The following is an 88,167-nucleotide window of genomic DNA, read 5'->3' on the forward strand; positions in this document are numbered from 1 at the left end:
ATCCAGTCGGCACGGCCGATCACGTCGTCGACCGGGACCATGCCGCCGCCGGGCGAGCCCAGATGGTCGCGGGAGTCGCTGGAGTCGCTGCGGTGGTCGCCGAGGACGAACAGGGTGCCGTCGGGCACGACGACGTCGAACGGCACCGTGGACGGGCTGTCACCGGGGTAAAGGAATGTCGACTCGTCGACCGACCGGCCATTCACCCGGATCCTCCCCTCCTTGTCGCAGCAGACCACGTGGTCTCCCCCCACACCCACAACGCGTTTGATGTAGTCGGCATCCCCGAAGTACCCAGTTCCATCGAACACGACAACATCACCGCGTCGCGGCTCGGCACCGAAACGGTACGCCAACTTATTTACGAGAACGCGGTCGCCGATCCTCAATCCGGACTCCATGGATCCGCTGGGAATCTCGAACGGCCGCAGCACGAACGTGTTGAGCAACAGCAGGAACACCAGGAAAACCAGCAGGGTCAGGCTGATGCGCCCGCCCGGGAGCCACTGGGTGATCCGCGACACCAACGCGAAGCGCGACCGTCCCTCCTGACCCTCTGTGTCCGAGATCTCCTCGGAGTCGGAAGGGCGGGAGGAGCGGTCGCGCTCCGTCGGCTGTGCTTCGGTGTCCATCGGGGCCAGATGTTATCCGGCCCCGCTTTGGACCCCGCGGGGGCGAGCCCCCTGAAGCGCTCAGTTCTCGCGCTTCTCCTTGATCTTCGCCGCCTTGCCGCGCAGCTCGCGCAGGTAGTACAGCTTGGCGCGACGCACGTCACCCTTGGTGACGAGCTCGATCTTCTCGACGATCGGGGTGTGCACCGGGAAGGTGCGCTCGACGCCGACGGAGAAGGAGACCTTGCGGACCGTGAAGGTCTCGCGCACGCCGGCGCCCTGGCGGCGGATCACAACGCCCTTGAACTGCTGCACACGGGAGCGGTTGCCCTCGATGACGCGAACGTGGACGTTGACGGTGTCGCCCGGGCGGAAGGCCGGGACGTCGCTGCGCAGCGACGCGGCGTCGACGGAGTCGAGCAGGTGAGACATTTCGTCTGCTTTCTTCGCCCATGCCACAGGTCATAGGCGGGAGCTAGGTGTTTCGTGAGGATGCTGTCCGTGTCGGGGCGGGCGTCGTGTCCCCCTGTGGCAGGGGCGCACGCCGGACGACGCACAACAGCGACCTATTCTTCCACGCCCTCTGTCCTGCGCCAAAATCGACCGACCCGCTCGCCCTCCGGATCGGGCATCCAGCCCAGGATGGAGAGCATCTCCCGGTCCTTCTTGTCGAAGGCCTTGGGGTCGCAGCGCTCTATGAGGTCGGGCCGGTTGACCGTCGTACGCCTGAGCGCCTCGTCCCGGCGCCAGCGGGCGATCTTGCCGTGATGGCCGCTGAGCAGCACGTCGGGGATGTCCCGGCCGCGCCACTCGGGCGGCTTGGTGTAGACGGGGCCTTCGAGGAGGTTGGCCATCGCGCCGGGCGCGAAGGAGTCGTCCCGGTGGGACTCCGCGTTCCCCAGGACGCCGGGCAGCAGGCGGGCCACGGCCTCCGTGATGACCAGTACGGCCGCCTCGCCGCCGGCGAGGACGTAGTCGCCGATGGACACCTCATGGACGGGCATACGGGTCGCGTACTCGTCGATGACGCGGCGGTCGATGCCCTCGTAGCGGGCCGGCATGAAGATCAGCCAGGGCCGCTCGGAGAGCTCGACGGCGAGTTCCTGGGTGAAGGGACGGCCGCTGGGGGTGGGGACGATCAGGGTGGGCGCCCCGGAGCCACTCTCGTAGCCGTCCGCCAGGACCGAGTCCAGCGCGTCACCCCAGGGCTCGGTCTTCATGACCATGCCGGGGCCGCCGCCGTACGGCGTGTCGTCGACCGTGTTGTGGCGGTCGTACGTCCAGCCGCGGAGGTCGTGCACATGGACGTTCAGCTGCCCACGCGCGCGTGCCTTGCCGACCAGGGAGACGTTCAGGGGCTCCAGGTACTCGGGGAAGATCGTGACGACGTCGAGCCTCATGCGCTGTCGTCCCGGGTGGAGTCGATCTCCGCCTTGTCGTCGATCAGGCCCGGCGGTGGCGTGATGACGGCCTTCTGCTCCACCAGGTCGATCTCGGCGACGATCTCCTCGACGAACGGGATCATGACCTCGCTGCCGTCGGGACGCTCCACGATGAAGAGGTCCTGGGAGGGCAGGTGCGAGATCTCGGTGATACGGCCGACCTCCACGCCATCAGCGGTGACCACGTCCAGGTCCATCAGCTGGTGGTCGTAGTACTCGTCCTCCTCCTCGGGCAGCTCGTCCGGGTCCACCTCGGCGATCAGGAGGGTGTTGCGCAGCGCCTCGGCGGCGTTGCGGTCCTTGACCCCTTCGAAGCGCAGCAGCAGCCGGCTGCTGTGCACCCTGCCGGTCTCGATGGTGAGCGGGCCTACCGAGGCGGGATCGGTGAGGAGTACCGCGCCGGGCGCGAGCCGCAGTTCCGGCTCGTCGGTGCGGACCTCCACGGTGACCTCGCCCTTGATGCCGTGAGCGCGGCCGATCCGTGCGACTACGAGCTGCACTTTCCAAGATCTCCTGTCGGAACGACTACGAGCCGCGAGGCTCATACGACTACGGGCCGGGGACGGCCCAGTGGCCCTCCCCGGCCCGAGCCGGTGCTGCGTTCGGCGTCAGCGGACGTGGTCCACGTCGACGAGGTCGACGCGGACACCGCGGCCGCCGATGGCACCCACGACGGTGCGCAGAGCGCGTGCGGTGCGGCCGTTGCGGCCGATCACCTTGCCGAGGTCGTCGGGGTGCACCCGGACCTCCAGCACACGCCCGCGACGCAGGTTGCGCGAGGCGACCTGCACATCGTCAGGGTTGTCGACGATGCCCTTCACGAGGTGCTCGAGAGCCTCCTCGAGCATGCTCAGGCCTCGGCCGACTCGGACTCGGCGGCAGCCTCGTCCTTCTTCTCCGCCTTCTTCTTCTGGGTGATCGCCTCACCCTTGCCCTCGTCGTCGCCACCAAGGGCCTCGAACGACGGGCGCGCCTTCTTCGGCTCGGCCACGAGCAGCGGAGCCGGGGCGGGCTCGCCCTTGAACTTCTGCCAGTCGCCGGTCTTCTTCAGGATGGCGAGCACGGGCTCGGTCGGCTGCGCGCCGACACCCAGCCAGTACGCGACACGGTCCGCGTCGACCTCGATGACCGACGGGTTGTACGTCGGGTGGTACTTGCCGATCTCCTCGATCGCACGACCGTCACGACGGGTACGGGAGTCGGCGACGACGATGCGGTAGTGAGGCGAACGGATCTTGCCCAGACGCTTCAGCTTGATCTTGACTGCCACGGGAGTGGGTTCTCCTGGATTTGACGTGGTTGGGCACGGCGAGAATGCCGCGTGGGGTTGCGGTACCCGAGTGCCCGATGGACGCGTCAGCCGGAGGCGAGAGGGTTCCTGTGCGGCTGTCGAGTACAGCTAGCCATTGTGCCACACCCTGCGGGTCCCTTCCGGCCGAGGGGGGGCGGCCGTGTGCTCGGGCACGCCTGAGAGGCACCCGGCGTGAAGGTGCCGTTGAGGTCGGTCGCGCAATCCGGCGCCGACGGGGGTGCCGCGGGCCCACTACAACGGCACCCCCACGCCACGCGTGTCCGCGCGCCGTACGTCCCGACGCACCATGCCTTCCGACCGGCAGCCACGAGATGCCGGTGCTCGGCAGGGCGCCGTCACGCCGCGCCGGCCACCTCCGGGATCCGGAACGGCTTCCCGCACCCGCCGCAGACGATCGGCGCCTGCGCCAGCACCGACGGAACGACCCGGACGTTGCGGCCGCAGTCGCAGACCGCCTTGACGCGGACGCCGCCCCCGGAGGAGCCGTGGCGGGCCGCCGGGCCGCGGAAGGTCCGGCTGGTGTCGGCGGAGGTCGCCGCGGTGTGGGCCTTCAGGGCGCGCTGGAGGCGTTCGATGGTCGGGCGGTAGCGGCGCTTGGCCTCGGGGTTGAGCGTGACCAGGGAGAAGCCGCTGCTCGGGTGCGGCTCCTCGGGGTGGTCCAGGCCCAGCTCCTCGGCGATGGAGAGGAATCTGCGGTTGTGGTAACGGCCGGCCCGGGAGGTGTCGCGGACGCCGCGCGCGGCGGCGATGCCATGGACTGCCTCGTGAAGCAGTCGCTCGAAGGAGAGCTCGTGACCGCAGGCGGACGACGACTCCCCGATCAGTGACTCTGGCGCGGCGAGATCCGGCAGCTCGGGGTGGTACCGCTGAATGTCGGCCCACGCCTGTGCCAGTTCTGCGGCGAGAACAGGTGGTGTCTGTGTCGTGCTCACGTAATGACAACGAGCCGGAGTGCCGCTGTGTTCCGATTCCGGGGCATCCCAAATAATTTGCACGTACCCGTCAGTTGCGAATGATGCGCCCTGACGAGGGCGGGTGCGCCGATCTGCGGAGAAGCCTCACAGCTCGTACCAAGCTGGTGCGTAGCCTGACGTACGCGCCGGCGCGTACGCCCCGTCCACGCGCCGGTGTGGCTGTGGTGTGCGGATGCGCAAGAGGCGATTCGGCCGCTCTCGTTCCACACGGGCGTCCTATCAGTAAGCGCGTGCCACCACCGCGACGTTACCGGGCGCGTCGTCGGCGTCCGGCACCGCCCCGTCCCCGGCGAGCAGACACCGTACGGTCACGGCGTGCTCGGCCGGCCTGACCTCGCCTTCTTCGCCGAGCGTCGCAGCAGCACCCGGTCCTCTTCGAGGACCGTGGGGAGCCGCGCCGCCCGTGCGTGTGTCGGCCGACTCGGCCCTGTGGCCCAGGTCCTGGTACCCGCATGGGAAGTCCTCCGCCCGCGACCTCCGAACGGCGCCTCGGCCCTGGCGAGATCGTACGGACCCAGGTTGCCGGAATGTGAATTCTCGCCACGCACACAGGGAAGCCACAAGCAGGGCCCCGCGACCTCTGGACGCGGCGTCGGGCGCGGAGTTTCCTGGCATACGGGGGGAGCGCGAGCGCATGCCACGGGGGCGACGGAATCGGACTCAGCGGTAACTCTCGGCGGATTGGGGCGCTTTACATGACACCTACGCTCGTGCGACAGCACCTGCCTCACGCGGGGGCGGCACCTCGCGTGGACCTGTGTGCACGCGCGCGTGACTGGTCCGAGATTCAGGAGCGGATGCTGGTTCCGCTCTACGAAGCCGTCTACGAGCGACTGGAAGCGGGGCCCGGCACCCGGCTGCTGGGCCTCGGCTGCGGTAGCGGGCTCGCCCTGGTGATGGCGGCGTCCAGAGGCGCGGCCGTCACCGGCGTCGAGTCCTGCTCCCCCGAACGACTGGCCCTCGCACGGCAGCGGTTGCTGCCCGGGGCGTGGGGCACGCGCGCGTGTGCCGAGACCCGGCTCGTCGACGGCGCACCCGACGACCTGGCAGCCGCGGCCGACACCGAGGACCACACGGAGACGGCCGCGTACACGCTGGTGACCGCCTTCGAGCCCATCGGGTGCCTCGCGGGCGACTCGGAGGGGCTCGGTGAGATGCTCGCGGCCGCGACGCCGCTCGCCGAGCGGGGGGCGCCCGTGGTGCTCGCCGGCTGGGGGCCGCCGGAGCGCTGTGCCACGTCGTCCGTGCTGCGCGTGGCCACCAAGTTGGCCGACCCGTTGCGCAGTACGGGCAGTTGGCGTCCCGCCCTGCGCGACGACCTGGAGGAGGTCGCCCAGCGGGCGGGCCTCAAGCCCGACGGTTCCGGGCGGGTGGCCTGCCCCTTCGGGTACGCGGACGTCGACAGTGCCGTACGGGGGTTGCTGTCGACCGGGTTGTTCGACTCGGCGATCGCGGCGACCGATCAGGTGCAGGTGGACAAGGAGTTGGCGGAGGCGCTGCATCCGTATCGGCGGCCGGACGGGACGGTGTGGATGCCGAATGTCTTCCGGTACCTGATCGCGCGCGTGCCGTGAAGCGCAACGGGACTGAGCGGGCCCGCTACGCGTCCGCCTCCTTGGTCAGCCGGGTGATGCCCGCGATCCGGTAGGCGTCCGCCTCCTCCAGTGTCTCGTTCTCCAGCAGGGCCTCCGCCAGCGCCTCCAGCTGCCCGTAGTGCTCGCGGAGTTTGCGGCAGGCCTCCTCGTAGCACTCGTCGACGATCCGGCGCATCTCCGCGTCGATCACGTCGAGGGTCTGCGGGGCGGCCGCGAGGCCGTACGCCTGCTGGGTGTCGCTGGGCAGGGCGGACAGCCGGCCGACCCGTGCGCTCATGCCCCAGCGGGCGACCATGCCGCGGGCGATGTTGGTGACCTGTTCCAGGTCGTTCTCCGCGCCCGTGGTGACGACGCCGTAGACCACCTGCTCGGCCGCCATGCCGCCCAGTGCGCCGATGATGCGGCCGCGCAGATACTCCTCGGAGTGCGCGTACCGCTCCACCTCGGGCGTCGACATCGTCACCCCGAGCGCCCGACCGCGCGGCACGATGGTGATCTTGCGGACGGGGTCGGCGCCCGGCTGCAGCATGCCGAGGAGGGCGTGCCCGCTCTCGTGGTAGGCCGTGCGGCGGCGGTCCTCCTCGGGCATCACGAGGGTGCGTGCGGCGCCCAGTTGCACTTTCTCCAGGGCCTCGGAGAGGTCCGAGGCGGTCACCTGCTCCTGCTTCCGCTTGACCGCGAGCAGAGCGGCCTCGTTGGCGAGATTGGCCAGATCCGCTCCCGTCATACCGGGGGTGGTCCGGGCCAGTTGGGTCAGGTCCACGTCCTCGGCGAGCGGAATCTCGCGGGTGTGGATCCGCAGGATCGCCTCGCGCCCGTCTCTGTCCGGAGGGGAGACGTTGACCACCCGGTCGAAGCGGCCGGGCCGGGTCAGCGCCGGGTCCAGGATGTCGGCGCGGTTCGTGGCCGCGATGACGATCACGCCCTCCGAGCCGGAGAAGCCGTCCATCTCCGTGAGGATCTGGTTCAGCGTCTGCTCACGCTCGTCGTGGCCGCTCACGGAGGCACCGCCGCTGCGCACCCGGCCGATGGTGTCGATCTCGTCGATGAAGATGATCGACGGCGCCACCTTGCGCGCCTCGGCGAACAGCTCCCGGACGCGGGAGGCTCCGACACCGACGATCATCTCGATGAACTCGGACGCGGACGCGGAGAAGAACGGCACACCTGCCTCGCCCGCCACCGCACGCGCCAGCAGCGTCTTGCCGGTGCCGGGCGAGCCGGCGAGCAGCACGCCGCGCGGCATCTTCGCGCCCATCCTGCGATAGGCGTCGGGGTGCTCCAGGAAGTCGACGACGTCGTCCAGCTCGCCCTTGACCTCGTCGATGCCGGCCACGTCGGCGAACGTCGTGCGCTGGGTCCCCGGCCGCAGCTCGACCGGCTTGGGCGGCGCCTTGCGCCCGAACATGCCGCCCGCGCCACCTCGGCCCGCGCCGAGCCGCCGGACAACGAAGATCCACACCGCGACGATGATCACGATCGGCGCCAGCGAGATCAGCAGGTTGGAGAGGAGACCGCGCTCCTTCACGACCGGCTGCGCGGTCACCGTGACGTCGCGGCTGCTCAGTTCCTGCCACAGGTCGTCGTCCGCGAAGGCCGGCCGCTGCGTCTTGAACTTGGTGTAGTCGCCGTCGCCCTCGGGGTTGTCCCGGGCGCTCTTGAGCTCCCCCTGGATCGCGTCGCCCTTGGAGTAGATCTTGTCGACGTTGCCGGCATCGACCTCCCTGCTGAACTCCGTGTAGGAGATCGTCGGCTCGTTGCCCCGGTCGAGGTACGTCAGTCCCCCATAGGCGAGCAGGAAGACGATCACCGCGGTGAGGAGCAGGCTCCACCAGCGGCCGCGCATCCGTCGCCCGCCGGGCCGCCCGGACGGCTCGTCCGGTGTGCCTTCGGTGCGCCACGGCTGGTCAGGGGCCTTGCGTGGTGGCGCGGCATTGCTCATATATGGACGTTACGGCAGATGCCGGGCCCTGGCACGCGCAGAGGGCGCCCCTCCGGAAGGGGCGCCCTCAGTGACGTACTCGACGAGAAGGTCGTACGAGACGAACCGTCAGCCCATGAACTTCTTGAACTCGTCCGGCAGCTCGAAGTCCTGCGGAGCCTGCTGGCCCGGCACGCCGAAGGCGCCGCCGGCCTGAGCGGCGGCGGCCCTGCGTGCGGCCTCCTCCTGCTCCTGCTGCTTGCGCTTCATCGGGTTGCCGGAGCGCTGCTTGCCCTTGGCCTTCTTCGGCTGCTTCTTGGTGCGGCCGGGGCCGCCGCCCATGCCCGGCATCCCCGGCATGCCCGGCATGCCGCCGCCCTGGGCCATGCGGGACATCATCTTCCGCGCCTCGAAGAACCGCTCGACCAGGTTCTTGACCGCGCTGACCTCGACGCCGGAACCGCGGGCGATACGGGCGCGCCGCGAGCCGTTGATGATCGTCGGCTCCTGGCGCTCGGCCGGTGTCATCGACTTGATGATCGCGGCCGTGCGGTCGACGTCCCGCTCGTCCAGGTTGTTGATCTGGTCCTTGATCTGGCCCATGCCCGGGAGCATGCCGAGCAGCTTGGAGATGGAGCCCATCTTCCTGACCTGCTCCATCTGGGCCAGGAAGTCGTCGAGGGTGAAGTCCTGGCCCTTCTTGGAGGCCAGCTTCTCGGCCATCTTCTGGGCTTCGGCCTGGTCGAAGGTCTTCTCCGCCTGCTCGATCAGGGTGAGCAGGTCACCCATGTCGAGGATGCGGGAGGCCATCCGGTCCGGGTGGAAGGCGTCGAAGTCGTCGAGCTTCTCGCCGTTCGACGCGAACATGATCGGCTTGCCGGTGATCTGCCGGATCGACAGGGCCGCACCACCGCGGGCGTCACCGTCGAGCTTGGAGAGCACCACGCCGTCGAAGCCGACGCCGTCGCGGAAGGCCTCCGCCGTGTTGACGGCGTCCTGACCGATCATCGCGTCGACGACGAACAGGATCTCGTCCGGCGAGACCGCGTCCCGGATGTCCGCGGCCTGCTGCATCATCTCCTGGTCGATACCCAGGCGGCCGGCGGTGTCCACGATCACGATGTCGTGGACCTTGGCCTTGGCGTGCTCGATGGAGTCCTTGGCGACCTTGACCGGGTCACCGACGCCGTTGCCCGGCTCGGGCGCGTAGACCGCGACACCGGCGCGCTCGGCGACGACGCTGAGCTGGTTGACGGCGTTCGGGCGCTGGAGGTCGGCGGCGACGAGCAGCGGCGAGTGGCCCTGCTCCTTCAGCCAGCGGCCGAGCTTGCCCGCGAGGGTGGTCTTACCGGCACCCTGCAGACCCGCGAGCATGATCACGGTCGGGGGCTGCTTGGCGAAGCGAAGGCGCCGGGTCTCGCCGCCCAGGATCGTCACGAGCTCGTCGTTGACGATCTTCAGGACCTGCTGGGCCGGATTCAGCGCCTTGGAGACCTCGACGCCGAGGGCGCGCTCCTTGACGTTCTTGATGAACGTCCGGACGACCGGCAGCGCCACGTCCGCTTCGAGGAGTGCGATGCGGATCTCGCGCGCGGTGGCGTCGATGTCCGCCTCGGAGAGCCGTCCCTTGCCGCGCAGGTTCTTGAAAGTCGCTGAGAGGCGATCGGAGAGAGTATCGAACACGGCGCTCGCGGTCCTCGGGGTCGGTGGCAGCTGGGAATCGCCCTCCAGGGTATCCCGGCGGCGCAGGTTGCCGGGATCCCTGGGTGCAGAGCCTTTGAACAGGGTCTCAGCCCCGCAACGTCTCCTCCAGCTTGCGCGCCACGGAGGCCGCTTCCTCGCTGGGCAGCGGCGCCCCTTCGGGGCCTGTGACATAGAACGCGTCGACGGCGTTGGCGCCCAGCGTGCTGGCATGCGCACTGCGCACCCGCACGCTCGCGTCCTCCAGCGCCCGCCCGATCCGGAACAGCAGCCCCGGCGCGTCCTGTGCGCGTACCTCGATCACCGTGGCCAGCCGGGAGGCCGCCGGGTGGACCGACACCCTCGCCGCCGGCGGCACGACGCCCCGCCGGCGCGGATAGGCGGCGTCCCGCTCGGCGAGGCGGCCCGCGATGTCCAGGGAGCCGTCCAGGGCCCGCACCAGGTCGGCACGGAGCCGGGCGGCCTGCGGCAGGGAGCCGTACTCGGCGGCGACCCGCCAGTCCAGCAGCAGGACGGAGCCCTCGACGCCGTCCGGCAGATCCAGGGCGCGCAGTTCGGCGGTGCGCACGGTCAGGCGGTGCATCGCCAGGACACCGGCCACCGCGGGCAGCACGCCCGGCTGGTCCGGTACGGCGATGAGGAGCTCCACGCCGAGCGGCTCCGGGTCGCCCGAGGGCTGCTCCTCGGTCGGCGGCTCGGTCTGCGCGCGCAGCGACAGCACCGGGCTGCCCGTCGCGACCGCTTCGATGGCGAGCCGCTCCTGCTCGGCGGTGGGCGCGGCAGCCTCGGGCTCGTCGAGGTCGTCCCCGGCCAGCACGGCCGCGACTCGTTTGACCAGGTCGGCGACGAGCGAACCCCGCCACGACGACCAGGCGGCCGGGCCGGTGGCCAGGGCGTCCGCCTCGGTCAGGGCGTGCAGCAGCTCCAGGGTGCCCTGGGAGCCGACCGCCTCGGCGACCGCGCGCACGGTGGCCGGATCCTCCAGGTCGCGCCGGGTGGCCGTCTCGACGAGCAGCAGGTGATGGCGTACGAGGGTGGAGAGCACGGCCACGTCGTCGCGGTCGAAGCCGATGCGCGCGGCCACGTCCTTGGCGATGATCTCGCCGGCCACCGAGTGGTCGCCGGGCCAGCCCTTGCCGATGTCGTGCAGCAGCGCGGCGACCAGGAGCAGGTCGGGGCGGTGCACGCGGCGGGTGAACTCGGAGGCGCGGACGGCCGTCTCGATGAGGTGCCGGTCGACGGTCCAGATGTGCACGGCGTTGCGCTGCGGGCGGCAGCGCACCCGCTCCCAGTCGGGGAGGAAGCGGGTGATCAGCCCTTCGGCCTCCAGGGCCTCCCAGACCTCGACCGTCGGCCGCCCGGAGCCCAGCAGGGTCACGAGCTGCTCACGTGCCTCGGCGGGCCAGGGCGTCGGCAGCGGGCGCACGGAGGCAGCCATGCGCCGTACGGCGTGCAGGGAGAGCGGGAGTCCGGCCTGCGCGGCGGCGGCCGCGGCACGCAGGGGGAGCACGGGGTCGCGTTCGGGGCGTGCGGCGCGGGCGAGCACCACCTCGCCGTCCTGCTCCACCACGCCCTCGGCGAGGGGGGACCTTTCGGCAGTGGGCTTGCCGCCGCCCAGCATGGCGCGCAGACGCGGCCGCACCGCGCGCGAGCGCAGCACACGCCCCACTTCGCGCCATGTGACATCGCTCGCATACGAGATGACCCGCGCCGCCTCGTACACCTGCCGCAGCAGCGTGTCCGCGTCGAGCAGGCCCAGCTCGGCGGCGACCTGATCCTGCTCCTGAAGCGCGAGCCGGTCCGTCGCCCGCCCGGTCGTCAGATGCAGGGCGTCACGCACGTCGAGCAGCCGGCGCCGGGCGTCGGCGAGGCCCTCGCGCGGGGCGTCGGCCAGCCAGGAGGCGGCGACGGCGCGCAGGATGGTGGCGTCGCGCAGCCCGCCGCGGGCTTCCTTCAGGTCGGGTTCCAGGAGGTACTGCAGCTCGCCCTGGCGCTCGGCGCGCTCGGCGGACAGCTCCTGGAGTTCGGGCAGGCGCTTGGGCGCCTGGTTGCGCCAGTCGGCCAGGACCGCAGTCCGCAGTCCGGCGGTGAGGCCGAGGTCGCCCGCGATGTGCCGGGCGTCCAGCAGGCCCAGCTGGACCTTGAGGTCCTCACCTGCGGTCTTGCGGGCCTCGGCCGGCGTGCGCACGGAGTGGTCGAGGGCGAGGCCGAGGTCCCAGACGGGGTACCAGATGCGGTCGGCCAGGGCGGCCACCGCGTCGGAGTCGCTGCCGTCGTGCAGCAGGAGCAGGTCCAGGTCGCTGCGGGGGGACAGCTCGCCCCGGCCGTATCCGCCGACAGCGACCAGGGAGACGCCGCGCAGTCCCTCGGCGCCGGCGGCGAACAGGCCGGTCAGCCAGTCGTCGGTCAGCTCCGCGAGCGCCGAACGGCGCGGCGGCCCGGACTGCGCCCCCTCGGTGAGGAGGCGCAGCCGGGCCGCCGCGTAGCCGCTGGGTCCCGAGTCCTCTGCATCCTTACGAACGTCCGTACTCGACACCCAGCGACTCCTGTCCTTCTTCTTCTCTCAGAGCGCGTTCTCTTGGAGTTCTTCCCTGAGCTGTGCTCTGAGTCGTTCTCCGAGTTCTTCCCTCAGAGCGCGTTCCTCAGAGCGCGTCCGGTCCGCGCTCGCCGGTCCGCACCCGTACGGCCGTCTCGACCGGCAGGGACCAGACCTTGCCGTCACCGATCTTGCCGGTGCGGGCGGCCTTGACGATGACGTCGATCAGCTGCTCGGCGTCGTCGTCCTCGGCCAGCACCTCGATGCGGATCTTCGGGACCAGGTCGACGGTGTACTCGGCACCGCGGTAGACCTCGGTGTGGCCCCGCTGACGACCGTAGCCGCTCGCCTCGGTGACCGTCAGGCCGTGCACGCCGAAGGCCTGGAGGGCCTCCTTGATCTCGTCGAGCCGGTGCGGCTTCACGACGGCGGTGATGAGCTTCATGCGTCCACCTTCTTGCTCGAAGCTGCGGCGACCGGGGCCGTGACCGCGGCCTTGGCCGCACCGCCACCGGCGCCACTGAAGTCGTATGCGGTCTCGGCGTGCTCGGCCTGGTCGATGCCGGCAACCTCCTCGTCCTCGGAGACCCGCATACCGATGGTCTTGTGGAGGACGAAGGCGAGAAGCGCGGAAACGATCAGGGAGTAGGCGAGGACACCGCCGACACCGGCGAGCTGCTTCCACAGCTGGTCGAACTTGTGGTCGCCGTAGAAGACGCCCGTGGCCTCGGACTGACCCTTGCCGCTGGCGAAGAAGCCGATCAGGATCGAGCCGACGATACCGCCGACCAGGTGGACGCCGACGACGTCGAGCGAGTCGTCGTAGCCGAACTTGTACTTCAGGCCGACGGCCATGGCGCACAGGACACCGGCGATGGCACCGACGGCGATCGCGCCCATCGGGGTGACCGCACCACCGGCCGGGGTGATGGCGACCAGACCGGCGACCGCACCGGAGGCGGCGCCCAGCGTGGTGAACGCGCCGTGGCGGATCTTCTCGTAGATCAGCCAGGCCAGCATGGCGGCGGCGGTGGCGACCTGCGTGTTGACGAACATCAGCGAGCCGACGCCGTCGTCGTTGCCGAGCCACGAGCCGGCGTTGAAGCCGAACCAGCCGAACCACAGCAGACCGGCGCCGAGCATGACCAGCGGGAGGCTGTGCGGGCGCATCGGGTCCTTCTTGAAGCCGACCCGCTTTCCGATGACGAGGATCACACCGAGCGCCGCGGCACCCGCGTTGATGTGGACCGCCGTACCACCGGCGAAGTCGATCACGCCCATGTCGAAGGCCCAGCCGCCCTCACCCCAGACCCAGTGGGCGACGGGGAAGTAGACGATCGTGGCCCACAGGGCGATGAACAGCGCCCAGGCGGAGAACTTCACGCGGTCCGCGAGCGCACCGCTGATCAGCGCGGGCGTGATGATCGCGAACATCAGCTGGAAGACCATGAAGGCGAGCAGCGGGATGTTGTACGAGCCCCAGAGCTCGCCCTTGTCGACCCCGCTGAGGCCGACCCAGTCCGAGTTCCAGCCGATGAGGCTGCCGGAGTCGGTACCGAAGGCAAGGGAGAAGCCGTACAGCACCCACAGGATGGTGACGATCCCCAGGCTGATGAAGCTCATCATCAGCATGTTCAGGGTGCTCTTTACGCGGACCATGCCTCCGTAGAAGAAGGCCAGGCCCGGCGTCATGAGCATCACCAGGGCGGAGCAGATGAGCATGAAACCTGTGTTGGCGGCAGAGATCTCCGTCTCTGCGGCAAGCGTGATGGCTGGTGCCATCGGCGTCTCCTCGTCGTTTGGTACGGCCCCGTGCGGGCGGAAGCCTGAGCGGATTGAGGGGTGGGCCGGTTATGCGCCACGAGATTGACGCAGCGGAGTTTCGATGGAAGCCCCTCGTTGTTTCGCCGCCGTGACGAAGGCGCCCTGCGTGTTACGCGTTGATGAACTGCGAGATGTTCGGCTGCACGATCGTTATCGTGGCGCAACCTTCACTGGAGGTAAGAGAACCGGCCGCGGTCGGCCTTCCGATGACCTGGCATGGGGGAGCCGAGTCGGGCGGTTCGGGAAGGCCGGCCGCGGCCGGGGTTCTGGGGATTCCCGGGGAATCCTCTGGAGCTCAGACCGCCTCCGCGGTCTCCGGCAGCTCCACGGCGAGCTTGTCGGTGAGGTCCACGACCTCGGCGAGATCCCCGAAGTCGCGTACAGCCGTGTCGACCGTCTTTCGAATACGAGTGTTGACGCGCTCCGAGCGCACCTTCTTGGCGACCCGCATGGCCTGTTCGGCGTAGACCGCGCTCTGCTCGGGCTCCCGCCGCAGCAGCTGGACCGTGGCCATGCCGATGAGGTTCAGCGCATACGACCGCTGGTGCTCGCCGTCCTTCGCGAACAGGTCCACGGCCTGCTGCATCACGGGTTCGGCCAGCGAGGCGTACGTCGGGCTGCGGCCGGCGACATAGGCCAGGTCGCGGTAGGAGTGGGAGTTCTCGCCGTACAGCTCGGCCTCGGAGAAGAAGCGGATCCAGTCGGGGTCCGGCTCGTCCCACTCGTCGGCCTCGGTGAAGGTGTCCTCGGCCATCCGCACCGCCCGCTTGCACTTGCCGGGCTGCCCCATGTTGGCGTAGGCGCGGGCCTCCATCGCATACAGCATCGACTGGGTGCGCGGGCTCGCGCAGTCCCGGCTGCCGTACTGCGCGAGGTGGATCAGCTCCAGGGCGTCGTCGGGCCGGCCGAGGTGGATCATCTGGCGGCTCATGCTGGAGAGGATGTACGAGCCGAGCGGCCGGTCGCCCGCCTCCTTGGCGGCGTGCAGCGCGAGGACGAAGTACTTCTGCGCGGTGGGCTGGAGCCCCACGTCGTACGACATCCAGCCGGCCAGCTCCGCCAGCTCCGCGGCGACCTTGAACAGCTTCCTGGTGGTGGCCTCGGGATGCGGCTCCTGGAGCAGGTCGGTCACCTCGTGCAGCTGGCCGACGACCGCCTTGCGGCGCAGACCGCCGCCGCACTGGGCGTCCCACTGCCGGAACATCACGGTGGTGGACTCCAGCAGGTCCAGCTCGGGCCTGGACAGGCGGCCACGCGCGCGTGAGGACGGGATGGGCCGGGGCTCCTGGTACGGCGCCGGGGGCGCGGGGACCAGCCAGCGCTGCATCGGTTCGATGAGGGCCGGGCCCGCGGACAGGGCCAGCGAGCTCCCGAGGAAGCCGCGCCGCGCCAGCATCAGGTCGCTGCGCGAGAACTCACTGAGCAGGGCCACCGTCTGCGGGCCCGTCCAGGGCAGGTCGACGCCGGACACGGAGGGTGACTGACGGGCGGCGCGCAGGCCGAGATCCTCGACGGAGACGACGCAGCCGAAGCGCTCGGAGAACAGCTCGGACAGGATCCGCGGGATCGGCTCGCGGGGGTTCTCGCCGTCCAGCCAGCGGCGTACACGTGAGGTGTCGGTGGAGATGTGGTTGGCGCCCAACTGGCGGGCCCGGCGGTTCACTTGGCGGGCAAGCTCGCCCTTCGACCAGCCGCTCCGCACGAACCAGGACGTGAGCAGCTCGTTCGGCCGCTTGTCAGCGTGCGATGCGCCACCGGCACTCGTACCGCTTCCGCTGTTGCCGCTCACTGGAACGCCCCCATCCCTTGGACCACTTGTCACCGAGTGCGCCAAGCCCTATCAGAATGCCGGTAAATACGGCCGCCCGTCCGGCGGTTGTCACCCTTCGAACGGAAAGCCGACTTGCCTCCGGCATACCCACAAGTGCATGTGCCCCAACGGGCCGTGCACTCACGGTAATCCTACGATCACGCCCCCAGCCATGGCGATCCCGGAATCGCCACCATTCGCCACCCCTTCGAATGAACTAACGGTGGCCTCTACGCGATTCACTTGACATAGGACGGCCGGAAGTGGGCGCAGCGGAGCACTTAGGGGCGTGTGTCGCCGGGCCCACAACCCTGAGTGCTTCCAGGCGCCGCGTGGACCGAGCAGCGACAGTGGGTAACCGGCGATCCAGGAACACACAGGGTCACGATCCGAATCCGCGTCGTAACCACCGGCGCGCTGGACCCGTTGGAGGGGGCATGGGCTTCACGATCGGCGGCATCCGGGAGATCCGCTCCGGCTCGCGACGACGTGGCCGCTCCTCGGAGTGCACCACCGTCGCCGAGTTCACCGGACTGTGGGGCTGGGACGTGGCGCCCGGTGCGCGAGCCGCGGCGGGCGCCTGCTCGTGCGGCCGCTCCGACTGCCACGCCCCCGGCGCACACCCCCTCGACTTCGCGCCCGAGGTCCCGGCCGGGGCCACACTCGACGAGGTCGGCAAGGCCTGGGCGGAGGTCCCGGGCGCCGCGGTGATGCTGCCGGTCGGGCGGGCCTTCGACGTGATCGAGGTGGCCGAGCCCGCCGGGCGCCGCGCGCTGACCCGGCTCGAACGCATGGGCCTCCCCCTCGGCCCGGTCGCCGCCACCCCGGAGGGCCGCGCCCACTTCTTCGTCGCCCCCGGCGCCGCCGAGGAACTCCCCGAACTCCTCTACCGCATGGGCTGGGACGACCCGGCCCACCTCGACCTGCACGGCCTCGGCCCGGGTACACACATCACGGCGCCGCCGTCCGACCGGGGCGGCCTGGGGCCGGTGCGGTGGCTGCGGCCTCCAGCGCTGGACACGGCGACGAAGCCACCCGCTGCCCGGCTCCTTCTGGGGACGCTGGCTTATGTGGCGCATCGGTCGCGCGCTTAGCTCTCGATACGGAAGGACCCCACTCCATCTGCACCATGGGGTGGGGTCCTTCCTCGTGTACGAATCCCTCGTACGGGCAGTCAGTCACCAATAAGGGCATCCACGAACGCCTCCGGCTCGAACGGCGCCAGGTCGTCGGCACCCTCGCCCAGCCCGACCAGCTTCACCGGCACGCCCAGCTCGCGCTGGACCGCGATGACGATGCCGCCCTTGGCCGTGCCGTCCAGCTTGGTGAGCACGATGCCGGTGATGTCGACGACCTCGGCGAAGACGCGGGCCTGGACCAGGCCGTTCTGCCCGGTCGTCGCGTCCAGCACGAGCAGGATCTCGTCCAGCGGCGCGTGCTTCTCGACGACGCGCTTGACCTTGCCGAGCTCGTCCATGAGGCCGGTCTTGGTGTGCAGGCGCCCGGCGGTGTCGATCAGGACGACGTCGGAGCCCATCTCCTTGCCCTCCTTCACCGCGTCGAAGGCGACGGAGGCGGGGTCGCCGCCCTCCGGCCCGCGCACGGTGTAGGCACCGACGCGCTCGCCCCAGGTCTGGAGCTGGTCGGCGGCGGCGGCACGGAAGGTGTCGGCGGCGCCCAGGACGACGGAGCGCCCGTCGGCCACGAGGACGCGGGCGAGCTTGCCGGTGGTGGTGGTCTTGCCGGTGCCGTTGACGCCGACGACCATCACGATGCCGGGCTTGCTGGTCTCCGGCTCGGTCTTGACCGTGCGGTCGAAGTCGGTGCCGACCAGCTTGAGCAGCTCCTCGCGCAGCAGGCCGCGCAGCTCCTCGGGGGTGCGGGTGCCGAGGACCTTCACGCGCTCGCGCAGCCCGTCGACCAGTTCCTGGGTGGGCAGCACGCCGACGTCGGCGGTGAGGAGGGTGTCCTCGATCTCCTCCCAGGTGTCCTCGTCGAGGTGCTCGCGCGACAGGAGCGTGAGCAGCCCTTTGCCGAGGGCGTTCTGCGAGCGGGAGAGCCGGGCGCGCAGGCGGATCAGGCGGCCGGCGGTGGGCTCCGGGACCTCGATCTCGGTCGGCGGGAGCTCTTCGACGACCGGGGGTTCCTCGACGGCGGTCGGTGCTCCGCCGCCGGGAAGGTCCACCTCCTCTATGGTCCGGCGCGGTTCGTCGCGCGGTGTCTCGGCCTCGTCGCCGACGTGCGGCTCGGCCGGAGGGGCGGTGATGTCGGGGGCGGCTGGGGGCGGTGGGGGCAGCTGCTTCTTGCGCCGGCTGCCGACGATGAGCCCGCCGAGCGCGCCGAGCACGACCACGGCGATGACTACAGCAAGGATGAGGATGTCCATAACGCGTCCAGTATCGGCCATGGAGTCCGGCGACACCCCTCTGGATGTCTGACACACCGTCAGCTAACGTCCGCCTTCACACCCGCCCTGTGAAGGGGGACCCCCATGCCCGTCACGGTCGTACGCTTCAACCTGGTCGAGCCCGACGCGACCCCCGCCTCGCTCGCCGCCCGCTATCGGGCGGCCCTGGAGATGGCCGCGTACGCCGACGAGCACGGCATCACCACCGTGCAGACCGAGGAGCACCACGGCGCCGACAACAACTGGCTCCCCTCCCCCTTCGCCTTCGCGGCCGCGGTCTTCGGCGCGACGCGCCGGATCGCGGTCACCGTGTCGGCGATCATCGGCCCGCTGCACGACCCGCTGCGGCTGGCCGAGGAGATCGCCGTGCTGGACCTGCTGAGCGGCGGGCGGCTGGTGACGGTCGCCGGGATCGGGTACCGGCCCGAGGAGTACGCCCAGTTCGACGTGGACTGGAAGCGGCGCGGCAGAATCCAGGACGAGCTCCTCGACACCTTGCTCAGGGCATGGACCGGCGAGCCCTTCGAGTACCGGGGCCGTACGGTACGGGTCACCCCGCGCCCGTACACCGACCCGCACCCCTTGCTCCTGGTCGGCGGCTCCTCGAAGGCCGCCGCCCGCCGGGCCGCCCGGCTCGGCCTGCCGTTCTTCCCCAGCGCGCATCTGCCGGAGCTGGAGGCGTACTACAAGGAGCGGCTCGTCGAGTACGGCACCGAAGGCTGGACGATGATGCCGGCCGCCGAGACACCGCTGCTGCACATCGCCGAGGACCCGGACCGGGCGTGGGCCCGGTACGGCGGGCACTTCCTGCACGAGGCGCGGACGTACGCCTCCTGGCAGTCCGGGGACGTACGGTCCGCGGTGAAGTCGGCGGCCACGACGGTGGAGGAGCTGCGCGCCGAGGGTGTGTACCGGATCGTGACGCCGGACGAGTGTGTGGCGCTGGGGCACGCCAACTACGTATTGCACCCGCTGTCGGGTGGGATGCCGGTGGAGGAGGGGTGGCGGAGCCTGCGGTTGTTCTGCGAGCAGGTGCTGCCCGGGCTCGGTGACTGACCTTTCGTACACGAAACCGCCGCCCCGGCTCGGGCAGTGGCCGAGCCGGGGCGGCGGCGGGTTACGGGGAGAGGGGCAGCGGGGACTTGGCCCTTCCCCCCGAGTCCGGGGGCCGGTCAGCCCATCTCCTCCAGCTTCTTGCCCTTGGTCTCGGGCACGAACTTGAGGATGAACGGGATGGAGAGGAAGGCGAACACCGCGTACATCACGTACGTCAGCGACAGGTTCCAGTCCGACAGGTCCGGGAAGGTGATCGTGATGACCCAGTTGGCGATCCACTGGGCCGAGGCGGCCACGCCCAGGGCGGCGGCGCGGATCTTGTTGGGGAAGACCTCGCCGAGCATGACCCAGACGACCACGCCCCACGACATGGCGAAGAAGAGGACGAACGCGTTGGCGGCGATCAGCGCCACGTAACCCTGCGCGGTCGGCAGCGGGTCGTTGCCGTTCTGGAAGGAGAAGGACCAGGCGGCGGCCGCGAGCGAGATGCCCATGCCGACGGAGCCGATGAGGGCGAGCGGCTTGCGGCCGATGCGGTCGACGAAGATCATCGCGATCACGGTGCCGATGATGTTGATGATCGAGGTCTCGAAGGAGTAGAAGAACGAGCTCGACGGGTCGACGCCGACGGACTGCCACAGCAGGTTCGAGTAGTAGAAGATGACGTTGATGCCGACCAGTTGCTGGAAGACGGAGAGGCCGATACCGATCCACACGATCGGCAGCAGGCCGAACTTGCCGCCCAGCAGGTCCTTGAACGTGGACTTGTGGTCGCTGCGCATGGCCTGGTCGATCTCGGCGACCCGGGCGTCCAGGTCCACGCCGCCCTCGACGTCGGCGAGCACCTTCTTCGCGTCGTCGACGCGGCCGACGCTGATCAGGTAGCGCGGGGACTCGGGAATGGCGAACGACAGCAGGCCGTAGATCACGGCGGGGACCAGCATCACGCCGAGCATCCACTGCCAGGCCTCCAGGCCCGCGACCGTTCCACGCTCCTCGCCGTCGGCCATGTTCAGGATGGCCCAGTTGACCAGCTGGGAGACGGCGATGCCGATGACGATGGCGGCCTGCTGGAACGAGGCGAGCCTGCCGCGGTACGCGGGCGGGGCGACCTCGGCGATGTAGGCCGGGCCGATGACCGAGGCCATGCCGATGGCGATGCCGCCGAGGACACGCCAGGCGGCGAGGTCCCACGCGGCGAACGGGAGGCCGGAGCCGACGGCGCTCACGGCGAACAGCACCGCCGCGATCTGCATGACGCGGATGCGGCCGATGCGGTCGGCTATGCGGCCGGCGATCGCGGCACCCACGGCGCTGCCGAGCAGGGCACTGGCGGCGACGGTACCGGTGACGCCGGAGCTGAGGTCGAACCGGGCCTGGATGCCACCGTTGGCTCCGTTGATGACGGAGCTGTCGTAGCCGAAGAGGAAGCCGCCCATGGCGGCCGCCGCGGTGATGAAGACGACGTGCCCGAGGTGCTCGGGATGAGCCGTCCTGGCTCCTGACTTCGGTGCCTGCGCTGTGCTGGTCACGTGTACTCCTCGGGCCACCGGCAACGCTGCCGGGTGGGGGTCAGCCGCTCCAAGTAGTGATACCTGAAGGTAAAAGCAACGTTGCAGAGACTATGCCTTCAAGTTTCGAAGTCAATAGGCGCAGAGCTGTGACTTTGGAGACGCGACTAGCTGACATGCCTTCACTTCTTGAAGGAATGGTGGAGGCCAACCCAGGGGCGCGGGGAACTGCGAGACAAGCCACGACGGCGCCGCAGGTGAAAGCGGCCGAAGCCGGCGCTAGCGAAGCCGCTGGCTGATGACCTTCGACACACCGTCGCCCTGCATGGAGACGCCGTACAGCGCGTCGGCGACCTCCATCGTGCGCTTCTGGTGGGTGATCACGATCAGCTGCGAGGCTTCCTGCAGCTCCTGCATGATGCGGATCAGCCGCTGCAGGTTGGTGTCGTCGAGGGCGGCCTCGACCTCGTCCATGACATAGAACGGGCTGGGCCGGGCCTTGAAGATCGACACCAGCATGGCGACGGCGGTGAGTGAGCGCTCACCACCCGAGAGCAGCGACAGCCGCTTGACCTTCTTGCCGGGGGGACGTGCCTCGACGTCGACGCCCGTCGTGAGCATGTTGTCGGGATCGGTCAGGATCAGCCGTCCCTCGCCACCGGGGAACAGCCGACTGAAGACGCCCTCGAACTCCCGGGCCGTGTCCCGGTAGGCCTCGGTGAAGACCTGCTCGACGCGCTCGTCGACCTCCTTGACGACCTGGAGCAGATCGGCGCGGGTCTTCTTCAGGTCCTCGAGCTGCTCGCTGAGGAACTTGTGCCGTTCCTCCAGCGCCGCGAACTCCTCCAGGGCGAGCGGATTGACCTTGCCGAGCTGCTGGTAGGCCCGCTCGGCCGCCTTGAGCCGCTTCTCCTGTTCGGCCCGGACGAAGGGCTTGGGCTGGTTGCGGGGGTGCTCGGGGTCCTCGGGGAGCTGCTCGCCCTCGGCGGCCAGGGAGGGCGGTACGAGCTGGTGGGGGCCGTACTCGGAGACGAGCCCCGCCGGTTCGACGCCCAGTTCCTCCAGCGCCTTGGTCTCCAGCTGCTCGATCCGCATCCGCTTCTCGGCGCCCAGGACTTCGCCGCGGTGGACGGAGTCGGTCAGCTTGTCGAGTTCGGCCTTGAGGTCGCGGCCCTGGTTACGGGCGACAGTGAGCTCCTGCTCGCGCCGCGCCTTGGCGGCCTCGGCGGCGGTGCGCTCCTCGTCGGCGCGGGCGAGGGAGACCTCGACGTGCGCGAGGAGTTGGCGCGCACCGGAGGCGACGGCTTCGGCGACGGCCGCCTCGTGGCGCAGCCGGGCCCGCCGCTGCTCGGCACGCGCGCGTGCGTCCCGCTCCGCTCGGGCGGCGCGGTCGAGGGAGTCGGCGCGGCCGGCGAGTCCCTTGACACGTTCTTCGTGCGTACGGACCTGGAGGCGCGCCTCCATCTCGGTCTGGCGCGCATTGGCGCCGTCGGCGGCGAGACGGTCCCGTACCGACGTGTCGGGTTCCTCCTCGACCGGCATCTCCTCGGCGACGGCGAGCCGTTCGGCCAGTTCCTCGACGTCCTGGAGGGCCTTGTCGAGCGCCTCCTGCGCCCGCGCGGCGGCGGCGACGGAGCGCTCCGCTTCGCCCGCCGCGCCCCTTGCCTGGCCTGCGAGCCGGCCGAGCTGCTGGGCCACGGCGGACTTCTCCCGGTCGGCGGCCCGGCGCCGCTCCCCCAGCTCTTCGACGAGCGCGGCGGATGCCTTGCGGTGCTCGGCCGCCGTCTGCTGCGTCTCGGCCAGTTCCTCGCACCGTACGGCCAGCTCTTCCAGCTCGGCGGCGGCCTCGTCCACGGAGGCCTGTACTTCGAGGAGGCTGGGGGCGCCGGCGGAGCCGCCGTGCGCGAAGTGGGCGCCGAGGAGGTCGCCTTCGGCGGTTACGGCGGTGAGGTCGGGGTGGGCGTAGACGAGTTCTTCGGCGTCTTCGAGGGTGGGGACGACGACGATGCCGTGGAGGAGGCGGCGTACGGCGGGCATGAGCTCGGAAGGGCCGCGAACCAAGTCGACTGCGAAGCGCCCTCCGGGGGCTGCCATGACAGGCGGTCGGGCGTCTGCGGGTTCGTCGTGGTTGGTCGCGCGGTTCCCCGCGCCCCTTTGGGGCGCTTCCGACTCCCCTGCCAAGAGAAGTGCGGCTCGGCCGCCGTCCTGCTTGCGCAGCAGCCTGATCGCCTCCGCCGCCGACGACGGTGACGTCACCGCGATCGCGTCCGCCGCGGCCCCGAAGGCCGCCGCCAGGGCAACCTCGTAGCCGTGTGTCACCGTCAGCATTTCCGCCGCCGGGCCGAGGAGGCCGGTCAGACGGTCACGCGCGCCGAGCAGTATCCCGGTGCCGTCCTTGCGGCGCAGGCCGAGCGCCAGCGCCTCGTGCCGGGCCTGGGTCGCGGCGCGCGCCCGTTCCGCCGCGGTGGCCGCCTCGCGGGCTGCGGTGAGCGCGGCCTCCGCCTCCGCGAGCTGCTGCTTCGCCGCCTCGTGCTGCTCCCCCAGTTCCGCGTCGCCGGCGTCCAGGCCGTCGACCTCGGTCTTCAGGGCCTCGTACTCCTCCTGCGCGGCGAAGGCCCGCTCCTGGGCCTCGTCCCGGGCGGCGGCCAGGCGGTCGATCTCGGCCTGGGCGGAGGCCGCACGTGAACGGGCCGCGTTGACCTGGCCGTTCAGCCGGGCCAGGCCCTCACGGCGATCCGCGATGGCGCGGGCGACGTCCTTCAGGCGCCGTTCTTCCTGCGTGAGCTCCCGCTCCAGTTCGGCCCGGTGGGCGACCGTGTCCTCCAGGGCCCGCTCGGCCGCCTCCAGGGCCGCTTCCAGCTCGGCCTCCTGCTCGCGGATGCGGGCGGCCTCGCGCTCCATGTCCTCGGGGTCGCGGCCCCGGCGCTCCTCCGGCGGCGCCGAGGTGGCGCTCTTCACGCGCGCGTCGGCCAGCGAGATCGTGCCGCGCACCCGCTCCGCGAGCTGGGACAGCTCGTACCAGGTCTGCTGGGCCCGTTGCAGCCGCGGCGTGAGCTGCCGCACCTCGTCCTCCAGGAGCGCCTCGCGCTGGAGCGCCTTCTTCAGCTGCTGCTCGGCGGCCTCCTTGCGCTCCTTCAGCGCGGCCTCGTCGGCCACCTCGGCCTGGAGCGCCTCACGCAGCCGTACGAGATCGTCGGCGAGGAGGCGGAGGCGGGCGTCGCGCAGATCCGCCTGGATGACAGCGGCCCTGCGCGCCACCGCCGCCTGGCGGCCCAGCGGCTTCAGCTGCCGGCGCAGCTCGTCCGTCAGGTCCTGCACGCGCGCGAGGTTGGCCTGCATCGCGTCCAGCTTCCTGAGCGCCTTCTCCTTGCGCTTGCGGTGTTTGAGGACGCCCGCGGCCTCCTCGATGAAGGCGCGGCGGCCCATGGGGTCGGCGTGCAGGACGGAGTCGAGCTGGCCCTGGCCGACGATGACGTGCATCTCGCGGCCGATGCCGGAGTCGGACAGCAGTTCCTGGATGTCGAGGAGGCGGCAGGTGTCGCCGTTGATCTGGTACTCGCTGCCGCCGTTGCGGAACATGATCCGCGTGATGGTGACCTCGGAGTACTCGATGGGCAGCGCCCCGTCGGAGTTGTCGATGGTCAGGGACACCTCGGCGCGGCCCAGCGGCGGGCGGCCGGTGGTGCCGGCGAAGATGACGTCCTCCATCTTGCCGCCGCGCAGCGACTTGGCACCCTGCTCACCCATGACCCAGCTGAGCGCGTCCACCACATTGGACTTGCCCGATCCGTTCGGACCGACGACGCACGTGATCCCCGGCTCGAACCGGAGTGTGGTCGCCGAGGCGAACGACTTGAACCCGCGGAGGGTCAGGGCCTTGAGGTGCACGCCGCTGGACTCTACCTTCCGCCCGGATGTCACTCCATGAACCAACGGTTTCACCGATGAACGTGCAGGGCACACCAGACGTTAAAGAGGGTGAAAGGATGCGCGAGGCAGTAAAGCCGGGGGCAAGAAAGAAGGGACGCCGAAGCGTCCCTTGCAACTTCTGACGGCTGGCACGCCAGTCGCCTGACTACTACTTAGCGGTTGGATACGGGCCGCCCAACCACTGCTTGTGCTGTTGTGGAGCGATGCAGTGATCAGGTGAGCGCAGGCTCCGCCTGGTGTGCGTCGATGCTCTCCATGATCCTGTCGTGAGAAGCGGCAGCCTGCAGAGCGTCTTTCTCCGCCTGGATTCGTCCGAGTTCGGATTCCAGGTCCTGGACACGCTGCTGGAGCCGTCGCATCTCGGCGAGGAGTCGAGGGTCGGAGCCGCCGACGTAACCGAGAAGCGCCTTTGCCATGATGGATGGTCCTCCACACTGAGTGACCGACCGATGCGGTGTGGGTCGTGAGGGATTCGCACCCGCGGTTGCTTGGCAGGCCTGGAGTTGTGCTGCCGTTCAGCCACGCCAAACAGCTAAGGTGCGCGGGGCTTTCAGCGTCTCACCAAAAAGTTTGACGGTCAACACGATCACGCCCCGTATTGGGGGGCAAACCCGGGGGCACACGGCCGAATGGCGGCTGCGCGGCGACTCCTGCGGGCCCCTCGGGGCGTGGCGATCATCCTTGCGTGCGGAGCCTGCCAGTGCAAGCGCTTCTTGGCAACCACCTGCTTCTTTCTGCTCGGGGCAGTTGCCGGGGGGCACGTCCTTACGCTTGCACCAGGGCCGTTTCACGGATCCGGCTCAGCGGATGGCGAAGCCGTCGTAACCCCCGCGAGGTGTGTCCCAGATCTCGGTGACACCGTCCACACGCCCGGGCGTGTCGTCGCCCTGAAGCCAGTCCAGGAGCCCCTCACAGCCGTCCCGGGCTCCCTCCGCGACGACCTGGACCCGTCCGTCGTCCAAATTGAGAGCAAAACCACTCAGGCCGCCGATCTCGAGCGCCTTGGCCCGCGTGAACCAGCGAAAACCCACACCTTGGACGCGTCCACGCACCCAGGCGACCAGCCGTACATCCTCGCTCATGAGTGCAACCTAACGGGCCAATACCTCTCCGGGCACTTCCTCCCCTGGCGCCATGGGGTACCGTCCCCACCCAATGAATCTCATATGAAACTCACTCGATCGTGTGAGTTCTGTGAGGACGTTGAGACCGCACGGACGAGGAAGGCCAGGACATGGGACGCCACCGACGCTCCGCCGCCGGCCGCGCCGCCACGGGCCGCGCCACGGGGGTCACACATACGGACGGCTCTTATACGGAGGGCCACCCCCCACGGGACTCGCACACGAGCGACCACCCTCCGAAGATGGGCATCGCGCCCTATCTGAACCCGGAGGCGTACGCCGAGGCCTATGCGAAGAGCGACGCCTACCTGTTCGCCACGGACGACGACTTCGACCTGGTCACCGGCACCACGACCTTCCCGGGCGACGCCACATCCGCCGCCGGCTCCGCCGCAGGCGCGACCACCGCGGTCCTCCGCAGTGACGGCTTCAAGCCCGCCGGCGACTCCCGGCGGCCCGCGGGCGGCTCGCACCGCCGCCGCAAGAAGCGGGCCGTGGCTCCGGTGAAGACCGGGCTGCTCGGCGTCTCCGCGGCGGTCGCGCTGGGCACCGTCGCGGTCGCCACCGGTGTGGTGCCCGGCATCGACAACTACCAGCTCGGCGGTTCGGGCGCGGACAAGGTGCAGGCCGCCGACACCCCGACCAACTCCCCGAGCGAGCAGGGCGGCACCTCCGGCAGTGCCGAGCTCCAGGGCGATGGCGGCTCGACGAGCCGCGACGCCCAGCGGCCCACCTCGCCGTCCCCGTCGACCTCGTCGGCCGCACCGACGAAGACCCCGTCGAAGAAGCCCTCGGCCACGCCCAGCCAGAAGCCGAAGGAGACCCCTTCGCGTACGGCCACGAAGGCGCCCGAGAAGGCACCGGAGAAGGAGAAGACCAGCGCCCCGGTGACGGTGTCCGCGGAGACCGCCGCCGCGGCCGAGGTGCTGAAGCTCGTCAACGAGGAGCGCGCTCAGGTGGGCTGCAGCGCGGTCGCCGCCAACAGCTCGCTGGCCGATCTGGCCCAGGACTTCAGCGAGGACATGGCCTCGCGGGGCTTCTTCGACCACACCGACCCCAGCGGGGCCTCTCCGTGGGACCGGGCCGCGAAGGCGGGCATCACCGACCTCGGCGGCGAGAACATAGCCCGCGGCCAGGCCGACGCCGCCGCGGTGATGGACGCCTGGATGAACAGCCCCGGCCACAAGGCCAACATCCTGAACTGCGACTTCAAGACGCTGGGGGTCGGTGTGCACTTCGGCTCCGGCGGGCCCTGGTGGACGCAGGACTTCGGGTACTGAGAGCAGGTACGAGCACGTACGACGAGGGCGCCCATCCGGTAGGTGACCGGTTGGGCGCCCTTCGTGCGGCAGGGTCTACGCAGCGACCTGGCGTCGCCGCGGCGAGGATCGGGCCTCGAAAGACTAACGATAAGTTAGCGCAAACCCTGCGATAGCGCTGCATGCGAGTACGCTTGAGCCATGGACACCACACAGGAGCGCACGCCGGTGCAGGACCTCCCGTACAACGTGTTCGCCAAGGCCTGCCCCTCGCGCGGCACGCTGGAGCACGTCACGGGCCGCTGGGGCGGGCTCACCCTGGGCGCCCTGTACGAGGGCTCGCTGCGCTTCAACGAGCTGCGGCGCCGGGTCGACGGCGTCAGCGAGAAGATGCTGTCCCAGACCCTGCACGCCCTGGAGCGCGACGGCCTGGTGCACCGCGAGGCCCAGCCGACCAATCCGCCCCGGGTCGACTACGAGCTGACGCCGCTGGGGCGCGGGGTCGCCGAGCGGTTGCTGGCCCTCATCCACTTCGTGGAGGGGGAGATGGACGACGTACTCGAAGCACGCCGGCGTTACGACGAGACGCGCGGCGCCCTCTGACACTTCGGGCAGAAGTAGCTGGACCGGTTCATCCAGGGCCGCCGACGCATCGGCGTACCGCACCGCTTGCACGGCAGCCCTTCACGTCCGTACGCGTCCAGTGACCGGTCGAAGTAGCCCGACTCGCCGTTGACGTTGACGTACAGGCTGTCGAAGCTCGTGCCGCCCACCGCGAGGGCGGCGTTCATGACGTCCCTTACGTGACCCAGGAGTTCGAGGCTGCGCGGGCGGGTGAAGGTCGCGGTCGGGCGGTCGTAGTGGAGGCGGGTGCGCCAAAGGGCCTCGTCCGCGTAGATGTTGCCGACTCCGCTGATCAACGACTGGTCGAGCAGGGCCCGTTTGATGGTGGTGCGCTTGCGGCGCAGGGCCTGGTGGAAGGCCTCGTCGTCGAAGAGCGGGTCCAGCGGATCGCGGGCGATGTGCGCGATGACGTCGGGCAGGCCGTCGGGGGTGTTGTCGTGCAACGACAGGCCGCCGAAGGTGCGTTGGTCCACGAAGCGCAGTTCGGTGCCGAGGGCGTCCGCGAACCGCACGCGGATCCTGAGGTGCTTCTCGTCGTGCGCGCTCTGCGGCTGCACCAGCAGCTGGCCGCTCATCCCGAGGTGCGCCAGGATCGACTGGTGCGTGTCCTCCAGGGGCAGCCACAGGTACTTGCCGCGACGGCTCGGCATGCCGATCCGGTGGCTCTTGAGGCGGTGCGCGAAGTCGTCCGCACCGGCGATGTGCCGGCGTACGGCACGCGGGTGCAGCACCTCGGCGTCGGCGACGGTGCGATGGGCGACCCACCGCTCCAGACCGCGCCGTACCACCTCGACCTCGGGCAACTCGGGCATGGCTCCCCCGTACTCCCCCGTGTTCCTACGACCGTCTGTCTACGACCGTGTTTCTACGACTGAGGATATGAGCCGAGCGCCCGGCCCACGGCGGGCACGGGCGCTCGGATCGCGCTGTTCGGTCAGGCGGAGGCCGATGACGCGTCGGCGTCGGGCTCGGGCTCAGGCTCGGGCTCGGGCTCGACGGCATCTGCCGCCGCCTTCGCCTTCTCGGCACGCTCGTCCGCCGCGGCCTTGATGGACCGCCACGCGGATTCCGCGGCCTGCTGCTCCGCCTCCTTCTTGCTGCGGCCGGTGCCGGTGCCGTACGAGACGCCTCCGACGCGGGCGGCAGCAGTGAAGGTCTTCTCGTGGTCGGGGCCGGTCTCCGTGACCAGGTACTCGGGGACTCCGAGGCCTTCGATCGCGGTGAGCTCCTGGAGACTGGTCTTCCAGTCCAGGCCGGCTCCGAGGTTCGAGGACTTCTCGATCAGGGGGTCGAACAGGCGGTGCACCAGCTCCGCCGCCGAGTCCAGGCCCTGGTCGAGATAGACCGCGCCGATCACCGCTTCCAGGGTGTCGGCGAGGATGGATGCCTTGTCCCGGCCGCCCGTGCCCTCTTCACCGCGGCCGAGCCGGATGAAGGAACCAAGGTCAAGGCCGCGACCGACCTCCGCCAGCGCACGCGAGTTGACCACCGCGGCCCGCAGCTTGGCCAGCTGGCCTTCGGGCAGGTCGGGGTGGGTGCGGTACAGCGTGTCCGTGACCACGAGGCCGAGGACGGAGTCCCCGAGGAACTCCAGGCGCTCGTTGGTGGGCAGACCGCCGTTCTCGTATGCGTAGGAGCGGTGGGTCAGCGCACGCACCAGAAGGGCGGACTCGAGCTTGTACCCGAGCCGCCCTTCCAACAGCGTGTGGGACGAGGCCGTGTTGTCCGCTGCGTTCTTCTTCGGCGTGGACACAGTGCCTCTCACCAGCCGCTCAGACCTCGAGGACCTGGCGCTTGTTGTAGGTGCCGCAAGACGGGCACGCGATGTGCTGCTGCTTGGGCTCGTGGCAGCGCTCGCACGCAACCAGGGTGGGGACCGCAGCCTTCCACTGCGACCGGCGGTGGCGCGTGTTGCTGCGCGACATCTTCCGCTTCGGAACAGCCACGGCTACTTCTCCTGCTTCTCGTCGACGCCCGGTTCGGCGCCGCTCATCTCGTCCTTCTCGCCGTCTTCGAGTGAACCGGCGAGTCCCTGCAGTGCCGCCCAACGGATGTCGACGGCGTCATGGTGGTGGTCCGGGTCGTCCGCGAGGCGTGCGCCGCACTCGGCGCACAGTCCTGGGCAGTCTTCCTGGCACACCGGCTGCATCGGCAGTGCGAGCACCACCGCATCACGCAGCACGGGTTCGAGGTCGAACAGGCCGTCCTCGAGAAAGAGCCTGTCCTCGTCGTCCTCGGCGTCGTCGCCGGGTTCCGCACCGTGGTGGTGACGGCCCCGATCATCGGCGTCAGGGTACGAGAACATCTCCTGGAAGTCCGCTTCGACGTCGAGCTGAAGCGGCTCCAGACACCTTACGCACTCCCCCTCGGCCTGTGCACGGCCGGTGCCTGTGACAAGCACACCTTCCATGACCGACTCGAGTCGGAGTTCGAGCTCCACCGGGGCGCCTTCCGGCACTCCGATGACGTCCTTGAGACCGAGGTCCTTGGGGGCGTCGACCGTGCGGGACAGGCGCTGCAGCGCACCGGGCCGCCGGCCCAGCTCGTGCGTGTCGAACACGAGAGGGTTGCGGTGGTCGAGGCGGGCTGTCACGCCATTCCTGCTTTCGATCTACTGAGCTCAGAGGGTTGCTGCCCTGCGGTGTTCCCGGGCAGCGGTGATCGCGGACGTACACGCGACCGAAGAGCCAGGATACTGGACCTTTCCCTCACGGCCCAATCCGGTGGCCCCTTACTGGCCGCGCCCCTGCTCGTAGGCCCGCAGCTGCTCCGCGCTGATCATGCTGGTGTCGAAGAGGCTGGTCTCGTCGAGGGCGTAGCCGTCATTGCCCTGCGAGGTCTGCTGCGCGGTCTGCTGCTGGGCCTGGTTCGGGTCGTAGGCGGCCTGCTGGGGGGCGTAGCCCTGGTAGGCGTAGGGGTCGGCCTGCTGGTAGCCGTACGGGTCCTGCTGGCCGCCGTAGCCCTGCTGGTAGCCGGCGTACGGATCCGCGCTCTGCTGCTGGTAGCCGTACGCCGGCTGCACGGCCGCCTGCTGGTCGTACTGCTGCTGTTGCTGTGCGGGCTGCTCGGCGGGGGCTGCCGGGGCGTCCTGCTCCGCGAGGGCGGCGAGGTCGGCCAGGTAGTCGGCGTCGCTGGAGTGCTGGACGGTGCTGGTGTCGTCGGCGAGGGCGCCGAGGTCGTCGGTGGCGATACGGCCGTGCAGCTTCTGGCGGCCGCGGCCGACGGCCTCCAGGGTCTTGGCCAGGACCGCCTCGAAGGCGCCGAGCTTGACGTCGACGTACTCGTCGGCGGTGCGGCGCAGGGTCTCGGGGTCGTGGCTGCGCTCGGGGGCGTCCTCGTCCTGGTAACCGTTCTCGTCGGTGCCGGGGCCCGTGCCGAGGAGCTTCTCGCGGCCGCGGCCGACGGAGCCGAGGGTCTTGGTGAGGACGACCTCGAAGTTGGCGAGCTTGGAGTCGACGTAGTCGTCGGCCTCGGCGCGGATGTCCTCGGCCTCCTTGCGGGCCTCGGCGAGGATGCGGTCGGCCTCGGCCTGGGAGCGGCGGGCGACCTCGGTGTCGGAGATCAGCGAGCCGCGCTCGGCGTGCGCGGAGTGGATGATCCGCTCGGCTTCCTGACGGGCCTGCTCGACCATCTGTTCGCGGTCGCCGATCAGCTCCTGGGCCTGGGCGAGGGAGCCGGGCAGGGCCGCGCGGACATCTTCGAGCATCGAGAGCAGTTCGGCTCGGTTGACCACGCACGAGGCCGACATGGGCATCGACCGGGCACCCGAGACGGCCGCGACGATCTCGTCGAGCTTCTTCTGTACGTCCACCGTGTGCTCGCCACTCTCTACAGCTGTGATGGAGACGGACGGGACGACTGTAGCCCCATCAGTCCCTGCGCAGGCGCTTGTTCAGGGCTTCGAGGACCACTGGGGGCACCAGGTGGGAGACGTCCCCGCCCCAGGTGGCGACTTCCTTGACGAGTGAGGAGGAGAGGAAGCTGTAGGTCGGGTTGGTCGGCACGAACAGTGTCTCGACGCCGGACAGGCCGTTGTTCATCTGGGCCATCTGCAGCTCGTAGTCGAAGTCGCTGACCGCGCGCAGGCCCTTGACGATGGCGGGGATGTCGCGCTGCTTGCAGAAGTCGACGAGGAGGCCGTGGAAGGCCTCGATCCGGACGTTGCCGTACTCGGCCGTGACCTGGCGGATCAGGTCGAGCCGTTCGTCGACCTCGAACAGGCCCTTCTTGGCCTTGTTGATCATGACTGCGACATAGACCTCGTCGTACAGCCTGGAGGCGCGGGAAATGATGTCGAGGTGTCCGTTGGTGATGGGGTCGAACGACCCGGGACAGACGGCGCGGCGCACTTGTGATCCCTCGCTCTCCGGTCCGGTCATCGTGCGTCTTCGCACGTAGAGGCGGCGCGACCGTACCAAAACGTTCCCTCGCCGTAGCGACGGGCCCGGAGCGCTTCGAAGCCGTCCGGCCATCGGAATTCCCCGCCTCTGGTGCTGCGCTCCACGGTGACGAGGGCCTCCGGCGCGAGCCAGCCCCCTGAGCGGAGTGTGAGGAGAATCTCGCGAAGATCGTGATCTGTGACTCTGTACGGCGGGTCCAGGAAGACGAGGTCGTACGGCTCGGTCGGCGCCGGGGTCTGGATGATCTGCTCGGCTTTGCCCGACCTCACCTCGGCGCCGGGGAGGCCGAGATTCCTGACGTTCTCGCGGATGACGCGTGCGGCTCGGGCGTCGGCCTCGACGAGGAGGGTGTGGCTCGCGCCGCGGGACAGGGCTTCGAGGCCGACCGCGCCCGAGCCCGCGTAGAGGTCGAGGACTCGTTCGCCCTCCAGAGGGCCGCCGAGGAGGGACTGCCAGGTGGAGAAGAGGCCCTCGCGTGCGCGGTCGGAGGTGGGGCGTGTTCCCGTGCCGGGGGGCACGGCCAGACGACGTCCGCCGGCTGCGCCGGCGATCACGCGGGTCATCTTTGGTCCTTGGTTGTGGGCGTCTACAGGTTCAGTGTGGCTGGTCGGGCCCGCGCGGCGGTAGCCGCATATGGACTACAGCCCCGCGCCCCTGAGGGAGTCTCCCTCACCCCTTCTCCAAGTACTGCTCCCTCTCCTCGTCCAAGAGAGCCTCCAGGGCCGTCCGCAGGCCGGGAAGTCCCGTCAGCTCCGGATCGGCGGCCACCAGCGCCGCCGCCTCCTCCCGCGCCTCCGCGATGATCTCCTCGTCCTCGATGACCGCCAGGACCCGCAGACTGGACCGTGCCCCGGACTGGGCCTGGCCCAGGACGTCGCCCTCGCGGCGCTGTTCCAGGTCGATGCGGGAGAGTTCGAAGCCGTCGAGGGTGGACGCGACGGCGTTGAGGCGCTGGCGGGCGGCGCTCGCCTCCGGCATCTCGGTGACCAGGAGACAGAGGCCGGGTGCCGAGCCCCGGCCCACTCGGCCGCGCAGTTGGTGGAGCTGGGAGACGCCGAAGCGGTCGGCGTCCATGATCACCATCGCCGTGGCGTTCGGGACGTTCACGCCGACCTCGATGACCGTCGTGGCGACCAGGACGTCCGTCTCGCCGGCGGCGAAGCGACGCATGACGGCGTCCTTGTCGTCGGGGTGCATCCTGCCGTGCAGGACCTCGATCTCGAGGCCTTGGAGAGGCCCCTTGGAGAGCTGGTCCGCCACGTCGAGGACCGCGAGCGGCGGGCGCTTCTCCGCCTCGTCCTCGGGGGACTTCTTCTTGCCGGTCTTCTTCGGGTCGTCCTCCTCGTCGCCGATGCGGGGGCAGACGACGTACGCCTGGTGGCCGTTCTCCACCTCTTCCCGCACCCGCTCCCAGGCGCGGGCCAGGAAGTGGGGCTTGTCGGCGGCCGGGACGACATGGCTGGCGATCGGGGAGCGGCCGGCCGGGAGCTGGTCGAGGACCGAGGTCTCCAGGTCGCCGAAGACGGTCATGGCGACCGTGCGTGGGATGGGGGTCGCGGTCATGACCAGCAGGTGCGGGGGCTGCTTGCCCTTACCGCGCAGGGCGTCGCGCTGCTCGACGCCGAAGCGGTGCTGTTCGTCGACCACGACCAGACCGAGGTCGTGGAACTGCACCTTGTCCTCGATCAGCGCGTGCGTGCCGATCACGATCCCGGCCTCTGCGGTGACCAGGTCGAGCAGGGCCTGGCGGCGGGCGGCGGCTCCCATGGAACCGGTGAGCAACACGACCTTCGTGGCCTGCTCGGCCCCGCCCAGCATTCCGCCCTCGGCCAGCTCGCCCATCATCTCGACGATGGAGCGGTGGTGCTGCTGGGCCAGCACTTCGGTGGGCGCGAGCATCGCGGCCTGACCGCCGGCGTCGACGACGGCGAGCATGGCGCGCAGGGCCACCATGGTCTTTCCGGAACCGACCTCTCCCTGCAGCAGCCGGTGCATCGGATGCTCTGTCGCCAGATCGTCGAAGATTTCCTTCGAGACCTTCTGCTGTCCCTCGGTCAGCGTGAAGGGGAGGCGGTCGTCGAAGGCCGTGAGGAGGCCGTCCGGCTTGGGTTTGCGGGCCACCGCGGGGAGTTGGGCGTCGGCGTGCCGGCGGCGGGCCAGGGCGACCTGGAGGACGAAGGCCTCGTCCCACTTGAGGCGGGAGCGGGCGTCCTCGATGTCGGCCTTGGTGTGCGGGCGGTGGATCTTCAGGAGGGCCTCGGGAAGGGAGACCAGGCCGCGGCCCTCGCGGAGGGAGTCCGGGAGCGGGTCGACGGCCTCCTGGGCGCTGGGCAGGACCGTCTGGATCGCCTTGCCGATCTTCCAGGACTCCAGTTTGGCGGTGGCGGGGTAGAGGGGAATGAGGGCGCCGGCCCAGGTCTCGACCGTCTCCTCCGAGTCGCCGCGCAGCAACTCGTATGCCGGGTGCGCCAGTTGGAGACGGCGGTTGAAGACGGAGACCTTGCCCGCGAACATCGCGCGTGTGCCCGGCAGGAGCTCCTTGTGGGGCTTGTGAACGCCGTTGCCGAAGAAGACCAGTTGGAGGCGGCCGCTGCCGTCCGTGATCGTGACTTCGAGGCGCTGGCCCTTGCCCCGGGGGGCCCTGCTGGAGGCGAAGGTGTGCAGGCGGGCGTCGGCGACCATCGCGACCACCGTGACGTGCTCGTCCATCGGGAGGTCGGCGAGGTGGGTGAGCTGGCCGCGCTCCTCGTATCTGCGGGGGTAGTGGTGTAGGAGGTCGCCGACGGTGTGCAGGCCGAGATGCTCGGCCATCACCTTCGCGGTGGGAGGGCCGAGCACTTTCTTCAGTGGTTCTTCCAGTGCGGGCACGAGATCCATTCCACACCACGGCACTGACAATGCCGTAGCGGTCGCGGCGGCCGTGTTGGTAAACGTCCCGGAAACCCCTGGTCAGGCGGCTCGTTCCGGCTCTAGGATGGCGCGCTCCGGCCATCCTTTCGCGGTCACCGCCTCACCGGGACCGCCCGACCCCGCGCCGTCGCCAAGTCCCCCCAACGGCGCCGTGACGATGGACTCCCAGACCTCACAGTCATCCCAGGCCCCTCAGCCGCCCCAGTCACCTCATACGTTCCAGGTCGACCTGCGCGGTCTGGTGGACCTGCTCTCCCATCACCTCTACTCCAGTCCCAAGGTCTACCTGCGCGAGCTGCTGCAGAACGCGGTCGACGCCATCACCGCCAGACGGGCCGAGGAGCCGGGCGCGCCCGCCGTGGTCCGCCTGTACGCCGAGTCGGGCGCCCTGCGGGTCGAGGACTCCGGGGTCGGGCTCACCGAGGCGGACGTGCACAACCTCCTCGCGACCATCGGGCGCAGCTCCAAGCGCGCCGAGGGGCTGCAGGAGGCCCGCTCCGACTTCCTGGGGCAGTTCGGCATCGGTCTGCTGGCCTGTTTCGTGGTCGCCGAGCGGATCCGCGTCGTCAGCCGCAGCGCCCGTACGCCGGACGCGGCGCCCGTGGAGTGGACGGCCACGGACGACGGGTCGTACACCGTGCAGACGCTGCCGGACGACGCCCGCGCCGAACCGGGGACCACCGTGCACCTGGTGGCGCGGGCGGGTGCCGCCGAGTGGCTGGCCGAGGACCGGGTGCTGGCGCTGGCGCGGGACTTCGGCTCGCTGCTGCCGTACGACGTCCGGGTCGACGGAGAGGCGGTCACCGACCTGCCCGCGCCCTGGGACCGGCCGTACCCCTCCCCCGCCAACCGCCGGGTTGCCCTGGCCCGGCACTGCCACGACCTGTTCGGCTTCACGCCGCTGGACTCGATCGACCTGGACGTGCCGCTCGCGGGGATCCGGGGCATGGCCTACGTCCTTCCGTCGGCGGTCAGCCCCGCCCAGCGGGCCGGTCATCGCGTCCACCTCAAGGGCATGCTGCTGACCGAGCGGGCCGAACAGCTGCTGCCGGACTGGGCGTTCTTCGTGCGGTGCGTGCTCGACACGGACAGCCTGCGGCCGACGGCCTCGCGGGAGTCGCTGTACGAGGACGAGACGCTGGCGGCCGTACGGGAGGCGCTGGGCGAAAGGATTCGGTCGTGGCTGACCGGTCTGGCGGCCGGTGATCCGGAACGGCTGGCGGCCTTCCTGACCGTGCACCACCTGGGCGTGAAGTCCCTCGCGCGGCACGACAAGGAGATGCTGCGCACGATGCTGCCGTGGCTGCCCTTCGAGACGACCGACGGGCGGCTGTCCCTGGAGGAGTTCGCGCAGCGGCACCCCGTGGTGCACTTCACGCGGACCGTCGAGGAGTACCGGCAGGTCGCGCCGATCGCGTCCGCGCAGGGCGTCGGGGTGATCAACGGCGGTTACACGTACGACAGCGAGCTGGTCGAGGCGCTTCCGTCGGTGCGGCCGGGGACGGTCGTCGCCGAGCTGGACGCGGACACCGTGACCGCCCATCTGGACTCGGTGGACCCGGCCGAGGAGCTGGCCCTGGCGGGCTTCCTGGCGGCCGCGCGGGCCAAGCTCGACCCCCTGGGCTGTGACGTCGTCCTGCGCTCCTTCCATCCGCTGTCCGTGCCCGCACTCCACCTCGACGACCGGGAAGCCCGGCACGAGCAGGCGCGTGCGGAGGCGCAGGAGCAGGCGGACGACCTGTGGGCGGGCATCCTCGGTTCGCTGCGCGGCAGCACGCCACGCGCGCGTCTCGTGCTCAACCATCTCAACCCGCTGATCCGGAAGATCAGTTCCCTGGGCGATCCGGAGCTGATCGGCACCGCCACCGAGTCCCTCTACGGGCAGGCGCTGCTGATGGCGCAGCGACCGCTCAGGCCCGCGGACTCGGCGCTGCTGAACCGGGCCTTCATCGGCCTGCTGGAATGGGCCACGAACGGCGAGGAGGGCCGCCGATGAGCGGAATCGACGGGACCGCGGCCTTCGACTCACTGCGCCGGGCGATGGCGGAGAACGGCGAGCAGCCGGAGGGCCCCGCCCGCAACGCGCGCGCGGAGCAGCTGCTCGCCGAGGCCGAGAAGCTGAACATCCCGCTCGCCGTGATCGAGGCGCTCGGACACCAGCTGAAGGTCTACAACTACAGCTCCGAGAAGGACAAGATGTTCGTCCCCTTCGCGCGTCTGCTGCGCATGTGGGACGAGCGGCCCGAGGACTTCGACGAGTACGAGACGCACACACTGCACTGGGTCTTCAAGTGGATGTCGTCCGGCATGCTCGACCAGCCGCACATCCCGCTCGCCTCGATCGAGAAGTGGCTCGGCGAGATGGAGCACCGCTACCGGCTCGCCGGGCACTCCGAACGGGCCGTGCGCAGCGCCGAGTTCAGCGTGGCCGCGCATGTCGGGGACGTGGCGCGGGCCGAGCGGGCGTATGCCGCCTGGCTGGCCGCCGACCGGGACAGCATGGCCGACTGCCACGCCTGCGAGCTGCACGGGCAGGGGTGGTGGCAGGCGGAACGGGGCCGGGACGCGCAGGGGCTTCAGCTGTGGGGGCCGGTCCTGGAGGGCGAGTTCACCTGCGCCCATGAGCCGCACACGGTCCTCGCGTCCTCTCTGACGCCGCTGCTGCGCCTGGGGCGCGTCGACGAGGCCCGCGCCAATCATCTGCGGGGCTTCAGGCTCGTACGGGCCATGGAGAGCATGCGCGGGGCCTACGCGGACCACGTGGAGTTCTGTGCGCTGACCGGCAACGAGGCGCGCGGCCTGGAGCTGCTCGCCGAGCGGCCCGCGTACTTCACCGACGACGGGCATCCGCGCAGCAAGCTGGAGTTCATGGCGGTGGTGGCCCTGCTCATGGACCGTCTGAGCGTGCTCGGGCTGGGTGATCAGCGGGTGCCCGGTCCGGCGGGCCGCACCTGGACCGCTCATGAACTCGCCGTCCACGCGCGCGGGGAGGCCCTCGCCCTGGCCGAGCGCTTCGACCGGCGCAACGGCACGGCACACATCAGCGAGCGGGCACGCGCGCGCATGGACCAGCGGCCACTGGTGGAGCGGCTGCCTTTGGGGGTGCGTACGCCGGCTCGGCCCACGGCGGTGACGTCGCCCGGTCCGGCTGCGGTGAGCGTGCCGGAGAACCCGGACCCGCGGCCCGATCTGGTCGCGCTGCTCGCCGAGGCACGCCGTCTGTCGGACACCCTGCAGCCGAACGCCATCGAGGCCTGGGCGGCCGTCGCCCGGGCCGCCGAGGGCGTCGAGCTCGCCGCCCGCGACCGTGCGGAGATCGCCGATCACCAGGCGATGGACCTGGGCCCCGAGGGCATCGCCCTGTTCGAGGAGGCCGCCGGGCTGTACGCGGAGGCGGGCGACCCCGGGGAGGCCCTGGCGGCACGCGCGCGTGGAGCGTACGTACGCGCTCTCTCGGGCGAGGTGCCGCAGGCTCTCACCACCATCGCCGGCCTGTACGACCGGATTCTCGCCCTGTACGCCGAGGACGGCACCGAGGTACGTCAGACGGCGGCCGTACTGATGAGCCGGGCGCGGATCCTGATGCGCCGGGTGCACGAGGCGGAGGACGCGGTGCACGGCGCCGTCCTGGCCGACGCCGAGACCGCCGCGCGGGAGGTGCTCGCGCTCGTCGACGGGCGGACCGGGGACGACGTGCGTCTCGCCTCGCGGGCCGCGGAGGCGCAGGCGATGCTCGCGGAGCTGGCGGCGCTCACCGGGGACGTGGAAGGGGCCGCGGAGCTGTTCGCGCGGGCCTCGGAGGCGTTCGTCGGGGCGGGGCTGCCCTGGTTCGCGGTGGAGTACGAGGCCCGGCTGGCCGGGCTCGCGCACCATCTCGGCGACACGGCGGAGGCCGAGCGGGCGCTGCGGGCGGCCCTGGAGCACGGCGGGCCGCACCTCGAGGCGACCGGACGGGCCCAGCTGAACCTCCAGCTGGCCGAGGTGCTCGGCGGGCGTGGGCTGACCGAGGAGGCCGCCGAACACGCCCTTCAGGCGGCGCACTGGGCCGACGAGGCGGGCGAGAGCCGCACGCTGGGCGCATGGGCGCGGCAACAGCTCGGCGGGTTCCTGCTGCGGCAGGGACGGTGGGCCGAGGCCGCCGAGGTGCTGGAGTCGGCGCTGCCCGACCTGACCGCCGAGACGCACGGCGACGGCGCGGTCGTCCAGACACAGTGGTGGCTCGGCGACTGCCTGAGCGAGCTCGGCGAACACCGCGCGGCGGCCGAACGCCGGTTGCAGGCCGCCGAGATCGCCCGGCACTGGCCCGAGCAGCACGACCACGCCACGCTCGCCCACCTCGCCGCCGAGTCCCTCGGCCACGCGGGCCTGCACGCCGAGGCGGACGAGGCGTACGCGCGCGCGGGCGCGCTGTGGCGCTCTCTGGGCAACGTCCACGGCCTCGTCCGCTCCCTGCGCGCCCGCGCGTGGCTGGCGCTGCGGGTGGAGGACGTGGCGGCCGAGGACGCGGCGGGCAGGAGCGGCACGGCGTCCGAGTTGATGGCGAGCGCGGTCGGCGAGTGCATGGCGGCACTGGACGCCACGGAGGACACGGAGGCGCGGCAGCGGCTCACCGCCGAACTCGGGCACACCCACAGGCAGTTCAGCGACCTGCTCGCCCGTTCCGCCACGGAGGACGCCGAGGACGAGTCGATCCGGGCCGCACTGGAGGAGGCCCTGTCCCAGGTGACGCGGGCCGCCGCGGTGTTCGCCTCCCTCGGCGACGACGCCCTGCACAGCCGCACCGGCGCCGAACTCGCCGCGGGCTGGCTGGAGGCCGACCTGAGCCGCCCGGCCCGGGCCGCCGCCCGCGCGCGTGCGGTGCTGACGGCGTACGCGGGCTCCGACGAGGGCGACGAGGCGGCGCAGGAGCGACGGGCTGAGGCCCAGCAGATGCTTCAGGTGGTGGAGGAGCAGGGCACGGAGTAACGGCGCACGGTAGGGCCGGGCCCCGGGCTCTCGCGCGGCAGGGCTCCGGGACGCCCTATTCCACGCCGATGAGCAACAGCGCCCCTTGCCGTCCGCCCCGGTACACCACCGTGTCGACGGCGAGATACGACTCACGCACGCGTGCTTCGAGGTGCTCGGCGATCGCCTCCGGCGCCTCGTCGCCGAGGACGATCGTGACGAGTTCGCCGCCGGCCGCGATCATGCGGTCGAGGACGGTCTCCGCGGTGGCCGTGACGTCCGAGCCGATCACGGCCACGTCGCCGTCGATGAGCCCGAGGACGTCGCCGGCCTGGCAGATGCCGGCCATGGTCCAGGACTGGCGCTCCGCGACGACGACCTCGCCGTACCGGGTCGCGCCGGCCGCCGAGGTCATCGACACGACGTCCTCGTCGAAGCGGCGCTCCGGCTCGTGCACGGCGAGCGCCGCGATGCCCTGGACCGCGGAGCGGGTCGGGATCAGCGCCACGCGGATGCCCTCCGCGCGGGCCTGCTCGGCCGCGGCGGCCGCGGTGTGGCGCAGCTCGGGGTCATTGGGCAGCAGCACGACCTCGCGCGCGTGAGCCCGCCGTACGGCGTCGACGAGCTCCCCGCTGGCGGGCGGCTCCCCGGGGCGCGCGAGCACGGCGGTCGCGCCGGCCTCGGTGTACAGCCCGGCCAAGCCCTCGCCCGGCACGACGGCCACCACGGCGCGCTGAACCCGCTCCCGCAGCGGCCGCTCGCCACCGGTGGTGTGGACGTCGCCGAGCCCGAAGTGAGTGATCCGGATCCGGTACGGCCGCCCGGCCTCGACGCCCGCCTCCACGGCGGCACCCGCGTCGTCGACGTGCACATGGACGTTCCACAGCCCGTCGCCGCCGACCACGACGAGGGAGTCCCCGAGGGCGTCGAGCCGGGCCCGCAGCCGCGCGACGGCCGCGTCATCGGCCTCCAGGAGGTAGATCACCTCGAAGGCGGGGCCGCCTCCGCCATGGTCGGCCGCACCGTCGGCGCAGTCATCGAGGCCGCCCGGGGCTGCGGCGCCGCCGCGCGCGTGCGCCGGGACCGCCGCTTCCCCCGCCGCTCTTCCCGGCACAGGCGACACGAGGAGAGGGTCGTCGCCCCCTGGAAAGGCACCCGGCTCCAGGTCCGTCCCAGGAAACGCTCCCGCCTCCAAGTCCGTGAGCGGCACCCCGACCTTGCCGGGCGCCACGCGCGCGTGCGGGGCGCCGTCCTCCGCGCTCTCCACGCGTGCGTGCGTGCCGCCGAACCCGCCGTCCCGGGGCCCCTGCCTCCCCCGCGCATACGTCCCGGAACCGGAACCAGAACCCGTAGCCGACGCTCCGACCCCCCGCGGCGCCTCCCCGGTGAACGTCTCCACCAGCGCCGCGAGCACCGCCACCAGCCCCCGCCCACCCGCGTCGACGACCCCGGCGCGCTCCAGGACGGCCAGCTGGCCGGGCGTCGCGGCGAGGGCGGCACGCGCCCCCTCGTAGGCCGCCCGCGCGACCGTCCCGCAGTCGCCCTCCGCCCCGATGGCCGCGTCGGCGGCGGCCGAGGCGACCGAGAGGACCGTGCCCTCGACGGGATGGGCCACGGCCGCGCGCGCGGAGTCCGCGGCGCGCCGCAGGGCCAGCCGCAGGCCCGACCCGTCGGTGTGAGCCGTCTCACCGTCGGCGGCGAGCACCTGCGCCATGCCGCGCAGCAGCTGCGCGAGGATCGTCCCGGAGTTCCCCCGGGCCCCGATCAGCGCCCCGTGCGCCATCGCCCGCACGGCGTCGGCGAGCGAGGGGCTCCCGGTCCGCGCGGACTCCACCTCGTGCCCGGCGAACACCGCCTCGACCGCGGCCACGGCCGACTCCACGGTCAGATACAGGTTCGTCCCGGTGTCACCGTCGGCCACGGGATAGACGTTGATCGCGTCGATCTCCTCACGCGCGCGACCCAGCGACTCCAACGCGAGGCCGCACCAGGTGCGCACCGCGAGAGCATCGAAGAATGTCTGCGGCACGTGCGCCACCTGCGCCTCCTTGAGCTGCTGGACGTGGCACGCAGCGTAGACCCAGGGCCGGTGTACGGCGGAAGAGGGCCGGGAGCGGGCCCCTGAGCAGCCATGGTAGTTTCGTTGCACTGGCGCAGTCGTTGTATGCTGCTCCGGTTGCCCGATCCCATCGGGCCATCCTCCTGGCAGCGCCACTCAGATCTCTGATCCTACGATCTCGATCCCGGCCCGCCGGGATCCCACCGTAAGTGCATCTGAAGTCTTTGGAGTGACCCGTGGCTGCCAACTGCGACGTCTGCGGCAAGGGGCCGGGCTTCGGCAACAACATCTCGCACTCGCACCGCCGTACGTCCCGTCGCTGGAACCCGAACATCCAGCGCGTCCGTACCGTGGTGGGCGGGACGCCGAAGCGCGTGAACGCTTGCACCTCGTGCATCAAGGCCGGCAAGGTCTCGCGCTGACGCACAGCTAAGCGCGCGGCCACTGCTGGTTCGCTGCACTGAGCCGGTCCACCTCACGGTGGGCCGGCTTTTTGCTATCCAGGCCCCGCACACGAAGATCGAGGCCCGGCAGGCCGCGACCGGACGTCAAGCTGACGGATTACCCCACCGAGGCCGAGTGAGGGCCCAGCCGTGATCCACGGGCCCGATCCCCCCGCCCAGCGCGAACCCGGCCGCGATCGCCCCGGTGACGTACTCCTTGGCCGCCGCCACCGCCTCCGGCACGGACCGGCCCTTCGCCAGCTCCGCCGCGATCGCGGAGGCGAGGGTGCAGCCCGTGCCGTGCGTGTGCCGGTTGTCGTGGCGCGGGGCGCGCAGCCAGTGCTCCTCGGTGCCGTCGGTGAGCAGGTCCACGGCGTCGCCCGCCAGATGGCCGCCCTTGACCACGACCCAACGGGGCCCGTACGCCAGCACGGCCGCCGCGGCTCGCCTCAGGTCGTCCTCCGACTCCACGTGGACGCCGGTGAGTTGGGCCACCTCGTCGAGGTTCGGCGTCGCGACGGTCGCCACCGGCAGCAGCTTGGTGCGCACCGAGTCCAGCGCGGAGGACGCCAGCAGCGAGTCCCCGTGCTTGGAGACGCCGACCGGGTCGACCACGGCGGGCGCGTCCGTCCCCCCGATCAACTCGGCCACCACCTCGACGAGTTCGGCCGACGCGAGCATCCCCGTCTTGACGGCCTGCACGCCGATGTCATCGACGACACTGCGGTACTGGGCCCGCACCGCCTCCACCGGCAGCTCCCAGGCCCCCTGCACACCGAGGGAGTTCTGGGCGGTGACCGCCGTAAGGACACTCATGCCGTGCACGCCGAGCGCGAGCATCGTCTTCAGGTCGGCCTGGATGCCCGCGCCGCCACCGGAGTCGGAGCCCGCCACCGTAAGAACGCCGGGGATCATGACTCGATGTCCCCGCCGAAGTGGTCCCAGCCGCCCTTGCTGGTCCACGGCGCCCCGTCCACCGTCACCTGGGGCAGCGCCGAGGGATTGAGGACCTCGCCGATGACCTTCCAGCGAGCAGGGAGCTTCACGTCCGGCGGGAAGGTCGCCACGATCGCGTGGTCCTCTCCCCCGGTCAGCACCCACTGCATGGGGTCGACGCCGACGGCCTGCCCGATGTCGTTCATCTGGGACGGGATGTCGATCGCGCCGGAGCGGATGTCGATGCGGACCTTGCTGGCCTCGGCGATGTGCCCGAGGTCGGCGATCAGCCCGTCGCTGACGTCGCACATCGCGGTCGCCCCGAGCCCGGCCGCCGCGGGACCCGCGTGATACGGCGGCTCGGGACGCCGGTGCGCCTCCACGAAGGCCCGCGGCGAACGGAAACCGCGGGCGAGCACGGCGTATCCGGCGGCGGACCAGCCCAGCCAGCCGGTCACCGCGACGAGGTCGCCGGGCTGCGCGCCCGCCCGCGTCACGGGCTCCTGGTTGCGCAGATCGCCGAGCGCGGTGATCGACACCATGATCGTGTCGCCCCGTACGACGTCCCCGCCGACCACCGAGGCGCCCGCGACCTGGCACTCGTCGCGCAGGCCGTCCATCAGCTCGCTCGGCCAGGTCACCGGGAGTTCGGCCGGCACGACCAGGCCGAGCAGCAGCGCCGTCGGCACGGCGCCCATGGCGGCGATGTCCGCGAGGTTCTGCGCGGCGGCCTTGCGGCCGACGTCGTACGCCGTGGACCAGTCGCGGCGGAAGTGCCGCCCCTCCAGCAGGATGTCGGTGCTGGCGACCACCCTGCGGTCGGGCGCGGCCACCACCGCGGCGTCGTCGCCGGGACCGACCCGGACCGCCGGGGTGGTGGTGAGACGGGAGGTGAGCTCCCTGATGAGCCCGAACTCGCCGAGCTCACCAACAGTGCCCTTCATTGCCCTTACGCCCCTTCTGTCCCTGTCCGCACCCGGTCGCGCGTCACTACTGTCCTCGCTACGGTCGAGGTGTACGTCAACTTCTGTCGTGCCGGAACCCCGGCGCGCAAGCCCCGGTCCCCGTGGGTCTCCCCGCGGCGAGCGGCGACGCGATACCGTGGCGTTCCTTTTCCCCACATGATCCTCGTGGCCGCCCTGGAGGTTCCGTGGTACAGGCGTACATCCTGATCCAGACGGAGGTCGGCAAGGCGTCGACCGTCGCCGAGACGATCAGCAAGATCCCTGGAGTCATCCAGGCCGAGGACGTGACAGGACCGTACGACGTCATCGTGCGCGCCCAGGCCGACACAGTCGACGACCTGGGGCGCATGGTGGTCGCGAAGGTCCAGCAAGTGGATGGCATCACCCGCACCCTGACCTGCCCGGTCGTACATCTGTAGCCCCCGTCTACCCTTGGCCGGTGAACTCTTTCCGTCACCGGCACATTTCCGTCCTCGGGCTGCCCGTGCTCGTCCTGCTGATCACCGCGGCGGGCTGCTCATCAGCAGACGGCAGCGCGTCGGCGGCGGTTCCCGGCGCCGACGCGAAGACCACGAAGTTGTGCCAGAACCTGGACAAGGTACTGCCGGCCAAGGTGGACGGTGAGAGCCGTACGGACCCCTCGCCCGCGTCCGCGCTGACCGCCGGGTGGGGGGACTCGGCGATCATACTGCGGTGCGGTGTCGCGAGGCCGCCCAAGATGCTCGATCCCAAGGTGGCGGAAGGCCGGGATCCGGACGCGGTGGCCGGCGGCGTGAACGGCGTCAGGTGGCTGATGGAGAAGCAGGACGACGGGGGTTATCGGTTCACGTCCGCGTTGCGCCGCGCCTATGTCGAGGTCACCGTGGAAAAGGGCCGGGACAGTTCGAGTGTGCTCATCGACCTGGCGGCGGCCGTCAAGAAGGCGATCCCCACGGGGATCGCCAACTGAACACGACGGCCGTCACCTGAGGCCGGTGGACCGCCGCAACGCCGCCTGGAGCAGCTTGTCCACGAGGTCCGGGTAGCTGATCCCGCTCGCCTGCCACATCTGCGGATACATCGAGATCGGCGTGAAACCGGGCATCGTGTTGATCTCGTTGATCACGAACTCCCCGTCCTCGGTGAGGAAGAAGTCCGCGCGCACCAGGCCCTCGCACGAGGCCGCCTCGAAGGCGTCCACGGCCAGCCGCTGCACCTCCGCCGTCTCCTGCGCCGTCAGCGGCGCCGGCACGATCCCCGGGGTCGAGTCGATGTACTTGGCCTCGAAGTCGTAGTACGCGTGCGCGTCCGGCGGCGGGATCTCGGCCGGTACGGAGGCGCGCGGGCCGTCCTCGAACTCCAGCACCCCGCACTCGATCTCACGGCCGCGCAGCGCCGCCTCGACGAGGATCTTCGGGTCGTGCCGCTGGGCCTCGGCGATCGCCTCGTCCAGGCCGGACAGGTCGTCGACCTTGGTGATGCCGATCGACGAACCCGCGCGCGCGGGCTTCACGAAGAGCGGCCAGCCGTGGTCGCCGGCGAGATCGATGATCTTCTTGCGGGCGGCGGACTCGTCCTGCTCCCACTCGCGCGGCCGGATCACCACGTACGGGCCCACCTTGAGCCCGAACGAGGTGAACACCCGCTTCATGTACTCCTTGTCCTGGCCGACGGCCGAGGCGAGCACGCCGGAGCCCACGTAAGGGACTCCGGAGAGCTCCAGCAGGCCCTGCAGGGTGCCGTCCTCGCCGTAGGGACCGTGCAGCACCGGGAAGACGACGTCGATCTCGCCCAGCGCCTTGGGCACCGATCCGGGCTCGCTGTAGACGACTTCGCGGTTCGCGGGGTCGACGGGGAGCACCACGCCGCCCTCGCCGGAGTCGGTGAGATCCTCGACTTCGGGCGTACGGCGATCGGTGATCGCCATCCGTTCCGGTTCGTCCGCGGTGAGCACCCAGCGGCCTTCCCGCGTGATGCCGATCGGCAGGACGTCGTACTTCGTCCGGTCGATCGCACGCAGTACGGCGCCGGCGGTGACCATGGAGATCCCGTGCTCGGAGCTGCGACCGCCGAACACGACGGCCACGCGCGGCTTGCGAGGCGGCTGGTCAGGGCTCTGGGGGAGGTTCTCGGTGCTCATATCGCGATGAGCGTACCCGCCCGTAGGGGCCGAGTCAGCGTCCGGAGGGTCCCCTTCGCTCAGCGTCGTTCCGGCTTCGCGCTGCGCGACATCAGCTCCTTCAGAGCCACCACAGGCGGCTTGCCCTCATGGACGATTCCCACGACCGTCTCCGTGATGGGCATGTCGACGCCGTGCCGGCGGGCCAGATCCAGCACGGACTCACAGGACTTGACGCCCTCGGCGGTCTGTTTGGTGACCGCGATGGTCTCCTGCAGGGTCATGCCCTTGCCGAGGTTGGTGCCGAAGGTGTGGTTGCGGGACAGCGGCGAGGAGCAGGTCGCGACCAGGTCGCCGAGTCCCGCGAGACCGGCGAACGTCAGCGGGTTGGCGCCGAGCGCGACCCCGAGCCGGGCGGTCTCCGCCAGGCCGCGGGTGATGAGCGAGCCCTTGGCGTTGTCGCCGAGTCCCATGCCGTCCGCGATGCCGACGGCGAGGCCGATGACGTTCTTCACGGCACCGCCCAGCTCGCAGCCGACCACGTCGGTCTCGGTGTACGGCCGGAAGTACGGCGTGTGGCAAGCGGACTGGAGCCGCTGGGCGACGGCCTCGTCCGTGCAGGCCACCACGGCGGCGGCCGGCATGCGGGCCGCGATCTCGCGTGCGAGGTTGGGCCCGGTGACCACGGCGATGCGGTCCTGGCCGACCTTGGCGACGTCCTCGATGACCTCGCTCATCCGCATCGCGGAGCCGAGTTCGACGCCCTTCATCAGCGAGACGAGGATCGTGCCGGGCGCGAGCAGCGGCGTCCATTCGGCGAGGTTGCCGCGCAGCGTCTGCGAGGGGATGGCGAGGACGGTGAAGTCGGCGCCGTGCGTGGCCTCGGCGGCGTCCGGCGTCGCCCGCAGGTTCTCCGGAAGTTCGACGCCGGGAAGGTAGTCGGGGTTCGTACGGGTGGAGTTGACCGCTTCCGCGAGTTCGGCGCGACGGGCCCAGAGGGTCACCTCGCAGCCGGCGTCGGCGAGAACCATGCCGAAGGCAGTGCCCCACGATCCCGTGCCCATGACGGCCGCCTTGACGGGCTTGCTCACGTGCCCTGCCCCTCTTCCTGCTCGGCCCTCACCTGCTGCGCCTGCCGGTTCTGCGCGGCGGTCCTGCGCCGCTGCTCGATGCGCTCCTGGCGCGGGTCGTACGGCGTCTCGGGCGCCTTCTCGCCGCGGATCTCCTCCAGCTGGGCCGTGATGGCGGCCATGATGACCTCGGTCGCCTCCTTCAGCAACTCCGGAGTCATCTCCTTGTCGTAGAAGCGGGCGAGATCGACGGGCGGGCCCGCGAGGACCCGGTGGGTCTTGCGCGGAAGGAGGTTGAGCTTCTTCGCGTAGGGCGGCAGCACTTCGTTGGCCCCCCACTGCGCGACCGGGATCACCGGGCACTTGGTCTGCAGCGCGACGCGTGCGGCACCGGTCTTGCCGGTCATGGGCCACTGCTCCGGGTCCCGGGTGATGGTGCCCTCCGGGTAGAACGCGACGCACTCGCCGCGCTCCACGGCGTCGATCGCGGCACGGAAGGCGCTCAGCGCGTCCGTGGTCTCCCGGTAGACAGGGATCTGCCCGGTGCCGCGCATCGCGGCACCGACGAATCCCTTCTTGAAAAGCCCGCTCTTCGCCAGGAATCGCGGAACCCTGCCGGTGTTGTACTGAAAGTGCCCGTACGTGAAGGGATCGATGTGCGAATTGTGGTTCACCGCGGTGATAAATCCGCCCTCGGCCGGAATGTGCTCCATTCCGCGCCAGTCCCGCTTGATCAGAACCACCAGCGGCGGTTTGCAGAGCACCGCGGCGAAGCGGTACCAGAAGCCGATTCTGCGGCGGGGCACGCGGACACCTTCCTCTAGGAATCAAGGACATCGGGCCGGGGGGCCGCACAAGTGTCGCCCCAGGCCGCCGGTCTGTCGAGAACACCGTACGCCCCACCGCCACAACCACCAGATGCCCCTGGTGACGGCTGAGTGACAATGGCCGCGACTAGAGAGGGACGAGACGCTCGTGCAGTGGACCTTGGTCATACCCCTGAAGCCCCTGGCTCGGGCGAAGAGCAGGCTCTCGGACACCGCGAGCGACGGACTGCGCCCGGGACTGGCCCTCGCCTTCGCCCAGGACACCGTCGCGGCGGCGCTGGCCTGCCCGGCAGTGAAAGATGTGGCAGTCGTCACGGACGACGCCCTGGCCGGCCGCGAGCTGGGCGCACTTGGCGCCCATATCGTCCCGGACGAGCCCGGCGACGGCCTGAACGCGGCTCTGGCGCACGGGGCGGTGGTCGTACGGTCCTCACGTCCCGAAAGCGCCGTGGCGGCCCTGAACGCCGACCTCCCCGCCCTGCGCCCGCTGGAATTGGCCCGGGTCCTGGACTCGGCAGCTGAATTCCCGCGCGCTTTTCTCCCCGATGCGGCCGCGATCGGCACCACATTGCTGGCCGCCGCCCCGGGCAGGGATTTACTGCCGTCATTCGGTACGAATTCCAGGGTTCGCCATCGCGAGTCCGGGGCGGTGGAACTCGGCCTCGACGCGGTGGATTCAGTACGCCAGGACGTGGACACCGGCGACGACCTGCGGGCGGCACTGGCCCTGGGGGTGGGGCCACGCACAGCGGCGATGGCAGCACGACTGCTGATCAACGGGCTGTAGCCGAGCGCCCCGAAGGGGCGCGCAGCTCAGGGGCGCGGGGAACCGCCGCCCAGCCCACACGGGCCGCAGTCAAACGACGATCCAACGCGCACTCACGGAGGAGCGCATAGGCTGAGGGCCATGCAGGCCACCGCATACACCTACGACGCCGACACCCGCTCCGGCAGCGTCCTCCTGGACGACGGCACCCCCGTTCCCTTCGACGCCCCCGCCTTCGACGCCGGAGGCCTACGACTGCTGCGCCCCGGGCAGCGGGTCCGCATCGAGACGGAGGGCGAGGGCGAGTCCCTGCGCATCACGCTGGTCACCCTGCAAACACTGTGAACGGCAGTTGAACACGCCGCGGGCCGGACTCCCCACGGAGTCCGGCCCTGCGCGTGAGTGCCCCTGCGGGTTCTACCTCTTGCGGGCGGTGGCCTTCTTGGCGGTGGTCTTGCGAGCCGTCGACTTCTTGGCGGGGGCCTTCTTGGCGGTCGCCTTCTTCGCCGGGGCCTTCTTGGCCGTCGCCTTCTTGGCCGTGGTCTTCTTCGCCGCGGTGGTCTTGGCGGTCGCCGTGGTCTTCTTCGCCGGCGCCTTCTTCGCGGTGGTCTTCTTCGCCGTGGCCGTGGTCTTCTTGGCCGTCGTCTTCTTCGCCGTCGTCTTCTTCGCGGCGGCCGCCTTGGTGGTCTTCTTCGCGGCGGCCTTCTTGACCGTCGCCGCGGCACCGCCGGTCAGGCTGCCCTTGGGCGCCTTCTTGACCGCGACCTCGCCGCCCCGCGGGAGCTTCTTCGAACCGCTCACCAGGTCCTTGAAGCCCTGACCCGCACGGAAGCGCGGAACAGAGGTCTTCTTGACCCGAACCCGCTCGCCCGTCTGGGGGTTACGGGCGTAACGAGCCGGGCGGTCGACCTTCTCGAACGAACCGAAGCCGGTGACCGAGACCCGCTCACCCGCGACGACCGCGCGGACGATCGCGTCCAGTACGTGGTCGACAGCATCGGCGGCCTGCTGGCGGCCGCCCATCTTGTCGGCAATCGCTTCTACGAGCTGCGCCTTGTTCACGTCTTCCCCTTCGGAGACATCGCCAGAACGAAAGTGTTCAAGCTTTTTCGCACGTTAGGCAGATATATACCGCAAATCAAACACGAAACGGGCTAATCACCCTTGTGCCGCAACGGACTCGGCGATCTCGAAGGTGTTCAGCGTTCCTCTTCGGGGAATCGCCCCGCGTCGAGGTCCGCGATGAACCGCTCCAGACGCCTTGTCGCTTCGGCGACGTCGTGCTTGGCCGCGGCCGTAATGACCAGCAGCTTCCGGGTCAGCGCCATCCGTACGCCCTCCGGGACTTGCAGTGCGCGCACCCTTGCATGCGCTTCCTTCAGTTGGTCCGCGACTGCCGCATAGAGCTCGAGTTGGCCGTCGTGTTCCATGCACAGATTGTGCCATCTGGGGCGAGTTGTCGCCTGCCAGGGGTGCAACTCCGGCCTCGAATGGCCTTCCGGGCACTTGCGAAAGCCGCGGATACAACACTCGCGTACCCCGGCAACACCCTTCGTAACGTGGGAAGTTGAGCACGGCACTCACCCGGCGCAGGGCCGTTCGGGTGCAGACATGGCAGTACCCCCGATCGGGGCTGATCGGGGGTACTGGGCGGTGTTGCGGTGGCCGAAAGTCGCCTTGCGCCGAAGCCTTGGCTCAGGCCTGGAGCGTGCCTTGGCTCAGCCCTGGAGCGTGCGCGGCTTGAACGACGGCCGCTTCGCCTCGTAGGCGGCGATGTCGGCCTCGTTCTGCAGGGTGATCGAGATGTCGTCGAGGCCGTTCAGCAGCCGCCAGCGGGAGTTCTCGTCCAGCTCGAAGGAGGCGGTGATGCCCTCGGCGCGCACCTCACGAGCCTCGAGGTCCACAGTGACCTCAGCAGTCGCGTCCTTCTCGATGAGCTCCCACAGCGCATCCACGATCTTCTGCTCCAGAACCACCGTGAGCAGGCCGTTCTTGAGCGAGTTGCCGCGGAAGATGTCCGCGAAGCGCGAGGAGATGACGGCCTTGAAGCCGTAGTTCTGCAGCGCCCACACGGCGTGCTCACGCGAGGAACCGGTGCCGAAGTCGGGACCGGCGACCAGAACCGTGGCGCCTTGGCGCTCGGGCTGGTTGAGGATGAACGTCTCGTCCTTGCGCCAGGCCTCGAACAGCCCGTCCTCGAACCCGTCCCGCGTCACCTTCTTGAGCCAGTGAGCAGGGATGATCTGGTCGGTGTCGACGTTGGAGCGGCGCAGCGGAACGGCCCGGCCGGTGTGCGTGGTGAATGCTTCCATGACTTCTCAGACTCCAGCGGGCGTACGGGTCTCGACGTCGGACAGATCGGCCGGGGAGGCCAGGTGGCCCAGGACCGCCGTGGCGGCGGCGACCTGCGGCGACACCAGGTGCGTACGGCCGCCCTTGCCCTGCCTGCCCTCGAAGTTGCGGTTGGAGGTGGACGCGGAGCGCTCACCGGGGGCCAGCTGGTCGGGGTTCATGCCCAGGCACATCGAGCAGCCCGCGTGCCGCCACTCGGCGCCGGCCTCCTTGAAGACGACGTCCAGGCCCTCGGAGACGGCCTGCAGACCGACCCGCGCGGAGCCCGGAACGACCAGCATCCGCAGGCCGTCGGCGACTTTGCGGCCCTTGAGCAGCTCGGCGGCGGCGCGCAGGTCCTCGATGCGGCCGTTGGTGCAGGAGCCTACGAAGACGGTGTCCACCTTGATGGAGCGCAGCGGCTGGCCGGCCTCCAACCCCATGTATTCCAGGGCCTTTTCGGCGGCGAGGCGCTCCGAAGCGTCTTCGTACGAAGCCGGGTCGGGGACGTTCGCCGAAAGCGGCGCGCCCTGGCCCGGGTTGGTGCCCCAGGTGACGAACGGCGACAGTTCGGCGGCCTCGATGACGACCTCGGCGTCGAACTCGGCGTCCTCGTCCGTCTTCAGCGTCTTCCAGTACGCGACGGCCGCGTCCCAGTCCTCGCCCTTGGGCGCGTGCGGGCGGCCCTTGAGGTACTCGAAGGTGGTCTCGTCGGGGGCGATCATGCCCGCGCGGGCGCCGGCCTCGATCGACATGTTGCAGATGGTCATGCGGGCCTCCATCGAGAGCTTCTCGATGGCGGAGCCGCGGTACTCCAGGACGTAGCCCTGGCCGCCGCCGGTACCGATCCTGGCGATGATCGCCAGGATCAGGTCCTTGGCGGTGACGCCCTCGGGCAGTTCGCCGTTGACCGTGATGGCCATGGTCTTCGGGCGGACCAGCGGCAGCGTCTGGGTGGCCAGCACGTGCTCCACCTGGGAGGTGCCGATGCCGAACGCCAGGCCACCGAAGGCGCCGTGCGTGGAGGTGTGGGAGTCACCGCAGACGACCGTCATGCCGGGCTGGGTCAGACCCAGCTGCGGGCCGACGACGTGCACGACGCCCTGCTCCACGTCGCCCAGCGGGTGCAGGCGCACACCGAACTCGGCGGCGTTCTTGCGCAGCGTCTCCAGCTGGACCCGGGAGACCGGGTCGGCGATGGGCTTGTCGATGTCGAGGGTCGGGGTGTTGTGGTCCTCGGTCGCGATGGTCAGGTCGAGCCGGCGCACCTGGCGACCGCTCTTGCGGAGGCCGTCGAAGGCCTGCGGGCTGGTCACCTCGTGCAGCAGGTGCAGATCGATGAAGAGGAGGTCGGGCTCGCCCTCGGCGCGCCGGACGACATGGTCGTCCCAGACCTTCTCCGCGAGTGTCCTACCCATCGCTTTCCCTCCGGCCGGCAAGCGTCCACCGGCCCAACTAGAGATCTTGAGGAGGCAGCGCCCGCCGCCCCTGTTCGGGCGTCCGCCACCGGGCCCGTTTGTCTGCGGGCCGCATTGCCTTCGTGTCTTCCAGAGTGGCGTGTTCCACGGAAAATTGAACTTGCGTTTCACAGAGTGAGACGCGAGTATCGTTTCATGGACAACAGTAGCGGCGTCGGCGTTCTGGACAAGGCAGCCCTTGTCCTGAGCGCCCTGGAGTCCGGTCCGGCCACCCTCGCGGGGCTTGTGGCGGCCACCGGATTGGCACGACCCACGGCCCATCGGCTGGCCGTGGCTCTGGAACACCACCGCATGGTGGCGCGCGACATGCAGGGCCGTTTCATTCTCGGCCCTCGCCTGGCAGAACTGGCCGCGGCCGCGGGTGAGGACCGTCTCCTCGCCACCGCCGGCCCGGTCCTCACGCACCTCCGTGACGTCACGGGCGAGAGCGCACAGCTCTACCGCCGCCAGGGCGACATGCGCATCTGCGTCGCCGCGGCGGAACGCCTGTCCGGCCTGCGGGACACGGTCCCGGTCGGCTCGACACTCACGATGAAGGCGGGCTCCTCGGCCCAGATCCTCATGGCCTGGGAGGAGCCGGAGCGCCTGCACCGCGGTCTGCAGGGCGCCCGCTTCACGGCCACGGCGCTCTCCGGCGTACGACGCCGGGGCTGGGCCCAGTCGATCGGCGAGCGCGAGCCGGGCGTCGCGTCCGTCTCCGCACCCGTACGCGGCCCGTCGAACCGCGTGGTGGCCGCCGTATCGGTCTCCGGCCCGATCGAGCGCCTGACCCGCCACCCGGGCCGTATGCACGCCCAGGCGGTCATCGACGCCGCCGCCCGTCTTTCCGAAGCCCTGCGCCGCACCGGCTGACATCGGGTACGTCAGTGGGGAGGGTCCGCCTCAACGCCGCGGCAGACCCTCCCCACTCCCCCGAGCCCCCCGTCACCTGCGCGCAGCGCCCCCGCTTCTCCAGCGGCACCGGCCCATGCGCCGCCGCGAGTCCGAACGCCGCCATGTCGGCGCAGATCGACTCGTACGCCCCCTCGGGGACCACGTAAGCCTCGTGCCACAGCCCCACGTGCCCGCGCACCTTGCCCTCCCGCTCCTTGCGGTTGAAGAGCGCCCACGCGCGGTGGTGGAGCACGCCGGGCGAGGTCGCGTACGCGTAGAGCTTCTCCTTGGACTCCCAGTACTGGACCACGTAGTACGTCCGCGGCATGGCCCTGCCGGATAGCGGCACTATCCTCCTTGGGGACGCTTGGATAGTGATACTCCCCAAGGGAGGGCGCAAGAGATGCGACTGGCGGAACTGAGCGAGCGCAGCGGGGTGCCCATCGCGACGATCAAGTACTACCTGCGCGAAGGGCTGTTGGCCCCCGGCCGACAGATCAACGCCCGCACCGCCGAGTACGACGAGGAACATCTGCGCCGGCTGCGTCTGGTGCGCGCGATGATCCAGGTCGGGCGGGTGCCGGTGGCGACGGTCCGGGAGGTGCTCGGGCACGTCGACGACGACTCGCTGGGCCGCTCGATCCGCCTCGGCGCGGCGCTGTGGGCACTGCCACAGGTGCCGGAGCCGGACGAGGACGACGAGTACGTCCAGGCCGCTCAGCAGGAGGTCAACACGCTCCTGGACCGGCTCGGCTGGGAGAACGCCAAGCGGCTCACGACCATCTCCCCCGCCTATCGCTCGCTGGTGGTGGCGGTGGCCGCGTTTCGCCGGCTCGGCCACGGCTGGGGGGCCGAACTGCTCGCGCCGTATGCCGAGTTGATGCACCGGACAGCCGTCCTCGACCTGGACAACATCGAGACGCACCCGTCGGAGGCGGAGCGGATCGAGTTCGCGATCCTGGGGGCGATCCTCAACGAGCCGGTGCTGCAGGCGCTGCGCCGGCTGGCCCAGGAGGAGGAGACGACGCGGCGGTACGGCTTCGGGTAGCCGACGCCGGGCACGACGAAGGCCCTCCGCCGAAGCGAAGGGCCTTCATGTGGTACCCCCGACCGGATTCGAACCGGCGCTACCGCCTTGAGAGGGCGGCGTGCTAGGCCGCTACACAACGGGGGCGTGGAGCCTGCGTTTCCGCAGGTCCGAGCTGGTCTACCTGGACTCGAACCAAGACTAACTGAACCAGAATCAGTCGTGCTGCCAATTACACCATAGACCAATGTGGTTTAGACCAGACAGTACCCCCGACCGGATTCGAACCGGCGCTACCGCCTTGAGAGGGCGGCGTGCTAGGCCGCTACACAACGGGGGCCCTAGCGATCCCGAGTTGATCGAGATCAGTACCCCCGACCGGATTCGAACCGGCGCTACTGCCTTGAGAGGGCAGCGTGCTAGGCCGCTACACAACGGGGGCTTTGCAGATGCTGTGTTTCATCAAAGCTTCTGCGAGCTGGCCTACCTGGACTCGAACCAAGACTAACTGAACCAGAATCAGTCGTGCTGCCAATTACACCATAGGCCACTGGAACGCAAGCCCCTGCGGGGATCTTGTTCTAGTATTTGCTCCTCCGGGTTTCCGGCCTTTCGGCCCGCTCCCGGCGGCGCAGGAAGAACATTACCCGAAGGTGGACGGGGCTCCAAAACGGGTATCCGCGCCGAGGATCGCGGGGAGTTCGGCGAGGGAGGCGATCCGGTGGAGGCCGACGGGTGCGTCGCCGGTCGCGTACACGGCGTCACGGTCGATCCAGAAGGAGCGCAGTCCGGCTTCGGCGGCGCCACGGCCGTCGATCTCCGGGTGGTCGCCGACGTACGCCACCTGCTGCGGGGCGAGGTCCAGGGCTTGGCAGGCCGCGTGGAAGGCGTCGGCCTGCGGCTTGGAGACGCCGAGTTCGGCGGCGCAGAGAACGGCCTCGAAGCGGTCGTACACGCCGAGGGCGCGCAGCTTGCGGTCCTGGACGTGGATGCTGGAGTTGGAGAGCACGGCGTGCCGGTGGCTGGCGGCGAGGGCGTCGAGGGCCGGCAGGACGTCCGGGAAGAGGGCCCAGACGGTCTCGTAGTGCGCGACGTACCGCTGGAACCAGGCGTCGGCCTCCGCGTCGGTCAGCTCCTCTCCCAGGAACACCCGCACCCGGTCCCGGCGCTGCCCCTGGAAGTCGACCTCGCCCGCCGAGAACCGCGCCCACTGCGCGTCGGTGATCTCGCGCCAGCGCACGATGGCCTGCTCGACGGTCTCGTACCCGTCCAGCAGCCCCTCGGCCGCCAGGTGCAGGCGCATTCCGGCGCGGTCGGCACCGGAGTAGTCGAACAGGGTGTCGTCGACGTCCCAGACCACGGCCAGAATGCTCATGATCCGACGGTAACCCGGCAGTTGCCGCCCTGTCCGGAGTACGGCGAAGGGGCGGCACCCGGTTGTCCGGGTGCCGCCCCTCACGTCCGCGTCGGCGTCTACGCCGCGAGCTTCGCCAGCGCCGCGTCGATCCGGGACAGGGTCGTCTCCTTGCCCAGGACCTCCAGGGACTCGAACAGCGGCAGGCCGACCGTGCGGCCCGTGACAGCCACGCGGACCGGGGCCTGGGCCTTGCCGAGCTTGAGGCCATGCGCCTCACCGGCGGCCAGGACGGCCTCCTTCAGCGACTCCGGGGAGGTCCAGTCGGCCGCGTCCAGCTTCTCGCGGGCGGTCCTCAGGAGGGCGTCGCTGCCTTCCTTCATCGCCTTCGTCCAGGACGGCTCGTCGAACACCGGCTCCGACAGGAACAGGAAGTCGACGTTGTCCGTGATCTCCGACAGCACCTTCAGACGGGTCTGCGCGTGCGGGGCGATCGCCTGCCACTTCACCTCGTCGAAGGCCTCCGGGGCCCACGGGGCGAAGGGGGCCTGGAGCCACGGGCGGCAGCGCTCGGTGAAGTCCTTCACATCGAGCAGGCGGATGTGGTCGCCGTTGATCGACTCGCACTTCTTCAGGTCGAAGCGGGCCGGGTTGGGGTTCACGTCCGCGATGTCGAAGGCCGCGACCATCTCGTCCATCGTGAAGATGTCCTGGTCGGCCGAGAGCGACCAGCCGAGCAGGGAGAGGTAGTTGAGCAGGCCCTCGGGGAGGAAGCCGCGCTCGCGGTAGAGGTTCAGCGACGACTGCGGGTCGCGCTTCGACAGCTTCTTGTTGCCCTCGCCCATCACGTACGGCAGGTGGCCGAACTCGGGGATGCCCTTGGCGATGCCCAGCTCCATCAGCGCCTTGTACAGGGCGATCTGCCGGGGCGTCGAGGAGAGCAGGTCCTCGCCGCGCAGGACGTGGGTGATCTCCATCAGAGCGTCGTCGACCGGGTTGACGAGCGTGTAGAGCGGGGCGCCGTTGGCGCGGACGATGCCGTAGTCCGGGACGTTCTCCGGCGTGAAGGTCAGCTCGCCGCGGACCAGGTCCGTGAAGGTGATCGTCTCGTCGGGCATGCGGAAGCGGACGATCGGCTCGCGGCCCTGGGCCTTGTACTCCTCGACCTGCACGGCCGTGAGGTCTCGGCAGTGGCCGTCGTAGCCGGACGGCTTACCGGCGGCCCGGGCGGCCTCACGGCGGGTGTCCAGCTCCTCCTGGGAGCAGTAGCAGTGGTAGGCGTAGCCGCCGTCCAGGAGCTTGGCCGCGACGTCCTTGTAGAGGTCCATGCGCTGCGACTGGCGGTACGGCGCGTGCGGGCCGCCGACCTCGGGGCCCTCGTCCCAGTCGAAGCCGAGCCAGCGCATCGAGTCGAGCAGTTGGTCGTACGACTCCTCGGAGTCGCGGGCCGCGTCGGTGTCCTCGATGCGGAAGACGAGCGTGCCCTGGTGGTGCCGGGCGAACGCCCAGTTGAACAGGGCGGTGCGGACCAGGCCCACATGGGGGTTACCGGTGGGCGAGGGGCAGAAACGTACGCGGACGGGTGCGCTAGCCACGCTTGACAACCTTGTTGGTGAGAGTGCCGATGCCTTCGATGGTGACGGCGACCTCGTCGCCGACGTTGAGGGGGCCGACCCCTGCCGGGGTGCCCGTGAGGATCACGTCGCCGGGGAGCAGCGTCATGGCCTCGGAGATGTTGACGATCAGGTCCTCGATCGGGTGGATCATCTCGCTGGTACGGCCGAGCTGGCGCTGTTCGCCGTTGACCGTGAGCTGGAGCGTCAGGTCGGACGCCGTCTTGAGGTCCAGGTCCGTCTCCACCCAGGGGCCCAGCGGGCAGGAGGTGTCGAAGCCCTTGGCCCGGGCCCACTGCTTCTCGCGCTTCTGGACGTCGCGGGCGGTGATGTCGTTGGCGCAGGTGAACCCGAAGATCACGTCCTTGACGCGGTCGCGCGGGACCTCGCGGCACATGCGGCCGATGACGACGGCCAGTTCGGCTTCGTGGTGGAGGTCCTCGGTGAAGGACGGGTACTGGATCTCGTCGCCGGAGCCGATCACCGCGGTGGACGGCTTGAAGAAGGCGAACGGGGCGTCGGGCACGTCGTTGCCGAGTTCGCGCGCGTGCTCGGCGTAGTTGCGGCCGAACGCCACGACCTTGTTGGGGAGCACCGGGGGCAGCAGCCTGACCTTGCTCAGCGGCACCTTCGTGCCGGAGAGCTCGAAGTCCGCGAACGGGATGCCCTTGATGATGTCGAGCACGAGCTCGTCCGGCTTGTCGCCCTCGACCGCGCCGAAGGCGACATTCCCGTCGATGGAGAATCTGGCGATGCGCACGGGATCCTGCGCCCCTCACTTGAGCCGGCTGGAGTCTGACGCTCCAGGCTAGCGCGGGAGGGGGCCCCGAGGATCTGAGGCCTGTCTCCAGTCGTGATCAACGGGGGTTCAGAAGGCTTCCGATCACAGATGACCAACGCACCCCGCTCGAACTCTTGTGCGAAGATCATGAGCCGTGCAGAGTGTCACCCCGAACACGCATCGTTCACCTGATCGCAGGTGACGCGTAACCCTGCGCTCGCACCAAGGAGAGACATGGCCCACGCCAGACGCTTTGCCATCGCAGCCCTCGCAGCCTCGGCCCTCACCCTGGGGACGGCAACCTCGTCCTACGCCACGACCTACACGAACTCCTCCAGCGACAGCTGCGGGGCCGTGTACTTCATCGACAACGGCGACACCTTCAAGTTCCTGGACACCTGCACGGACGGCAAGGGCGTGCGCCTGCAGTACACGAACCCCACGACGGGCAGCCCCTCCACCAGCCACACCAAGATCAACGTGGACTACACCGGCGGCTACACCGGGTGGAACCTGGACAACGCGTACGTCTACGACACCGACATGAACGAGAACGCCTGCTTCTACTACCGCGTCGGCCACGTGGACAACGGCGCCTACGTCAGCGGCTCCTACGGCCCCTGGACCATGGCCTGCGCCGCCAACTAGGCCGGCCCTCCTAGGAGTGGGCGCCTCGCACACCACGCGGGGCGCCCCGACCGTCGCGCGCCGGACATCGCGGCTTGAACAAACGCCCGTCCGCCCGCGTACTACTGGGCGGCAGCGACGGGCAGCTCCTCGAGGATGGTGCGCTTGGGGTTGGCGGTCTGAGCGGGAAGGTCGAGGGAGTGCTCCGGCTGCTGCGGGGCCTGCAGCTCGTCGGCGCCGTCGAGGTGCGCCAGCGTCGTGCGCCGCGGGTTGGCTATCGTGCGGATCATCGTCGTCGTCTTCACGGTTCTACTGAGCCCTGTCGTGACGGGGCGCCCGGACCGGCCACGATGGGCCTGCGTCCGGACGCGGGTTGGCAGAAACATCCCTCTTGTAAAGCGTCAGGCTAAACATGCAATTCCCTCGGGAAGTTGCGCAGACCCCTTGATTCGCGTGTGAGTTTGCTCACGAGTTCGCGGACAAACCGGCCAATTCGGGCTCGCAATCCACCCTTCCGAAACGGACATTGCACCCCTGAACCTGTCATTCCGCTCCTGATCATGGCGACTGGGACACCCTCCACACCCGAACGGCTCGTGGGCATACGTCCGTTATGGGTGGGATCGCTTTCTACGGCAGGTAATCTGGTCCTCACGTGGTGTCACGTATGTCACGGCTCGACCTACGGGCCTTGTTGGAGATCCTGCACTGTGCTGGAATTCCACGGACCGCCGCAGGATCGAGCCGGCGCACAGGGGGCGCATCGAGCGCCTAGTGGCGGCGAGAAGGGGGAGCCAGCGCCGGTCACCCACGACCATCAGGGAGCGTATTCAGGGCGCTCCCGAAAGACGCCGACACCGTGTCCGTCCGTTCACGCGGAGGGGCGCCTGGTCCAGAGGTTGCGACGCTAGTGCAGGGACGTTTCAAGAGGGATGGCAGCGCTTCGGCGGAGCCGGAGCACGGCGGGACCGACCGAGGTCCCTCCCCCCAGCACGCCCAGAACCCGGGCCCGGCCCCGTCCGTCGAGGGCGGTGAGCGCCCCGGGCGCCCCGCCGTGTCGGCGTCCTCGGGGGCGACGGCCCCTTCCGCTCCGGCGGCGAAGAAGGCCCCGAAGGGATCCGGCGGCCCCGGCGCGCGAATAGCCCTGCGCAACTGGCGTATCTCCACGCGTCTGGTGGCGCTGCTCACCCTCCCGGTGGTCGCGGCCACCTCGCTGGGCGCGCTGCGCATCAGCGACAACATGGACGACATCCAGCAGCTCGAGAACATGAAGCTGCTGACGGACATGACCAAGCGGGCCACCGAGCTCGCCACCGCGCTCCAGGAGGAGCGCGACCAGTCCGCCGGTCCGCTGGCGCACGGCGCCAAGGCGACCGACTACACGGTCAAGGGCTACCGGGACAAGACGGACCGGGCTGCGGAGAGCTTCCGGGAAGCCTCCGAGGAGATCGACGACAGCAGCAAGGACGGCAACCTCACGGGCGTCCGTGACAACATCGTCCAGCTCGTCCGGGAACTGGGCACCCTCGCCGAGATCCGCAACGTCGCCTACAAGGCCGAGGACAACTCCACCCAGACCGTGGAGGCCTACCACCGGCTGATCACCAACCTGCTCGGCCTCTCGCAGGACATGGCGGAGGCGACCAGCAACCCGGAGATGATCCAGAGCACGCGTGCCCTGGCGGCCTTCTCCTCGGCCAAGGAGTACTCGTCCATCCAGCGCGCGGTCCTCGCGGCGGCGCTGCCGGCGAACAACACCGCCGCGGGCGACCTGTCGGAGAACGACCGGTTGTACGCCGACTCCGCGCTGGAGAGCCAGAAGTCCGAGCTCCGCAGCTTCAAGAGCATCTACGGCTCGGAGTCCGCCGAGGAGCTCCTGAAGCCGATCGGCGAGAACAACGCGACGATCAAGGCGACCGACACCTACGCCAACCGCGCCCTCACCACCGACACCGGTCTGCAGTCGCTGGAGAAGCGGTCGTACCGGGACTGGGTGGACGACAGCACCACCAAGATCCAGCAGATGCGCGCCATCGAGACGACGCTGCTGGAGGACATGGAGCAGAAGGCCCGCGAGCTGCGCAACGAGTCGGAGCGCGAGGCGATCATCTCCGGTGCGCTGATCCTGCTCGTGCTCGGTGTCTCGCTGGTCGGCGCGTTCGTCGTCGCCCGCTCCATGATCCGCTCGCTGCGCCGCCTGGAGGAGACCGCCACCAAGGTCGCCCAGGACCGACTGCCCGAGCTGGTCAAGCAGCTCTCCGAGTCCGACCCGCAGGACGTCGACACCTCCGTCGAGTCGGTCGGTGTGCACTCCCGGGACGAGATCGGCCAGGTGGCCGCGGCCTTCGACGACGTGCACCGCGAGGCGGTCCGCCTCGCCGCCGAGCAGGCCCTGCTGCGGGGCAACGTCAACGCGATGTTCACCAACCTCTCGCGCCGCTCCCAGGGCCTCATCCAGCGTCAGCTCTCGCTCATCTCCGAACTGGAGTCCCGCGAGGCCGACCCGGACCAGCTGTCCTCGCTGTTCAAGCTCGACCACCTCGCGACGCGTATGCGCCGTAACGGTGAGAACCTCCTCGTCCTCGCAGGTGAAGAGCCCGGCCGCCGCTGGACCCGCCCGGTCCCGCTGGTCGACGTGCTCCGTGCCGCCGCGTCCGAGGTGGAGCAGTACGAGCGCATCGAGCTGGCCTCCGTGCCGACCACCGAAGTGGCCGGCCGTGTGGTCAACGACCTCGTGCACCTGCTCGCCGAGCTGCTGGAGAACGCGACCTCGTTCTCCTCCCCGCAGACCAAGGTCAAGGTCACCGGTCACGCGCTGCCCGACGGCCGCGTGCTGATCGAGATCCACGACACCGGCATCGGCCTCTCCCCCGAGGACCTCGCCGCGATCAACGAGCGGCTCGCCTCGCCGCCCACCGTGGACGTCTCCGTCTCCCGCCGCATGGGCCTCTTCGTGGTCGGTCGTCTGTCGCAGCGGCACGGCATCCGCATCCAGCTGCGCCCGTCCGACTCCGGCGGTACGACCGCGCTGGTCATGCTCCCCGTCGACGTCGCCCAGGGCGGCAAGAAGCCCGCTCCGGGCAAGCCCGGTCCGGGCGGTCCGGGTGTCTCCGGTGGTCCGGCCGCCGCGCAGGCCGCCGCCGGTGCGGCTGCCGCCCGTCGCCAGGCCCAGGCCCAGGCCCAGGCCGGCAGCGGCTCCCTCGGCGCCGGTGCGCCGGGTGGTGGTGCGCTCGGTGCCGGTGCGTCCGGTGGGGGCCGGCTCGGTGCCGGTCAGGGACCGCGGGCCGCGCTGCCGGGGCGTGATGGTGGCGGACTTCCCGGTGGACCGGGTGCACCGCGTGGACCGCAGGGTCCGGGCGCGCCGTCGCAGGGCCGGCCTCCGGCCGGTGCGGGCGCCGGGTTCGGTGGCCAGGCTCCGGGTGCCCCGCAGGGTCTGCAGGCCGCGGGCACGGGTCAGGACCCCTTCGGTGGCTCCCGTGGCGCCTCCTCCGGCCTCGACCAGTCGCGGCCGGGTGGACCCTCGTCGCCGCAGTCCCCGCCCGCCGGCAACGAGAAGGGCCGCCGGGGCCGTCAGCCGCAGCTGCCGCCGCGTGGTGGACCGCGTGCCGAGCTGCCCGGCGGCAACCAGCCGTCCCGCCCCAGCTGGAGCGACGAGAACGCGCAGCCGCCGGTGCCGCGCGCCTCGCTCGACACCCCGCGGGGACACGACGAGGACCCCGCACAGACCTCCCGGATGCCACAGATCGACGACTTCCAGGGTCCCGGCTCCACCGCCGAGATCCCGGCGATCGGACGCCCCGACGGCCGCCAGGGCCCGGGCCCGAACGCCGGCCCGTCGGACTTCGGCCGCCTGGACTTCGGCGCCCCGGCCCCGGGTGGGTACGACTCGCAGAGCACGGGCCAGTCCACTCGCCCCGGTGCGAACGAGCCGCAGAACAACGGTCAGTTCGTCCGCTCGGACGTCTTCGGCACCCCGAACGGGCAGAACAACTCGTCGCAGACGGGCCAGTTCGCCTCGCCGCAGGGGTACGACGGCAGCTCGACGGGCCAGCACGCCCTGCCCGGCCGCCAGAACCCCGACTCCACCGGGCAGTTCGAGCGGCCGCAGGTCAACGGCACGTACGGCGGCGGCTCCGACTTCGGCGCCCAGCAGCCCCCGGTCCCGCCGCGTCCGCAGCAGCGGGCCGCACGCCAGGAGCCCGAGGCGCTGCCGCCGGCGGGTCCCGGTGACGGCCGTACCCCGCTGTACGACACGCTGGAGACCAACTGGTTCCACGGCGGCCCGCAGGGCAACCAGCAGGGCCGTCAGCCCGGCGCGGGCGGCTCGGCTCCGGCTTCCGCCCCGCAGCAGCCGCAGGCTTCCGCGGCTCCGGCGCAGCCGTCCTCCGCTCCCCAGCGGACCTCATCGACCGCCTGGCGCAGCTCGCCGAACGACGACCTCGTACGGCAGGCGGAACGCGTCCGGCAGCCGGCCGCAGGCGGTGTCACCACCTCCGGCCTGCCGCGCCGGGTACCTCGGGCGAACCTCGTCCCGGGCACGGCTCAGCAGCAACAGCACCAATCCGGTCCGGCTGTCTCGCGTGCGCCTGACGACGTACGCGGCCGGCTGACCAATCTCCGTCGGGGTATCGCGCAAGGTCGCCAGGTCGGTAACGGCCAGACCGGCAGCTTCCCGAACCCCACTCACCAGCAGGAGCGTTAGTTGAGCCAGATGAGCCAGGCGGCACAGAACCTCAACTGGTTGATCACCAACTTCGTGGACAACACCCCCGGGGTGTCCCACACCGTCGTCGTGTCCGCCGACGGCCTTCTGCTGGCGATGTCCGAGGGTTTCCCGCGTGACCGTGCCGACCAGCTGGCGGCCGTCGCATCGGGTCTGACCTCGCTCACGGCAGGGGCCTCCCGGATCTTCGAGGGCGGCAGCGTGGCACAGACCGTCGTCGAGATGGAGCGAGGATTCCTCTTCCTCATGTCCGTCTCGGATGGTTCGTCCCTGGCCGTTCTCGCCCACCCCGAGTGCGACATCGGCCTCGTCGGCTACGAGATGGCGCTGCTGGTCGACCGCGCGGGCGCAGTGCTCACGCCGGACCTGCGCGCCGAGCTCCAAGGCAGTCTGCTCCACTGATCACCCGCGGATCCACCCGTCTCACCAAATCACCGTCCGGCCGCCACAATCCCCCCATCGGCCTTCACCTGACGGCTTGACTGACCGACTTGCTGTCCCCGCCCGGAGGATTCATGACCCCGCCCACCGCCTCTCATGATCCGTACGCGGAGCCGTACGAGGATGAGGGCGACCAGCCGCTGGTACGTCCGTACGCGATGACCGGCGGCCGGACCCGGCCCCGCTACCAGCTGGCCATCGAGGCCCTGATCAGCACCACGGCCGACCCGGCAGCGCTCATGGGGCTCCTTCCGGAGCACCAGCGCATCTGCCACCTGTGCCGTGAGGTGAAGTCGGTCGCCGAGGTCTCCGCGCTGCTGTCCATGCCGCTGGGCGTGGCCAGGATCCTGGTCGCGGACCTCGCTGAGGCCGGCCTGGTCGCCATCCACCAGCCGGGCGGCGACGAGAACAACGGCGGCGCTCCGGATGTGACGCTGCTCGAAAGGGTGCTCAGTGGACTTCGCAAGCTCTGAACCGGGCCGGGCGACCACCTCCGCCAAGATCGTGGTGGCGGGTGGCTTCGGCGTGGGCAAGACCACGTTCGTGGGCGCCGTCTCGGAGATCAACCCGCTGCGCACCGAGGCCGTCATGACCTCCGCGAGCGCGGGCATCGACGACCTCACGCACACCGGGGACAAGACCACCACCACGGTGGCCATGGACTTCGGCCGCATCACCCTGGACCAGGACCTGATCCTGTACCTCTTCGGTACGCCCGGCCAGGACCGCTTCTGGTTCATGTGGGACGACCTGGTGCGCGGCGCGATCGGCGCCGTCGTCCTGGTGGACACCCGCCGCCTCGCCGACTGCTTCCCGGCGGTCGACTACTTCGAGAACAGCGGACTTCCCTTCGTCATCGCCCTCAACGGCTTCGACGGACACCAGCCCTACACACCCGACGAGGTGCGCGAGGCACTGCAGATCGGCCCGGACGCGCCGATCATCACCACGGACGCCCGGCACCGGGCCGATGCCAAGAGCGCGCTGATCACGCTGGTCGAGCACGCCCTGATGGCGCGGCTGCGGTAGCGCAAGTCGGAAGCGCAATACGGCAGTTGTCGTAGATGCGGCGGAGCCGACTGTGGCCTTTGACACGGTCGGCTCCCTTGTTCATAACGTTTCGGCAGAGGAATCGGGTGGTACGGCCACTCGTCGCGGTCAAGCGGTATCGCTGCGCGTACGAACGCCCCGTCTTTTGGCGGGGCTCGTTCTGTATGACCGTTTTATCTAGGGCTTACATCACTCGTTATCCTCCTCTTCCACTGTTTGGAAGAGCGCAGGCCGACGTGCTGGAATGCGAGAACTGCCCAATAGTCAAAGACGTACTCAGCAGTACTACGTACTCGATGGCGAACTGGGCTCTGAGACACAGCGGCACATACGTAGGTGCCGACCCCGCCGGAAGGTTGTTGGTCGAGTGAGGCGAAGCAAGAGCAGTCCCGAGCCGTCGGCCCGGGGCAACTTCACCCCGCCGCCGCGCGGAGCGGCGCCCACCCCTGTGCCCGGATCGGAACCCACGGCGGCGCCTGCGCCAAGCGGCGGCCGTCTCTCGCCGCGCAACTGGCGCGTGCCGACCCGGCTGAACGCGATCCTGCTCATACCCGTGCTGGTCGGCCTCGTCATGGGCGGCTTCCAGGTGAAGAGCTCGATCGACACCTGGCAGGAGGCCGAGGACGCGGAGAACACCGCGCGTCTGGTCCGGGCCTCCCTGAACTACGCCGACGCCCTCTACAACGAGCGTGACGTCACGGCGGCGCCGCTGCTGCAGGGCAAGGGCGAGGACGACAAGACGGTCACCGCGGCCCGTGACAACACGGACAAGGCAGCCGACGAGTTCGACGCCGCCGCGCAGAACATGCCGCAGAAAGCGGGCCTGGAGCGCCGTCTCAGGGTGTTCCGGGATGCCGAGCCGGGGCTCGCCGACCTGCGTGCGGCGGCCTACACCAACAAGCTCACCGGTGTGCAGACCGAGGAGGGCTACGTCGAGGTCGCGCACCCTCTGACGGAGTTCGCCAATGAGCTCGGTCTGGGCACCGGCAACATCACCTCCTACGGCCGCACGGTCTACGCCATCGAGCTCACCAAGGCGGCCCTGTCGCTGCAGCGCTCCATCGGTATGCACCTGCTGGTCAAGCCCGGCCCCACCGCGAGCAGCTTCGCCAGCCAGCGGGTCGCTCTCTCCTCGTATGCCTACCTGGAAGGCATCGCCATCGAGGAGTACAAGGGCGGTGGCACCGAAGCCGACGCGCAGAAGCTCGAGGACGCCAAGAAGGAGATCACGGCCGAGGGCGCGGCCATGGCCAAGGAGGCCGCGGCCAAGGACCCTGACTACGTCCCGCCGCCGGCCGACCCGACCGATATGGTCAAGGCCCTCGTCGGCCTCGAGTCCCCCGCCCCCAGCGCCCGCGCCGCACTCGCCGAGAAGGGCGTCACCGCGCAGAACTGGTGGGCGGTCAACACCCTCAAGTTCAACGCCTACCGCCAGATCGAGTCCGACCTGGCGGACACCGCGGTGAACGAGGCCTCCAACATCGCCGACGACGCCAAGCGCGACGCCCTCATCACCGGTGCCGCCGTCGTGGTCGCCCTGCTCGCCGCGTTCATCCTGGCCGGTATGGTCGCCCGCCAGATGTCCCGCGCGATGCGCCAGCTGCGCAACGCCGCCTTCGGCATCGCCGAGCAGCGGCTGCCGATGCTGGTCGACCAGCTCTCGCGCACCGACCCCGGCCGCGTGGACACCCGCGTCCAGCCCATCCCGATCAACACCCGCGACGAGATCGGCGAGGTCGCCCGCGCCTTCGACCAGGTCCACCGCGAGGCCGTCCGGCTCGCCGCCGAGCAGGCCCTGCTGCGGGGCAACATCAACGCGATCTTCACCAACCTCTCGCGCCGCAACCAGTCGCTGATCGAGGGCCAGCTGACCCTGATCACCGACCTGGAGAACAACGAGGCCGACCCGGACCAGCTGGAGAACCTCTTCCGCCTGGACCACCTCGCGACCCGTATGCGCCGCAACGGCGAGAACCTCCTCGTCCTCGCCGGCGAGGAGCCCGGCCGCCGCTGGGACCAGCCGGTCCCGCTGGTCGACGTCCTGCGCGCCGCCTCCTCCGAGGTGGAGCAGTACGAGCGCATCGAGCTGTCGGGCGTCCCGGAGGCCGAGATCCACGGCCGCGCCGTGACCGACCTCGTGCACCTGCTCGCCGAGCTGCTGGAGAACGCCACCACGTTCTCCTCCCCGCAGACCAAGGTCCGCGTGACCGCGACCCGTCTCCCCGACGGCCGCGTCATGATCGAGATCCACGACAAGGGCATCGGCCTCACCGCCGAGGACTTCGCGGACATCAACCACAAGCTGGCCAACCCGCCGACCGTGGACGCCGCGATCTCGCAGCGCATGGGCCTGTTCGTGGTCGGCCGGCTGTCCGACCGGCACGGCATCCGCGTCCAGCTGCGCCCCTCCGGCGAGCAGGCCGGCACCACCTCGCTGGTCATGCTGCCCGACGCGATCACCCACGGTGGTGGCGGCGAACAGCACTCGGCCCAGGACGACTTCACCGTCTCGCAGATCATCCCGGAGCAGAACTTCCAGGGTGAGAACTTCAACCAGGTGCCGATGCGTACGGCCGCGGAGCTCGGCTTCGACGACAGCCGCTACACCGAGGTCCCGGACGACATCCGCGAGCTGGACCCCGTTGGCCGTTCCCTGATGCGCGAGGAGCGCCGTGCGGCCCTGGAGGCCCAGAACCACGGCGAGCAGCCCGGCCAGGAGACGTCTGCGGCGCCCGGGTACGACGACTTCACCGGTCAGCCGGCCTACGACGGCCAGAGCGGCTTCCCCGAGCAGCGCGGCGGGTTCGACCAGCAGCCGTCGTACGACGAGCAGCGCCAGTCGTACGAGGAGCAGCGGCAGACGTCGTACGAGGAGCAGCAGCCGGCTGCGTACGAGGAGCAGCAGCGGCAGTCGTACGACGACACGTACTACGCGCCGAACGGCGGCCTGCAGCAGAACGACACCTACTCGTCGGGCGGCGGCTACCCCGAGCCCTCGTATCCGGAGGCGACTCGTGAGGAGCCCGCGGCCGCGAGCGCGTCGGCCCCGGAGACCTTCCCCGCCTTCGAACAGCGGCGCCACCAGGATGACTGGCCGCAGCCGAACGGCTACCGCAACGGGTACCAGGACCAGTACGCTCCGGAAACGGAATCTGCGCAGGCCGCTGACTCGAACGAGCACGACCGCGTAGGCTTCGACCGTCCGGGACCGGCCTCCTCCGCCGCCCACGCACTGACCGACGCCGGGTTGCCCCGCCGTGGCGCCGCCGCGAGCGGCACCAACGGCGCTCGGCCGGTGCGGCAGGAATCGCCGGCCCCCACGCCGGAGAGCAACGGCGACAGCAGCTGGCGCTCGGCCAACGACGACCGCTGGCAGCAGGCCGCGCAGCTCCGGAAGCCCAAGGCGGGCGGAGTGACCTCCTCCGGCCTGCCGCGGCGGGTGCCCAAGGCCAACCTGGTCGAGGGAGCCGCCGAGACCACCCCCCAGGGAGGTCCACAGATCTCCCGCGCTCCCGAGGACGTCCGGGGCAGGCTGAGCAACCTGCGCCGCGGGGTCCAGCGGGGACGCAGCGCGGGAAGCGAAACGAACGGTCAGGGCTTCGGTTCTGACAGCACCTACAACCAGGAGCGTTAGTGTGAGCCCGATGAGCCAGGCGGCACAGAACCTGAACTGGTTGATCACCAACTTCGTGGACAACACCCCCGGGGTGTCGCACACGGTGGTGGTCTCCGCCGACGGACTCCTTCTGGCGATGTCCGAAGGCTTCCCCCGCGACCGCGCCGACCAGCTCGCGGCCGTCGCCTCCGGTCTGACGTCTCTGACGGCAGGCGCCTCCCGTATCTTCGAGGGTGGCAGCGTGAACCAGACGGTTGTGGAGATGGAGCGGGGATTCCTCTTCATCATGTCCATCTCCGACGGTTCGTCGCTCGCCGTCCTCGCACATCCGGAGGCGGACATCGGCCTCATCGGGTACGAGATGGCGCTTCTGGTCGACCGAGCCGGTACGGTCCTCACGCCGGATCTTCGTGCGGAGCTTCAAGGCAGCCTGCTCAACTAACAGACAGTCGGTGCGTTTTGACGTCCCGGGGCCGTAAGGTTTCGGGACGCGGCTCCACATGATGGGTGCCAGGCACAGTCGGAGGAGGAGAGAGAGTGGCAACACCCCCAGGCGGTTCATCGTCGGGTAATTGGTCGTACGGTCCTGGCCAGGGCCAGAACGACGGTTCCCAGAACCCGAACCGTTACAACTTCCCCTCCACGCCGAGCCAGCGGCAGCCGTACGCGCCGCAGGGCCCCGGGCCCTCGCCCTACGACCAGCCGCCGGCGCCGCGCATCCAGCCGGTGCAGCCGCAGCGACGCGCCCCTGAGCCGGCGCCCGCCGGGTCGTCGAACAACCCCCTGGTGCGCCCGTACGCCATGACCGGCGGCCGGACGCGCCCGCGCTACCAGCTCGCCATCGAGGCGCTGGTGCACACCACCGCGCAGCCGCACCAGATGCAGGGCCAGTTGCCCGAGCATCAGCGGATCTGCAACCTCTGCCGCGAGATCAAGTCGGTGGCGGAAGTCTCCGCCCTCCTGACGATCCCTCTCGGCGTGGCCAGGATCCTCGTCGCCGACTTGGCGGAGGCGGGCCTGGTCGCCATCCATCAGCCCGGCGGCGACGAGAGCGCCGGCGGCCAGCCAGACGTGACACTGCTCGAAAGGGTGCTCAGTGGACTTCGCAAGCTCTAGCGGCGGTCCTTCCCGCTCCACCACCTCGGCGAAGATCGTGGTGGCGGGTGGCTTCGGCGTGGGCAAGACCACGTTCGTCGGGGCCGTTTCGGAGATCAACCCGCTGCGCACAGAGGCCGTGATGACTTCCGCTTCGGCGGGCATCGACGACCTCACCCACACCGGAGACAAGACGACCACGACGGTCGCCATGGACTTCGGCCGTATCACCCTGGACCAGGACCTGATCCTGTACCTGTTCGGCACCCCCGGTCAGGACCGTTTCTGGTTCATGTGGGACGACTTGGTGCGCGGCGCGATCGGCGCGATCGTCCTGGTGGACACCCGTCGCCTCGCCGACTGCTTCCCCGCGGTCGACTACTTCGAGAACAGCGGCCTGCCGTTCGTGATCGCGCTGAACGGCTTCGACGGCAACCAGCCGTACAACCCGGACGAGGTCCGTGAGGCCCTCCAGATCGGTCCGGACACCCCGATCATCACGACGGACGCCCGCCACCGCGCGGACGCCAAGTCGGCACTGATCACGCTGGTCGAGCACGCGCTGATGGCACGGCTGCGGTAGTCGGCTCTCCGGCGGCCGGCCTTCGGCACGTTTCGCTTGCGGCTCTCGTTTCTCCTGTGGGAGGGATGGGGGCCGTAAGTCGTTTCGGGAGGGGAGACGAGGGTGATCGCAGAGACGGCCGCATTACGGCTGGGCACGACTGTGGCGAACACGGCGGCGCAGATCTGGCTCGGGGGCAAGCGGCGCGATCAGGAACGCCATCTGTCCCTCGAGGAGTTGGCCCGGGTGCGGGTACCCGGGGTGAAGTTCTCGCGGAGTGTGAAGCGGCAGTTCGAGCAGATCGCCGACGCGGTGTTCGACCGTCTGGAGCCGTTCCTGGAGCACGAGTTCAGGAGCTTGGAGGAATCCGGGCGGCAGGCCGTGATCGACGCGGTGTGCGACACGTTCGCGGCGGCGGACCTGTCCGACGAGGCGCTGCTCGCGGCGGACGCCCAGTCGGCCGAGCTGATCCGTCGGATCAACCGGGCGGTGCGCCGGCCGGTGGGGCTGAGCGAGGCGGAGGGCAGCCTGTACGAGCGGCTTTTCACCGAGTGCGTGGAGTACTACGTCCGGATCGTGCGCAGCCTGCCGGTCTTCGAGGAGCGGGCGGCCGCGGAGCTGCTGGTGCGGACGTCCACGCTGGGCGGTGAAGTGGCCCGCATCCTCGAAAAGCTCCCGGACCGCTCCCTGTTCGCGCCGGACGGCACGGACCAGGACACGGCGTTCCGGCGCCGCTATCTCGAGCTGGTCAGCGAGAGCCTCGACGAGGTGGAGCTGTTCCGCCGCGCCTCCGACCGCGCGGCCGCGCAGGTACGGCTGTCGGTGGCGTACGTCAGCCTGCGCGCGACCGGCGACGACAGTGCGTGGCGCCGCACGGCCCGCTCACTGCCCCGTCTGCGGGCCGACATGAGCGACTGGGAGGAGGCGGGCGGCGAGGGTTCCGGGATGCGTGTGGAGGCGGCCCTGCGCGGCTCCTCCCGGGTCCTGCTGCGCGGCGAGGCCGGCTCGGGCAAGACGACCCTGCTGCGCTGGCTGGCGGTCACGGCGGCCCGGGGCGCGTTCACGGGCGAGCTGACGGACTGGAACGGCCTCACCCCGGTCTTCGTGAAGCTACGAGAGTACAGCGGCCGTACCCTGCCCGCGCCGGAGGCGATGCTCGACGGCGTGGCGGCTCCGCTCACCGGGATCATGCCCAGGGGCTGGGTGGAACGGCAGCTCGACAGCGGGCGTGCACTGCTGCTGATCGACGGCGTGGACGAACTGCTCGACCGGGAGCGGCGGGCGGTGCGGGAGTGGCTGCGGCGGCTGCTGTCGACGTACCCCGACGTGCGGGTGGTGGTCACCTCCCGCCCTGCCGCGGCGGGGGCGGACTGGCTGCGACGGGAGGACTTCGCGGCCCTGCACCTGGACCGTATGACGCCGCCGGACCTGGCCGCCTTCGTCCGGCAGTGGCATCAGGCGGTGCGGGAACTGGGCGACGAGTTGCCATGTGCGGTGGACGAACTCCCGCAGTACGAGCAGTCGTTGCTGACAAGCCTGAAGGACCGGGCGCATCTTCAGTCGCTGGCGGGGACACCGTTGCTGGCGGCGATGCTGTGTGCGATGCATCTGAACCGAGGGCGCCAACTGCCCCGGGACCGGATGGAGTTGTACCGCAGCGCTTTGCACACGCTGGTCCACGACCGGGACGCCGACCGCAATGTGCCGAGCGCGGTGGACAGCGCGCTGAGCCTGGGCGACAAGCTGATCCTGCTGCGGGATCTGGCGTGGCGGTTGTCGGACAACAACCGGAGCGAGATCGCGCTGGAGCAGGCGGCTGTTCATGTGGGCGCGCGACTGCGGGCGATGCGGCATCTGGAGCCGATGGACGGCGAGGCGGTGCTGCGGCAGTTACGGGACCGCTCGGGGCTGCTGCGCTCCCCCGCGCAGGGGCGGCTGGACTTCGTGCACCGGACGTTCCAGGAGTACCTCGCGGCGGAGGAGGCCGCCGAGGAGGACCGGATGGGCAACCTGGTCGGCCGGGCGCATCTGGACCAGTGGCGGGAGACGGTCATCATGGCCGCGGGGCACGCCAACGCCCGCCAGCGGGCGGAACTGCTCGGCGGCATCCTGGACCGGGCGGAGGAGGAGCCTCGGCACGCGCGGGCGCTGCGGCTGGTGGCGGCATCGTGTCAGGAGACGTTGCCGTCGGTGTCGGAGGAGCTGGCGGGGCGGCTGGAGGAAGCAGTCTCGCGGCTCCTTCCGGCGCGGCGGGAGACGGATCCTCCGTCGTTGGCGGCGGTGGGGCCGAGTCTGCTGCGGTGGTTGCCGCGGTCGGGGCTGGGGCTGTCGGAGAAGGCCGCGGCGCAGACGGTGCGGACCGCTGCGCTGATCGGCGGCCCGGAGGCGTTGGGCCTGCTGGAGGGGTACACCCGGGACGAGCGGAGGGAGGTGATCCGTGCGCTGATCGATGCCTGGGCCTACTTCGACGCGGACAGCTACGTCGACCGGGTGCTGTCCCGGTTGGCACTCAGCGATCAGACGGTGAGGCTCTCCCATTCCGCCCAGTGGCCGACGGTGACCCGGCTGAGGTCGCTCACCCATCTGGCCATCGAACATCCCTTCGCGGATTTCGCTGCCGTGGCCGAGCTGTCCCCACTGGTCAGCCTGCGCGCCGAGGAGCTAAGCGGTGAGGTCGACCTTCTGGCGCTCCGAAGCCACCCGGCCCTGTACAACCTCTCCCTGCTGGGCGACATCTCGGTGGACAACCTGGAAGTGCTGGGTGAGCTGGCGAGGTTGAAGTTTCTCTACCTCGAACTCGGCGGCACCCAGCAGGTCGACAGCCTGCCTCTCGGGCCGGAGCTCTCCTACGTCGCCCTCTGGGGGATGCGGGCGACCACGGACCTTGCTTTCCTCGGCGACTGCTCGCGACTGACGCTTCTCCAGTTGCTCGCCGACGAGCCTTGCCTGCCCGGGGGCTTGGACGAGGTTGCCGCAACGCCCGGCCTGCACCTCGCACTTCACAACATCGATGTCCGTGCTTGGCTGGCATCCCCGGGATTCACACCTCCCAAGGTCCGCCTGCTCAGTCTCTATGGCTGTGTCACGCCGGACGACCCCGGCGCCCTGGACTTCCGGGGTACCGAGGTCGCCATCAACTGAGCTCAGCGCCAGCTGTGCGGCGCCCGGAACCCGGGCTCGCGCTCCAGGCGGCGCCAACCCGCCTTCGCGCGGCCGCGGTGGGCCGGGGTGGTGTCGGAGGGCTGGGCGGCGGCGCGGGCCAGGAGGATCGCGGTGATGGCCGCGACTTCCTCGGGCTCGGCGTGGCCCTTCTCGACGCGGATGTCAGGGGGGTTCATAGGTCACAGTCTCCGTGAGAGAGGTTTCCGCGGGGGTACCGCGAAGGATCCGCTGGGTTACTGCGGGGGGTTGCCGTGCTTGCGGGACGGCAGGTCGGCGTGCTTGGTCTGGAGCATCGCCAGGGACTTGATGAGCACCTCGCGGGTCTCCGCGGGGTCGATCACGTCGTCCACGAGGCCACGCTCGGCCGCGTAGTAGGGGTGCATGAGCTCGGACTTGTACTCCTTGACCATGCGGGCCCGCATGGCCTCGGGGTCCTCGGCCTCGGCGATCTGCCGGCGGAAGATGACGTTGGCCGCACCTTCCGCGCCCATGACGGCGATCTCGTTCGTCGGCCAGGCGTAGGTGAGGTCCGCGCCGATGGACTGGCTGTCCATGACGATGTAGGCGCCTCCATACGCCTTGCGCAGGATCAGCGAGATCCGCGGCACGGTCGCGTTGCAGTAGGCGTACAGAAGCTTCGCGCCGTGGCGGATGATGCCGCCGTGCTCCTGGTCGACGCCCGGGAGGAACCCGGGGACGTCCAGGAAAGTGACGATCGGAATGTTAAAAGCGTCACACATCTGGACAAAGCGCGCAGCTTTTTCCGATGCCTCGATGTCGAGGACGCCGGCGAGGGACTGCGGCTGGTTGGCCACGATGCCGACCACCTGGCCGTCCAGCCGGGCCAGCGCGCAGATGATGTTGCGCGCCCAGCGCTCGTGGACCTCGAGGTACTCGCCGTCGTCGACGATCTCCTCGATGACCTTCGCCATGTCGTAGGGCCGGTTGCCGTCCGCCGGAACCAGGTCCAGCAGGACGTCCGAGCGGCGGTCGGCGGCGTCCGTGGAGTCCACCCGGGGCGGGTTCTCGCGGTTGTTCTGGGGCAGCAGCGAGAGGAGGTAGCGGACCTCCGCGATGCACGTCTCCTCGTCGTCGTACGCGAAGTGGCAGACGCCGCTCGTCTCCGCATGCACGTCCGCGCCGCCCAGGCCGTTCTGGGTGATCTCCTCGCCCGTCACCGCCTTGACCACGTCCGGGCCGGTGATGAACATCTGGGACGTCTCGCGGACCATGAAGACGAAGTCCGTCAGGGCGGGCGAGTACGCCGCGCCGCCCGCGCACGGGCCGAGCATGACCGAGATCTGCGGGATGACACCGCTCGCCTTGGTGTTGCGCTGGAAGATGCCGCCGTAGCCGGCGAGGGCGGAGACGCCCTCCTGGATGCGGGCGCCCGCGCCGTCGTTCAGGGAGACCAGCGGGGCACCGGCCGCGATGGCCATGTCCATGATCTTGTGGATCTTCGTGGCGTGGGCCTCGCCCAGCGCGCCGCCGAAGATCCGGAAGTCGTGCGCGTACACGAAGACCGTCCGGCCCTCCACCGTGCCCCAGCCGGTGATGACACCGTCGGTGTACGGCTTCTTGGTCTCCAGGCCGAAACCCTGGGCGCGGTGCCGGCGCAGCTGCTCGACCTCCCGGAAGGAGCCCGGGTCCAACAGCAGCTCGATCCGCTCCCGGGCGGTCAGCTTGCCCTTGGCGTGCTGCGCCGCGGTCGCCTTCTCGCTCGGGCCGGCCAGCGCCTGCGCACGGATCTCGTGCAGCTCGGCCGTCCGCCCGTGGGCGTCGATCGGCTCACCCGGTGCCTCATCCAAAACGGTCATGTAGCGACCTTACGAAGGACAACAAGGAAAGCGAGCCGTTGACTCCGTACAGTCTCCGGAGTGTTTTCCTGGTACCACTGAACAGAACCATCCCGGCATGCAGCCCTTCCGACTGCTCAGAGGGCCTGCGCGTTGTAGGGGCCGCACAAAGACGTCAGCCGAGAGCCACCTCACATCGGTGGGTCGCACATACCATCCCCGGAGTGACACGGAGGCGCAGTCGGCGGCCCGTCGCGAGGATCTCGACCGAGTCGTCCGCGCGCAGGACGCGGCGCACGGGGTGCTCCCAGGTGATCTCCAGCGGCTCGCCGGTGCGCGGCGGCTCGCTCACGCAGAGCGTAGCGGTACGGCCGCCGCGGCGGAGCAGCACACTCGCGCCGGCGGACGCGGTGAGCGGGCCGGTCGTGCCGGGCTGCCAGAAGTTGACGGCCGTCAGGCCCAGGGAGGGCACGTGCACCGCCTGGCGCGCCTTGTCGTTGGCGAGGACCGACAGCCAACGGCGGCCCAGCGCGGCCCGGCCCGCGACCTCGCGCCGACCGGCGCCGGGCATGAGCAGGTAGACGTACGACGCGTCCGTGGGGTCCGTGCCGTGGTCCAGCCAGAGGGTCTGCCAGCGGCGGGTGCGGCGCTCGGTCGTACTGGTGGTGTTGATGTCGGCCCAGGCGCCGGTGCGGTCCTCGCGCAGGGTGCGCAGATCGCCGTACGGCACCACCCAGCCGCCGTGACCCTCCAGATGCGCCCAGCCCGGGCCGCGTACGAAGGCCTGGGTGCCGCCCTCCCCCAGGTTCCGGTTGTCGACGACGGTCTCGACGGGGACGCCGTCGGCGCAGGTGATCCCTGCCCCGAGGCAGATCACGGCGTCCTCTGCGCAGAACCATGACTTACGGGCTTCGAGCGTCGACCCCAGGCCCTTCAGATGCTGCCCGATCGCCGCGTACTCGCCGTCGGTCGTGCCGCCGACCCACCGCACGTCGGGCTTGGGCTCGCCCCATTCGCCGCCGGCCTTGTCGGGGAGGCGGAGCGTGGAGACGGTCGTACCCGGGAGCCGGTACCAGTCGACGGTCGGCCAATACCAGTCGGTGTACTGGTCCCCCAGGCCCTCCGCCCACCAGGAGAGCATCCCGGCGCCGGTGTGCCAGCCGCGCGGGTTCTCGCCGTTGCCGCACTCGTAGTGGGCGATGCGGTCACCGGCCATGGCGATGTTCGCGACGAAGCCGGGGCGGCGGTGGACGGCTCGGTCCATGGCGGCGAAGAGGTGGTGGCCGGTGGGTTCGGGGGCGGCCGGGACGGGTGACTCGGCGACGGCGTTCAGGCGTGCGAGGTCCGCGACGCCGAACTGACGGGCCGTCAAGATCGGGGTGACCGTGTCCCGTTCGATCCATCCCTTGATACGGCCGCACCAGCGCTCCCGTTCCGCCGCGCTCGCGCCGCCCGCGAGCAGGGCCATGGCGGCGATGACGCCCTGGCCGTGGAAGTGGTCGCTGCGCATCACGTGCCGGTCGTCGCTCTTGAGGTAACCCCGGCTGATGGCACGGCCGTTGACGCTGTCCATGATCAGCCCGTCGTGGATGAGCGGGGCGAAGGCACGCTCGACGCTGTCCAGGACGATCTGCTTGTTCGGGTCGGTCACCTCCCACTCGGATCCGGCGAGCAGGGCGAAGAGGCGGCCGAGGCCGTCGAGGAGGACCTGGCCGTAGGTGCCGGAGTAGGCGACCCAGGTGTGCTGGACGAACGAACCGTCGGCGTAGAGGCCGTCGCCCTTCGTGACATACGGGAAGACCGGGGAGAGCGCGTCTCGGGCGAGGGCGATCTTCGCCGGGGTGCGGCCGAGGATGCCGCGCAGGGCGACGCTGCGGCAGAGGTCGACGCGGTTGGCGCCGGTGGAGGTGCCGGAGTAGTCGGTGAGCATCGCGTCCGGGATGAAATGGTCGACGGCTGCGCAGGCGGCGGCGATCCGGGCGTCGCCGAGGTGGCCGTGCAGGGCGGCCGTGATGTCCATCAGCAGGCGGGGGCTGCCGATCTGCCATTCCCACCAGTTGCCGTAGCGGGTGGTGGAGGGGTTGTAGATCGTGGCGGAGAGGTGGTCGAGGCCGCGCAGGACGTCGGCGAGGAGGGTCGGGTCGGCGGTGGAGCCGGTGCCGGGCTGGACGTAGGCCTGGGTCATGGTCCACAGGCGGCCGTAACTCCGGGTGATGCCGGCGGGTGGGTCGTAGGGGTGGCCGGGCCAGAGGGAGGTGGGGGTGGGGGCCATGGTGGTCTGGAAGCCGCGGGCGAGGGTGCCGGTTTCGGCGAGGCGGGTGGCGTACGGCTCGGCGGTCGGGTCGTAGTCGGCGCCGAGGGCGATGTCGAGCCAGCGGAGGCGGAGGGCGTCGTAGGGGTCGGCGGCGTGGGCGGCGGGAGCAGCCGTGATCGTAGTCGCGGTCGCGGTCGCGGTCGCGGTCGCGGTCAGGAACGCCGCCGTGCGTAACACGGCTCGACGGGTGGGTCCCATGGAGGCTCTTCGCTGTGGGTTCATGCCCTGGGCATCTACCACCTCAGAGTAATCACGCCAACACCTTGCGGATGATGTTGAATATTGAACGGAATAGGCCTAGGGTCGGTCGCGTTGATGTAGTTAAAGATTCAACATCTAGCGAAGGAGCACGTCATGGCGAACACCGACCTGACCGCCCTGACCGGCGACTACACGATCGACACGGCCCACTCCACGATCGGCTTCACCGTCCGCCACGCCATGGTCACCAACGTCAAGGGCAAGTTCCTCGACTTCAGCGGCTCGCTGCACCTGGACGGCGGCGACCCGTCCGCGTCCGCGGCCTCCATCGACGTCAAGATGGAGAGCATCGACACGGGCTCCGCGGACCGCGACGGGCACCTCAGGAGCGCGGACTTCTTCAAGACGGACGAGTTCCCGACGATGACCTTCCGCTCGACCTCGGCGCAGGCCCTCGGCGGCGACGACTACCGCATCACCGGTGATCTGACGATCCTCGGCACCACCAAACCGCTCACCATCGACCTCGAGTTCAACGGCGCCGCGAAGGACCCGTTCGGCAACGAGCGTGTCGGCTTCGAGGGCAAGGCGGAGATCCTGCGCTCGGAGTGGGGGCTGACCTGGAACGCGGCGCTGGAGACGGGTGGGGTGCTGGTCTCGGACAAGATCAAGCTCATCTTCGATATTTCGGCGATCCGGAACGCGTGACCTCGGGCGGGGCTGGAGCTAGATCCGAGTTTCGGCCCCCGCCTCCAACTTCGCTACCGCCGCGCCTACTTGGGCCGCTCTGCTCTCCGGGGTCCGGGCCTGGAGCACCCCGAGCATGACGAGGTACTGATCCGTCCTGCCGAGCCCGTCGAAGGCGGCCTTGGCCCGGGGGCTCCGTTCCAGTGCGACCGCCAGGTCCTCGGGGACGGTGGCGTGCTTCTGTGACTCGTAGGCCGCCGCCCACCGCCCGTCCGCCTTCGCGGCGTCCACCTCCGCGAGGCCTGCCGGGCGCATGCGGCCGGCAGCCGTCAACTCCTCGACGCGCCGCACATTGACCATCGACCAGAGGCTGCCGGGCCGTCGCGGGGTGATCCTCTGCAGGAAGTACGCGGCGTCGAGACCCCTGCGCCGACCGGTGATCCAGCCGTGGCAGAGCGCCACGTCGTTGACCTCGGCGGCGGTGACGGAGTGGATGCCCGAGCCCTTCTTGGCGACTTTGATCCAGAGGCCGGGATGGGGGGCGGGGTGGCCGGTCAGCCATTGGTCGAGGGCGGTGGCGGAGGCGAAGGCTTGGGGGTCTGGGCCGTCGGAGGTGGTCATGGGGAGACGGTATGTGGGGTATAGGTCAGATTCTGTCCTCCGAGGGGCACGCCTCGCTCACCTCTCCCCTCACCCTCGTAGAGCCGCCGCAAATCCACGAGCAGGATGGGTCGTGGAAGGAGCGACCGCGCTGCTGCACTGGTTCCGCCGCCTGCGCATCCGCTGGGAGATCCGCGACGTCATCCACCACGCGTTCGTCACCCTCGGCTGCGCCGTCATCTGCCGGCGACGACTGCGCACCGCACCTTGTCGAGGGTCAGGGCAGGTGATGCGCCCCGGGGATGGCCTGCTCGATGCGTCGGAACGCATACGAGGCAGTCGGGCCCACGCAGCCTCACATCCGGGATCTCAGCACGTCGACCTCACAGCCCGGCGCGAAGGGGTCGAAGCCGTGCTCGATCAGCCAGCGAACTGCCAGCAGGCTTCGCAACGACCACCACGCGTGGATCACGTCGAGGTCGATGTCGGTGCCATAGCCGGCGATGACGTCGCCGAGGTGCTCCTCGTGTCCGAGCGTGAAGGTGGCGAGGTCGTACAGGGCATCACCCCGGCCCGCCTCGGACCAGTCGATGATGCCGGTGACCTCGTCGCCGTCGACGAAGACGTGCGCGATCTGCAGGTCGCCGTGTGTGAACGCCGGAGTCCACGGCCGGAGCGCGGCCTCGGCGACCTGGCGGTTGCGGGTGACCAGGTCGGCGGGCAGGACGCCGTTCGTCACGAGCAACTCGCACTCGTCGTCGAGTTCCGCCGCCAGCGCGACGATGCTCCGGCCCGCCTGGCCCGGCCGGGACGGCAGCGGCGCGTCGTGCAGCTTCCGGATGGCAGCGCCCGCCGCGGCCCACGCCGCCGGCGACCCGGTCGACGGCCCGCCGAGGCGCCCAAGCGTCGACCCCGGGAGTGCGGCGGTCGCGAGCACCGACGGCTTGCGCCACAGGACCTCCGGGGTCGGGACCGGCGCGAGGGACATCGCCTCGACCTCGACATCGATGCGCGCCGGATCGGCGTCCACCTTCAGGAACACATCGCCGACGCGCAGAGTCGCGCGCTCGGAATGGGCGACGACGACTTTGACCTGATCCATGGGTGACCAGTATCCCGGGGATGTTCGCCGACGTCGCCGGGTTTGTCGCGCGCGATTACGCGGCTGACCGCATCCCGCTACCCAGCAGGAGCGGCCGTCTTCTGCAGTTCCGGTCCGCTCGGCACGAGCCGTGGACCAGGATGAACAGTGTTCGGAACGGTGAGGAGGCGGCGAGGGATCTGGTGAGCGGGCCGAGGCACCCGAACAAGCCGCCAAGGCTCGCCGGAACGCCCGGTCATAGTCACCCTCGCACCTCGAACTCGCACCACACGACCTTGCCGGGATTCCGCTCCCCGACACCCCACTTGTCCGCGAGCGCGGTGACGAGCAGCAGGCCGCGGCCGTGCTCCGACTCCGGCACCGGGTCGTCCGGTACGCGGATCTCGCCTGGGCCGCTGTCATGGAGTTCCACGCGGAGGACGCCGTCGGTGTCCAAGGCGAGTCGCAGAGCGAAGCGCCGACCGGGCGGTACACCGTGGAGCAACGCGTTGGTGGCGAATTCGCTGACACAGAGCTGAACGTCGTCGCTGCGGTCGGCGACGGCCCAGCCGGTCAGGGTCTCGCGGGTGAACTCGCGGGCCAAGCGCACCGATCTGCGGTCCCGTCGGTAGAAGGCCTCGCGGGTGTGGGGGAGTTGGGGTTTGCCGTTCATGGGGCCAGTGTCACTGTGTGTCACTACAGTGGCTCAGTGAGTGAAGTCGTAGTTCTGATTGCTACGAGTCCACTACGAGCGGTTCGGGTGCACGCGGGGGAAAGGGACTACGCATGCACGTGGCGAAGAAGCCCAAGAAGGTCGGTTCGTGGCACGCGGTCGGGGCGGTGCTGGCGCACTGCCGGAAGCAAGCCCGGCTCACGCAGGAGCAGTTCGCCGAGCTGGCGAACATTCATGTGGACACCGTGGGGTCCATTGAGCAGGGGAGGTTGGCGCTTCAGCCGGACAGAGCCGAGCAGTTCGATGAACTGCTGGGGACGGGCGGGGTGTTGGCCGTGCTGGTGGCGAAGATGCCGGTGCGGGAGAAGATCGTGCAGTTCGCGCAGGGGCTGGTGGATCACGAGCAGGAGGCGGTCAGCTTCCTGACGTACGAGACTCTGGTCGTTCCGGGTCTTCTCCAGACGCCGGACTACTGCCGGGCCGTTTTCGACTACCGGTATCCGGCACTGGGCAGCGAGACGGCCGATCAGTGGGTCCAGGCTCGCATGGAACGGCAGTTGATCTGGCAGCGAGAGCAGCCGCCCGTGGGTCACTTCATTCTGGAGGAGAGCATTCTGCGGCGGCCAATGGGCGGTCCGGAGGCCTGGCGCGAGCAGATCCGGCAAATCCTGGAGCTCACCCGGCCGGTTCACATGAGCATTCAGATCATGCCCATGGACAAGACGCCTCACGCGGCACTGGGTGGCCCCATGGTGCTGCTTGAGACGCCGGAGCACGAAAGGCTGGTCTACCTGGAAGTCCAGCGGGCCAGTTTCCTCGTCGATGACCGAGAAGAGGTCAGCTACTACCACCACAAGTATGCGATGCTGCGATCTCAGGCGCTCTCCTGCGAAGAGAGCGAGTGCCTCCTGAAGGAACTGCTAGGAGAGTCATGAGCACCGCAGCACTGGCATGGTTCAAGTCCAGCTACAGCAGCAGCGAGGGCGGCAACTGCGTCGAGGTGGCCACCCACACCTCGGCCGTCCACGTCCGTGACTCCAAGGCCCCCGACGGCCCCGTCCTCACCGTCTCCCCCACCACCTGGAGCGCCTTCCTCGGCCGTATCCCCAGCTGAAAAAAACCGCTGGATCCTCGCCCCGGGCCCGCATAGCCTGCCCCCATGTCCAGCCCCGAAGCCTCCAGACTCCGGCCACCGGCTCTCCGGTGGCTGCTCGTGGTGCCGGGCTGATCAAGGCCCGTTCCCTTTCAGGGCTCACTCCGCTGCCGGACGGCCGTTCAACGTGCCGTTTTCGACTTCGACTTCGGGTTGCGGAGTTTCTTCATGCCGTTCGCTCTCTATCTGCTGGGCGTCGCCGTGTTCGCGCAGGGGACGTCCGAGTTCATGCTGTCCGGGCTGGTGCCGGACATCGCGCGGGATCTGCGGGTTTCCGTGCCGGCTGCCGGGGCGCTCGCCTCTGCGTTTGCCGTGGGGATGGTGGTCGGGGCGCCGGTCATGGCCGGGCTCGCGCGGCGGTGGTCGCGGCGGGGGGCCTTGCTGGGGTGTCTGGGTGTGTTCATCGCCGTCCATGTCGTGGGGGCGGTGACCGACAGCTTCGGGGTACTGGTCGTCACGCGGGTCGTGGGGGCGCTGGCCAACGCCGGTTTCCTGGCCGTCGCCCTCGTCGCGGCCGTCCGCATGGTCGAGCCGGATGCCAAGGGGCGGGCCACGTCCACCCTGCTCGGCGGAGTCACGCTGGCCTGTGTGGTGGGGGTGCCCGCCGGGGCGGTGCTCGGCCAGCTCTGGGGGTGGCGCGCGGCGTTCTGGGCGGTGGCGCTGGTGTCCGTGCCCGCCGTGGTGGCCGTGGTGCGGTCCGTGCCGGGTGGTTCCGCCGACTCCGCGCGGCCCGCCCTGCGCGGTGAACTGCGGTCACTGCGCAGCGCCCGGCTCCAGGTCACGCTGCTCCTCGGCGCCCTCGTGAACGCCGCCACCTTCTGCACCTTCACCTATCTCGCGCCCCTGGTCACCAAGGTGACGGGGCTGGAGCGAGGGTGGGTGCCCGTCGTGCTCGCGCTGTTCGGGGCGGGGGCGTTCGCGGGGGTCGGCGCAGCGGGGCGGTTCGCTGATCGGTGGCCCGGGGTGGTGGTGATCGGGGGCGGGAGTGCCCTGTGCCTCGGGTGGGGTTCCTTCGCGCTCGGTGCCGGGACACCGGCCGTGGCGCTCGGGCTCGTCTTCGTGCAGGGCGCCCTGTCCTTCGGTGTCGGCTCCACGCTCATCTCCCAGGTGCTGTACGCGGCTCCCGGTGCGCCCACGCTGGGCGGTGGCCTCGCGACGGCCGCGTTCAACGTGGGCGCGGCACTCGGGCCTTGGCTGGGCGGTACGGCCATCGGGGCCGGGCTCGGGTACCGGTCGCCCCTGTGGGTCAGCGCCGTGCTGGTGGCGCTGTCGCTGGGGGTGGCGGGCCTCGCGGCTGGTTCGGGCGGCCGCCGCGCTCGGGGCGCGGGCGAGGGAGCACGGGCGGCATCGTCCTGCGCATGACTGGCCCGCCCCGGGCCAGTGATACACGACTCACCATCACCTCGTACCAAATCGGCGAGGTCCGCCTCGTCGGGACAGCCCCTCGGCCCCTCGGCTCCGCGGCCGCCGCTCGCGCCCGATCACCTGAGGACCGGCATCGACGGATGCCGGTCCGGCCGGACGGCGATATCGGGGCGCGCGCCCAGGTCGTGCTCGGGCATCATCGACGCCATGAACGCCACGCCCCGACCTGGTTCCGGTTCCGGTTCCGCATGGGTCGCCCTCGCCTCGTACGAGATCCGGAAGGGGCGCCTTCAGCCCCTGGCCGCCACTCGCGCCTGACTGCGTGAGCGCGGCATCGACTGGATGCCGTTCGCGGCGGGCGAGGTCCGTTGGGATCGTGTGTGTGCGCCGGGAAGCGACGGGCACTGGCGGGCGTGGGTCACGGTCCATGTCGATGCCGCTGCCCTGTGGCGGCTCGGGTTGCATCCCGGTCAGGCGAGCGCGGTCGTCGACGGCGCCTCGCCGCCCGGCTGGTGGCATGCCGCCGGGGAGCGGTACGGACGGGAGCGCTGGGGCGTGAGGCGCGTGTCCTGATCCGGGTGTGGCCGGAATTGGCCCCTTGCCCGTGCGCTCACGGGATCCACATAATCCAGCAACACAATTGACCGGCGCATGTCACAGAGAGCCGCACCCATCACCGTCTCTCTGCCTGTCATGCCCCTGACGTCTCAGCGCTCTCCACGTTCGTATGTCCAACCCCCCACGGAAGGCATCACGTTGAAGAAGCTCCTCACCGCGCTCAAGAGATGCGCGGTCCTCGGCGCAGCCGCTCTCGCGATCGTCAGTCTTCAGCCCGTCTCGGCCGCGAACGCGGCCGAGACGCGCGTCGTCGGCGGGACCCGTGCCACGCAGGGCGAGTTCCCGTTCATGGTCCGGCTCTCCATGGGCTGTGGCGGCGCGCTCTACACCCAGCAGATCGTGCTCACCGCCGCGCACTGTGTGGGCTCGACCGGCGCCAACACCAGCATCACCGCCACCGCCGGCGTCGTGGACCTGCAGTCCACCAGCGGCCGGGTGCAGGTCCGCTCCACCTACGTGTACCGGGCCCCCGGCTACAACGGCACCGGCAAGGACTGGGCGCTCATCAAGCTCGCCCAGCCCATCAACCTGCCGACGCTGAAGATCGCCACCACCACGCAGTACAACACCGGCACCTTCACCGTCGCCGGCTGGGGCGCGGCCCGCGAGGGCGGTGCCCAGCAGCGCTACATGCTCAAGGCCAACGTGCCGTTCGTCAGCGACGCCCAGTGCCGTTCCTACAGCGGCTACAGCGGCCTCGTCGCGAACGAGGAGATCTGCGCCGGCTACCCCTCGGGCGGCGTCGACACCTGCCAGGGCGACTCCGGCGGCCCGATGTTCCGCCGGGACGCGAGCAACGCGTGGATCCAGGTCGGCATCGTCAGCTGGGGCATAGGCTGCGCCCGCCCGAACGCCCCCGGCGTCTACACCGAGGTCTCGACCTTCGCCTCCGCGATCGCCTCGGCGGCGGCCGGTCTCTGACCTGCCAGTGCCTCTGATTCTTCAGTGCTGCGGGCCCGGCGTCCTCGGACGCCGGGCCCGTGTGGTGTTCCACGCCTACGGCTAGTGCTGTGACCGCATAGGTTCGCCGGGTCGGCGGTCGTGGCGGTTGCATGTGCGGTGACATCCGATCCGACCGCTGGAGGCGCGGTGGCCGAGCCCGTCCGTGTGCGCAGACTGACCGACCACGAGGGGCAGAAGCTGCAGCAGATCGTGCGCCGGGGCAGCACGAGTTCGGTGCGCTACCGGCGGGCGATGATGCTGCCCGCCTCCGCTGGAGGGGGCACCGGCAGCGGATGATCAGGCGGATCCCGGCCGGCCCGCGGAGCGGGTATGTGCGGCGCTGATGTGTCCTCGGACGCCCGCTTCCACCAGGTCGTCGGTATGGAAGGTGCGGCGGTAGGAGGCGGGTGAGACACCGAAGGCGGTGCGCATGTGGGCGCGCAGGGAGTTGGCGGAGCCGAAGCCACAGCGGTGGGCGACCAGGTCGATGGACAGGTCGGTGGTCTCCAGCAACTGCTTGGCCAGTTCCAGGCGTTGCGCGGTGAGCCACTGCACGGGGGTCATGCCGACCTCGTCGCGGAAGCGGCGGGTGAAGGAGCGCAGGCTCATCCGGGCGTGTTCGGCCAGGCGGTTCAGGGAGAGGGGTTCGCCGAGGTGTTCCAGGGCCCAGGCGCGGGTGGCGGTGGTGGTGGCGACGGTGGGTTCGGGCACCGGGCGGTCGATGTACTGGGCCTGGCCGCCGTCCCGCCAGGGCGGGACGACACACGCGCGGGCGGCGCGGTTGGCGGCGGCGGCGCCGTGGTCGCGGCGGATCATGTGCAGGCACAGGTCGATGCCGGCAGCGACGCCCGCGGAGGTCAGGACGTCGCCGTCGTCGACGAAGAGGACCTCCTCGTCGACCTTGACGCGGGGGTAGGCGCGGCGGAACTCGGGGGCGAGGTTCCAGTGGGTGGTGGCGGGCCGGCCGTCGAGGAGGCCCGCGGCGGCCAGGACGTAGGAGCCGGTGCAGATGGACACCAGGCGGGTGCCGGGCCGGATGCCGGCGATGGCCGCGGTGACCTCGGGCGGCAGCGGGCCGCCGCGGCCCAGCTCGGGCATGGCGTGCGTGGGCGGGACGATCACGGTGTCCGCGGCGGCCAGGGCCTCGGGACCGGCCGCGGGCTGCACGGTGAACCCGGCGTCGCTGAGGACCGGGGCGCCGTCGGCGGTGCAGACGGTGACCTCGTACAGCGGGCGTGAGCCGGCGTCCAGGACGCTGCCGAAGACGCGGGAGGGGATGCCGAGTTCGAAGGGCGGGACGCCGGGCAGGGCGAGGACGGCGATGCGGTGCCGCCCGGCCGCGTCGGCGCTCGGGTCGGGGCGGGGGTCGGTGCACGGCCACTGCATCTCGCTCATGGCCAGATCCTGTCACATAGTGGCCAGACGGCCAACACCATGGTGGGGGCGGGTGCCGGATCGTGGACTGCGTCGCGCCGGGAAGGGCCCGGGCGGCCGGTATCCGATCAAGACGGAAAAGAGTGAGGCGGACAGCATGCGTGCGGTGGTCGTGGAGCAGTGGGGCGGACCGGAGATGCTCGTGGAGCGTGAGGTCGCCCGGCCCGAGCCGGGACTGAACGAGGTCCTGGTGCGGGTCCACGCGGCCGGTGTGAACCCGGTGGACTTCAAGACCCGGGCCAGCGGGGCCCTGATCGAGTGGGGCGAGGTCCCGGCGGTCGGCTGGGACGTCTCCGGCACCGTGGAGGCCGTCGGACCGGGCGTGGGGATGTTCCGCCCCGGGGACGAGGTGTACGGCATGCCGCTGTTCCCGCGGCAGGCCGGCGCCTACGCCGAGTACGTCGTCGCCCCGGCCCGTCACCTCGCGCCCAAGCCGGCGAACCTCACCCACGTGCAGGCGGCGGCGCTGCCGCTGGCCGCGCTGACCGCCTGGCAGGCCCTGGTGGACACCGCCGGGGTGCGCGCCGGTGAGCGGGTGCTGGTGCACGCGGCGGCCGGCGGGGTCGGCCACCTGGCCGTGCAGATCGCCAAGGCCCGCGGCGCGTACGTCATCGGCACGGCCAGCGCCGGCAAGCACGACCTGCTGCGGCAGCTGGGCGCGGACGAGGTGATCGACTACCGCACGGTCCGCTTCGAGGACGCCGTCGGGGACGTGGACGTGGTGCTGGACGGGCTCGGCGGCCAGAACGCCGAGCGGTCCCTGACGGTACTGCGCCCGGGCGGCCGGCTGATCACCCTGCCCGGCCCCGCCGACGTCCCCGCCGACGTCCCCGGCCACGTGCGGGCGGTGTGGATGCTGGTCGAGCCCGACCACCTGGGTCTGCGCGAGATCGCCGCCCTGGCCGAGCGGGGCGCGCTCACGCCCGTGATCGAGACCGTCGTCCCGCTGGCCGAGGCCGCGAAGGCGCACGAGATCGGCGAGCAGGGCCGCACCACCGGGAAGATCGTCCTGAGCGTCGCCTGACGCCGGCCGCCCCGGCCGGGTCGGCTACGGGCAGGCGGAGCGGGACCGGAGCCCCGGGACCGACCGGTCCCCGGGTTCCGGGCACGGCCGAACGGGACGGGGCGGACCTGCGGGCACGGCCGGCTGCTGTGCCGTGACCCCGCTGACGCCATGTGCGGCGAACAGTTCGCGGGCTGCGGTCATGATGCGCTCACGCTTGGCCTGCTTGGCCCGCTCGCGGCGCCCGATCGGCATGTGACCGCGCCCCAGGGGACCTCCCTTGCGAATAATACTGAGCAGACTCATAATTGAGTGCAATCGGATTAATGGAGTGGGGCTAGGCCCCATGTCACGCCGAATTGGCTGATCTGACCTCACCCCTGGATAAACAGGATGAAGACAAGGAGTAGCGCCCCATGCGAGCGTTCGTAGTCACCAAGTACAAGGAGCCGCTGCAGGAGGCGGACGTCCCCGAACCCACCGTGGGGGAGCACGACGTGCTCGTCCGGGTG

At 70.2% G+C, this 88,167-nt stretch carries 78 protein-coding genes, 5 tRNA genes and 2 pseudogenes (1 of these 85 running past the window's edge); 32 read left to right on the forward strand and 53 right to left on the reverse strand.

Features of this window, described 5'->3' with window-relative positions; all coding sequences use genetic code 11:
• The 7 genes from lepB to ACTMVF_RS30965 form a co-directional block, all read right to left on the reverse strand.
• Positions 1 to 632, reverse strand: partial view of a signal peptidase I gene (gene lepB / locus ACTMVF_RS30935; protein WP_441274398.1) — the 5' portion only. It extends 85 nt beyond the left edge of the window; the window shows 632 of its 717 coding nt (coding positions 1-632); it begins with the start codon at positions 630 to 632; its stop codon lies off the left edge, out of view.
• Positions 633 to 692: 60 nt separating this feature from the next.
• On the reverse strand, positions 693 to 1,043 hold the full coding sequence (gene rplS / locus ACTMVF_RS30940) for a 50S ribosomal protein L19 (RefSeq protein ID WP_018531094.1): 351 nt from the start codon (positions 1,041 to 1,043) through the stop codon (positions 693 to 695).
• Positions 1,044 to 1,177: 134 nt separating this feature from the next.
• Positions 1,178 to 2,011 (reverse strand): tRNA (guanosine(37)-N1)-methyltransferase TrmD, encoded by an 834-nt coding sequence (gene trmD / locus ACTMVF_RS30945; RefSeq protein ID WP_441274399.1) that lies wholly within the window; start codon positions 2,009 to 2,011, stop codon positions 1,178 to 1,180.
• A complete protein-coding gene (gene rimM, locus ACTMVF_RS30950; protein WP_441274400.1) occupies positions 2,008 to 2,553 on the reverse strand; it encodes a ribosome maturation factor RimM in 546 nt (181 codons plus the stop codon). The genes trmD and rimM overlap by 4 nt, the downstream gene beginning before the upstream one ends.
• A 108-nt stretch (positions 2,554 to 2,661) precedes the next feature.
• On the reverse strand, positions 2,662 to 2,901 hold the full coding sequence (locus ACTMVF_RS30955; RefSeq protein ID WP_003973401.1) for an RNA-binding protein: 240 nt from the start codon (positions 2,899 to 2,901) through the stop codon (positions 2,662 to 2,664).
• A 2-nt stretch (positions 2,902 to 2,903) separates the two neighbouring features.
• Positions 2,904 to 3,323, reverse strand: coding sequence for a 30S ribosomal protein S16 (gene rpsP / locus ACTMVF_RS30960; RefSeq protein WP_030048919.1), 420 nt, complete (start codon positions 3,321 to 3,323; stop codon positions 2,904 to 2,906).
• A 377-nt stretch (positions 3,324 to 3,700) separates the two neighbouring features.
• Entirely contained in the window at positions 3,701 to 4,297 is a 597-nt protein-coding gene (locus ACTMVF_RS30965; protein ID WP_301996609.1) for a hypothetical protein, read from the reverse strand.
• 737 nt (positions 4,298 to 5,034) lie between these two features.
• Here ACTMVF_RS30965 and ACTMVF_RS30970 point away from each other — a divergent pair.
• Entirely contained in the window at positions 5,035 to 5,913 is an 879-nt protein-coding gene (locus ACTMVF_RS30970) for an SAM-dependent methyltransferase (protein WP_441274401.1), read from the forward strand.
• Between the two features lie 25 nt (positions 5,914 to 5,938).
• Here the strand turns inward: ACTMVF_RS30970 and ftsH are convergent, their stop codons facing one another.
• The 6 genes from ftsH to nsdA all read right to left on the reverse strand — a co-directional run bounded on the left by ftsH (position 5,939) and on the right by nsdA (position 15,705).
• Positions 5,939 to 7,876, reverse strand: coding sequence for an ATP-dependent zinc metalloprotease FtsH (gene ftsH, locus ACTMVF_RS30975; RefSeq protein WP_441274402.1), 1,938 nt, complete (start codon positions 7,874 to 7,876; stop codon positions 5,939 to 5,941).
• Positions 7,877 to 7,984: 108 nt separating this feature from the next.
• Positions 7,985 to 9,538 (reverse strand): signal recognition particle protein, encoded by a 1,554-nt coding sequence (gene ffh, locus ACTMVF_RS30980; protein ID WP_441274403.1) that lies wholly within the window; start codon positions 9,536 to 9,538, stop codon positions 7,985 to 7,987.
• A gap of 106 nt (positions 9,539 to 9,644) precedes the next feature.
• Entirely contained in the window at positions 9,645 to 12,092 is a 2,448-nt protein-coding gene (locus ACTMVF_RS30985; RefSeq protein WP_441274404.1) for a [protein-PII] uridylyltransferase, read from the reverse strand.
• 106 nt (positions 12,093 to 12,198) lie between these two features.
• Positions 12,199 to 12,537 carry a P-II family nitrogen regulator gene (locus tag ACTMVF_RS30990; protein WP_003997576.1) on the reverse strand — a complete coding sequence of 113 codons (339 nt, stop codon included), beginning with the start codon at positions 12,535 to 12,537 and terminating at the stop codon, positions 12,199 to 12,201.
• Positions 12,534 to 13,874: an ammonium transporter gene (locus ACTMVF_RS30995; RefSeq protein WP_441274405.1), complete on the reverse strand. Its 1,341-nt coding sequence runs from the start codon at positions 13,872 to 13,874 to the stop codon at positions 12,534 to 12,536. The genes ACTMVF_RS30990 and ACTMVF_RS30995 overlap by 4 nt, the downstream gene beginning before the upstream one ends.
• 337 nt (positions 13,875 to 14,211) lie before the next feature.
• Positions 14,212 to 15,705: a transcriptional repressor NsdA gene (gene nsdA, locus ACTMVF_RS31000; protein WP_441274406.1), complete on the reverse strand. Its 1,494-nt coding sequence runs from the start codon at positions 15,703 to 15,705 to the stop codon at positions 14,212 to 14,214.
• Between the two features lie 458 nt (positions 15,706 to 16,163).
• Between nsdA and ACTMVF_RS31005 the strand changes: the two genes are divergently transcribed.
• Positions 16,164 to 16,820 carry a bifunctional DNA primase/polymerase gene (locus tag ACTMVF_RS31005; protein WP_441274407.1) on the forward strand — a complete coding sequence of 219 codons (657 nt, stop codon included), beginning with the start codon at positions 16,164 to 16,166 and terminating at the stop codon, positions 16,818 to 16,820.
• An 80-nt stretch (positions 16,821 to 16,900) separates the two neighbouring features.
• Here ACTMVF_RS31005 and ftsY read toward each other — a convergent pair whose 3' ends face one another.
• Positions 16,901 to 18,112, reverse strand: a complete 1,212-nt coding sequence (gene ftsY / locus ACTMVF_RS31010; RefSeq protein ID WP_441274408.1) for a signal recognition particle-docking protein FtsY — start codon at positions 18,110 to 18,112, stop codon at positions 16,901 to 16,903.
• Between the two features lie 105 nt (positions 18,113 to 18,217).
• Between ftsY and ACTMVF_RS31015 the strand changes: the two genes are divergently transcribed.
• On the forward strand, positions 18,218 to 19,189 hold the full coding sequence (locus ACTMVF_RS31015) for an LLM class flavin-dependent oxidoreductase (protein ID WP_441274409.1): 972 nt from the start codon (positions 18,218 to 18,220) through the stop codon (positions 19,187 to 19,189).
• Between the two features lie 116 nt (positions 19,190 to 19,305).
• Here ACTMVF_RS31015 and ACTMVF_RS31020 read toward each other — a convergent pair whose 3' ends face one another.
• The 4 genes from ACTMVF_RS31020 to ACTMVF_RS31035 all read right to left on the reverse strand — a co-directional run bounded on the left by ACTMVF_RS31020 (position 19,306) and on the right by ACTMVF_RS31035 (position 25,712).
• Positions 19,306 to 20,721 (reverse strand): sugar porter family MFS transporter, encoded by a 1,416-nt coding sequence (locus tag ACTMVF_RS31020; protein ID WP_441274410.1) that lies wholly within the window; start codon positions 20,719 to 20,721, stop codon positions 19,306 to 19,308.
• Between the two features lie 258 nt (positions 20,722 to 20,979).
• Positions 20,980 to 24,588 (reverse strand): chromosome segregation protein SMC, encoded by a 3,609-nt coding sequence (smc, locus tag ACTMVF_RS31025; RefSeq protein WP_441274411.1) that lies wholly within the window; start codon positions 24,586 to 24,588, stop codon positions 20,980 to 20,982.
• Between the two features lie 254 nt (positions 24,589 to 24,842).
• A complete protein-coding gene (locus tag ACTMVF_RS31030) occupies positions 24,843 to 25,046 on the reverse strand; it encodes a hypothetical protein (protein WP_441274412.1) in 204 nt (67 codons plus the stop codon).
• Between the two features lie 384 nt (positions 25,047 to 25,430).
• On the reverse strand, positions 25,431 to 25,712 hold the full coding sequence (locus ACTMVF_RS31035; RefSeq protein WP_194040143.1) for an acylphosphatase: 282 nt from the start codon (positions 25,710 to 25,712) through the stop codon (positions 25,431 to 25,433).
• 152 nt (positions 25,713 to 25,864) lie between these two features.
• On the opposite strand from ACTMVF_RS31035, the gene ACTMVF_RS31040 reads away from it, so the two are divergent.
• Both ACTMVF_RS31040 and ACTMVF_RS31045 read left to right on the forward strand, forming a co-directional pair.
• The gene (locus ACTMVF_RS31040) at positions 25,865 to 27,034 is read left to right on the forward strand and encodes a CAP domain-containing protein (RefSeq protein ID WP_441274413.1); all 1,170 of its coding nucleotides are present in this window, start codon (positions 25,865 to 25,867) and stop codon (positions 27,032 to 27,034) included.
• Positions 27,035 to 27,214: 180 nt separating this feature from the next.
• Positions 27,215 to 27,616: a winged helix-turn-helix transcriptional regulator gene (locus ACTMVF_RS31045; protein ID WP_441274414.1), complete on the forward strand. Its 402-nt coding sequence runs from the start codon at positions 27,215 to 27,217 to the stop codon at positions 27,614 to 27,616.
• On the opposite strand, the gene mutM is transcribed toward ACTMVF_RS31045, so the two are convergent.
• The 8 genes from mutM to recG all read right to left on the reverse strand — a co-directional run bounded on the left by mutM (position 27,589) and on the right by recG (position 34,914).
• The gene (mutM, locus tag ACTMVF_RS31050; RefSeq protein WP_441274415.1) at positions 27,589 to 28,449 is read right to left on the reverse strand and encodes a bifunctional DNA-formamidopyrimidine glycosylase/DNA-(apurinic or apyrimidinic site) lyase; all 861 of its coding nucleotides are present in this window, start codon (positions 28,447 to 28,449) and stop codon (positions 27,589 to 27,591) included. The two genes, ACTMVF_RS31045 and mutM, sit on opposite strands and share 28 nt — an antisense overlap.
• Before the next feature lie 122 nt (positions 28,450 to 28,571).
• Positions 28,572 to 29,390 carry a ribonuclease III gene (gene rnc, locus ACTMVF_RS31055; RefSeq protein WP_441274459.1) on the reverse strand — a complete coding sequence of 273 codons (819 nt, stop codon included), beginning with the start codon at positions 29,388 to 29,390 and terminating at the stop codon, positions 28,572 to 28,574.
• A 19-nt stretch (positions 29,391 to 29,409) separates the two neighbouring features.
• Complete coding sequence (gene rpmF, locus ACTMVF_RS31060) at positions 29,410 to 29,583, reverse strand: 50S ribosomal protein L32 (RefSeq protein ID WP_003951102.1); 174 nt, start codon at positions 29,581 to 29,583, stop codon at positions 29,410 to 29,412.
• Positions 29,584 to 29,585: 2 nt separating this feature from the next.
• A complete protein-coding gene (locus ACTMVF_RS31065; RefSeq protein ID WP_441274416.1) occupies positions 29,586 to 30,230 on the reverse strand; it encodes a YceD family protein in 645 nt (214 codons plus the stop codon).
• A 138-nt stretch (positions 30,231 to 30,368) separates the two neighbouring features.
• Positions 30,369 to 31,448, reverse strand: a complete 1,080-nt coding sequence (locus ACTMVF_RS31070; RefSeq protein ID WP_441274417.1) for a cell division initiation protein — start codon at positions 31,446 to 31,448, stop codon at positions 30,369 to 30,371.
• A 58-nt stretch (positions 31,449 to 31,506) separates the two neighbouring features.
• Entirely contained in the window at positions 31,507 to 31,986 is a 480-nt protein-coding gene (gene coaD, locus ACTMVF_RS31075) for a pantetheine-phosphate adenylyltransferase (RefSeq protein ID WP_301996628.1), read from the reverse strand.
• Positions 31,987 to 32,012: 26 nt separating this feature from the next.
• Positions 32,013 to 32,600, reverse strand: a complete 588-nt coding sequence (gene rsmD / locus ACTMVF_RS31080) for a 16S rRNA (guanine(966)-N(2))-methyltransferase RsmD (protein WP_441274418.1) — start codon at positions 32,598 to 32,600, stop codon at positions 32,013 to 32,015.
• 106 nt (positions 32,601 to 32,706) lie between these two features.
• Positions 32,707 to 34,914 (reverse strand): ATP-dependent DNA helicase RecG, encoded by a 2,208-nt coding sequence (gene recG / locus ACTMVF_RS31085; RefSeq protein WP_441274419.1) that lies wholly within the window; start codon positions 34,912 to 34,914, stop codon positions 32,707 to 32,709.
• A 190-nt stretch (positions 34,915 to 35,104) separates the two neighbouring features.
• Between recG and ACTMVF_RS31090 the strand changes: the two genes are divergently transcribed.
• Both ACTMVF_RS31090 and ACTMVF_RS31095 read left to right on the forward strand, forming a co-directional pair.
• Positions 35,105 to 36,943 carry an HSP90 family protein gene (locus ACTMVF_RS31090; RefSeq protein WP_441274420.1) on the forward strand — a complete coding sequence of 613 codons (1,839 nt, stop codon included), beginning with the start codon at positions 35,105 to 35,107 and terminating at the stop codon, positions 36,941 to 36,943.
• Entirely contained in the window at positions 36,940 to 39,912 is a 2,973-nt protein-coding gene (locus ACTMVF_RS31095; RefSeq protein ID WP_441274421.1) for a tetratricopeptide repeat protein, read from the forward strand. Before ACTMVF_RS31090 ends, ACTMVF_RS31095 begins: the two co-directional genes overlap by 4 nt.
• Positions 39,913 to 39,967: 55 nt before the next feature.
• Here ACTMVF_RS31095 and ACTMVF_RS31100 read toward each other — a convergent pair whose 3' ends face one another.
• Positions 39,968 to 41,929 carry a DAK2 domain-containing protein gene (locus ACTMVF_RS31100; RefSeq protein ID WP_441274422.1) on the reverse strand — a complete coding sequence of 654 codons (1,962 nt, stop codon included), beginning with the start codon at positions 41,927 to 41,929 and terminating at the stop codon, positions 39,968 to 39,970.
• A 257-nt stretch (positions 41,930 to 42,186) separates the two neighbouring features.
• Between ACTMVF_RS31100 and rpmB the strand changes: the two genes are divergently transcribed.
• Positions 42,187 to 42,372, forward strand: a complete 186-nt coding sequence (rpmB, locus tag ACTMVF_RS31105; protein WP_003993230.1) for a 50S ribosomal protein L28 — start codon at positions 42,187 to 42,189, stop codon at positions 42,370 to 42,372.
• A 126-nt stretch (positions 42,373 to 42,498) separates the two neighbouring features.
• Here rpmB and thiD read toward each other — a convergent pair whose 3' ends face one another.
• Both thiD and ACTMVF_RS31115 read right to left on the reverse strand, forming a co-directional pair.
• Positions 42,499 to 43,308 (reverse strand): bifunctional hydroxymethylpyrimidine kinase/phosphomethylpyrimidine kinase, encoded by an 810-nt coding sequence (gene thiD, locus ACTMVF_RS31110; RefSeq protein WP_441274423.1) that lies wholly within the window; start codon positions 43,306 to 43,308, stop codon positions 42,499 to 42,501.
• Entirely contained in the window at positions 43,305 to 44,273 is a 969-nt protein-coding gene (locus tag ACTMVF_RS31115; RefSeq protein ID WP_062709090.1) for a thiamine-phosphate kinase, read from the reverse strand. The genes thiD and ACTMVF_RS31115 overlap by 4 nt, the downstream gene beginning before the upstream one ends.
• 206 nt (positions 44,274 to 44,479) lie before the next feature.
• Between ACTMVF_RS31115 and ACTMVF_RS31120 the strand changes: the two genes are divergently transcribed.
• Complete coding sequence (locus tag ACTMVF_RS31120; protein WP_003997603.1) at positions 44,480 to 44,713, forward strand: Lrp/AsnC family transcriptional regulator; 234 nt, start codon at positions 44,480 to 44,482, stop codon at positions 44,711 to 44,713.
• Between the two features lie 20 nt (positions 44,714 to 44,733).
• Positions 44,734 to 45,243: a DUF3515 domain-containing protein gene (locus ACTMVF_RS31125; RefSeq protein ID WP_441274424.1), complete on the forward strand. Its 510-nt coding sequence runs from the start codon at positions 44,734 to 44,736 to the stop codon at positions 45,241 to 45,243.
• A gap of 12 nt (positions 45,244 to 45,255) precedes the next feature.
• Here ACTMVF_RS31125 and ACTMVF_RS31130 read toward each other — a convergent pair whose 3' ends face one another.
• From ACTMVF_RS31130 to ACTMVF_RS31140, 3 genes are read right to left on the reverse strand one after another with little or no spacing between them, the layout of a single operon-like run.
• Positions 45,256 to 46,413, reverse strand: a complete 1,158-nt coding sequence (locus ACTMVF_RS31130) for a D-alanine--D-alanine ligase family protein (protein WP_441274425.1) — start codon at positions 46,411 to 46,413, stop codon at positions 45,256 to 45,258.
• Positions 46,414 to 46,472: 59 nt separating this feature from the next.
• Positions 46,473 to 47,483 (reverse strand): NAD(P)H-dependent glycerol-3-phosphate dehydrogenase, encoded by a 1,011-nt coding sequence (locus ACTMVF_RS31135; RefSeq protein ID WP_441274426.1) that lies wholly within the window; start codon positions 47,481 to 47,483, stop codon positions 46,473 to 46,475.
• Positions 47,480 to 48,268: a lysophospholipid acyltransferase family protein gene (locus ACTMVF_RS31140; protein WP_441274427.1), complete on the reverse strand. Its 789-nt coding sequence runs from the start codon at positions 48,266 to 48,268 to the stop codon at positions 47,480 to 47,482. The genes ACTMVF_RS31135 and ACTMVF_RS31140 overlap by 4 nt, the downstream gene beginning before the upstream one ends.
• Positions 48,269 to 48,437: 169 nt before the next feature.
• Here ACTMVF_RS31140 and cofC point away from each other — a divergent pair, with 169 nt between their 5' ends.
• Positions 48,438 to 49,076 (forward strand): 2-phospho-L-lactate guanylyltransferase, encoded by a 639-nt coding sequence (cofC, locus tag ACTMVF_RS31145; RefSeq protein ID WP_441274428.1) that lies wholly within the window; start codon positions 48,438 to 48,440, stop codon positions 49,074 to 49,076.
• Positions 49,077 to 49,196: 120 nt separating this feature from the next.
• Positions 49,197 to 49,400, forward strand: a complete 204-nt coding sequence (locus ACTMVF_RS31150) for a hypothetical protein (RefSeq protein ID WP_441274429.1) — start codon at positions 49,197 to 49,199, stop codon at positions 49,398 to 49,400.
• A gap of 72 nt (positions 49,401 to 49,472) precedes the next feature.
• On the opposite strand, the gene ACTMVF_RS31155 is transcribed toward ACTMVF_RS31150, so the two are convergent.
• The 4 genes from ACTMVF_RS31155 to leuC form a co-directional block, all read right to left on the reverse strand.
• Complete coding sequence (locus ACTMVF_RS31155; protein ID WP_301996640.1) at positions 49,473 to 50,117, reverse strand: HU family DNA-binding protein; 645 nt, start codon at positions 50,115 to 50,117, stop codon at positions 49,473 to 49,475.
• A 137-nt stretch (positions 50,118 to 50,254) separates the two neighbouring features.
• Positions 50,255 to 50,485, reverse strand: coding sequence for a hypothetical protein (locus tag ACTMVF_RS31160; RefSeq protein ID WP_003997611.1), 231 nt, complete (start codon positions 50,483 to 50,485; stop codon positions 50,255 to 50,257).
• A 288-nt stretch (positions 50,486 to 50,773) separates the two neighbouring features.
• On the reverse strand, positions 50,774 to 51,367 hold the full coding sequence (gene leuD, locus ACTMVF_RS31165) for a 3-isopropylmalate dehydratase small subunit (RefSeq protein ID WP_441274430.1): 594 nt from the start codon (positions 51,365 to 51,367) through the stop codon (positions 50,774 to 50,776).
• Between the two features lie 6 nt (positions 51,368 to 51,373).
• Positions 51,374 to 52,804 carry a 3-isopropylmalate dehydratase large subunit gene (leuC, locus tag ACTMVF_RS31170; RefSeq protein ID WP_441274431.1) on the reverse strand — a complete coding sequence of 477 codons (1,431 nt, stop codon included), beginning with the start codon at positions 52,802 to 52,804 and terminating at the stop codon, positions 51,374 to 51,376.
• A 195-nt stretch (positions 52,805 to 52,999) separates the two neighbouring features.
• Here leuC and ndgR point away from each other — a divergent pair, with 195 nt between their 5' ends.
• Positions 53,000 to 53,716, forward strand: a complete 717-nt coding sequence (ndgR, locus tag ACTMVF_RS31175) for an IclR family transcriptional regulator NdgR (protein WP_015036427.1) — start codon at positions 53,000 to 53,002, stop codon at positions 53,714 to 53,716.
• Here ndgR and ACTMVF_RS31180 read toward each other — a convergent pair.
• Positions 53,667 to 54,068: pseudogene (locus ACTMVF_RS31180) on the reverse strand (monooxygenase family protein); the annotation flags it as partial. The gene ndgR and the pseudogene ACTMVF_RS31180 sit on opposite strands and share 50 nt — an antisense overlap.
• Positions 54,069 to 54,140: 72 nt before the next feature.
• Between ACTMVF_RS31180 and ACTMVF_RS31185 the strand changes: the two are divergent.
• Positions 54,141 to 54,785 (forward strand): MerR family transcriptional regulator, encoded by a 645-nt coding sequence (locus ACTMVF_RS31185; RefSeq protein ID WP_441274432.1) that lies wholly within the window; start codon positions 54,141 to 54,143, stop codon positions 54,783 to 54,785.
• 50 nt (positions 54,786 to 54,835) lie between these two features.
• Here the strand turns inward: ACTMVF_RS31185 and ACTMVF_RS31190 are convergent.
• From ACTMVF_RS31190 to ACTMVF_RS31225, 8 genes are all read right to left on the reverse strand, one after another.
• Positions 54,836 to 54,911 (reverse strand) — tRNA-Glu (locus ACTMVF_RS31190).
• A gap of 28 nt (positions 54,912 to 54,939) precedes the next feature.
• Positions 54,940 to 55,011: transfer RNA gene (locus ACTMVF_RS31195), tRNA-Gln, on the reverse strand.
• Positions 55,012 to 55,031: 20 nt separating this feature from the next.
• Positions 55,032 to 55,104: transfer RNA gene (locus ACTMVF_RS31200), tRNA-Glu, on the reverse strand.
• A 29-nt stretch (positions 55,105 to 55,133) separates the two neighbouring features.
• Positions 55,134 to 55,206, reverse strand: a tRNA-Glu gene (locus ACTMVF_RS31205).
• A gap of 36 nt (positions 55,207 to 55,242) precedes the next feature.
• Positions 55,243 to 55,314 (reverse strand) — tRNA-Gln (locus tag ACTMVF_RS31210).
• Between the two features lie 93 nt (positions 55,315 to 55,407).
• A complete protein-coding gene (locus ACTMVF_RS31215) occupies positions 55,408 to 56,139 on the reverse strand; it encodes an HAD family hydrolase (RefSeq protein ID WP_441274433.1) in 732 nt (243 codons plus the stop codon).
• A 98-nt stretch (positions 56,140 to 56,237) separates the two neighbouring features.
• Positions 56,238 to 57,722 (reverse strand): glutamate--tRNA ligase, encoded by a 1,485-nt coding sequence (gene gltX, locus ACTMVF_RS31220; RefSeq protein ID WP_441274434.1) that lies wholly within the window; start codon positions 57,720 to 57,722, stop codon positions 56,238 to 56,240.
• Positions 57,706 to 58,491: a fumarylacetoacetate hydrolase family protein gene (locus tag ACTMVF_RS31225; RefSeq protein WP_441274435.1), complete on the reverse strand. Its 786-nt coding sequence runs from the start codon at positions 58,489 to 58,491 to the stop codon at positions 57,706 to 57,708. Before ACTMVF_RS31225 ends, gltX begins: the two co-directional genes overlap by 17 nt.
• 255 nt (positions 58,492 to 58,746) lie before the next feature.
• On the opposite strand from ACTMVF_RS31225, the gene ACTMVF_RS31230 reads away from it, so the two are divergent.
• Positions 58,747 to 59,160 carry a hypothetical protein gene (locus tag ACTMVF_RS31230; protein WP_441274436.1) on the forward strand — a complete coding sequence of 138 codons (414 nt, stop codon included), beginning with the start codon at positions 58,747 to 58,749 and terminating at the stop codon, positions 59,158 to 59,160.
• Positions 59,161 to 59,261: 101 nt separating this feature from the next.
• On the opposite strand, the gene ACTMVF_RS31235 is transcribed toward ACTMVF_RS31230, so the two are convergent.
• On the reverse strand, positions 59,262 to 59,444 hold the full coding sequence (locus ACTMVF_RS31235) for a hypothetical protein (RefSeq protein WP_441274437.1): 183 nt from the start codon (positions 59,442 to 59,444) through the stop codon (positions 59,262 to 59,264).
• Between the two features lie 605 nt (positions 59,445 to 60,049).
• On the opposite strand from ACTMVF_RS31235, the gene ACTMVF_RS31240 reads away from it, so the two are divergent.
• The 9 genes from ACTMVF_RS31240 (at position 60,050) to ACTMVF_RS31280 (ending at position 73,767) form a co-directional block, all read left to right on the forward strand.
• Positions 60,050 to 63,841, forward strand: a complete 3,792-nt coding sequence (locus ACTMVF_RS31240; protein ID WP_441274438.1) for a nitrate- and nitrite sensing domain-containing protein — start codon at positions 60,050 to 60,052, stop codon at positions 63,839 to 63,841.
• A 9-nt stretch (positions 63,842 to 63,850) separates the two neighbouring features.
• Positions 63,851 to 64,264, forward strand: a complete 414-nt coding sequence (locus tag ACTMVF_RS31245) for a roadblock/LC7 domain-containing protein (RefSeq protein WP_003993189.1) — start codon at positions 63,851 to 63,853, stop codon at positions 64,262 to 64,264.
• A gap of 113 nt (positions 64,265 to 64,377) precedes the next feature.
• Positions 64,378 to 64,776 carry a DUF742 domain-containing protein gene (locus ACTMVF_RS31250; protein ID WP_003997626.1) on the forward strand — a complete coding sequence of 133 codons (399 nt, stop codon included), beginning with the start codon at positions 64,378 to 64,380 and terminating at the stop codon, positions 64,774 to 64,776.
• The gene (locus tag ACTMVF_RS31255) at positions 64,757 to 65,332 is read left to right on the forward strand and encodes a GTP-binding protein (RefSeq protein ID WP_030051303.1); all 576 of its coding nucleotides are present in this window, start codon (positions 64,757 to 64,759) and stop codon (positions 65,330 to 65,332) included. Before ACTMVF_RS31250 ends, ACTMVF_RS31255 begins: the two co-directional genes overlap by 20 nt.
• A gap of 388 nt (positions 65,333 to 65,720) precedes the next feature.
• On the forward strand, positions 65,721 to 68,987 hold the full coding sequence (locus tag ACTMVF_RS31260) for a nitrate- and nitrite sensing domain-containing protein (RefSeq protein WP_441274439.1): 3,267 nt from the start codon (positions 65,721 to 65,723) through the stop codon (positions 68,985 to 68,987).
• Positions 68,988 to 68,997: 10 nt separating this feature from the next.
• Positions 68,998 to 69,411 (forward strand): roadblock/LC7 domain-containing protein, encoded by a 414-nt coding sequence (locus ACTMVF_RS31265; RefSeq protein ID WP_004983065.1) that lies wholly within the window; start codon positions 68,998 to 69,000, stop codon positions 69,409 to 69,411.
• Between the two features lie 95 nt (positions 69,412 to 69,506).
• The gene (locus ACTMVF_RS31270; protein ID WP_441274440.1) at positions 69,507 to 70,085 is read left to right on the forward strand and encodes a DUF742 domain-containing protein; all 579 of its coding nucleotides are present in this window, start codon (positions 69,507 to 69,509) and stop codon (positions 70,083 to 70,085) included.
• Positions 70,066 to 70,647, forward strand: a complete 582-nt coding sequence (locus ACTMVF_RS31275) for a GTP-binding protein (RefSeq protein WP_026248371.1) — start codon at positions 70,066 to 70,068, stop codon at positions 70,645 to 70,647. Before ACTMVF_RS31270 ends, ACTMVF_RS31275 begins: the two co-directional genes overlap by 20 nt.
• Before the next feature lie 102 nt (positions 70,648 to 70,749).
• Positions 70,750 to 73,767 (forward strand): NACHT domain-containing protein, encoded by a 3,018-nt coding sequence (locus ACTMVF_RS31280; RefSeq protein WP_441274441.1) that lies wholly within the window; start codon positions 70,750 to 70,752, stop codon positions 73,765 to 73,767.
• Positions 73,768 to 73,769: 2 nt separating this feature from the next.
• Here ACTMVF_RS31280 and ACTMVF_RS31285 read toward each other — a convergent pair whose 3' ends face one another.
• From ACTMVF_RS31285 to ACTMVF_RS31295, 3 genes are all read right to left on the reverse strand, one after another.
• Complete coding sequence (locus ACTMVF_RS31285; protein WP_441274442.1) at positions 73,770 to 73,964, reverse strand: acyl-CoA carboxylase subunit epsilon; 195 nt, start codon at positions 73,962 to 73,964, stop codon at positions 73,770 to 73,772.
• A gap of 57 nt (positions 73,965 to 74,021) precedes the next feature.
• Positions 74,022 to 75,605 (reverse strand): acyl-CoA carboxylase subunit beta, encoded by a 1,584-nt coding sequence (locus ACTMVF_RS31290; protein ID WP_441274443.1) that lies wholly within the window; start codon positions 75,603 to 75,605, stop codon positions 74,022 to 74,024.
• A 154-nt stretch (positions 75,606 to 75,759) separates the two neighbouring features.
• On the reverse strand, positions 75,760 to 78,096 hold the full coding sequence (locus ACTMVF_RS31295; protein ID WP_441274444.1) for a polysaccharide lyase 8 family protein: 2,337 nt from the start codon (positions 78,094 to 78,096) through the stop codon (positions 75,760 to 75,762).
• Positions 78,097 to 78,252: 156 nt separating this feature from the next.
• Between ACTMVF_RS31295 and ACTMVF_RS31300 the strand changes: the two genes are divergently transcribed.
• Entirely contained in the window at positions 78,253 to 78,807 is a 555-nt protein-coding gene (locus ACTMVF_RS31300) for a YceI family protein (RefSeq protein WP_441274445.1), read from the forward strand.
• Positions 78,808 to 78,825: 18 nt separating this feature from the next.
• Here the strand turns inward: ACTMVF_RS31300 and ACTMVF_RS31305 are convergent, their stop codons facing one another.
• From ACTMVF_RS31305 to ACTMVF_RS31315, 3 genes are all read right to left on the reverse strand, one after another.
• Positions 78,826 to 79,407 carry a YdeI/OmpD-associated family protein gene (locus tag ACTMVF_RS31305; protein ID WP_441274446.1) on the reverse strand — a complete coding sequence of 194 codons (582 nt, stop codon included), beginning with the start codon at positions 79,405 to 79,407 and terminating at the stop codon, positions 78,826 to 78,828.
• Between the two features lie 334 nt (positions 79,408 to 79,741).
• Positions 79,742 to 80,488 carry a phosphotransferase family protein gene (locus ACTMVF_RS31310; RefSeq protein ID WP_441274447.1) on the reverse strand — a complete coding sequence of 249 codons (747 nt, stop codon included), beginning with the start codon at positions 80,486 to 80,488 and terminating at the stop codon, positions 79,742 to 79,744.
• 241 nt (positions 80,489 to 80,729) lie between these two features.
• Entirely contained in the window at positions 80,730 to 81,140 is a 411-nt protein-coding gene (locus ACTMVF_RS31315) for an ATP-binding protein (protein WP_441274448.1), read from the reverse strand.
• Between the two features lie 113 nt (positions 81,141 to 81,253).
• Between ACTMVF_RS31315 and ACTMVF_RS31320 the strand changes: the two genes are divergently transcribed.
• The 6 genes and pseudogenes from ACTMVF_RS31320 to ACTMVF_RS31345 all read left to right on the forward strand — a co-directional run.
• Complete coding sequence (locus ACTMVF_RS31320; protein ID WP_441274449.1) at positions 81,254 to 82,075, forward strand: helix-turn-helix domain-containing protein; 822 nt, start codon at positions 81,254 to 81,256, stop codon at positions 82,073 to 82,075.
• Positions 82,072 to 82,254 (forward strand): DUF397 domain-containing protein, encoded by a 183-nt coding sequence (locus ACTMVF_RS31325; protein ID WP_441274450.1) that lies wholly within the window; start codon positions 82,072 to 82,074, stop codon positions 82,252 to 82,254. Before ACTMVF_RS31320 ends, ACTMVF_RS31325 begins: the two co-directional genes overlap by 4 nt.
• 207 nt (positions 82,255 to 82,461) lie before the next feature.
• Positions 82,462 to 83,655, forward strand: coding sequence for a Cmx/CmrA family chloramphenicol efflux MFS transporter (locus ACTMVF_RS31330; RefSeq protein WP_441274451.1), 1,194 nt, complete (start codon positions 82,462 to 82,464; stop codon positions 83,653 to 83,655).
• 345 nt (positions 83,656 to 84,000) lie between these two features.
• Positions 84,001 to 84,231 (forward strand): hypothetical protein, encoded by a 231-nt coding sequence (locus tag ACTMVF_RS31335; RefSeq protein ID WP_441274452.1) that lies wholly within the window; start codon positions 84,001 to 84,003, stop codon positions 84,229 to 84,231.
• A gap of 183 nt (positions 84,232 to 84,414) precedes the next feature.
• Entirely contained in the window at positions 84,415 to 85,197 is a 783-nt protein-coding gene (locus ACTMVF_RS31340; RefSeq protein ID WP_441274453.1) for a S1 family peptidase, read from the forward strand.
• 168 nt (positions 85,198 to 85,365) lie between these two features.
• A pseudogene (locus tag ACTMVF_RS31345) lies at positions 85,366 to 85,497 on the forward strand (IS630 family transposase); the annotation flags it as partial.
• Positions 85,498 to 85,515: 18 nt separating this feature from the next.
• On the opposite strand, the gene ACTMVF_RS31350 reads toward ACTMVF_RS31345, so the two are convergent.
• Positions 85,516 to 86,604, reverse strand: a complete 1,089-nt coding sequence (locus ACTMVF_RS31350; protein WP_441274460.1) for a GlxA family transcriptional regulator — start codon at positions 86,602 to 86,604, stop codon at positions 85,516 to 85,518.
• A gap of 145 nt (positions 86,605 to 86,749) precedes the next feature.
• Here ACTMVF_RS31350 and ACTMVF_RS31355 point away from each other — a divergent pair, with 145 nt between their 5' ends.
• The gene (locus ACTMVF_RS31355) at positions 86,750 to 87,676 is read left to right on the forward strand and encodes an NADP-dependent oxidoreductase (RefSeq protein WP_441274454.1); all 927 of its coding nucleotides are present in this window, start codon (positions 86,750 to 86,752) and stop codon (positions 87,674 to 87,676) included.
• Positions 87,677 to 88,167: the final 491 nt, after the last annotated feature.

This window comes from Streptomyces sp. SD31, assembly GCF_052068475.1.
In the GTDB taxonomy this organism is placed as follows: Bacteria; Actinomycetota; Actinomycetes; order Streptomycetales; family Streptomycetaceae; genus Streptomyces.

Excerpts from the sequence above, each read along its gene's own strand:
- rplS (WP_018531094.1), bottom strand. The coding sequence starts at position 1,043 with ATGTCTCACCTGCTCGACTCCGTCGACGCCGCGTCGCTGCGCAGCGAC.
- trmD (WP_441274399.1), bottom strand. The coding sequence starts at position 2,011 with ATGAGGCTCGACGTCGTCACGATCTTCCCCGAGTACCTGGAGCCCCTG.
- ACTMVF_RS30955 (WP_003973401.1), bottom strand. The coding sequence starts at position 2,901 with ATGCTCGAGGAGGCTCTCGAGCACCTCGTGAAGGGCATCGTCGACAAC.
- ACTMVF_RS30970 (WP_441274401.1), top strand. The coding sequence starts at position 5,035 with ATGACACCTACGCTCGTGCGACAGCACCTGCCTCACGCGGGGGCGGCA.
- ftsH (WP_441274402.1), bottom strand. The coding sequence starts at position 7,876 with ATGAGCAATGCCGCGCCACCACGCAAGGCCCCTGACCAGCCGTGGCGC.
- ACTMVF_RS30990 (WP_003997576.1), bottom strand. The coding sequence starts at position 12,537 with ATGAAGCTCATCACCGCCGTCGTGAAGCCGCACCGGCTCGACGAGATC.
- ACTMVF_RS30995 (WP_441274405.1), bottom strand. The coding sequence starts at position 13,874 with ATGGCACCAGCCATCACGCTTGCCGCAGAGACGGAGATCTCTGCCGCC.
- ACTMVF_RS31005 (WP_441274407.1), top strand. The coding sequence starts at position 16,164 with ATGGGCTTCACGATCGGCGGCATCCGGGAGATCCGCTCCGGCTCGCGA.
- ftsY (WP_441274408.1), bottom strand. The coding sequence starts at position 18,112 with ATGGACATCCTCATCCTTGCTGTAGTCATCGCCGTGGTCGTGCTCGGC.
- ACTMVF_RS31015 (WP_441274409.1), top strand. The coding sequence starts at position 18,218 with ATGCCCGTCACGGTCGTACGCTTCAACCTGGTCGAGCCCGACGCGACC.
- ACTMVF_RS31030 (WP_441274412.1), bottom strand. The coding sequence starts at position 25,046 with ATGGCAAAGGCGCTTCTCGGTTACGTCGGCGGCTCCGACCCTCGACTC.
- ACTMVF_RS31035 (WP_194040143.1), bottom strand. The coding sequence starts at position 25,712 with ATGAGCGAGGATGTACGGCTGGTCGCCTGGGTGCGTGGACGCGTCCAA.
- ACTMVF_RS31040 (WP_441274413.1), top strand. The coding sequence starts at position 25,865 with ATGGGACGCCACCGACGCTCCGCCGCCGGCCGCGCCGCCACGGGCCGC.
- ACTMVF_RS31045 (WP_441274414.1), top strand. The coding sequence starts at position 27,215 with ATGGACACCACACAGGAGCGCACGCCGGTGCAGGACCTCCCGTACAAC.
- mutM (WP_441274415.1), bottom strand. The coding sequence starts at position 28,449 with ATGCCCGAGTTGCCCGAGGTCGAGGTGGTACGGCGCGGTCTGGAGCGG.
- rsmD (WP_441274418.1), bottom strand. The coding sequence starts at position 32,600 with ATGACCCGCGTGATCGCCGGCGCAGCCGGCGGACGTCGTCTGGCCGTG.
- recG (WP_441274419.1), bottom strand. The coding sequence starts at position 34,914 with ATGGATCTCGTGCCCGCACTGGAAGAACCACTGAAGAAAGTGCTCGGC.
- ACTMVF_RS31090 (WP_441274420.1), top strand. The coding sequence starts at position 35,105 with ATGGACTCCCAGACCTCACAGTCATCCCAGGCCCCTCAGCCGCCCCAG.
- ACTMVF_RS31095 (WP_441274421.1), top strand. The coding sequence starts at position 36,940 with ATGAGCGGAATCGACGGGACCGCGGCCTTCGACTCACTGCGCCGGGCG.
- thiD (WP_441274423.1), bottom strand. The coding sequence starts at position 43,308 with ATGATCCCCGGCGTTCTTACGGTGGCGGGCTCCGACTCCGGTGGCGGC.
- ACTMVF_RS31115 (WP_062709090.1), bottom strand. The coding sequence starts at position 44,273 with ATGAAGGGCACTGTTGGTGAGCTCGGCGAGTTCGGGCTCATCAGGGAG.
- ACTMVF_RS31130 (WP_441274425.1), bottom strand. The coding sequence starts at position 46,413 with ATGAGCACCGAGAACCTCCCCCAGAGCCCTGACCAGCCGCCTCGCAAG.
- ACTMVF_RS31150 (WP_441274429.1), top strand. The coding sequence starts at position 49,197 with ATGCAGGCCACCGCATACACCTACGACGCCGACACCCGCTCCGGCAGC.
- ACTMVF_RS31160 (WP_003997611.1), bottom strand. The coding sequence starts at position 50,485 with ATGGAACACGACGGCCAACTCGAGCTCTATGCGGCAGTCGCGGACCAA.
- leuD (WP_441274430.1), bottom strand. The coding sequence starts at position 51,367 with ATGGAAGCATTCACCACGCACACCGGCCGGGCCGTTCCGCTGCGCCGC.
- leuC (WP_441274431.1), bottom strand. The coding sequence starts at position 52,804 with ATGGGTAGGACACTCGCGGAGAAGGTCTGGGACGACCATGTCGTCCGG.
- ndgR (WP_015036427.1), top strand. The coding sequence starts at position 53,000 with ATGGACAACAGTAGCGGCGTCGGCGTTCTGGACAAGGCAGCCCTTGTC.
- ACTMVF_RS31185 (WP_441274432.1), top strand. The coding sequence starts at position 54,141 with ATGCGACTGGCGGAACTGAGCGAGCGCAGCGGGGTGCCCATCGCGACG.
- ACTMVF_RS31215 (WP_441274433.1), bottom strand. The coding sequence starts at position 56,139 with ATGAGCATTCTGGCCGTGGTCTGGGACGTCGACGACACCCTGTTCGAC.
- ACTMVF_RS31230 (WP_441274436.1), top strand. The coding sequence starts at position 58,747 with ATGGCCCACGCCAGACGCTTTGCCATCGCAGCCCTCGCAGCCTCGGCC.
- ACTMVF_RS31245 (WP_003993189.1), top strand. The coding sequence starts at position 63,851 with ATGAGCCAGGCGGCACAGAACCTCAACTGGTTGATCACCAACTTCGTG.
- ACTMVF_RS31250 (WP_003997626.1), top strand. The coding sequence starts at position 64,378 with ATGACCCCGCCCACCGCCTCTCATGATCCGTACGCGGAGCCGTACGAG.
- ACTMVF_RS31265 (WP_004983065.1), top strand. The coding sequence starts at position 68,998 with ATGAGCCAGGCGGCACAGAACCTGAACTGGTTGATCACCAACTTCGTG.
- ACTMVF_RS31285 (WP_441274442.1), bottom strand. The coding sequence starts at position 73,964 with ATGAACCCCCCTGACATCCGCGTCGAGAAGGGCCACGCCGAGCCCGAG.
- ACTMVF_RS31290 (WP_441274443.1), bottom strand. The coding sequence starts at position 75,605 with ATGACCGTTTTGGATGAGGCACCGGGTGAGCCGATCGACGCCCACGGG.
- ACTMVF_RS31295 (WP_441274444.1), bottom strand. The coding sequence starts at position 78,096 with ATGGGACCCACCCGTCGAGCCGTGTTACGCACGGCGGCGTTCCTGACC.
- ACTMVF_RS31300 (WP_441274445.1), top strand. The coding sequence starts at position 78,253 with ATGGCGAACACCGACCTGACCGCCCTGACCGGCGACTACACGATCGAC.
- ACTMVF_RS31305 (WP_441274446.1), bottom strand. The coding sequence starts at position 79,407 with ATGACCACCTCCGACGGCCCAGACCCCCAAGCCTTCGCCTCCGCCACC.
- ACTMVF_RS31310 (WP_441274447.1), bottom strand. The coding sequence starts at position 80,488 with ATGGATCAGGTCAAAGTCGTCGTCGCCCATTCCGAGCGCGCGACTCTG.
- ACTMVF_RS31315 (WP_441274448.1), bottom strand. The coding sequence starts at position 81,140 with ATGAACGGCAAACCCCAACTCCCCCACACCCGCGAGGCCTTCTACCGA.
- ACTMVF_RS31320 (WP_441274449.1), top strand. The coding sequence starts at position 81,254 with ATGCACGTGGCGAAGAAGCCCAAGAAGGTCGGTTCGTGGCACGCGGTC.
- ACTMVF_RS31325 (WP_441274450.1), top strand. The coding sequence starts at position 82,072 with ATGAGCACCGCAGCACTGGCATGGTTCAAGTCCAGCTACAGCAGCAGC.
- ACTMVF_RS31330 (WP_441274451.1), top strand. The coding sequence starts at position 82,462 with ATGCCGTTCGCTCTCTATCTGCTGGGCGTCGCCGTGTTCGCGCAGGGG.
- ACTMVF_RS31335 (WP_441274452.1), top strand. The coding sequence starts at position 84,001 with ATGCCGTTCGCGGCGGGCGAGGTCCGTTGGGATCGTGTGTGTGCGCCG.
- ACTMVF_RS31350 (WP_441274460.1), bottom strand. The coding sequence starts at position 86,604 with ATGCAGTGGCCGTGCACCGACCCCCGCCCCGACCCGAGCGCCGACGCG.
- ACTMVF_RS31355 (WP_441274454.1), top strand. The coding sequence starts at position 86,750 with ATGCGTGCGGTGGTCGTGGAGCAGTGGGGCGGACCGGAGATGCTCGTG.